Raw genomic sequence first — 115,343 nt, forward strand, 5'->3', positions numbered from 1 at the left:
AAAAAAACCAAGAGTTCCTTTAGTTGCACTAGATAAACTTGAAACCAACCAACTTCCTATTGCATTAGTTGCTTCAGAAGCTTTTTTGAGAAGAGTCTCATTTAAAGAATCAAATTTATCTTGTAATGGTAACCAAGTAGGAAGTTGTTGACTTAGTGAAAAATCTTCTTTTAATAATTCTTTTACTAAGGGACTTGTCTTTTCACTAAATTGTATTGCTTCATTTGTGACCATACCTGTAAGAACTGCCAAGGGAAAACCTACGGCTAGAATAGATATAATTAGTACAGTAGATGCAGCCAAAATAGATTTATTTTTGAAATAAAAAAGAACTTTTTGATAAAGAGGATAAAGTAAGCCTGCAAAAATTGCAGCAAGAACAAGAGCTATTAGAAACTCTTTAATCATTCCAATAAAACCCATTAAAACTATAAATAGTAAAAGTAGTATAAAAGCTTGTTGGAGTTTATTTGGGTGTTTATCAGTCATTATTAAGTTCCTTGGATATTAAAAAATTGATATAGAAACTAAACTATATCAATTTTTTACTTTTTTATTTTTTAATCCAGTTATCTTCATCATTTTTTTCATATGTGTTTTTCACTGCTGCCCAAGCAACTTTATGAGAAACTTCTTCTCTTGAACTATCATCTTTTCTATCTTTTGGGTTTTTGTATTCTTCCCAAGCACTATTATATGCTTCTTTATATATTTCTTGTGCATGCTTTGGTAGATTGTCTTTTACTTGTTTTGGTAATTGATTAATACTTTTGTAAGACATTTTCACTCCAAATTTAAATTAGTTTGTTATTATCATAAAATATAAACTTGTCTGACACTTTTTATAATATAAGTATCAGACTGTTTATAGAGTAATTTATTTTGAAGAAGTAAACTCTTCTTCATATTTTTCCCAAGTATCTTCTAACTTTTTATATGCATTTATGAAGCCTTCTTTTGTATATTCCCATGCATTAGATGTACTACTTTTCATACTTCCATACCATTGAGCAACTTGATTACGCTGATCACGAAGATTTTTCAAATTCTCACGAGTTTTTATACGAACATCTTTGCTCATTTTATCCCATTTATTATCAACTTTTGACTCTAAAATATCGATTTGATTATCTAGCTTATCTAAACTTATTTTTACTTCTTTAAGCGTCTCATCTTTTTTATCAACAGTATAACTTCCAATAGTTTTAAATAACTCTTGAGTATCTTTTTTTACTTCTTTAATTGAGGTATTTATATTTTCTGTTTGAGCATATGATAAAGTTGTAATACCAAGTAAGCCGATTAGCATTAATATTTATATATGTATTTTCATTTGTAATCTCTTTAATTATGTTATGCTAACTATAATAATTATTTAAATCTTGAACTAGCTGAATCAAAGGCAGCACTTAGCGAATTCCATGCACTATCCATGCCTATTTTTAGGTCTTCCCATGCATCATCACTTGCATTTTTGATCTCAATGAATTTCTTATTAGTATTTTCTTTCATAGATTTTAATTTATCTATTTCTTCATAGTATTCAATTTTTTTGTCTGCTTGTGCACCTTCAGCTTTTGCTTTAAGTTTATCTATTTGTGCACTCCATTCATCTAGTTGTGCCTGTAGTTTTTTTTCATATTCTTTTTTCATACTCATGATATTCTCCTTTAATATTATTTGCTTTTATTTTCTTATATAAATTATTAATAATATTATTTATTCCCTATAATAAAATATATTTGTAGATACTATAGGTCCTAATGTATCACAATTAAAAGGTAGTTTTATTGATTTGTATTTCATAATAATCCTCCTTGTTTGCCTAAACTATAACAAAAGCCAATTAAATATTCCTTAAACATTATGGGTAAAGTTGTATTAAAAGATAGAAAAACAATGAATATAGTCATTTATAAATACTTTTTTGAAATAAATATATTATTTTTTATATACTATTATTAAATATTAAGTTTTATTTATGATTAATATTCATTATGATAGTTTAAAAGTTACATTTATAAAATAAAAGGATAAAAAATGGCAACTCAAGAAATTACAAAATTAAAAGAAGAAATTGAAGTTTTAAAAGCTGATATAAAAGAGTTATCTGCTAGTTTAAAAGAAGCTGCTGCAACTAAAGTTGATCGTACTGCAAGCAAACTAGATATTTTTGATGGCTTATCAATGGATGAATTAAAAACAAAACTATATGAACTAAAGAACAAAGGTTTAGATGAAGTTGGTGAAGTTGAAACTAAAATCAAAAATGATCCTTTTAAAAGTGTTGCAATTACATTTGGGTTAGGTTTTTTAGCCGCTTGGTTAGTTAAAAAATAGTATGTCAAAAGTCACAATTTCAGAATTTATTATTTCTGTAATAGAATTAATAGAAGCTCAAGTAAGAGAAATTGAATCTTCTTTTGTAAGTAGTGCAAAGGGTTTGATAATAAAACTTTTTTCACTTTCTTTACTTGTTTTAGCATCTGTTTTTTTCTTTTTAGGGATTAAAGTTTGGATTGAAAGTTATTTAGGTGAAATCTTTGCCTATCTTATAACATCATTTATTATTTTGGTATTAGCATTAATAGTCTCTAAGGTCGCCTCATGGAAAATAGAACAAAGAAGATAGAAAAACTTAATAATTTAGTATCTCAGTTAGAGGGGAATGACTCTATATTTACTAGAAAAGTTACTTCTGTTAAAATCGCTAAGTTAAAACTAAGAGCAATTGATCCTGGATATGATATAAGCGATACCTTAAAAAGTTTTAATTCAGGGACAAAAGAAGAGTTAATTGCTTCTTTTATAAGTCAAAATTATGTAAAACCTTTTTTGGTAAAACTATTAGCTAGATTTTAAAATAATTATAAAATAAATAAAAGGAAGAAACAATGTTATCGTGGTCATTAACTTTTTTAGTTGTTGCAATAATTGCAGGAGTTTTAGGATTTACAGGTATAGCAGGTGCAGCTGCAAGTATTGCTCAAACAATATTTTACATATTTTTAATACTGCTTGTTGTCTCAGCAGTTGTAAATGCATTGAAAGGTAAAACTCCTTAATTTAGTTCTATACTAAATTTAACATAACTGAAATTTTTAAATTTGTATTTTTAGGTTATATAATTATAATCTTATTTTATTATAGTGGAAAAATATTATAAATTATGATTTTATATGGAGAAAAATATGAATAATAAAAAAATACCCTTATCTGTATTAGATTTGATACCAATAGGTGAGGGCTTTACTATATCACAAGCTATTGAAAACAGTACAAAACTAGCTCAAAGTGTTGAGGATTTTGGATTTACTCGTTATTGGGTGGCTGAACATCACAATTTCCCTGGAATCGCTAGTGCTGCTACTTCTGTAATACTAAGTTATATTGGTTCAAAAACTCAAAAGATAAGAATAGGTTCTGGTGGAATCATGCTTCCAAATCACGCACCTTTGGTCATCGCAGAGCAATTTGGCACTTTGGAATCTTTATATCCAAATAGGGTAGATTTGGGTTTAGGAAGAGCTCCTGGTACTGATAGACAGACAATGATGGCACTAAGACGAGATATCAATGATGACGACTTTCCTATGATGCTTAAATATTTACAATACTATTTATCAAATGAAGCAGGTAAAAAAGGAATAAAAGCAATACCCGGATTTGGATTGGATATTCCTATTTGGTTACTTGGTTCTAGCACCTTTAGTGCACAATTAGCTGCTCAAAAAGGTTTGCCTTTTGTTTTTGCTTCACACTTTGCACCTGATTTGATGGATGAGGCTATACGAATATATCATGAGAACTTTAGACCATCTTCACAATTAGAAGAGCCCTATGTAATAGTTTGTATCAATATAGTTTGTGCCAATACAAATGAAGAAGCACAATATTTAGCTACAACAGAACTTCAAAAGTTTCTTTATCTTCAAAGGGGTGACCAAGGACTATTACCAAAACCAACAGAAGATATGAATAGCCTATGGGAACAGTGGGAAGAAAGAGGTATAAGACATAAAACAAGAGAATCTATCTGGGGGACACCAGAAGTTGTAAAAGAAAGACTTGAACGACTGATTCAAAGAACAAGTGCAAATGAAATCATGATAAACTCAATGATACATGATCCAGATAAAAGAATAAAATCTTATGAACTCATTTCAAAAGTTTGGTTATAAAAACCTTTTCCTATAAAACAAGCTCGTATTTTCACGAGCTTGTCAAATAATCAAGAAATAAATCTAATATTACGATTATCTTTTTATATCTACAAAAAAAGCACCTCTTAAATCATCTAATTTATAATCAATTGCTTTATCCTTTGGATATTTAGCTTTTATTATTGAATAAGCTTTTTTATTTCTATTTTCGATAGTTCCATGACAGGCTAAACATTTATTTTCTATATAAAGTGGTTTATAAACTTGATAATGGTTTTCTTCTATTTTTTTAACTACCATTTTAGGCTTAATGCCTTTTTTTATGCCATATCTAATCTCATTTAATACTTTTATTTGAGCTTCTGTTGCTTGGTTATTTGGATTTCTTGGTTTATCAGTTACTCTTTTTATAGAAATACCTTGAGGAAGATTTGCCGCACTATTTTTCATAAGGTTCGTTGCCTCTTCTGAACAAAAAGTTGCAGCTTGAACAACTCCTCCACTTTTAATTTCACTACCCAAGTGCTTTTTTAATGTACCACTCACTTGTTTTATTGCATTTATTGCCTCATTTTTAGCTTCTTTTTCGCTTAATGTTTTGTTTGCAAATGCATAACTTGTTATTAATATAGAACAAATAAGTACTACATTTTTTATATTTTTCATCACCATTTTTTCTCCTTAATTATAATTAAATCTTATAAGTATAAGATAATAATTATAAGATTTACATAAAACATTTTTTTTAAGATAAGCCACATATTGGTACTTATGGAATATAATTTTATTTTATAAAAAATAATCTATAGTTTATTAATATTGAAAAATACTAAAAAATGATATTTAAATATTTTTTTATAATAGAAGCTATTTTTAAAATAAAGAATAAAAATCATAAGGTTGTACTTTTTATTTGACTGATAATTTTAATTACTATAAAATCTATCTTTGCCACTACTTTGCCACAAAAAATCGGTAAATTAGTTGCATTATTAAAATACAAAGGGTTAAAAATATGTTAAAAGGAATTATCACCTTATTGATATTTCAATTTATAGGTGAGTGTATAAGTAAACTATTTTCACTGCTTGTTCCGGGAGCTGTGATAGGAATGATTTTGTTGTTGGTATTTTTAATTATTAGAAAGAAAAGTTTTCATAGTTTGGATACAACTGTGTCATTTTTTCTTAAATACTTACCACTTCTTTTTATTCCTGCTGCAATGGGAATTATTACTCAAGTTGACACTATATCAAAAGAGTTTCTTGCTATTAGTATCTCTTTGTTTATTGGAACCGTCTTATCTTTAGCTATAAGTGCGAAGCTTTTAGATTATTTTGCAAATAAAGAAAGTGTTAAAAATGAATTTTGAATCATTATTACAATATATACAAACTACACCTTTGACTTGGTTGATAGTTACTCTTAGTTCTTTTAAACTTGGAATTATTATTTATAATAAGTCCAATAAAAATACACTTTTGCAACCTATCATCGTAGCTTATATTATTATTCTTACCCTTGTATATATTACAAATACTTCTTATGAAGAGTATTTCAAAGGTGTAGAAATTATTCATTTCTTTTTAGGTGCGGCTACTGTGGCTTTGGCACTGCCTTTATATAAAAATCTAGTCTATATCAAGTCTTTATTTTTTCCTATATTTATAACTTTATTTATTGGAAGTTTTTCTACTGTAATTATTACGATAACTATATTGTGGCTTTTTGATACGAATATACTTACAATCTTATCTATGACTACCAAATCTATAACAGCGCCAATTGCAATTATCACATCAAAAGAGATTGGGGCAATCCCATCTTTGGCAATAGGTTTTGTGATTATCACGGGTATTATTGGAGCAGTATTTGGTACAACTATTTTCAAAATCATTAATATAAAAAATGACACTTCTCAAGGCTTTGCACTTGGATTGATTTCCCATGGAATAGGTACAGCAAAAGCTGTGGAGATATCAGAAAAAGCAGCTGCCTTTTCTGCACTTGCTATGGGATTAAATGGGATATTTACGGCTATTCTTTTACCGATTATTTTGAGTTTTTTTAAATAAGAAGAGAAAAGACCTCTTCTTATTTACTTAACTCTACTTCATTTAGATACTCTTTAAATGAAGATTTATTTAAATTATCAGTTTTATATGAAGTAATTAAATCACCAATAAAACCTACTAAATTATCAGCTGTCACTTTTACACCAGTTTTATGAGCAAATCTACTTCCTTCTACTCCACATACTTGTCCACCAAGAATTACATCATAACCTTCAACTCTATTGTTATTTTCATCTCTTACTTTTGTTCCTACAAAACCTATATCAGAGATTTGAGGGTGAGAACATGAATTTCCACATCCAGATATTGCGATAGTCACATTTTCTTTAAAATCAGGATGATTCTCTTCCAATTGCTTTACTACAACTTTTGAAAATTCTTTTGTTTCTGTGATACCAAATTTACAAAACTCATTACCAGTACATGATTGAAGTCTTGCTCTAAATGGCGTGGGAGCATAAGGATATCCTAGTGCATTTATTTCCTCAGCAACTGTTTTGGCATCTTGTGTTTTTACTCCATATAAAATAAAGTTTTGGGTTGGAGTAAGTGCTATACCTTTTGCACCATATTTTTTACATATATTACTTATACTTTGGAAATCCTCTCCTGCTATTCTTCCTGAGTTTGTTGCAAATCCTATAAATGATTCACCTTCTTGTTTTGCTTTATAAATACCAAAATGGTTTCTATTTTCATGGGGTGTGATTTGTGGTTCTTCAAAACCATCTTGTAGTTTATATCCAAGTCTAGTCTCTATCTCTTCTACAAACTTTTCTAATCCCCAGTCATTTACTAAGTGTCTCACTCTTGCTTTATTTCTATTTTCTCTATTTCCATGGTCCCTGAAAATCTCAGCGCATACTGCTGCTACATCTTTTACTTGTTCTTCTTTTACATATTTGTTTGTTCTATATGCTATTTGCTTTGATTTTGATAATCCACCTGCAATCGTAAAATCAAATAATATATCGCCATCTTCTGTTTTAAATGCTGTAAATGCTACATCTTGAACTTCATGATTTGCAGTATGTCTTCCACAACCTGAGATTCCTAATTTATATTTTCTACCAAAATTAGAAAATCTATCATCATTTTTATCAAAGTATGAGTCAACTTCTTTTACTAAGTGTGATACATCATAAATCTCTTCTGGATCTATTCCTGCTATTGGTGAAGTCATAATTGGCCTTGGTCCATCACCTGATGCCATTCGAGAAGTAAGGCCAACTGAATCTAGTAATTTGAATATCTCAGGTAAATCTTTTATCTCAATATAATGAAATTGAACATTTTGTCTAGTGGTAAAGTCTACTAAGCCTTTTGCATATTTTTGTCCGATTTTTGCTAATACTTCTAGTTGTTCTAAATTTATTTTTGCATCAACTATTTTGATTCTTTTCATGAAGTATTTTTTATCTTCTAAATTCTGTGAATTGATATGAGGATACATTCCATACCATTTTAATAGTCCAATATATTCATTACTTAAAGGAATGCCTTCTTGTGCTTCTTTATATATATCGTCTATAACTCTTAAAGGGTTTCTAGATGCTTTTAATTTCTCTAATGGAGATAACTCTTTTTTTGTCAAAATTTTTCCTTTATATATTAATAGGTACTTAGATTTTATAATATTTGGGTGTCAATTAAGTGGTATGAAAACTTTGAAGGGAGTTTATAATCTTTTCTTTTAGACACAGCTTTTAATAATAATATTTGATAAATAAAGCTATTATTAATCATAAAAAAGTTTTATATAAAAATATTTTATTAGTAGGTTTTATTTGAAAATAATACATTTTAGTGATACGCACTTAGGATACAACGACTTAGACATATTAAATGAAGAAAATATCAACCAAAGGGAAGCGGACTTTTATAATGCTTTTTCTCAAATAGTTGATGACATAGAAAAAATCAAACCAGATTTTATAATACACACAGGAGACCTTTTTCACAGAAGCTCTCCCAGCAATAGAGCTATAACCTTTGCTCTAAAAGAGTTTAAAAGACTTGATAAACTAAATATTCCTATCATCATGATAGCTGGAAACCATTCCACACCTAGGACAAATCTTAGCTCTCCAATTTTAAAGATATTTGAAGAGTTTGAAAATGTACATGTATCATATGAACAAAATTACAAAAAAATAGAGTTTGATGATATAGTTTTTCATACCTTACCACATATGAATGATGAAACAAAAGCAGAAGATGAGATAAACTTATGTGAAAAAAATATCAACCCTGATAAAAGAAATATCATGATGATGCACTGTTCTGTTGGAGCTTGGTATTTGATGCAAGAGTTTGGGGAGTGGGTTTATCCTACAGACAAAGAGTATATTTTTGAAAAGATGGATTATGTAGCACTTGGACATTGGCATGGTTTTGGCTCTGTGGGTAAACATGAAAATGTATATTATAGTGGAAGTAGTGAGCGTACAAGTTTAAATGACAAACGAAACTCAAAAGGCTATGCTCTTGTAAACTTAAGCGATAAATTAGAGGTAGAATACAAAGAGATAAAAATACGACCCATCATATCCAAAACAATAGATTGTGAAAACTACCCAAATGCCCTTGATGATTTAGATACAAGTGATACAAAAGATGCCATCGTAGAAGTAAAACTTCAAAACCTAACAACCATGCAATCAATAGATATACAAAACCAAGAGATAAAAGCACTTTTCCCGCTTGCTATGAGTGTAAGTATAAAAAGAGAGTTCAAAAAAGATACAAATGAGGGTAATACTCTAGATGATATTCAAGCTTTATCTTTAGAGGAGTACTTTTTAGACCATATCAAAGAACAAAGTGAAAATAAAGAGTTTGATAGACTAAAACCAAAAATCCAAGAACTATTTAGCAAGTACGAGGAGGCTTATGATGATACTTTGTAAGCTGAAACTTGAAAACTTCAAACGATACAAAACTTTCGAACTAGATTTTGATGAGGGACTAGTTGGAATCATAGGTAAAAATGGAAGTGGAAAATCTACTATCTTCGAAGCGATACTTTTTGCACTTTATGGGGAGTTTAAAGATAGAGGTTATAAAGATATTGTAAGAAATGCCAATGCCACAGATAAAGATGCTGTAGTAGTAGAACTAAACTTTGAGTTTGACTCAATTGAGTATAAAGTAGTACGAGAATTCAGAGGAAAGGCACTAAGTGCCAATGCCAAACTTTATAAAAATGGTGAACTAATAACAAGTGGTGCCAAAGAAGTAACTACAAGTATCATGAAACTAACAAAGATGAGTAAAGAGGCTTTTTTACATACATTATTTGCCAGCCAAAAAGAGCTTACAAGTCTAAGTAACAGCAAACCAGAAGATAGAAAAAGAATGATAAGAAAGCTTTTAGGCTTAGAAAAAATTGACTACATAGAAAAAGAACTCATAGAAAAGAGTAGAGAACTAAAAAGAAAAATAGCAGCCTTTGCAGAAGTGCTTTTAAGCACAGAAGATATCCAAACAAAAAAAGAGCAAATAAAATCAAATGAAACCATCAAAAAAACTCTAAATGAAGAGCTACAAACCCAAAGTAAACAAATAGATAGCCTAAAACTAAAAGAGCTAGAGATAAAAAAAGAGCTAGAAAGTTTTGCTAAAACAAAAGAGGCAAAACAAAAAGCCTTAAGCGAACTAAATCTTCTAAAAAATAGTATCAACTCAAATATAGAAAACCAAAACAAACTCTCAACCGAGCTAAAAGATCTAGAAGAAAAACAACTCCAATATAAAACCCTAGAGCCTATAAAAAAAGAGTATGAAACCCTACAAACAAGTCTAAAAGAGCAAATACAACTAAAAGAATACAGCCTAAAAAAAGAGGGCTTATTAAAAGAGCAAGTTCAATTAAGAGAGCAATACAAAAAAGCCAAAAATGACATAGCCCTCTTACAAAAAGAGTGCGAAGGTTTTGAATCATTAAAACAAAAAGAACAAGAAAGCAAAACCCAACAAGAGCAAATCAAACAAACCCTAACACAAATACAAGCAAAAGAAAAAGAGCTAAACTCAAATATCTTCGCAGAACAAAGAGTGATAAACGACACCACAGCCAAAATACAACAAATCCAAGCCTTAGGCAAAGACTCCAACTGCCCAACCTGTACAAGACCACTCTTAGAAGAGTATGATAATGTAATAGGCTCGTTAAACTCAACCATAAATGAAATACAAACAAACAAAATCACCAAACTAAATAAAGAGCTACAAGAAGTAGAAACAAACAAAAAATCAATCGAAACCCAAAAAGAGCAAATAGATAAAACTTTAAGTGAATTAAACTCACAACTAGCACTTATAAACAGTAAACAAAAAGATTTACAAAACCTATCAAGCCATCTAAACAAGGTAGAGCAAAAAGGTAAAGAAAACAACGATGAAATAGCCAAATTAGATAAATACAGTTACGATGAAAACAAACACAAAACACTAGAAAATAGTTTCAATGAAATCCAACCAAAATACGAACAAATGAAATCATTAGAAACCATGCTAAAAAGATATGATAGTGTAAAACAAGACCTAGAAAATATAACTAAAAGAATCACAGAGCAAAACAGCACTTACGATACAAAAGAGATAGAGTACAAACAAATAGCCTACGATGAAACAGCCCACACAGCTAAACAAAAAGAGTACGAAGAACACCATCAAACTTATGAATTAAAAGTAAGCCAAGTAAATGAAATCAAAGTTAAAATAGCTCAATGTGAAGGTGAAATAAAAACCATCCAATCAAGCCTAGACAACAACGAAATTCAACTAAAAAAAGTACAAACAAAAAAAGACGACCTAATCGACTACGATAAAATCAAGCTAAGCCTAAGTGAATTTAAAACAAAACTAAACTCAAAAGTAGCCCCAAGAATATCCGACATAGCCTCAAACATGTATGCCCAAATCACAAAAGGCAAATACCAACACATAGAAGTATCAAACGACTTTGACTTTTATATCTACGATGAAGGCAAAAAGTACCCAATAGAGAGATTCTCAGGTGGAGAAATAGACCTAGCAAACCTAGTCCTACGAATAGCCATATCAAAAACCCTAAGTGAACTAAGTGGAAGCTCCCAAATAGGCTTCCTAGCCTTCGACGAGGTATTCGGAAGCCAAGACGAGGCAAGAAGAATGGAGATACTAGAAGCCTTTCATATGATAAAAGAGCAGTATAGGCAGATATTTTTGATATCTCATGAATTAGAGATAAAGGAGATGTTTGAACATGTTGTTGAGTTGTAGGTATGATTTACCATGTGAAAGCACAAAGAAAAGAATTCCATTGCAGATAAAGGTTGAGTCTAAGGGTGATGGGATGAGTATATTAAATTTAAATGATTAGGAAAAGTAAATTATGTTAATTGAAAAAGTTATAGTTAAAGGTTTTAGAAATTTTGAAGAAGCTACAGTAAATTTTAATGGAAATTCATTAATTATAGGTGCGAATGATGTTGGTAAAACAAATTTTATTCATTGTTTACGAATACTATTAGATAAATCAATGTCAGAAAGAGATATTGAGCCACAGGAAACTGACTTTCATATAAAAGATGATGGTACTCAAGTAGACCAATTTTCTATTGAAATTTATTTTAATGAGATAGCAGAGGATGCTGTTTTATCTATATTGAAAGGATATGTTAGTGATGACAATAAGACAGTATTTAAATTTTGTGCTACTAAAAGTGATTTAGAATATAAATTTTACGTTGGCTCATCAATTGATGAGTTGGAAGAAGTAACTAGTAGATTTTATTTAAAGTATATTAACTTGAAATATGTGAAATCTAGAAGAGATTTACAAAAATTTATTGAAATAGAGAAAAAAGAGTTACTTAAATTTTCTAAAAAAGATTGTACTCCTGAAGAATCTACTCAGGATAGTAAACAGACAAAAAGAATATCAAAAAGACTACATCTAATTAATAAGCGTATTGCGGATTTAAATTATATAAAAACTTCAACTCAAACAGTTAATTCAGAATTAGAAAAGTTGTCTCATAACTTTAATGGTTATTCTGTTCATTTAGATACGGGTGCAATAGAAGTTAAACAGTTTATTGATAAATTACAGCTAGTTGCTTCAAATTCTGGTTCTAAAATGCTATTAGGTGGAGATGGACGAAATAATCAAATTTTGATGGCTCTATGGAAAGCTAAAAGTGAGAGAGAATTTGATTCTGAATATGAAGTGATATTTTACTGTGTTGAAGAACCTGAAGCACATCTTCATCCTCATCAACAAAGGAAGTTAGCGGACTATTTAAATAATGAATTAAGTGGTCAAACTATTATTACAAGTCATTCACCACAAATTACTGCAAGATACTCGCCTAATTCTATAATTCATTTAATAAATAATAGTGGTAAGAGTTATGCTGCAAAAAATGGTTGCTCAGATTGTATAAGTGATGCATGGGATGAATTAGGTTATAGAATGAGTATATTACCAGCTGAAGCATTTTTTTCAAAATGTGTATTTTTAGTTGAAGGACCATCTGAAATGTTGTTTTATACAGTTCTTGCAGAGAAATTAGGTATAGATTTAGATTTTTATAATATATCAATATTAGCCGTAGATGGAATATCATTTAAAGTATATACTGAAATTTTAGATGCAATGGAGATAAAATGGGTAATGCGTACAGATAATGATGTTTCTAAAATCACTGTTGGGGGAGTAGAAAAAAGAAATTTAGCTGGGATAAATAGATGTTTAAAACTTGCAAATTTAACAAATGAAAAACATCGTGATATTTCAACAACTCAAGATACAATTATAGATGATGGGACATGGCAAAGAGTGAGCACACTATTTAATCCTAAAGGGATTTATTTATCTAAAAAAGATTTAGAAAATGACTTATCTTTAGAATTACCAACTGAGTTAAAAGAATTTTCTAGTAAAGAAGATTTGAATGAGGCAGTAAAATACTTACAAGAAAAGAAAGCTATAAGAATGAGAAAGTTTTTGGTTTCATATTCTGGTAATTTAGGTTCATTAAATAGTGGAGAATTAGTAAAGCCATTACTTAAGTGTAAAGAGATTGTTGAAAGTTCACAAAATGCCTAGAGATTATGAGTTAACAGAAGAACAGCTAAGTGCTATTAATTCTTCTGAAAACATGGTAATTACTGCTTGTCCAGGAAGTGGAAAAACTACCGTAATAGTAGAAAAGATAAGAAAAGAGTTAAATGAACTTCCTTCTTATCAAGGAGTAATTGGAATTACTTTTACTCAAAAAGCTGCAAAGGAATTAAAGGATAGGTGTAAAAAAGACTCATTTGATATTAAATCTACTTTTTTAGGAACAATAGACCATTTCTGTTTACAAGAAATCATATATCCTTTTATAAGTAGAATATATGGGATAACAAGTAATAAATTAGAATGCAAAAGCTATAGAGATATAGACACAGAATTTAAAGAGGGATTACCTGATTTAAATGAAAATGGAGTAGTTTTAAGGACTAATAATTATAGTGTATTAGAAGAAATATTTATAAATCATTATAATAATGGATTTATTTTACTTGAAGCTGTGGGGATTATTGCAAACAATCTTATTGTGAATTCTGGTTCTTGCCAAAGATATTTAAAAGCTCGGTATAAAACGTTATATATTGATGAATACCAAGACTCTTCTGAGGTACAACATAAATTATTTTTAAATATTTATGAGTTAGGATTAAAAGCTGTTGCCGTAGGAGATATTAATCAATCTATATATGCTTGGAGAGGAAGTAATTCAGAATATATACAAGAGTTAATCTCACGTAGTGATGTATTTGAACACCATATAGTAAATATTAATCATAGATGTCATACATCGATTTCTAATTATGCAAATAGACTACTTGATGAAAGTTGTCAGATAATATATAGTGATGATTTAAAAGTTTATCAGTTTCAAATGGATGGAACACAAGTTGATATAGCTAATGAGTTAAATACATTTATTCCCAGTATTATGGAGGATAATGAAGTTGAAAACTATTCAAATATAGCAATCTTAGTAAAAAATAATAAAAGTTTAGAATATTTAAAAGATAATATTACTCTTCCTTATAAAATTTTTGATGATGATATTTTACTTCTTATAAATACTTCAGTATCAAAATTACTTTATGAACTTTTAGTCTATAGATTAAATGAAAATGTATTAATTAATGATGTTCTTGAAACCTTAAAAGGTTATGATTTTAGTAATAAAACTTCATTGAAAAAAGATAGAGAAAAAATACAAAAAATTAGAACTTGTTCTGACAGAAGATTAAAAACTAAACTAATTAGTTTAGTTTCTCAATTATTGAATGAAACTCCAACTGATAGAGAAATAGAGATTCTAGATAAAATTTTATCATCTGAAGAATTATTAAATAAATATAATTTCCAAGAAGATAATGAACTTCAAATTATGACATTACATAAGTCAAAGGGTTTAGAATTTGAAGTTGTGATTCATTTAGATTTATATGAATGGATATTGCCTTATAGAAACTTTACAGGAGACTGGAATGATCCACCTGATTATCCTAATTATAGGCAAGATTTAAATTTACATTATGTAGGTGTAACAAGAGCTAAAAATGCTTGTTACTTAATTTACAGTAATAGAAGGTTAAATTCAAATGATGAAAATAGACAAGGGCAACCATCATTCTTTTTACAAAAAGAAGGATTAGATGGTTTATTTAATGATTTAAATGCATTATAAGGATAAATAAGATGAGTTTTGAAGAAAATTTTAAAGTAGTTAAAGAAGATTTTGATAAATATGTAAAAATTGAATTAGAAAAAATTTTGGGACAAAAGACAAGAATTTTTAGTATCGAAGATGATGATTCAAGTTCAGAAATATCAAAAATTCTCGATACTAAATCTGGAAGTGATTTACTAATTGAATTTAGTGATGAAAAATGTACATATCTTGCAGGTAATAGAATAATCTACAAAGATGTTACAAATTTTAAATATGATATACAAGTAACATTTAGAAATTCAATTAATGGTATAACAACAAGTACTGAACTAGATAAGTTAAAAACATTTTATGATTGTATAATTAATAATATTCCTGTTGTCATGCCAAGGTTTTTATGTTATGCAAAAATACTTGAAATTGATAATAAAAAAATCTTAGAAGAAATAATTGTTCTTGAAACTATCCCTACAATAGAATTCATTTTTTCTAATTCTAAATTGAATATATGTAAATTGAGGGAACAATTTAAAAGTAAAGTAGAAGTATTACATGATACTTATAATCTTACTGGTATAAGAACAAAAAATGATGCTACTTTTTTATTTATTCATAAAAAATTTTTGAAAGAGCATAACCTTATATATGCAGAAAAATATTTTGAAAATACTATGAAAGAGTATTATTACTCTGTTAATAATGAATTGATAGATAAGTCAATAGAAGATAACAAATTATCAAAAAAAACAAAAAAACTCATATTAAATCTTGAACAAAAATATGATTATAATTCGAAAGAATATTATATTGAATTTGTAGAGAGAATTTCATTTGATAATATCTATACTTTAACAGTAAAAAGTGATATGAGTGATGAATTATTTAATGAGATTAAAGAAATAGTTTTTTCTTCAATAGGAGATTTAGAAGTTCTAATAAATGAAAAGAAATTTCATGCTTTCTAAATCCCTCTACACAAAAGGCATCCAATGTCCCAAAGCACTTTGGCTTAAAAAATATAAGCCAAGTGTTTTAACACCACCAGATGAGCAAGCCCAAGCTATATTTGAAACTGGAAATATAGTAGGAAATTTAGCTTACCAGCTTTTCCCTAGAGGTAGGGAAGTGCCATACACTACAAATTATGATGAGATGATAAACATTACAAAAGAATGGATAGAAGAGGGGTCAGAAGATGAGACTTATAGACTACTGTTAACTTGATATTTTGATGATGGTTAAAATATTAAATAAATTAAAGGAGATACAATGGCAGGAGCATACGCACATTTGACAATAGTAAATAAGGCATTTACTGAAAGTGAATTAGAAGAATTAGGTCTTAGTAATGATGCGCTTATTTCATTGGCAGATTATTCAACTTTTATAGAACTAGGTTCAGTTAGTCCAGATTATCCATATCTAGCAATTACAGAAAGACATAAAAAATGGGCAGATTTAATGCATTTAGCAATGAAAACAAAATCTTTTATTTTAAAAGGTATTGAAGAAGTTAAGGCAATTGCTGATGAAGAAGACAGAAGAAGAGCTTTTGCATGGCTTTGTGGACTTGCAGGGCATATTGTTACTGATGTAGTTATTCATCCTGTTGTTGAGTTAAAAGTTGGACCATATGAAGGACATGAATCAGCTCATAGAAACTGTGAAATGCACCAAGATGTATATATTTATAAAAAGATTACAGGTTATGGGGAGATTTCAGAAACAGAACAATTATTTTTGTTTGGCAAAGAGTGTAGTAACAATGGTAATACAAGTGAGTTAAATAAAATAGTTTCTTTAGTATGGGGAAAGATGTTAGAAGAATTAAATAGTGAAGAGTACTTAACCAATAAACCTGATTTTGATACTTGGCATAGTAGATTTCATGTCTTAGTTTCAACAATAGAAGAAACTCAAAATTTTCCTACTATTTCAAGACATGTAATAGGATTAGATGGAGGAATTATATATCCAAAGTATGAAGAAGTAAATAAAGAAGAGTATATTGAAAATTTAAAAGTACCCGGTAATACAACTATGCATTATGATGATATTTTTGATAAAGCAGTATCTCAAGTGCAACAAACTTGGAAGGTTTTAGATGAAGCAGTATATGGTAATGGAATTTCTCACTTAGAGTATTTTGCAGATTGGAACTTAGATAATGGTAGAACATCATCTGGTGAACTAGAGTATTGGGCATAAGGAGAAATGAAATGAAAAAAATATTGCTAAAAAGTTTATTAATTGTTTTTGTAGTTAATTTAATTATTGGATGTTCTTTAAAAAGTGATGATTTAATCGAATTAAAACCAAATCTAAATAAACTTACAAAAAGAGCTAATAGTGCTATTAAAAGAAGAGGTATTGCAGTAGAAGATGTAAAAGAATATTTAAATACGAATTCTCCTATTTTAATGGAAAATTTTAAAGATTATGATTTAAAGATAAAGTATGATAATAAAGTTACTGTAGTTCTTGTATGCAAAGATAACAAAGCTATTTATGAAGATTTATCTTGTGATTTAAAAATTGATGAAGATTATACAAAAGAAGATAAAAAGTGTAGTTTTTATATTAAAAATCCTATTTGTAATAATTAAAAATTATTTGATTTCTAAATGAAGAGTTCGAGGCTAATGTATTTTAATCCAGACTTTGTTGAAGCTGAGAACTTTGCTTTTTAAAGTGGAAAGAGCCGAAACTGTTTGACGAGAGAAAAGTGATAAATTCACTTTTTCTAGGAGTTTTACAGGCTAGCTTTAAAAAGTGAAGTGGGAGGGAACTTTAACTTCAACAACTTGTCTGGTTGCTTCTTTGTCTCTTTCTTACAACTAAGAAAGAAAAAGGCGAAGAGATTTATCTCTTCAAGAGAGCAACTATTCTTTAAACTATCTAATAATAAAAAAATTACAAAATGTAATAAAATCTAAATCAATCAAAAAAACTTAATATAATCATAAATATTATTAAAAAGGCTTATGATGATTATATTGACAAAAGTTAACATATATGTTAACATAAAACAATGAAAGAGATAATATTCTATAAAACCAAATCAGGCAAATGCCCGATTGAGGATTTTTTGGATTCATTATCTAACAAAGAGGTTATGAAAATAACTTGGGTCTTACAGCTTATCGAAGAATCGGATAGTATCTCTACTAAATTTTATAAAAAACTTGTAAATACAGATGATATTATTGAAGTTAGAGTTCAGTATTCAAATAATAACTTTAGATTTTTAGGGTTTGAAAATAAAGGCTGTTTAGTTATTTTGACAAATGCTTTTAGAAAAAAAGACCAAAAAACTTCTAAAAAAGAGATTGCTTTAGCCCATAAGAGAAAAAAGGAGTATTTAGAAGATGAGTGATTTACAAAAATATATAGAAAAAAGAAAAAACTTAGATAAAAATTTTGCCGAAAATTTTGATAAGGGTTATGAAGAGTTTAAAATAGGAGAAATATTAAAACAAGCAAGGGTTGATACTGGAATGACTCAAGAAGATGTTGCATTAAAACTTCATACAAAAAAATCAGCAATATCAAGAATAGAAAACCATGCCCAAGATATAAAATTATCCACTTTGCAAAACTTTGCAAATATACTTGGAAAAGAATTAAAGATACAAATAGTTTAAAAAAACTTGAAAACTTGGGCTCAGGAGATAACGATAACACACTTGCTTAAGATTGAATTTCCAATTATAATTTTATAGATAAAGTTTGCGACTAGAGTATTTTAGTCCAGACTTTGTTGAAGCCGAGCACTTTGCTTTTTAAAGCGGAAAAAGCCGAAACTGTTTGACGAGAGAAAAGTGATAAACTCACTTTTTCGAGGAGTTTTATCTGTAAACAGAATTATCATGCAGGCTAGCTTTAAAAAGTAAAGTGGGAGGGAACTTTAGCTTCAACAATTCGTCTGGTTGCTTTTTGTCTTACTTTTTACAACTAAAAAGTGAGAAAGCGGAGAACTTTGTTCTTCAAGAGTTTTGCATACAGTTAAAACTATTTATAAAATATTATATTTCAAATAAGTTTTTACTGTACATCTTTACTTATTTCGACTTTCTTTTATGATGTTAATCCTGCTTGCAGGCAAAAAGAAAGTAGCAAAGAAATCACCCACAACATTTCGAAGGTGAAACTTCCCTCGCTTATTATTTATAGTTTCTGTTTTGTAAAACTCACACAAAAATATGCTCCCAGCATATTTCTTATGCTCAGACAGTTACAAAACTTTCCCGAAACAATAAATAAACACTCAGCTTCTCAAAGGACATTTGCATTTTTTGATACCATTTTATTTGAATTGATGTAATCCTCAAATATTATTTTGTAACTTAAAGTTAGGTATCGCATTTTGTGATACCTTTAAAAAGTGAAGTGGGAGGGAACTTTAGCTTTAACAACTTGTCTGGTTGCTTCTTTGTTTCTTTCTTACAACTAAGAAAGAAAAAGGCGAAGAGATTTATCTCTTCAAGAGAGCAAGTATTCTTTAAACTATCTAGTAATAAAAAAATTACAAAATGTAATAAAATCTAAATTGATCAAAAAAACTTTATATAATCATAAATCTTATTAAAATGGTGATATTTATGAGTGAAGAATTTGACAACTGGAATAAAATAAAAAAAGAAACACAAGAGACAAAAATAGCTTTTATATTCAAAGTTCGTGAGATATATTGGTTAAAAGTGGGACAAAATATCGGTTATGAAGTTTATGGAAAAGGTGAAGAATTTTTAAGACCAGTTTTGATACTTAGAAAGTTTTCAAAAGATAGTTTTCTAGGTATTCCACTTACAAGTTCAAAAAAAGATGATATGTTTCATTTTGAATTTATACCAATTCATAAAGAAAAAACTAATTACGCAATGCTTTCTCAAATAAAACTTTTTTCAGCCAAAAGAATACATGATAAGATGGGTAAAATTTCAATTGAAGATTTTGAGAAAATGAAAATAAAATTGGATTGTAATATACTCCCCTAAAAGATTAGGGGCTTCCTGCAATCAGGTTGGTTTGTAGTGAAATTATAGTATAAAATAAAATCTTAGTCAAGTTATTGTATTAATCCATAACAATAACCTAAAAATCTAGAGAACAAACTCCAACTTCTAATCTAAATATATCACATCCAGATCTTCTTCTTGAGTATTATTTTTAATATATTCTAAAGCTTTAAGTGCAAGAATATATTTTATATTATTTACATCTACATTTTCAATAATCCAAAGTAAATAATCACTATCTACATCAACCCATTTATAATTAGAAAATTTTCCAAAACCAATCTTTTGGGTTTCTATTGGGGAGTTATATATTTCTTCTAATTGTTCTTTTGCTTGTATATTTCCCATATCTGCAAGACCATTAAGATATTCAGTTGATAGTTTATCCCACTCTAAACCGTTATATATACCAAAATCAATTGTATCTGACATTTATCTGATTCCTTAGTTTATTTTATGATACTATTTTCTAGTTGGGGATATATTTAAAGCAAAAGTTGATTTGTGAATTACTAAAGAAGCAAGAAAAAGGTTTTTTTGGAAAAAAATTATACTCTTGAGTTTAAACATCATAGGAGATATTAAGAGTAGCTTTAGAATAAGCTAGGCTAAATAGCCTAACTTACTTTTTATATCACTCCAAGTTTATTTAAAAACAATAAAACTATTGCAATAGGTACAATAAATCTTACTAAAACAAACCAGATTTTAAATACTGTTTGTGGAACATATTTTGTAAAGATTTGTTTTAATTTGTTTGTATCTGCAAAGAAACCTAAGAAGATACAAGTTATAAATCCTGATATTGGCATAGCTATAGAAGATGTCAAATAATCCAACCAATCAAATAAATTTTTATTAAAGAATGTTAATAAAGAACCATACTCTTTACTCATAGATAATAAAGCAAAAATACCTAAAATATAAAAAAATGAACCAGCAATTACCGTTGCCTTTTTTCTTGTTATTTTATATGTTTCCATTAAATACATTAATGGTGGCTCTAGGAGTGAAACTGCTGATGTAATTCCAGCAAATAATAAGGCTACAAAAAAAGCTAAGGCAATTATTTGTCCAAATATTCCCCATCCTCCAAATATTAGTGGTAATGATATAAATACAAGACCAGGACCAGCTGTACTTTTTGCACCTGCTGCAAATAGGAAAGAAAAGATAATAACTCCTGCAATTAATGCAACAGCTGTATCAACCATTGCAACCATTATAGAAGACTTTATAAAGTTTCCATCTTTTGGCATAGAAGCAGAGTAAGTAATAATAATAGCCATACCAAGAGACAATGTGAAAAATGCTTGTCCTACAGCTGCTAAAATCGCATTTTCGTCTATTTTTGACCAGTCAGGCATAAACATAAACTCTAAAGCTTTTGAAAAAGAATCAAGAGTAAAAGAGTATGCTAATAGACCCAAAAGAATAATTGCAAGTAAAGGCATTAAGATTAAATTTAATTTTTCAATACCATTTTTTACACCCTTTAAAATAATATAAATAACTGTTGCCGTAACAATAGTATGAAATAAGATTTGTAATCCTATTTTTTCAGTAATTAAGGTTGTAAATACTGTTTTGGATTCTTCTAAAGTAGTTGGAAGTCCTGTAAAAGATATAATGATATAATTTAAAATCCAACCAATAATAAAAGCATAAAAAGATAAAATTACAATTCCAGAAAATATTTGAAATCCTGCCCATCTCCAGTTTTTGTTTTTTGATTTTGAAACAATCTGATATGCAGCAGCTGCATTTGCTCTTGATTCTCTACCTATATACGATTCTGCAATAAAAATTGTTAGACCAATAAAAGCAATAGCTAACAAATAAATAAGTACAAAAGCTCCTCCTCCATTTTCACCTGTTACATAGGGAAATTTCCAAATATTACCAAGACCAACAGCAGATCCTGCTGCTGCTAAAATAAATCCAACTCTTGAAAATCCTGTTTTCATCTATATAGCTCCTAATTTATTTAATAATAAAATTACAATAGCAATAGGAACAACAAATCTAATTAAGAAATACCAAGTATTAAAAACACTTGATGAACAGTGTGCTAAGAATTTTTCTTCTAAAAGTTTTTTATCAACAAAATACCCTAAAAATACGCAAGTTAAAATTGCTGCAAGGGGCATCATAACTGATGAAGTCATAAAATCCATAATATCAAAGGCGTTTTTCCCAAAAAAAGTTAACTCATCTGCATAGGTTTTTGACATAGAAAGTAGGGCAACTATACCTAAAATATAAAAAGTTGAACCACATATAATTGTAGCTTTTGCCCTTGTGATTTTAAATCTTTCAATAAAAAACCTAAGTGCTGGTTCGATCATTGAAACAGCTGATGTAATTCCTGCAAAAACTAAAGCAACAAAAAACGACACAGCAATTATATGACCTAATAATCCCCATCCTGAAAAAATAACTGGAAGAGAAATAAACACTAGTCCAGGTCCAGCAGCACTTGGTGCTCCTGCTTCAAAAAGAAAAGAAAAGATAATCAATCCTGCTACAATTGCAATTGTAGTATCAACTGCTGCTACATAAAAAGATGATTTAACAAAATTAGTCTTTTTAGATAATGATGCAGAATATGTTAAAATAGTACCCACTCCAAGAGACAATGTAAAAAAAGCTTGTCCTAATGCAGCTAATAAAGCATTTCCATCAATTTTACTAAAATCAGGAATAAACATAAAAGATACTGCTTTAGAAAAAGAATCAAGTGTAAAGGCATAAATTAAAAGACCTATTAATATTAATCCTAGTAAGGGCATCAATATCAAATTGATTTTTTCAATCCCTTCTTTAATCCCTTTTAATACAATAAAAACAACAGACCCCGCAATTAAAGTATGATAAATAAGAAGAGAGCCAATATCATTTGAAATTAAGTTTTCAAATTTTGCACCAGCAATTTCTGTTTTTGTAGGTAAGGTATCAAATGAACTTACAACATAATTTAAAATCCAACCTAAAACAACAGAATAAAAAGATAGAACAATTAACCCTGTTGCAACCATAAAACCAGCTAGTTTCCAATTTGGATTTTTAGATTTTGACATAATTACAAATGAAGTTGATACATTTGCTTGACCATTTTGACCAATTACAGCTTCTGCAAGAAATACAGTAAGTCCAATAAACAAAATAGCAACAAGGTAAATTAGTACAAAAGCACCTCCACCATATTCTCCTGTAATATAAGGAAACTTCCAAATATTACCAAGTCCAACAGCAGAACCAGCTGCTGCTAAAATAAATCCGATTCGTGAGAATTTATTAACCATACAAACCTTTTTTTTAATTTTTGTAATTATAGTGAAATGTAAATGAGATTTTTATGTAATGAGTAAAATTATCCTAAAATCTTGTCAAGTATATATTTAAAATATATTTATTAATGTTATCATATAAAAAAATAAAACTTTAAATTTGAATGATGAAAGTAAGTAAATGAATCTCTCTAAATCTCTCTACACAAAAGGTATTCAATGCCCCAAAGCCCTTTGGCTTAAAAAATATAAACCAAGTGTCCTAACACCACCAGATGAGCAAGCACAGGCTATATTTGAAACAGGAAATATAGTAGGGGACTTTGCTTGTGAGCTTTTTCCTGATGGCAAAGAAGTGCCTTTTACTAGAGATTATTATGAGATGATAGCTACAACTAAAAAGTGGCTTGATGAGGGATTGTCTAGTATCTATGAAGCTACTTTTAACTACGAGGGTATTTTAGTCATGGTGGATATTTTGACTATTTCTAATGGTGAAGTATCTATCTATGAAGTTAAAAGCTCTACAGAGGTAAAAGATATATATCTTCATGATGTATCTATTCAGTATTATGTTTTACAAAACTTAGGCTTTAGTATAAAAAGTGCAAGTGTAGTACATATAAATAGTGAGTATGTAAGAGGTGAGTCTTTAGAGTTAAATAAGCTTTTTAAGATAGTTGATGTTACAAGTGAGGTGCAAAACTTACAGACAAATATTCCAAGCATATTAAAAGAGTTTGAAATATATTTGAATGATAAAGAAAATGAGCCAAATATTGATATAGGAAAACATTGTAACAAACCCTATGAATGTGATGCTAAAAACTATTGTTGGAAAGGGCAAAGGGATATACCTGATTATTCTATATTTAATATCTTCAATCTTGGAAGTAAGAAGCAGATTGAACTATACAATAATGGTATCATAGATATTGCTGATATCCCAGAAGATTTTGATATGACTACTATTCAAAAACAAGCAATAGAAAACTATAAATCAAAAGCAAGCTACATAGACAAAGAAAATATCAAAGCCTTTTTAGAAAACCTAACCTACCCAATCTATCACTTAGACTTTGAAACCTATCAACAAGCCATACCAGAGTATAAAGGACTAAAACCCTTTGAACAAATCCCTTTTCAATATTCACTTCATATTGAATATGAAGATGGAAAATTAGAACATAAAGAGTATTTGGCACAAGATAGTGTTGATAGTAGATTCGAACTAGCCCAAAAGTTATGTGATGATATACCAAATAATGTAACAGTATTAGCTTATAACATGAGTTTTGAAAAAGGTGTGATAAAAAGACTAGCAAACACATTTACAGACCTTGAACAGCACTTATTGGCTATAAATGAAAACATACAAGACTTAATGACACCTTTTCAAAAGAAGTGGTATGTAACTGCTAGTATGAATGGAAGCTACTCCATAAAGTATGTATTACCAGCACTTGTACCAGAGTTTGAAAAAGCTTACAAAGAACTTGAAGGTGTACAAAATGGAAGTCAAGCTATGAATGCCTTTGCACGTATGAGTAAGCTAGAAGAGGGCGATAAAAAGAAACTTAGAAGTGCACTTTTAGAGTATTGTAAACTTGATACTTTGGCTATGGTGAAGGTGTTGGCAAGATTAAGAAAGCAAGTCTAATTTAATTTTCATCTAAAATTCTATCTTCCATCTTTGAAATAGCAGATCTTAGTATTTTACTATCAAAACCAAATTCTTCTGCTTTTGCAACTGCTTCTTCAATAATTTTAGAATCAAACGGTTTTACTATATTACATAGTTTTTTTACAACATGTAAAATTTGAGCATGCTTTTTATGCTCTGGTAAAGCTTTTTCTGGGTTGTCACTGAATTTTATATAATTTATGATATTTTTAGTCAAATTCCAGTGTTTAAATATAGCAGAAGTAACTTCTGCTGTTGTCATACCAACATATTCTTTTTCAATGATTTCTAATTTGTCAAAATTACTTAAAATCTTTTGTGAGAACTCTTGGGTTTTATTTTCTTCTACAATGGCATTATTTATAATAAATTTTCCACTTTCTTGTAAAAAAGCAGACAAAAGTAATTCATTTCTTAGTTCATTATCAAGTTTTCCAATCCAAAGGTTCACAAGATTTGATTGCATATTTGCTATTCTCAAGAACTCATCACTTGAAGCATTGTATGCATTTAAATCACTATCTAAAGCTCTTTTGATACCACTTCCTAAAGCAATAGAAATTGTAAAATTAACACCCAATAAATTAACTGCTCTATTTAAAGTATCAACTTTACTCACAAATCCAAACATTGCGGAATTTGCTGTTTTTAATATACTTGAAACCATAAGAGGATCTTGTTCTATAATTTTACTTAATGCTTCAATATCATAATTATTGGTGCTTTTAAAATCTTCTATATCAAGTAAAGTTTTAGGCAAAGGAGCCAAGGTGTCAATCATTTTTAAAAGTTCAATGTATGTCATATAAATCCTTAAATAAAATAGTTGTTTATCAATGCTCTGTTAAAGAGTTTTTAGCTATATCTTTTAATGGTTTTATTAGGTATCTTAAAATACTTTTTTTACCTGTTAAAATATTAATATTAGCAGCCATACCAGGTAGAATTGGTGTTTTATTATCAAATCCAAGTTTATTTGCTTTTACTTTTATAAAGTAGTTCAGATTACCAATTTTATCTTCTGTGCTATCCGGAGATATAGATATAATTTTACCTTCTAATAAACCATATCTTGAAAAATCATAAGCAGTTATTTCTATAGAAACTTTTTGGTTAGGCCATATTTGTGCTCTATCTGATGCTCTTATTTTTGCTTCAATAATCAAAGAGTCTTCTATAGGTGTTATTTCTGCTATATTGTCTCCTGGTTTAATTATTCCACCTACTGTATTAAAATAAAGTTTATTAACTATTCCATTTACTGGGCTTATAACAAATTTTCTTAATTCTCTATCTTCACTTGCTTTGTATTTTTCTTCTATTTGTTTGATCTGAAGATTTACTTCTGATAATTGTTTTAAGTTTTTTGATAATATTTCAGAATTTACATTTTTATATTTTTTTTCAGATTCATTTATCTCTTCTTGGGCAATTGGAATTTTACTTTTTAATTCTTGTATTTCTGTTACAAGTGTTTGTTTTTTCGATAATTCTACTAAATAATTCTTTCTTGAAATAATATTTTTTTTAAGTAAAGCATCTTGAATCTCCATATTTTCTTTTGCAAGTTCCAATTCAACTTGAATATTAAAAAATTTGGTTTTTAATTCTTCTAGTTTTAATTTCTTTTGTTTTAATTGATTTTGGGCAATGCCAATTAATCTTTTTTTATTTGCCATCTCTTCATTATAAATATCAACTTCATTTTTTATTATGTTATCCATATCAAAAGTTAATTCAGAAGGAAAAGATAACTCTTTATCTTCAATTAGTGATTCTAGTCTTTTAGCTTTTATTTTAAGTGCCATAATTTCTAAATTTTGTGATTTTTTATCTGCCATAAAATATTTATTTTTGATTCTATATAAGATATCACCTTTTTTTACTCTATCTCCCTCTTGAACCAAAATTTTTGATATGATACCACCTTCAAAGTGTTGTAGTATTTTTGTTTGCCCTGATGGAATTACTTTCCCTTCTCCTTTTACTACTTCATCAATATCTGTAAATGTAGCCCAAATAAAAAAAATCAGTACAAATAAAATCATAGGATAAACAACTATTTGGTAGTTCCAATCTTCATCTTGGTAATATAGCTTCATCTTTTTACCTCTGGATTTCTTAGGGCTTGTAGAACAGCATCTCTTGGTCCATTAGCTACAATTTTACCCTCATTGATAACGATAAGTCTATCAACTAATTCTAAAGCTGCAAATCTATGTGTAATCAGAATCAAAGTTTTTTCTTCTACAATATTCTTCAAATTAAGCATTAATTTTTTTTCTAATCCAACATCTAATCCTGTTGTTGGTTCATCCAAAATCAAAATTGATGGGTCATTTGCTATTGCCCTTGCAAGACCTACTAAATGTCTTTGTCCTGTACTTAAATTAGAACCTCTTTCACCTACAGGTATACCATCACCTTGACCACTTTTTTTAACTAAATCTTCTAATCCTGTCAATTTAATTAATTCCATCATCTTTTCTTTACTAATAGGTTTTGATAGCTCAATATTTTCTTTTAATGTTCCATTAAATAAAAATGGTTCTTGTGCCATTACCCCTATATTATCCCTTATTTCAACAGGATGTATTGTTGAAATATTATGATTATCTATAAAAATACTACCTTGTGTTGGATGAAGTAAACCTGTAAGCAATTTTAATAAAGTAGATTTACCAGCACCTGTTTGGCCAATAATTCCTATTTTTTCACCTCTCTTTATTTTTATATTAATATTATCCAATGATGGATATTTTGCATTTTTAAAGTAAAAAGAGACATTTTTTAGTTCGATATCTCCATGTAGTTTCCCAAGTCCTATCTCAATATTCTTTTCATTTTCTAATGGCAAACTCCAAAAATCTCTAAGATTTGTAAGTGAGTCTTTTATCTCTTTAAACTTTATGACCATAGATGAGATATTTATAACTGGTACCATTGCTCTACTTGCCAATATTGTTACAGCAATTAATCCACCCACACTTAAATTTTTGTTTGATATTTCAAATACTCCTACAGCTATTACAAGAATTGTTGTTAGTTGAATAAGTGATTGTGAAATATTAATAGCAAAAGTATTTACTTTTTGTATTTTCACTTGAACATCTTCCGTATGTGAGATGATACTTCTCCATTTGAAAATTTTAGAAGATAAGGCATTTGATAGTTTTACAGTATCAGTTGCTTGAATAGATTCAATTAAAAAATTATGTTTAGATTGTACATTGTCCAGATGTTTTTTGCTCAAATTAGAAATAGGTATTTGTAAAGATAAATTTATAACTATTATAGTTATTGAAATAAAAAGTGGAACCATAGCAACAGTTGATGAAATCAAGAATATAGTAATCAAAGCAAAAAAGAAAAATGGGAAATCAATCAATTGCATAATCGTTCTAGTTGCAAAAAAATCTCGAACAGTTGAAAGTTCTTTAAACAAATTAACTTTAGCTCCTGTCATCATCACATCATATTGTGCTTGCAAAGCTAAAACTCTTTTCATAAGTGCTTCTTCAAAATAAATAGAGAGTTTTTTACCAGTTTTATCAACAATATGACTTCTTGCACTTTTAAATACAAGGTCAAAAATCAATACAATTATTAGACCAAGACTTAATACAAAAAGTGTATCATAAGCAGCATTTGGAACAACTCTATCATATACAATCATTGTAAATAATGGTGTAAATAAAGCAAAGATATTAATAAAAAAAGTTAAAATACCAACTTCAACATAAGACTTCCAAAAAGATTTAATGGGGTTCCAAAACCAATTATTATCGATGGTTTTATCTAATAACTCTTTTTTTGTATCTTCCCTAAAAATTAAAATTGCTGTATTATATTTTTTTAACTCTTTATAGCTGATTTCACGTACTTGTTCTCTCAAAGAATCATATATTTCTATTTTTTTATTTGCTATGTTTTTTCTATAAATTACAGAGTTGTTATTTTCATCTATTATTATGCATGGTAGGAAATGTGAGGGAATATCTTGTGCATTTAAATCTTTTTTGATACATATTAATCCAATTTGTTCACAAACTGTAAAAATTGAGTCAATATCAAAATCATCATCTTTTATGGCATCTAAACTTAATATGGTATTTACACTAACTTCACCATAGTAAAAATCTAGCATATATTTAAAAGTAGGTAGAAGATTTTTTATAGCATTCAAAATAAACCTTAGTATTGTAAAATGGGGAAGATTTTAACTAAAATATCCTTATAGAAAAGTAATAATTTAAGTTATACTTATGTTTCTATAATGTATCATTGCCACTTATTAAAATTTAGGAATAATTAAGAATGTTTACATTTATCAAGCGACTTCAAGAATTAATTGCAAAGCTTAAAAAGAATAAAGGTATGTGGTTTACTACCTTAACTGTGTTATCTGTTATGGGAATCTTTTTTTGTATGTATGTTATAACTACAATGACAGACAGAGTTTCAAAAGAAGTATATGCAAGTATGACTAAAAATTATGAAAACATTCTAAAAATAAGAATAGAAAATAAAAAGAAAGAGTTTGAAAAATTATTTGTTTCTATAGAACAAAATGGAACTCTATTAGGTGGAATTGAGAACAATAATAAAATAATGTTTGAAGCTATTTCAAATTATTTAAATGAAGAATTTTTAAAAATGGGGTATCCAGATTTAAAAATAAAAATTTATAATGTTGAAAATAAAGATAAAGTATTAAGAAATACAATCAATACTGTAATAAACACAAGAAAACCTCTTTTTGGGTCAGAAGTTCTACCAGAAGGTGTATTTTATTCATATCTTTCTCCATTGATAAGAGATGGAGAAGTTTTTGGTGTTGTTGAATTTAGAGATTCAATACACTCTTTTCAAAGTGATTTTTTAAGACAAGGTAGTGATTATGTTTTTATTTTAGACAAAAAGATGTTGCCTTTTATCTCTTTAGAATACAAAAATAATAGATATGAAGAGATAAACGAACAATTTATTTTTGAAAAAGCAAGATATGATACTCTTTTTTCAACAACAATTAAAAATATTGAAGAAGAAAAATTTCATAAATTTTTACAGTCAAAATATATTGTTGATGATGGTTATTTTAGATCAATAAAGAAAATTACAGATATAAATGGTGCAGAAATTGGTTATATGATAGTAGGAGAAACTACAGAAAGTAGTGGTGGATTTGTTCATATTGCTGAAAATATGACAAATACTGTAACTACAGTTGCTTTAGGGCTTATAATATCTATCATTTTATTTTTATTTTAAGGTAAGTAATGAGAAGACTTAAAATATTAAAAATATATTTTATATTTTGGCTTTTTATATTTTTCTTAGTTTTTTCAAACTTTGATAGTTTCATAAACTTTTTTATGGCCACTCTTACTTTTAATATTGCTGTACTTACAATTTTGGGAATTGGTATGGTTATTGTTTATCATGCGGCATTTAGATTAACAATGCTTGCTGGTACATTTGGGATATTGGCATATAAAAAGGGCGATGAATTAATTTATTATCTAAATGGTATTGATAAAATTATGCCAGCAAATATTGCTCATATGTTTTATAAAAGAGCAAAATCTGGTACTTTATATTTTACTCAAAGCGAAGCAAAAGATGTTACAACTTGGTTGGAAGAGAAGTTTGAAAATCAAAAGATATATATAAACTTCTTTACAGCAACTGCCTTAATGATAGGTCTTTTTGGAACATTTACAGGACTTTTAAAATCAATTGATGAAATGGGTGCTATTGTATTATCTCTAGGTGGAGATATTAATTTAACTGAAGTTATTGGTAGCTTTTCAGGACCTTTAAGTGGTATGGCAATTGGATTTGGTTCATCATTATTTGGTGTTGCTACTGCTATTATTTTAAGTTTAAAGACATATATCCTAAGTAGAAATCAAGAAACCTTTATAGAGGGTATAGAAGATTGGATGAAGGGTAAAATCATTGATACCCAATCTGATGAAGTAATTCAACAGTTCAATGAGGCCTCAGGAATTCGTACAACTGTTACTAATGCTGTAAGTTCTTCTAATCAAAATAGTGGTATTTCTGGGGAACTTGTTATTCGTAAGTTTTTAGATATCTTCTCTGAGTCCATGAGTGAATTAAAAGATGATCTTAAAAAAAGTAGTGAAGCAAATGAAGTTTTATTTAAAATTTTATCTGATAACTTGGAATCAAGTTCAAAAATAACTGGAAATCAACTTACTTTATTGGAAGGCATTAATAATTCAATCAAAGAATTAAATATAAATCAATATAGTAACTCTAATACTTTAGATGAATCAATACAAAGCTTAGCAAATATTGCAACAAGTCAAAATAAAAATATAAGACAATTATTGGAAGTGCAAAATCAGAACAATGAAATGATGATGGACTTTATGAATAAATTTGATGCAAGACTATCTAAAATTGAAAACAAGTAATTGGATAAATAATGGGTAAAAAACGCGTTGAAGAATTTAACCCTTGGCCACCATTTGTTGATATCTTTTCTTCTGTAATATTGGTTTTGCTACTTTTTTTACTGATTACTATTGTTAATATCGCTTATTATGCACAGTTTAAATTCAAAGTTTCTTATACTGGAACAATTGCTACAAATGAATTAATTCTTCAAAATAGTACCTCTCAAGTTTCTAAAAAAGAAAAAATTGATGTAAAGATAGATGATCCTATAGAAAAAACAGAAGATATTGGTGATATACAAAGTGCTGGTAAAGATTTAAGTAGAATTTATGAAGATGATAATACAAAACAAAAAATAATATCATCTGATGATTATCTTGTGATTAATTTTGGAAGCAATACTATAAAACTAGATGATCCAATTATTGTCCAAATTAAAGATTTTATTGCAAAAGTAAAAAAGAAATATCCTAATCATATTGTTCAAGTAAGTGCTGTTGATCCTACAAATCAAATTAGTGCTACGGTGATGAAACAAATATCATTAGCTCGTACTTTAAATGCAAGGAATCTTGTTAGAAAGCTTAATTATAAAAGAAAAGATGTTCAAGTTGATTTACTAAATCCAAAGAGTTTAAATATTAATAATAAGAATGAATTTGGTTATCTTATTCTTAAAGTAGAGAAGAAGTAGTGTTGAAAATAATTAAATTATCTATTTTATTTATATTTATTTCATTTAATTTATTGTTTGCTAATAGCTCAAATAATAATGAGTCTGTAAAAGTAGAAGTAACTGCAAAAAAGTTTGTTGAAAAGACTAAGGGTATGGAGAGAATTTCAGGAAAAGATATAGGAAAGACTGCAATTGTTTCTAAACCTATTGAAAAAAGTTTGAAAAAAATTTTTAGTGAAGAAACTACAGCTGATGTAAAAAAATATGAAAAGGTAACATTGATAGATGTAGTATTGGAGACTATTTCAAATAACTATAAAGTAAAAGTTGCTAGAGAAAAAGTAAGACAAGCACAAATTGATTTGGATACTGCGTACTCTGGATATAAACCAACTATTGATTTAGAATATAGTAATGCTCGTACTAAATTAGACCCAAGTGATGATGGTCGTAATACTGAAGCAAATAAATATAATGATGAAACAATAAAACTTCAATTAAAACAAAATTTATATTCAGGTGGTGCTACTGAATATAAAATAAAAGGTCTAAAAAAGAGTTTAGAAGTTGCAAAAAATCGATATGAACTTTCAATAGCAACAGAAATTCAAAATGCTATTAAAGCATATCTGGGAGTTGTATTCTCTCACCAATCATTATTAGTTACAGAATCTAATATGAAATCACTTAAAAGAATATTGGAAATAGTTACAACAAAATATAACTTGGGTGCTGCTACTATTGGAGATCTGAATTCTATTAAGGCTAGTGTTTCAAATGCAGAAACAAAACTTAGTAAAACAAACTCTAAGTTTGTAGAGGCCTTGAGATATTATGAATATATTGCAGGAGAAAAATTCAAAGATACTTTACCTTATGAGTACAACTTTAAAATAAAAGTTGGTGAATTAGAAAAGTTGATTGAAGAGAGCTTTGAAAATAATTTGAATATTGTTAGTTATCGATTGACTATTGAATCTGAGCGTAATAAATTAAAAAGTGCACAGTCTTCATTTAAGCCTAAAGTTGATTTAGAATTATCTAGTACAAGAATATTTAGCAAAGATGCTTTACCTGAAGACCTTTATATTCAAAATAGAACTTCTGCAATGATTAAAGTTAAGTATAACTTATATAACGGGGACAAAGACTATAACAAGGTTTTATCAGTATATAGTACGATTAGAGAAGTTAGATATAAAATTGAAGAAGAAAAAAGAAAACTAAAATGGATAATTTCAAACTTGCATCAATCTTTGCATTCACAAGATGATTCTATTCAAAGTACAATTGATGAAGTAGATTCTTCAAATGTTACAGTGGAGTCTTATTGGGAAGCTTTTAAAAATGGAGAACAAGATTTACTAACACTTTTAACTGCACAAAGACAATTAAATACTGCACAAGTCTCTTTGATAGAATCTTATCAAAATAGGTTAAATGATTATTATAAACTATTATTTGAGTCAGGTGCTCTTGTAGCTCATTTTCAATTAGACCCTACAAAAGATAATTTTATAGATTTTACAAGAAGCAATTATAAAAAGAAAAACTCAGCATTAAGTGCTGAACAAGTAGATTTAATGAAATTTGCAAAAAGAAAAGAGAAAAAAGAAAAACAAGCTGCAATTCAAAAAGTTGATACTTTAGAAGATATTCTAAAATTCAAAGATAAATTTTTAGATACTGATGATGATTATTTTACAATTTATATTGGAAAGTTCAAATCTATTTATGATACTTTTAATTATATAAAAAGTAATAAGTTCTCTAAAAAATCTTTCATGGTGGATGAACTAGAAAACTATAAGTTTAAAAATGTCTTGGCATATGGTATTTTTGAAACAAAAAAAGATGCTAATACTGCTGTGGATTCATTGAAAAAAGTTGAAAACAAAGAGTATAAAGTTGTATCAATTGGGAAAATAAAAGATTTATATAAAAAATATATAGATGGTTATGATCAATTAAAACCAAAAGAATTAGTTGAGACTAGAACAATTAAAATGGTGCCAAAAGCTCCTTCAGAATATTTCACAAATAAAGAGTTCAAAGATAAATTCTTATTTGCAAATGAAGATTATTATACAATTAATCTTGCCACTTTATCAAATCTTGATAGCGTAGTAAGACTAGTTGAGCGTGAGAATCTTTATGATAATTCATTTATTTTTAGATATGGTCCCAAAAAAGAGTGGATAAAAATTGTTTATGGGGTATATGATAGTTATGAAAAAGCAGAACTCGCCTTGGCTTCATTATCTAATGATTTAAAAGATAAATATTTTCCTATTATTGAAGGTATTAAAAACAAACAAGATTTATATAAAAAATATTCTGATTTAGAATTAGGAACTCCAAGTTTTTCTACGAAAAAAGGAGAGTTTGTTAAACTTTCAGAAGAGACAAAAACCCAATTAAGAGATGCAAAAACAAAAAAAGTTATTCAAAAAAGAGTTCAAGATAAACCTTCAATAAAAGAAGAGAAAAAAGATAAAGAAGAACAAAAAAAAGATAAAGAAGAAGCAACTTTAGAAAGATACACGATAAGTGCTGTAAAAATCAAAAAAGATAAAGTAAATTGGTTTTTAAATAGGTATGAGTTAAAAGTTTATAATATAAAAGATTTAGATGATGGAGAAGTAGAGATAACTTTAGGTACTTTTAATAGTAAGAAAGATGCTTTAAAAGCTTTAGATAAATATCATCCATATATTCAATCTAGTGCAAAAATTGTAAAAGAGTAGTAAATGACAATACGAAATAAGATTTTTATATTTGTAGCTTTTATAATTATTTCTATATCTTTATTTATAATATCATTAATGTACTCTTCTGAAAAAGCACTGATAGAATCAAACTTTGAAAAAACTAATCAGAAAAATAGAGAATTTTTAATAAGTACTTTACAAAAGAATCTTTTATTAAATCAAGAAGAAGTAATCAATAATATGCTTGATATGACATTAAATAATACAAATATCAAATATATATCAATCTTTTTTGAAAACTATTTATTTACAAAAGAAGCATTAATAAAAAACTCAATATATCCCCATTATTCTAATTGGAAAGTCAATGATGTAAGTGTAGATGCTAGAGTAGGGTATGTCAATATTGAACCTAATAATTATTATAAATTAAATAGTAGTGTAAATTTTAATCCAAAAGAACCATTATCTCTTAAGTTCTTTTTATATAAAGATGATAAAACTTTAAATGCTATTTCTAAATTGAACTTTTTTTATGAAAAAGCTAGGGAAGGATTTGATTTAAAAAGTATTGATAAAAATCTTATTTCTAGTTCAAATATCTATTTTTTTAATAGAAAATTGGGTAGATTAGAATACCTAATAGATAATAGTGTATTAATAAACAAATTATCAAAATTGTATGATGAGTATATTTTATATTCTATTATTGCTATTTTCTTAATGATTATAATTATTTATTTGATTTATTATTACTTTTCTAAAAGTGTAACTTTAAAAAATGTTATTATGTTTAAAGAGTATTTAAAAGAGGTTTTAGATACTAATATGTCAAATAAACCAATGGAAAAAAGTGGAGATGCTAATATTGATGAATCAATAGACTTATTGAGTAAAATATTAAAAAAATATTCAGCAGTTTTAAGTGAACTTAATATAAATAAAGACATCCTAGAAAGAAAAGTTTTTACAGATGATTTAACAGGACTACCAAACCAAAAAGTTTTTGAACTAGACTTAAAAAACATGTTTATACTAGCTTCTAGTGGCTATATTGGCTTAATCAAACTTGATTGTTTAGGCTCTTTTACAAAAGGTAATGGTTCCGCTTTAGCTAACCACTTAATCGAGGAATTTTCTAATACAGTACAAAATAAATTTTCAGAACACGGCTTTAGTAAATCTACTTTTTATAGATTTTTTGGTTCAGAGTTTGCAATAATAATAAAAGATGAAAGTGAAGATAAAGTAAAAGACTATTGTACTGATTTAGAAGAAGAATTTAACGAAGTTAAAGAAAGATATGAGATAAAAGATAAGTTAGCTTATTATAGTTTTATTCCATTTGATAAATATGGAACAATAAACTCTATTCTTCAATCTATGACAGAATCTTATAACAAAGTAAAAGATAGTGGAGAAACTTTCAATATTGTTAACTCTTCAGAAGTATTAGATAAGTTTTTATTTTTAGAACAAACTGTTCGAGATATAATTAGTAATAACTCTTTTAAAATTACTTTTGGGCTAGATACAAAAAGTAATGGATTTGGTGAAAAAACTATCATGAGGGAAGTTATTCCTATAATATATGATGAAAATCAAGAGAGATTTCAAATTGGAACTTTTATATCAATTTGTGAAAAAATTGATAAGGCAGTTGATTTTGATAAATTAGTTATTCAAAGGGTTGTTCAATATATCAAGTCAAATGAAATAAGTCATGTTGTAGCTATAAACTTATCACTTTTTTCATTAAGAGATAAGGAGTTTATTAATTGGTTACATTCACTGTTAATTTTAGATAAAGAGATTACAAAGTATTTGGTATTTAGTTTAACTTCTTATAATGTTTCAACTAATATTGATGTATTTAAAAACTTTGTAAGTGAGGTTCATAGATTTGGAGCAAAAGTTATTTTGAAAAGATATAGTTCAAATGATTTTACCCTTGATGAGTTGAAAAGTTTTAAATTAGATTATTTAAGAATTAATAAAGACTATACAACAAATGTTTCAAATGATAGAGATAAAAAACATTTTTTAAGATCAATAGTTAACTTTGGGCAAGCAAATAATACTCTTATTTTGGGTGATAATATAAAAGATTTAAATGATTTAGAAATCTGTTTTGCTATGGGTATTGATGGGAATAGTAGTTATTAATGAAAGGTTTAAATATGAAGTTTTTTTATCTAGGTACAGTTTTAATATTTCTATTATTTAATGGATGTGCAAATAAAGAATTAGTAACAAATAGATATTTTAAAGCATATACAAAAGATGAAATTTTAAACGCTAGTAAACTGGCTTTCAAAGATGTTCCAAATAGTGAATATATTGTTGACTCCTACCGAAATAAACTTGAAGTTACTAAAATAGAATTATTCTATAATATCTTAAAGAAAAAAGGATATATACTAAAAGTTGATGAAGATAACTGTGGTACAAGTGCAACTTTAGAGTTAAAAACAAGTGATTCAGATGGAAAAAATTCACAATATGATGATATTGATGATCATAATGAAGTTTGGGATAGAATAGATTATTTTTTAGGCAAAAAAAATGAAGTTCTTGCTGATGGTAAAAAACTTACTAAAGATAAAAGATTAGATAAAATGTTTATTAATTATGTCCAAAATATATCTAATAATAAGATTATCAAACCTACAAAAGATATGAGTAATTGTGTGATTAAAAATGAATTTGCTTTTGGTGTTATAAAAGATAAAATAGATGAAGAAAATGAAAATAAATAAAATTATTTTAATAGTTGTATTTCTATTTACTTTTCTCCAAGCTGAGAAATTTGATGATGCAATAAATTTTTACAAAAATAAAGAATATTCAAAAGCTTACACTATATTTTATAAATTAGCCAATGAAAATAATTATAAAGCACAATTTAATTTGGCTCAAATGTATAAGAATGGATGGGGAGTTGAAAAAAATTATTTTCAGAGTTTTTATTGGTTAGATAAATCTTCTATTTCCAAAGATCCAAAGACTTTAAATAATTTAGCATACTATTATGAAAGAGGATTAGGAACAATAAAAAATAAAAAAATGGCCTTAGAATTATATGAGCAATCTGCTAATGAAGGTTATGCTATTGCCCAGTTTAATTTGGCAATGTTATATGAAGAGTTTAATACTAATGAAGAATTCTTGAAAAAAGCATTTAACTTCTACAAAAAATCTGCAAAACAAGGTTTTATTCCTGCACAAAATAACTTAGCAAGATTATATTATTTTGGACAAGGTGTAAAGAAAGATTTAGATAAAGCCTTTTATTGGTATAAAACAGCGGCTAAAGTTGATAAAGATGTTGCTGCATTTAACCTTGCATTGATGTATTATAATGGAGAAGGGACAAAAAAAGATTATGATAAAACACTCTATTGGTTAAAAATATCTGCAAATTATGGAAATAAATTTGCTCAAACACAATTAGCAGACTTTTATAGAGAAGGCGAAATACTTAATCAAAGTTATAAAGATGCTTTCTTCTGGTATTTTGAAGCAGGTGCAAATGGGTATGCTAAAGCACAGTATTATGTGGGCTTGTTTTATTATGAAGGACATGGTGTAGAACAAGATAAAGGCACAGGACTTTTTTGGATGGAAAAATCAAAAAATCAAAATTATGTATTTGCAAAATCCTTTTTAGAAAGATTAAAAAATAATCCTGAATAATCTCTCATACTTCACCGATATAGGTACTTTAAATAAAATAATTTTTTTGTTTAAAGAAAGTTATTCTTAAGTTTATATAAAATTCAAATTTTAGTTTCTCTCTGTTATAATAAAGTATAAACTAGCGCAGAGGTTTTAAATTGGCAACTAATAATCAATCAACTCAAACAGTACAAAAAATCAATCCCCAAACAAGTAATGTCACATTAAATGATAAAGATATCTTAGACTATAAAAATGATAAAGTTGTTATTAAAGAGCAACCTAACAAAGGAGAGAATGTTGCTGTTTACGTTCGTCCTGGAGATGAAATTGATTATGATATTAATGGCCTTAATATTGATAAATTAGATTATCGTTTAGTTGGTGGCGATATTGTTGTTACTTTGCCAAAAGGAGGAATTTTTACTTTTGTATCTATGGCTCTAATGGGATACAGTGAAAATCCTCCATCTTTTAAAGGAGTAGGTGGACAAACTTTCTCTTTGGGACAAGTTCTATCTCAAGTTGAAGAAGTAAATGATTTACCAATGAACTCTTTACCTGTTGAAGCTGATATTCAGCGTGAAGATAATGTAAAAAAAATTGTTGAAGAACTAGAAGAGAAGATTGAAAAAGTCAATCAAATTATTGTACAACAAGAGATTATGGATGAAGATGTAAATAAATATGATAAGGATTCTCATTTTGATTATGAAGAACCTCCTACTCCTCCTAAAGAACCTGAAGAAAATGAATATTCAGATGATAATCCTAGCAATCCAATCGTAACTCCTGGAGAAAATGCAGAAGTAGAGGGTGTATTACCTACTCTTACTTTTGATATTAATATTCAACACATTGAAGGTACTCAAGAAATAACTGGTACTGGTACAGATACTCTTTTATCTGTTATAGGAGGTGGAGGTTCTCTTTATGCCAATGACTATCCAAGCTCTCCTGCTTTAAGTGAACTTCAAAAACAGACAAATGCAGAGGATTTAGACTACTCTTCTGTTACAAATAGTATTGCACAACAATCTGTAATAAGAGCCGATAATAAAGACTTTTTTGGAGAAGATTATACTTCTAGATTAATAAAATTATCTCCATCTCAACCTGCAGGATTTGGAGTAACAGTAATAAAAGTAAGTGGTTTACCAGGTGATGTTTCAATTGTAGGAGGTACTTCTCACGGTGGTGGTGTTTGGCTTATTAATAAAGCTGACGCAATAAATGCTGGTTTTACAGTTAATCCAAATAATGGTGAGATAAATTTTGCAATAAAATATAATACAAATATTGTTGGCTCTGAAAATTTTGAGATGACAATAGAGGCCGAGTCTGTATGGAGTGCAGATAATCTTCCTGATAGTTTAAAAGCTGATGCTGAACAACCAGTTGTAACTAGTATTACCTTTGAAAATAGTTATGGTGTTAATATTAAAGAGGTTGATCCTGATTCTCCATTAAGCTATAGATATTCTCAAGTTGGTGATAATCCAGATGGATTTGTTTTAGCTACAAATTTAAATGATAATATTATAAGAACAGGAAATATAGATACTACCGTAATAGGTGGTAGTACTACTGATACAATTTTTGCACAAAGTGGCAATGATACACTTAATGGAAATAAAGGTGATGATACTATTGCCCCTGGACTTGGTAATGATACAGTTGATGGAGGAGAGGGTAGAGACACTGTTTCTTATTCAAATTTAGCTGTTTCAAATGCAGGAGCTGGAGTTGAAGTAGATTTAGTCGCACAAAAAGCAGTTGGTTCTGGAAATGATACTTTAATTAGCATAGAAAATATAATTGGAAGTAGTTTTAGAGATACTCTTACCGGTAATGATAGTGTAAATATAATTAATGGTGGTGCAGGAAATGACACACTTGATGGAAAATTAGGGAATGATACACTTTTAGGTGATGCAGGAAATGACACTATAAAAAGTGGTTTTGGTGATAATTATATTGATGGTGGAGTTGGAACTAATACGGTTGATTACACTGATTTAGGTTCTGGAGTAAATGTAAAACTTTTAAGTCCAACTGCAGTAGGTTTTGGTGAAACATGGGGAGAAGCTACTTCAAACACAGGAGTTGATAAGTTAATCAATATTCAAAATGTTATTGGAAGTGAGCACGATGATACTTTTAGTGGTGCAGATAATACTAATAATATTTTTGATGGTAATGATGGAAGTGATATTGTTGATTATAGTTTAAATACTTCAAAGATAACGGCAAATTTAGGAACAGGTAAAGTTACATTTGGTTCAATAGAAGATACTTTAATAAAAATAGAGGGCATAAAGGGTACTAATTTCTCAGATGAAATTTGGGGTTCATCTACTGTTAACAATACTATTTATGGTATGGGTGGAAATGATATCATCAAAGGAGTTGGTGGAAATAATACCTTAGATGCAGGTGCTGGAGATGATACTATTTTTAGTGGTACTGGAGATGATATTATTGATGGAGGCACTGGAAATAATACTCTTTCTTTTGAAGATATAAATCCAAGAAATGGTGGTGTAACAGTAAGATTAAGTGATACTTCTATCCAAGATACAGTAAATGCTGGAAATGATACAATAAAAAATATACAAAATCTTCAAGGAACAACTGCTAATGATACTCTTGGTGGTACAGTAAATGATGTAAATATTTTAGATGGACTTGCAGGAAATGATACTGCTGATTATAGTTTTCTATATAGAACAAATAGTGACCAAGGAATATCTGCAAACTTAATAGATGGAACTGTTGATAAAGGGAAAAGTTCACCTGATCAAGTTATAAAAATAGAAAATATTATTGGAACTGATGGAAAAGATGTTTTCATAGGTAATAATTTTGCTAATATTTTTGATGGTGGTGAAGGTGATGATACATTTACTGCTAATGGAGTAGATAATGTCTTAAAGGGTGGTAGTGGATCTGACACTGCAATTTATAGTGGGGCAAGTCGTGAAATAATATTATCTCTTGGTGATAGTGCAACTGGAATTGTTCAAGTTGGAGCAGTTCCTTCACAAACTGATGAATTAAAATCTATAGAAAATGTAATAGGTTCAAACTATGCAGATATTTTGGTTTCAAATGATAGTAATAACATTTCAAATACTTTCAAAGGTGGACTAGGTAATGACTCCCTTGATGGTGGAAGTGGTAATGACTATTTATATGGTGAAACAGGTGATGATACTATTAAGGCAAGTAGTGGAAGTGACTTTATAGATGGAGGAAGTGACGGTGAAGTTTTAGGTGATACTATTGATTTTAGGGATATTGGCCAAAAAATTGAGTTAACATTAGCAGAAGATGGTAGTGCTTCTAGGGTAAAAGAAGGTGATTCTAAAACTTTGACACATACTGTTTATAATATTGAAAATATAACTGCAAGTGATTTGGATAGTACTCTTTTTGGTAATAGTAAAAATAATACACTTCTAGGTGGTGCTGGAGATGATACTTTAAGCGGTGGAGCTGGAACAAACTATCTTGATGGTAAAACTGGAGTAAATACTGTTGATTATAGTAGTGCTTCAAGTAATGTTACAGTTGATTTAAGTAAAACATCTCTTCAAGAAGTTTATACTCAAGGTGCCACTACAGTAAAAGATACTTTAGTAAATATTCAAAATGTAATTGGAAGTAATAACAAAGATATTATCACTGGTAGTAGTTCAAATAATTCACTTTTTGGTGGATTAGGTGATGATACTATTGTTGGAAGTGGTGGAGATGATATTTTAGATGGTGGAGATGGTATTGATGTTGCTAGTTATACAACTGCCACTGAAAATTTAAATATTGATTTAGGTGTTTCTGGAACTCCTGTTAACATAGGTACTGGATACGGTAATGATACTTTCATATCTATTGAAGGTGCTATTGGTGGTAGTGGAAATGATACTATTACTGGAACAAGTAGTTCAAATGTACTAATAGGTGGAGATGGAGATGATACTTTACTTCCAAATGGTAGTGGTAATAGTGGATTAGATGTTATTGATGGTGGAGCTGGAGTAGATTTTGTAAGTTTTAATTTTGGTGATGCTAATACAGGTATTACTTTAGATTTAGCTGATTTGGGTGTACAAAATACTGGAAAAGGTAATGTTCAAATACTAAATGTAGAAAATGTAGAAGGTGGCGGTGGAGCTGATAAACTATATGGAAATAGTACTAGTAATACCCTTACTGGATTAGCAGGTGATGATACTTTAGTTGGTCGGGCAGGAAATAATACTCTTGATGGGGGAATAGGTTTTGATACTGCTGATTATAGTGCAGTTACGACTTTAAATGGCTTAGATATAAATTTAAACCTAGGAACTCAACAAGTTCAAGATAATGGAAACTCTGGTAAAGATACCTTAATCGATATTGAAAAAATAATAGCTACTAAAAATGATGATTACATCGATGCTGCAAGAACTACTACAGATAAGATGACTTTTGAATTAGGTGCAGGAAATGACACTTTTCGTGGTGGGAATCAAGATAATATTATTTATACATCAAGACAAATAGAAGGCTCTGATGATTATACTACATACAATAATACAGTTTATAGTGGTAGTGGAAGTGATACAGTTATTGGAAGTAGTGGAAATGATACTTTTATTGTAGCTCAAAGTGATACCTTATCTAGTAATGGAAATGATAGCTTCAATGGTGTAAGTGGAATAAACACAATAGATTATAGTCAAATTCTAGATAGTGATGGCAAAGAAGAAACTGGTGGATTGAATGTAACTTTAAATGGTTCTAATACAGTTAATATCACATTATCTGGTGGAAATACAAATACAATTCAAAATGTATCTCATATCATAGGTACTGAAAATAGTGATACTTTTACAGGTGATGGTTTCGATAATATTTTAGATGGAAGTGGCGGAAATGACACTATTTTTGGAACCGCTGGGAATAATACATTAAGTGGTGGTAGTGGAAATGATAGTATAACTGGTGGTACAGGTGTTGATACTATTTATGGTGGTTTAGATAATGATACTATTTTTAGCAGTAGCGGAAATGACACTATTTATGGGGGAGATGGTTCTGATACTTTTGACTTAAGTGGTAGAAGTGGAAAAGTATTTGTAAATTTAGCTGAAAATAGATCTAAAATTGATACAAACAATAATGGTAGTTTTGATGTAAATGATGAAAATGATTTACTTTATGATATAGAAAAAGTTGTAGGGAATAGTTCAGATAATACCTTGTATGGTGATTCTCTTGATAATATTTTAGATGGTGGAACTGCTGGTAGAAATTCCTTATATGGTAATGGAGGAGATGATACTCTTATAGGAAGTGGTTCAGGGAAAGATATTGCTTATTATGCACAAGCAAGTGCTGCAATTTATGTAGATATGACTCAGAGTAAACAAGTAGTTCGAGATGGTGATTTAGGTAGTGATACTTTAATTGATATTGATGAAGTACATGGAAGTATTTATGCAGATACTTTTAAAGGGAATAGTGACAACAATACTCTAAGAGGTCTTATTGGTAATGATACATTTTATAGTAGTGCTGGTACAAATGTTTATGATGGTGGAGCTGATAATGATTTATTTATTATTTCATCAAAAGATCATGGACAAGATCAACTATTAGGTGGAACTGGTAGTGATACAGTTGATTTTAGTGCTATAACAGGATTGACAACAAAAGGTTTAGAAGTAACTTTAAATGGTAATAGTGAAGCTTCTTCTACTTTAAATGATGTTGCTTCACATAAATTAACAGGCATAGAAAATGTTATAGGTACAATTTACAATGACACAATAACAGGTGATGCAAATAATAATATCTTAAGTGGTTTTGCTGGAAATAATACTCTTATTGGTGGAGCAGGTGATGATACTTTAAAAGGTGGAACAGGTAGTGATGTTGCTAGTTATGAAACTTCTACTGATGGTATAAAAGTAGATCTAACTCAAACAAATTTCCAAGTTACAGATGATGGCTTATTGGGTAGAGATAAGTTAATTAATATAGACACTATTATAGGAAGTAATTACTCAGATACTCTTAAAGGAAGTGACTTATCAGCTGATACCTTTATTGGTGGTACAGGAGATGATTGGTTTGTAGCTTCTGCAGGAGCTGATTATTATGAAGGTGGAGCAACTAGTAGTGATACTGTTGATTATAGTGGAGCAACAACTAAACTTGTAATAGATATAAATGATGGTTCTAAATATATAAATTCATTTTATGGTACTCATGAATTTACAAATATTAATGGAATTGTTGGTGGTAGTGAAGATGATACACTTACAGGTAATAGTGGAAAAAATACTTTAATTGGTGGAAGTGGAGATGATACTCTTTTAGGTTTTGGTGGGCAGGATTATATTGATGGTGGTATAGGAAGTGATTTTGTAAGTTTTGCTTATACTTCTAGAGATATTACACTTGATTTATCAAATATAAATGAACAAAGTTATACTACTGATCCAAATGATTTAATTACAATGATTAGTATGGAAAATATTACCGGTGGTGCTGGTAATGATACAATAAAAGGAAATAACTCTAACAATATACTTGAGGGAGGATATGGAGCTGATACTTTAAGTGGTCTAGGTGGAATCAATGAGTTAAAAGGTGGAATGAATGGTTATGAATTAAGCCTTGGAGCTATTTCAAATGGTACAACTTATAGTTTTATCATTGAGGGACAAACTATTTCATATACAGCAAATGCAACTGATACTTTAACTACTGTACTTGATAATTTAGAAGATGCTTTTATTTTGTTAAAAACTAATAATAATATAACAAGCTCAAATCTTGTAAATGATGGTGCAAAACTATATCTTGAAACAGACCAAAGCCTTGGAACTGTTTCAAATGTAACTTCTGTTACTAAAAACTTTGTAGATATTGCAGACTATAGTGATAATACAAGTGGAATAAAAGTTGATTTATCTTTAACTCAAGATCCAAACTATCAAGTATATTACAATGGATATACAGGTGGAAAAGATAAACTTGTAGACATAGAAGAGATTTGGGGAACAAATTATTCTGATACTTTTGTAGGAAGTAATAGTGCTGATACTATCAAAGGTGGAGGTGGTAGTGATACTTTTACAGGTGGAGCTGGAAATGATACTTTCTATGGAGAAGCAGGAGAAGATTTATTTATAAGTTCATACGATGATGGGAATAATGTATATTATGGTGGAACAACTAATGAAACAAATGGTGATACTGTAGATTATAGTGGTATTACTGATACAGCACATTATGTTGATGGTGATTTATCCCTTGGAACTATTTCTGTAAAATTGACAAGTGATGATTCCGTAGTTAAAACAGATACTATATCAAATATTGAGAATCTAACAGGTGGTGCAGGTAACGATACTTTAAAAGGTGATATGAATAAAAACACCATAAAAGGTGGAGAAGGTAATGATAGTATTTTAATTAGTGCTGGAGCAGATAGACTATATGGAGAAGCGGGAGATGATATTTTTGTTTTCGAAAATGGAGTTGATGGCACTGGTACAATTATCGATGGAGGAAATACTTCTCAAACTAATGGTGATACAATAGATTATAGTGCTTTAACTGATGGTGTAACATTAAGATTAATGGACTCTACATATAGTGGCGTAACCTTAGGCGTTAATGCAAATAATCATAGTATTAGAAATATCAATAATATCGTTGGTTCACAAGGTAATGATACTATTGAAGGTGATAGTACTAATAATACTTTAGATGGAAATGCAGGCTTAAGTGATACTGTAAGTTTTGAAAATGCAGGTGCAAAAGTAGTAGTAAATATTGGTTCTGAAGTTACAATTTCAAATGCACCAACTGCAAATGCTACATATATTGCTAATCAAGCAGTAGGTACTACAATAGGTAGCGATACTATTACAAATTTCGAAAATATAAAAGCCGGAAGTGGAGATGATACATTAATTGGTAGTTCTGCTCAAAATATCATTTATGGTGGAATTGGGCAAGATTTTATTTATGGTGCAGCTGGTGATGATAAGCTTTTTGGTGAAGATGGTAATGATACACTTGCAGGTGGAGTTGGAAATGACTCTATAGATGGAGGAGCAGGAACAGATACAGTTAGTTACTTTGATGCCAACAGTGTAATTGTAAACTTGCGAGGTACAACAAATGGTACAGGAAATGTCAATTACTCAAGTACAACTTATACTGATAAACTTTATAGTATAGAAAATGTTATTGGAAGTGCTGGAAATGATACTATTCAAGGAAATGACGCTGATAATATTCTTGACGGAGCAGGTGGAGTAAATACGGTAAGTTATGATGGAGCAGTAGCTGGTGTTACTGTTGATTTAGGAATAACAGGGGCTCAAAATACTTTAGGTGATGGTACAGATACTTTATTAAATTTTGCTAATTTAATTGGGTCTGGTAATGATGATATATTAAAAGGAAATAGTAATTCAAATATTATAAAAGGTGGTAATGGTTCTGATAGCATATATGGAATTGGAGGAGCTAACTTTTTATATGGTGGATTAGGAGATGATACTTTTATTGGAAAAGTTCTAGGAAGCGATTTTATTGATGGTGAAAGTGGAAATGATAAAGTTAATTATAGCACTTTACTTAGTGCTAATAGTATCATTGTAGATTTAGGTACTACAACAACTTTCAATGATGAAAATGGTAACTCTCAAACAGTATATCAAATCACTATCAATGGTGGAGATAACGATTATGTTAAAAATATCACTACCTTTGAAGGAAGTCAAGGTGATGATAATTTTATAACAACTACTGGTACTTATAGCTTTATTGGTGGAAGTGGTGATGATACTTTTAGTGGTAGTTCATTTACTGGTTCTTCAATAGATGGTTCTAATCATACAATCTTAGCAGATGGTACACAAGGTGCAACAAATGCATATACTGGAAAAGGTGATACGGTAGATTATAGCAATGTTGTAGATAAAATTATTTTAACATTGGAAAATGGAAGTGATACTACAACTGTAAAAGTTGGAGGAACAGATTCTGATCACACTATTAAAAATATAGAAAATATTTATGGTTCAAATACAGCAGGTGATACTATCACTGGAAATAATTCAAATAATACGATTTTGGGACAAGCTGGAGATGATACTATTGATGGAGGAAATGGCTCTAACTATTTAGATGGTGGAACAAATGATGCAAAAGGAGATACGGTATCTTTTGTAAGTGCATCAAACTCAATTAGTGTAAATATTGGTTCATCAGATGTTGTAATAGCTGGTATAACATATACAGCAAATAGCTCACAACTAGGTTCTAACACAAGTACTGTTAAAGCTTTTGAAAATATTTTAGGTTCAAGTCATGATGATATTTTAATAGGTAGTGATTTATCTAATACAATTGATGGTTCTAATGGTAATGATGTAATATATGGTGGAAAAGGGAATAATGTCCTAAAAGGTGGAACTGGTTCAGATAGCTTTTTAATGGGTGGTTTCTTTGGTAGTGGAAATGATTATATAAATAAAGTTGATGGTGAAAGTGGCGCTGATACTATTGATTATAGTTTAATTACTACAGGTTCAATTAGTGTAACATTGGATGGAGAAGAAGAATCACAAGTTTCTATTTACAGTGATGATGATAGAAGCTCACTTATTACAAACACATATGACCTTATAAAAAATATAAGAAATATAGTTGGAACTAGTGGAAATGACTCTATCAAAGGTGATGGTAGTGCTAATGAATTGTATGGTGGTTTGGGAGATGATATTCTTGATGGTGCTTCAGGAGATGATAAACTTTATGGTGGAGAAGGAAACGACACTTTAGTAAGTGTAAGTGGAAATAATATTCTTGATGGTGGAAATAATAATGCAAACGGAGATTGGGTTTGGTATTCACAAAAATTATTAGCACTTGATTTAAATATGTCAGATGTTGATGGTAGTGGATATTCAACAGCAGATTTTGGTGCAGAAAAAGACAGGATAATAAGAGTTGAAAATATCAAAGGTACTATCCAAGCAGATTTTATTGGTGGGAATAGTTCTAATAATATACTTGATGCTTTTAGAGGTGATGGAAATATTCTTGTAGGAAGTGCAGGGAATGATACACTTCTAGGAAGTAGTAATGGAAGTGATACTTTTAAAGCAGGAATCTTACAATCAGATGATTCAACTATTGATGGTAATGATGGAAGTAATCTAATTGATGGTGTTGGTGGAAGTTCTAATACTGTTGATTATAGTGCTTATGCAAGTAATAGAAATATTGAAGTTGATTTACAAGATAGTGGTAGTTCAACAGTTACTAAAAAATTAGATAATACAACTTTTGGAACAGATACTTTAAATAATATTCAGAATATTACAGGTGGAATGGGTGATGATACAATTTTGGGTAATAATCAAGATAATATCTTAAAAGGTGGTGCTGGTTCTGATACTATTAAAGGTAGTGCAGGAAATAATAAACTTTATGGTGAAGCAGGAGATGATTTACTAATTAGTGGTAGCGGAAATGATATTATAGATGGTGGTACAGGGAGTAATACTGTAAGTTATCAAGATGCGATTGGTAATATCGCAGTAAATTTATCTGATACAAATGCACAAGTAATATCAGGAGGTATGGGAACAGACACCTTAATTTCAATCCAAAATGCAATTGGTGGAGATTATGATGATACAATTACAGGAAATGCACAATCAAATACTATTATTGGTGGCTTAGGTGATGATGATTTTATTGCAACAAATGGAGCTGATACCTATTATGGTGGAGTTGTAGATGCAAATGGTAATCATATTGTTGCAAGTGGAGAGTATAATAAAGTTGATTATGCCAATGCTGAAAAAGTATATGTTGATTTAAGTACAAAATTAACAGATGCAGATGGTAATGTATATTCTCAAGCACTAAAATCAAATAGTTCTAATACAGCAGATGGATTTGCAAATCCATATTTAGAATCTACTGATAAACTTTATGGAATTATAAATGTAAATGGTAGTGACAATTCAGATACACTTATTGGAGATAGTCAAGGTAATGAATTAAGTGGAAAAGCAGGAAATGATATTCTTGAAGGAAAAGATGGAGCTGATAATCTTTTAGGTGGAGCTGGCAATGATACTATTATTGCTACAAGTGCTTCAGATGGAATTGATACTATCGATGGTGGAGCAAATAGTGATACAATCGATTATAGTAAACTAGGAAGTGCAAATTCTATTTCAGTTACTTTAGAAGAGGCAAATACTAATGCAACTCTTTATGTTACTGGTGGAGATAACGATTTAGTTAAGAATGTTGAAAATGTTATTGGAACAGCTGGTAATGATACTATTTTTGGTAATAGTGAAGATAATACCTTAAAAGGTGGTCTGGGTGCAGATATACTATCTGGTGCAGGTGGTGATGATACTCTAGATGGTGGAGATGGATTTGATACGGTTGATTATAGTGTCTCTTCCGATGCAGTTACTGTTGATTTAGATATTACAAATACAGATCAAAATATAAGTACTTCTCAAGGTAATGATAGATTAATTAGTATAGAAAAAGTTATTGGTTCAAGTCATGCTGATACTTTCAAAACAAATTATAGTAGTAATAATACTTTTGATGGTGGTGTAGTTGATTCAGAAGGTGGCGATACAGTTGATTATAGTTCTTTAAATGTAGATGATGCAACAATTGATAAAATAGTAACTACTGATTTCTCAAATATTACAGTTTCAAGTGATAGTGCAGGTGATTCTGCTGGAACATCAACTATTACAGATACTTTTATAAATATTGAAAATATTATTGGAAGTGCAGGAAATGATACTATCTTTGGAAATGCCTCTGATAATACTATAAAAGGTGGATTGGGAGATGATACTTTAAGTGGAGCTTCAGGGGATGATTATATTGATGGTGAAGGTGGAAGTAATACTGTAAGTTATTCATATGTAACAACAACAAGTGGTGTAGTAGTTGATATGAAAGATAACACTGGTATTGTATCTATTGGAGATGAAGATACACTTGTTAGTATTCAAAATGTAATTGGTACAAAAAATTCTGACATTATTAAAATGGGAACAGCTGCCGGAACATTAGAAAGTATTGCTAATGTTATTGATGGTAGTGATGGATTTGATACGGTTAGTTATGAATATTATAGTTCAGGGCTTACTATTGACTTGGGAGCTGGTGCTGTTGCAACTGGTGATAATGATGTTTTAATCTCTATTGAAAAAGCAATAGGTGGAACTGGTGATGATATTTTTAAAACAAATACAGCAGTTAGTAATACTTTTGATGGAATAGCAGGTAGTGATACAATTGATTATTCAACATTAGCTTCAAATCAAGGAATCACTGTAACATTAAATGGTAGTACAGCAGTTGCTGTTAACATTGCAAATGCACAAAATGATTCTATTGTAAATATTGAAAATGTTACAGGTGGAGCAGGTGTTGATACTATAACAGGTGATACAAATAATAATACACTAAAAGGTGGTTTGGGTAACGATATTATTTATGGTACAGCTGGAAACAATTCTCTTTTTGGTGGAGCTGATAATGATACAATATTTAGTGGTACTGGAAATGATTTAATAGATGGTGGAATAGGTACAGATACAGTAAACTATTCTCAAGCGATTGCTGCTGTTAATGTAGACTTAGGCATTGAAACAGCACAAAATGTTGGTGGAGGAATGGGTTTAGATACTTTAGTTGGTATCGAAAATGTTGTTGGAAGTAATTTTGATGATACCTTTAAATCACATTTTACACGAAATAACAATTTTGATGGATATGGTATTGACTCAAATGGAAATACCGTTGACTATAGTGAATTAGTAGTTGATAATAAAACAGAAGATTTTGTAAAAGTTGACTTGACTGGAAGTGGTTTAATTTATATTGATGGGGTATTAAGTGCAACAGATAGTTATACTAATATTCAAAATATAACAGGAACCGATGGAAATGATACTATCTATGGAGATAGTGGATCAAATACTTTAAGAGGTGGTGCTGGTGATGACACTCTTATGGGACGAGATGGTAATGATTATTTAGATGGTGGATCTGGTAATAATACTGTAAATTATAACTATACGACTGGTGGAGTTGAAGTTGATTTTAAAGTTGGATTAGGATATGTAAATACAGGAGATCAAGATACTCTTGTAAATATCCAAAATGCAATAGGTGGAAGTGGTCAAGATAGATTTAAAATGGCTACAGGAGCAACTGCTAATATTATTGATGGGAATAGTAATAGTGGGAATCTTGTTAGTTATGAATACTATACAGCAGGGGTAAATGTTGATTTAGGAACACAATCTTCTCAAGAAGTTGTAACAGGAGACTTTGATACATTAATTAATATTCAAAATATTAAAGGTGGAGAAGGTAATGATACTTTCAAAACCAATTTTACTGCAGCAAATCAATTTGATGGTAATAGTGGGAATAATACTATGGATTATAGTAATGCTGCTTCTAATCAAAGCATTACAGTAACTCTTGATGGTGCAAATTATAGAACAGTAACTATCACAAATGCATCAAATGATACTATTAAAAATATACAAAATATTATTGGTGGAGCTGGTGCTGATAACATAGTAGGAGATGGAAATAGTAATATCCTAAGAGGTGGAGCTGGTGATGATATTATCAATGGAAATGCTGGATTAAACTCTCTTTATGGTGATGCAGGGTCTGATACAATAACAGCTGGTACGGGAGATGATTTCATTGATGGTGGTTTGGATGATGATGTTATTTATGCAAACTCTGGGGCAAATATTATTTATGGGGGAACAGGTACTGATACTATTTCAAGTGGAAGTGGAGACGATACCATTTATGGTGGAACTGCTGATGTTATAGGTACAGAAAAAGATTGGGTTAGTTTTCAAGATGCTCTAGCTAGTGTTACTGTAAATTTAAATAAATTAAGTGGAAGTAGTATTTCAGGAGTATTTACAGGAGCTACAGGTTATGCTACAAGTATTGCAACAGGTACAGATAGTCTTTTTGGTATAGAAAACATTATTGCTAGTGCAAACAATGATATTGTAACACTTCGGGATACCCAAATAAATACTATTTATCTTTCTTCTGGAAGTGATATTGTAAAAGCTGGTAGCTCTTCATATACAGGTGGTAATACAATTGATGGTTATGGAATAACTGGAACTGAAAGTAGCTCTGATAGTGATACTATGGACTATAGTGTTTTAAGTGATAATACAAATAGTATTTCAGTTGATTTAAATACCTTAGATACAAATGGTTTTGCTACAGTTGATTTTACAGATTCAAATATTTCAGATGATTTATTAAAAAGTATAGAAAATGTAACTGGAACTGCTGGAAATGATACTTTAATAGGAAGAGATTCTACAAACAATACTTTAATTGGTGGAAGTGGAAGCGACTTCTTGATGGGTAGAAGTGGAAATAACTATCTTGATGGTGGAGATGGAAGTTTAGGTAACTATGTAAGTTATGGATATGTTGGAAGTTCTAATAATGTAGTAGTTGACTTGACAAATCAAACTGCAAATGTAGTAGGTAGTGGATACAGCGATACTATTAGAAATATTCAAAATGCTATTGGAGGAGCTGGCTCAGATACAATTATTGGAAGTGGTGCACAAAATACATTGATTGGTGGAGATGGTGCCGATAAATTTGTTATGATGGGTGAAATTGGTGATACAGTATATGCTGGAAATTGGGATGGTTCAACTCATACAGATACAAGTACACAAGACAGTATTGATTATAGTTCTTACAATAATCAAGTTATTGTAAATCTTACTTCTCAAACAGCTAAAGTCGATTTAGCAAATAATAATTTTGCAAGTGGTACAAAAGATGATACTTTCTTTGGTATAGAGAATGTTATAGGTACATCTTTTGCAGACACTATTACAGGTGGAGCAGGAGTTAATACAATTCATGCTGGACTTGGAAGCGATATTATATATGCGGGAAGTGGAGCAGATATAATTTATGGTGAAGCTGGTGATGATACTATTTATATGCAAAGTGTTGCTAATTCAGCATCAAACTTTATAGATGGTGGAACTGGATTTGATTTAGTTGATTATAGTGGATTAGATCAAAGAGTTGTAATTAATATGCAAGGTGTTACCAATGTAGATGTTCAAGTGGGTAATACATCAAATCATCACACAATCACCTCTATAGAAAATATAGTTGGAACAAATCAAGATGATACAATCACAGGAAGTGATGGGGTTAATACTTTTGTTGGATTAGATGGAGTTGATAGTATCTATGGAATTGCTGGAAATAATCTTATTTATGGTGGTTCACAAGAGAGAAACTCTACCTCATCAGATGGTGATTTTATTCAAGGTGGAAGTGGTAATGACACTATTTATGGAGCTGCTGGTGCCGATGATTTAAGAGGTGGCTTAGGAAATGATACAATCTTCGCTGGAGCCAATGACGATATTATTCGAAGTGGAATAGGTGAAGATATTGTTTATGGTGAAGCAGGGAATGATACTTTTGTATTTGAAGCTGCTGATAATATGACAAACTTTGTTTATGGTGGAGATGAAACAAGCGATAATGGAACTCTTGATATGGTTGATTATCGATTAGCTATCAAAGGTATGACCATTGATTTAAGTGGAAAAACAAATATAAATAGTGCCGATGAAGCTACATATGATGCAAATGTTATAGGAACATATAATAATAATGGTTTTGCTTATAGTCAAGATCAAGGATTTAATCTACTTTATGGAATCGAACAAGTAAGAGGTAGTGATTTAGAGAGTGATACTATAAGAGGTAATAGTTCTACTAACTCTATTTGGGGACATGGTGGAGATGATACCTTATATGGAGTTGATGGAGCAAACTACTTAGATGGTGGAGCAAATAATGACTTAATCTTTGCAGGTCATGGTGCAGATGTTATGGTAGGGGATAGTGGAGATGATATTTTTAAAACCTATTATAATGCATCAGGAACAAATGCCGATGAAAAATTTGGAGGAGATAACACTATTTATGGTGGTACTTGGGATGGTACTACTGCAGGACTTGCTGGTAGTGATCTTGTAGATTACCAAGTCATTGACAATAATTATAATGTATTTGTAGATTTGGGATTGACTGATGGTAGTGTTCAAATAAGGGATAATAGTACTTTAGCAGTTCAAAAAACTGATGCACTTTTTTATATTAATAGTGCTATTGGAACAAGTGGTAATGATACTTTCAAAGGAAATTCAAATGCAAATGTTTTAAATGGATTTGCGGGGAATAATACAGCACTATATACCTATACAGCTCTAATTGCAGGTATATCTGTAAATTTACAAGCAGGAACAGTAGATAAAATAGTAACTGGAAATACAAATCTTACTGATACTTTATCAAATATTCAAAATATAGTTGGAACAAGCTATGATGATAATTTTGTAACAAAAATAGATGAAGCAAATATTATTGATGCTGGAGATCAAGGGACAAATGGAGATACTATAGATTATAGTACAAATGGTACAACAAATATAGTTCTTGATTTAGATGTTTCTCATACTACTGATTATTATGGAGTAGGAGCAATCAATGATGGTACATATGCAAGTGTATATGTAAGTAATGGTTCTACTGATAAGATAAAAAATATTGAAAATATCAAAGGTAGTGGTGGTTCTGATACTATTTATGGAAATGCTTCTGATAATACTATTTATGGTATGGGTGGAAATGACACTATTTATGGAGTTGCTGGTTCAAATTATATTGATGGTGGAGCAGGTGATGACTCAATTTATAGTGGAACAGGAGCAGATAAACTATTTGGTTCTTCAGGTAATGATATCTTTAGAGCAACAAGTGCCTCAAGTTTTGCAGGAGATGTAATAGATGGGGGAACTGAAGTAGATAGTTCTAATAACTTTATTGGAAGAGGTAGTGATACTGTTGATTATAGTTTATTAGATACAACTGGTTTTACAAAAGGTGTTGATTTAACTTTATCAAACGATGCAAACACTACGGTAACTATAAATGGTAGCAATTCTCATACTATTGTTAATATTGAAAATATTATAGGAACAACTGTTAATGATACTATTAATGGAGATGGAGGAGATAATACATTAGTAGGTGAAACAGGTAGTGATACTATTAAAGGAACAGCAGGAGATAATACTATTTATGGGGATAAAGTTGATGGTAGTGAAGCTGATGTTGTAGGAAATAGTGACTTAATTTATGCAGGAACTGGTGACGACAAAATTTATTCTGGTGGTGGTAGTGATACGATTCATACTTCATTGGGAAGTGATACTATTTATGGTGGTTCTGGTGATGACTTTATTTATGCTGGTGTTGGAAGTAATAAGATTTATGGTGGAAATTATATTGTAGCTACTCAAACACATAGTGATAGTGGAAATGATACAGTAAGTTATGAAAACATTGTTGGAAGTGGTGTTATTGCAAGATTGAATTCTAACTTAGCAATAGTTAGTGCAACTGGAAATGCTGATGTATTATTTGGTATAGAAAATGTTACTGGTACAGCTTTGGCAGATGAGATAGTAGGAAATTCAGCTGAGTCAAATACTCTTATTGGTGGAGCTGGTAATGATACAATAAATGGATTAAGTGGTAATAATAATCTACAAGGTGGAGCTGATAATGATACTATAATCTCAGGTAGTGGAGATAATATTATAGATGGTGGAGCTGGAAGTGATACAGTTGATTATAGTTATTTAACAGGTACCTCATTTGGTGATGACGATGCAACAAATGGAAAAGTTAATGGAGTCTATTATAGTGGTGTAAAAGTTGATTTAACAGATTCTAATACTCAAAGAATACATGATAACTATGGTAGTGATACTATCTCTGGAATTGAAAATGTTATTGGTTCTACAAAAGATGACCATATTATTGGAAATGATGAAATTAATATTCTTGATGGAAAAGGTGGAAATGACTATTTTGTTCTAGGACAAAATATAGATACTATTCTTGGAGGAACTGGAACAGATACTATTGAGTTCAGTGATACGGGAAGAAATGGTACTACTATTGGTGGAGTAAATGTTGATTTAAATAAAAATCAAACTCTAGGAAGTGCTGATACTTATAGAGTAATTGATGATGGATTTGGAAGTGCAAAATATCTTGATAGTATTGAAAATGTAATAGGTACTAGTTATGATGATATTATTTTTGGAAATGGGGATGCCAACTCATTAGTAGGTGGTGCTGGAAATGATACATTAAAAGGAAGTTTAGGTGCAAATGTTCTTGATGGAGGAGCAAATGAAGACTGGGCATATTTTGATGATATAGTAGTTTCAGGTGCTACAATAGTACTTGATACTGATGGAAATAATGCAAATGGTAGTCAAGGTACATCTACTATAACAGGTTATCAAACTACATTGATGGGTATTGAGCATGTAAAAGCAACAGCATTATCAGATACTATAACAGGTGATTATAACGATAACTCAATATTAGCTGGTGGTAATAATGATACTATTTACTCTTCACAAGGAAGTGATTATATTGATGGAGAAGAGGGTTCTGATACAGTAGATTATGCAAGAAGTGATGTAAGTGCTGGACTTATCATAGACCTTGGTGCAACTCAAAATGATGGAGATAATACTACTTGGGCTGTACAAAATGATGGATATGGAAATAAAGAGAGACTTTTTAATATAGAAAATGTAGTCGGAACCAAAGAAGATGATTTCATAAAAGGTAATGGGCAAAATAATACTTTATTTGGAAACGAAGGTACAGATACACTTTATGGAATAAGTGCTAATAATATATTAGTAGGTGGTGCAGGAAGTGATGTATTTAGAGGCGGAATAGGTGATAATATAATTTATGGTGAAAATTATGTATCACTAGGTGGAGCTGGAACTGAAAGTGCATTTGAAATTGCAAACGCAAGGGATAAAATTGATTTTAGTGATGCTGGTGTTTCTGTTACATTAAATTTAAGTGATACTACTGATATAAACTATATAAATGAAACTACACTTACCCTTGATGCAAGAACTTCAATTGGTTATGGGAAAAATACAATTTATAATGTTGAAGATGTAGTTGGAGGAAGTGGTTCAGATACCTTGATTGGATCATCTGTTGGCAATGTAATAGATGGTGGAGCTAACAATGATATTTTATTTGGATTTGGAGGTTCTAATACCTTAATAGGTGGATCAGGTGATGATACTATCCTAGGATTATTAAGTGGTGATGCTATTTACGGTGGTACATTTGATGGAACAACTGCTACAAATAGTGGTTCAGATTGGGTTGATTATAGTTATATTACTCTTACAGATGGAAGAGCTATTAATGTTGATTTATCATTAGGGTCTAATCAAGTAAGTCAAGTAGGAAATATTGCTAATGCAGATACTTTAACTCATATTGAAAATGTTGTTGGTACTTCAAATAATGACACACTAAAAGGAGATGATAACTTTAATATCATAAATTCGCTTTTAGGATACAAAGGGGATGATAGTTTTATTGTTTCAAAAGGAAGTGATTATTTTGATGGTGGACTAGGCTTTAATAGTGTTGATTATAGTAGTGTTGATTCTGCTAATGGAGGTTCAAAAATTGTAGTTGATTTAGGACTTAGTAAAGCAACTGACAATGGGTATCACCTTGATCCAAGTGGTGCAAATACTGTAGTAGAAGATGATTTAATAAATATCCAAAAAGTAATAGCTACTAATTATGATGATACACTTTATGGAAGCTCTTATGGAAATATATTTGTAAGTGGAGCAGGAAATGACCTTGTAGATGGTAGAGAAGGTGATGATACTATTTATGGTGTTTCTGGAAACAACAAATTATCAGGAGGATCAGGAGCTGATACTATTTATGGTGGAAGTGGAAACGATACTTTAAGTGGTGATGCAGGTAATGACTTACTTGATGGTAGTTTAAATGGTGATAATACTTTCATTGGTGATACAGGTGATGATACTTTTATAGGTGGAACAGGAGTAGATACTCTTTATTATGCAAGTAGTCAATCAGGAATTGCAGTTACTCTTAAAGCAGATGGAGAAGATGGGACAATTGTTAGTTCTACAGATGGTACAGATATTTTAAAAACTCACTTTGAAAGAATTATTGCAACAAATTATAAAGATACAATAGACTTAAGTGATGCTAGAGGTGATAATACAGTTTTAGCCTATGGTGGAAATGATACAATAACAGCAAGTAGTGCCCATAATGATTCTATTTATGGTGGAGATGGAAATGATGTTATTTATGCAAATGGTGGGACAAATAAATATTATGGTGGAAATGCAACCCTAGATGGTTCGGGGAATATTATAGGACATTTGGGAAGTGGAACAGACACTTTAAGTTATATAAATGCAACAAATAGTGTAAACATAGATTTAAGTACAAATCAAGCTAGTGATAATGGATTTGGTTCAAGTGATGAAATCTATGATATCGCATATGTTACAGGTTCAAATCATGATGATATTATAAAAGGTAACTCAGGAATTAATAGAATTGTAGCTGGTGATGGCGATGACTGGATTATTGCAACTGCTGGTAATGATGAAATATATGGTGGAAATCACACAACAACAGATGGTTCACAAGGTAGCAGTACTGCTATAGCAAAAGGTGGAGACTGGTTAAGCTTTGATGAAATAACAAATGGACTTGATGCAACAATGAGTGCAAATTCTATTACTTTTGGTGGATACACTCCAAATATAGTTGAAATAGAGAACCTTTTTGGTACAAAATTAGCTGATATATTAAGAGGGGATAGTAATAATAACACTCTTCATGGAAATGAAGGTAATGACACAATATATGGAACAGCAGGAAATAACTTCCTAATAGGTGGAGAAGGTGATGATACTTTAGAAGGTGGAACTGGTATTGATAGATATGATGGAGGAAATGAATCTTTAGTTTCAACAGATGATTCAGTTTTATATGCAGGAAGCTCAAATCATGGAACAAATACAATTAGTTTTTATGATGCAAATAATGCTGTAAATATTGATTTAGCTTATGACAATGGTGATGGTACTTTTGGAAGAGTTTTAGATGATGGCTCTTCAAATCATAATGTTGAAACATATATTAGAAATATAAATAATATAACAGGAACACTAAATTATGATGACATATTAAAAGGAAATAATGAGTCAAATATTATAAGTGGACTTGGTGGATTAGATACTATTTATGGAATAGGTGGTGAAAATACACTTTCAGGTGGTACTGGTAATGATACTATTTATACTGCTACTTCAAAAACAGGAAGTGATAGAGGAGATATTGCTTTAGGTGGAGAAGCAACAGATAGATTAGTAGGGTCTTTCCACAAGGATTTATTAATTGGTGGTCAATTTGTAAATAATAGTGGAACTGTAACTTACACAGATATAAGCGTGGATTGGATTGATTATAGTTCTCATACAAGTACTCATGACTATGGAGTAAATATAGATTTATCTACTGTTTCTGCTGTTACTTTTACAGGTACAGATTCTGATAGAAGTGATTATGATAGTGATTATTCCAAAATATACGAGTTAGATAATACAGGAGCTTCAACTACAAACTTTGATTATATAAAAGGTATAGAGTATATAAAAGGAAGTAATTATATTGATACTTTAAAAGGTGATAGTAATAATAACTCTATTTTAGCTGGTGATGGTGATGATGTTATTTATTTAGATTCGGCTGGAAGTGATTATATTGATGGAGAAGGTGGTTCTAACTGGCTTAGTTTGGAAGATAACTATAGAGGAACTATTCGATTAGATAATAATTTAGCAGGTACATCAAATGGAAATGTAGAGATTCACAATGTAGCTAATGTATTAGGTAGAAGCTCAAGTGCCCAATCTGAAACTGTATGGGGTGGAAATGTAGATAATACTTTTATTCTATTTGATGGAAATGATACAGCACTTGGTGGAAATGGTTCAGATGTATATGATATGGGTGCTGGTAATGATAGAGTTTATTCAAACTATGGAAGTGATACTTTAATAGGTGGCGCTGGAACTGACACAATAGATTATTGGGGAAATTATGGTTCTAATCAAGGTTCTATAACTATTTTAAATAATATAGTAGCAGCTGATTATAATAATTTAGCTACTGGACTTGGAAGTTTAAGCATTACAGATAAAACAGTGCAATATAGTAAATTAACTGTTGATTTAAATGGTGTTGGAAGTATTACAGATGGTGAACATTGGTTTTATCAAATAACAGATGGTAGAGGATATACTGATTATCTATATGCCACATCTAATCCAGCAAATGCTTTTGATATAAATAATTCAAATCCTGATTTTGAAAATTATAGTTTAGGTTCAAGAGCAGATATATTTAGTGGTAGTAATTTATCAGAAGTTGTTTCAGGTAATAATGGAAATGACACTATTTGGGCAAATGGTGGAGATGATAATATCTCAGGTGGATCTGATGAAGATACAATTTTTGGAGTTTCTGGAAATAATGTATTAAATGGTAATGGTGGAAATGATCTTATTTTTGGTGGAACAGGAAATGATAATATATATGGTGAATCAGGAAATGACACTATATATGCAAAAGCTGGTACAAATAATATAGATGCTGGAGCCAATGATGATATTATATATGCAGGAAAAGGTGTTGATGATATAGATGGGGGAAGTGGGGAAGATACATTAAAATTTGATGGTGCCAATACAAGAGTTGTTGTAAACTTAGGAAGTGATACTTTATCTTATGATAGTACAACAATAACAGCTGGTAAATTTATATCTAGTTGGAAAGATGGTTCAAATGCAGAACAAACAGGAACAGTAAGCGGAATTGAAAATGTAGATGGTACAGACTTTAATGATACGATTAGAGGAAGTGATTCTGTAAATACATTAAATGCTGGTGCAGGTGATGATTATATTTTTGCAAGTTTAGGAAATGATAATATTGATGGTGGTACTAATACAGCTGGTACTGCGCAAGGTTATGGTGACTGGTTAGATATTAGTTTAATAACTACAGATAGTGGAGCTAGTATAAATCTTGGTGGTGGAACAGGACCAATAGGAGTTAGATTTGATGTCTCTGCAACACAATATAATCAAGTTACTACAAATATTGAAAACATACAAGGTTCTCTTCAAAATGATGATATTCTTGGTAATTCTTCAAATAATATATTAGATGGTAATAGTGGAGATGATAAAATCTATGGTATCTCTGGTGAAAATACACTATTAGGAGGAGAAGGTAATGATACTCTTTATAGTGGAACAGGTAATGATATTATAAATGGAGAAGCTGGTAATAATAGTGTTGATTATACTCATAGCCATACTTCAAATGTAAAAATAAATCTTGATAGTTTAACACATAATGGTATAGCTTCTATGACAGGGGTTACAAGTACTATGACAGATATCTTATCAAATATCCAAAATGTAGTTACAGGTGGAGGTAATGATACAATTTGGGCAAATAGTGATACTAATAGCATAAGTACTAGTTCAGGAAATGATGTGATTTATGGAGGAACTGGAGTTGAGGTAATTAATTCAGGCTCAAACAATGACTATATTTATGCAAGCCAAGGTAATGATATCATAGATGGTTCTACAGAAATTGATATGGTTGATTATTCTTCAAGTTCTACAGGTATTACAGTAACTCTTGGAGATAGTGGAGCTGAAACAAATTTAGAACATACAATTGGTGGAAATGCTTACACTGATAAACTTACAAATATAGAGGCAATAACAGGTTCATCAACAGTTTCAAATAATCTTACTGGTAATAATATGGATAATACTTTAATTGGTGGAAATCAAACAGATATTATCAAAGGTGTAAGTGGTGATAATAGACTTGATGGTGGTGCTGGAGTTGATACAATTTATGCTGGTAGTGGAAGTGATGAAATTATTGGTGGAAACAATGCTGAAAACTGGTTATATTATACTGACTTAGGAAGTACAAATATAGATGTAAGTCTAAGAAGTGGTCAAGCTACATATGGAGCCCAAAGTGATAGTATAACTCAAATTAGACATATTAAAATGGCAAATGGAACAAATACAGTAGAAGGTGACCAATTTGATAATACTTTACAAGGTGGAACTGGAACAGATACTTTAAGTTTCTCTGGTGCTTCAAGTGGTGTAACAGTAAATGTTACAGCTAATGGTGTGGGAACTGCTAACGGTGATGGAAATGATAATTTTACAGGATTTGAAAACTATACCCTTTCTTCAAATGCAGATACAATAAATCTAAGTGATGTATATGGAAGTACTATTGATGGCGGAAATTCATTAAGTGATGAGGTTGATTATTCAAATATAAATACAACATTAACGGTAACAGTTGCAAATGGAAATACAAGTGCAACTGTTACAGATGCTTCTAAAACAGATACATTAAAAAATGTAGAAAAAATCATCGGTGGATCAGGTAATGATACATTTGTAGTTTCAGATGTAACAAATATAGATACTCTTGATGGAGGACTTGGAACAAATGAACTTCAATTAAGTGGAAGTAATCTTGACCTATCTTCTGTGACATTATTAAATTTTGATACTATTACTGTTGCAGCTGGAGATACACTAACTCTTAGTGCCACTGATTTAGATGATAAAACTATGACTATTACACTTGGAAATAGTGCTACTTTAGAAGTAATAGCAACCAGTAATCCTAATGACCATGATTTTGGTGGAATAACAGTTTTAAAAGGAACAAGTGCTACGGCTCAATTGATTTCAAATGAAACAGTTAATTTAACAACAAAAAATCTTAACAATATTTTTGATACATATACAACGACAAATGGTACTTTATCATTAGGTGAATCTCAAGTTATTGGTAAAACTATATCAGGAGCAGGAAGTGCAATTGTAGAAATAAGTGCTGATAGTAATCAAGATTATAGTTCTATTCTAACACTTGATACCCCTACAAATGGAACAGTTAAATTCACAGCAAATTCAACCTTTACAGGAGATTTTGCAAATTCAAATATTGTAGTAAATAATGCAGTTACATTAAGTACAACTTTTGATAAATTATCTGGTAAAACGGATGTATTAAGTGGTGCAGGTAATGTAACTCTTTCTGACACAAATGTGGATGCAAGTAATGTAGATGCTGTAGCAAATGCTATAGATGGAGTATTAACTGCAACTATAACTACAGGAGAGGTAAAAGCGACATTAGATGCAATCACAAATGTAAATGCTAATGATAATATTACTTTTACTACAACTGATACAACTGTAGATGCAATCGATTTAGTTGACTTAAATGCAAAAGTTGATACTTTTGGTGTAGATACAATTACAGATATTACAGAAGCTTATAATACAACAAATGTAGCAACAGAGGTTGTAAATGCATTAAATATTACTGGAAATACAGAAAAAGTTCTAATAACAGGTGGTTCTTTAGCAGCAAGTGATGTAAATACAATATCAGCTGCAACAGCAGGAGTTGTAACAGCAATAGTAACAGCAGCAGCTGCATCAACCTTGGCAAGTGCATTAACAAATACAGATACAAATGATGTATTAACAATAACAGTAAATGCAGAAACTGGTGGAGTAGCTACATCTGCTAGTGATCTTGTATCTTTAAATGGAGATACCAATCAAATTATTACAATGAGTGCAGTAACAAGTGTAAGTGGTACATATAGTGACTTAAATGATATATATGTAACAAATGCAGCACAATATAATGGTGAAGGGGATGAAGCAGTCACAATTACAGGAACAGTAAGCGCAACACAAGCAGATACAATAGCAGATGCAACAACTGGAATAGTAACAGCAACAATAACAGCAGATACCGCATCAGCATTAAATACAGCATTAGAAGATAGTGGTTCACAAGTAAATGCATATAGTTTAACTATAAGTGGAACAACAGCAACAGCTTCTGATTTAATTACTTTAGATAGCAAAACATCAGTTGCAATTGATACAAATACAAACATAACAACAATAACTGGAAGTGCAGCAGAGTTAAAAACAGTGCTTGAATCAACTGGTATAAATACAGCTGCAAATGTAAATATTGAAATTACTGGAACGACAGCAGCAACATTAGCCCAATTAAAATCAATTAATGATGCAACCAATGGAGATATTACATTAAATACTCAATCAATAAGTGCAGATTATTCAGGTCTTTCATCAGATGTAAAAGCTGCATTTGCAGGAAATATTACAGAGCATACTGGAACAATTCACTTAACAGATACTTCTGTTAGTGCAAGTGATGTAAATATAGTAGGAAAAGTAACAACAGGAGTATTAACAGCAATAGTAACAGCAGATACAGCAGCTGCACTAGTTTCAAACTTAACAGATGCCTCTTCAAATGATGCTTTAACATTAACAGTGACAGGAAGTGCAGCAGCATCAGATTTAAATATATTGGATGGCAAAACATCAGTTGATGTGATAGTAAATGCAACTAATGTAACTGGAAGCTACAATGATTTAAATAGTTTATATGTAACAAATGCTGGAAATTTTAGTGGACTAGGTAATGAAGTTATAACAGTAAGTGATACAACAATATCTGCAGGTGATTTATCGACAATAAATACTTACACTACAGGTAATGTTGATGTTACAAATGTAACTAATATAGAAGGAACATTAGCAGAGGTTAATGCACTATATGGAGAATCAGGATTTAGTAACTTATCTGGTAATACAGTAGATTTATCAACTTCAGGTAATTTTGATAGTGTTACTGACTTTAGTAATATAAATAATGGAGAGATAAATAATTTAAATTTTGCTACTGGTAATGATAAACTCTCTTTTACAGATAGTTCAAGTTTTGATAACTTTACTAGTAAATTTAATAATATTGATTTAAATAGTGGAAATGATGAGTTTGATTTCTCTTCAGCTGTAACAAGTGATTTAGATTTTAGCAATGTTTCAAATCTTGAAACATTAAATTTTAGTGATAATGATGATTCTGTAACTTTTGGAAGTGATGAATATAATGCTGGTATTAGAACATTAAATTTAGGAGATGGAACAAATACAGCTGATTTGAATGCAGATACTTCAAGTTCTGTAAGTGTAAATGGTGGAACAGGAAATGATGAATTTGTACTTGATTTTAGCAGAATTAATCAACAAGATTATCAAGTAGATGGTTCTACTGGAAGTGATACTATCACATTACATGGATATAATGGTCAAGATGCTCAAAGTTCACTTAATAATGTATTTAATAGTATGGAGAAATTAGATTTATCTGATTCTGGTGGAACATTTACAATTGATGCAGATGTAATTAATAGTTGGAATGGGGCATCAAATAATGAATTTACAATAAGTGGAGCAGGAGATGATACTTTAAATATTACAACAACAGATGATAATTATAGTTGGTCAACTGATGGTATAACATGGAATAATACTGATATTAGTGATGCGGGAGCAGGTACATATTATATAGATACAGATAATAGTACTCCATCTACTGATTTAACAATACATGTTGTAGCATAAAATAAAGCTTTTTGCTTTGTTTTATGATTTTGTAATGGATTTAAAAACAAATAAGAGATAAAATAATTTAAATATAAAAGGATAAAAATGTATAAAAATATAGAAGTTTTGGATAAAGAGAAATTTAAAGATATAAAGTTTAGTGAAGTAGAAGCAAAAGAAGTTGGTAAAAATATTGGACTTATTCCCCTTGGATTTACAGAAGTATGGAATGCAAGTCATGATTGTGCTGTTATAATAAGTGCTGGGGAAAATGCTGAATTCTTAGCTTTTTGTGGAGTTACAAACGAAGTTACTATTTTCAATAAAGAAAATGTTTATCTACCAGCATTTATAAGAACATATCCTTTTTTAAATATGGATGTTAGAAATGAAAAAAATGAAGCTAGTAGTGTTATAGGAATAGATAAAAATCCACAATTTGTAGCAAAAAATAAAAAGATATCTATAATAGATAAAGATAAAAATATTTCAAAAGAAGCAAATGATAAGATTGAATTAGTACGGGAATTAAATAGACAAAGAGAAGTTTCAAGAAAGATAATTTTAGAACTAAAAGAGCATGATTTATTAGTTAAAAAAGATTTAAATGTAAAAGTACAAGAAGAAGAAAAAGTAATTTTAGAAGAGTTTTATATTATTGATATTCAAAAACTTATTAAACTTGATGATAAGATATTAGCTACTTGGGCTAGAAAAGGTTGGATGGGTATATTTGATGCTCATGTAAAATCTATTGCTAATTTTAAAAAAGTTTTAGAATCAAATAAATAATTAAACTAACGGAGATTACGATAGAAAATTTATTAGAAAATAATGGATTTAATAGATTAGTAAAAGGTAAAAATGGTTATTGCCTTTATAATCATAATGATATCTACATTGGCAAATCAATAGAAGAGTATGGTGAATTTTCAATCCATGAGGCAAATTTATTTGAAAAGACTTGTAAGGAAGGTGATATTGTTTTTGAAGTGGGTTCTAATATTGGAACCCATACTCAAATACTATCTCAAATAGTAACTAACAAAGGTAGAGTTATAGCCTTTGAACCCCAAAGGTTAGCTTTCCAAACCCTTTGTGCAAACTTGGCAATTAATAGTATTACAAATGTAGATGCTTATAATCAAGCAGTTGGCCAAAAAGTTGATAAAATAAATGTACCTGATTTAGATTATTCAAAAAGTAATAATTTTGGTGGAATAAGCTTAGAAAATATAGAAAAGGGAAAAGAAGTTTATCAAAGAACTTTAGATGAGTTTATTGATAAAGTAAGTGCTTTTGATTTTTTGAAAATAGATGTGGAAGGCATGGAAATAGATGTTCTTCTTGGGGCTAAAAAAATTGTATCAAAATTCAAACCAATTATATATTTAGAAAATGACCGACAAGAAAAATCAGAAAAACTAATAAACCTAATGTGGTCAATGGGATATAAGCTTTATTGGCATTTACCTCCTTTGTATAATTTAGATAATTTTTTCAACAATGACAATAATATTTTCCATAATATAGTTTCTGTAAATATGCTTTGTATTCATGAAAGTATGAAATATGATTTTGATTTAAATGAGTTTAATTTAACAGAGATTACTGATGCACTTTATCATCCTATGAGCCAAAGAAAACTAGAAAAACAAAAAGAGTATAATGATAAATTAAAAGAATCAGCAACTGCTTATAAAAACAAAGATTATCAAAAGGCACTAAATAACATCTATTATTTGATAGAAAAAGGGTATAAAACTGCAGAAGTCTATAACAATCTAGGTCTTTTATATAGTAAACTTCAAAAATGGCAGGAATCAGTTGATTCTTACCAAATATCTTTAAGACTTGACCCAAATTATTTAAATAGTTATTTTAATTTTGCAGCCTTATTAAAGGGCTTAAAAAGATATAAAGATGCCTTACAAGTTTATGTTATGGGAGTGAGAAAATATCCCAAAGATTTTAATTTACATAATAACATTGGAATGGTTTATGAGACTTTAGGAGAAGATAATAACGCCATTGAAGCATACAAAAATGCTGTTAGAGTTAATCCAAAGTTTGCAAAAGCAATTAATAATATTGCAGTAATTTTATACAAACAAAAAAGATACAAAGAGTCTAGTGATATGTTTGAGTTAGCTCTTAAAACAGACCCTAATTATGTGGAAGTATATAGTAATCTAGGAGCTGCACTTAATCGTCAAAAACGCTATAATGAGTCAATAAAAGCTTTAGAAACAGCCATAGAAAAACTACCTAAAAGTGCAGGGGCCTATACAAATCTTGGGAATGTATATAATAAATTATTTGAATACAAAAAAGCAGAAGAACTTCATAAAAAATCTATCAAACTAGAACCAAAAGGTTCTAATGCATATGCAAATTTAGCCTCATCTTTAAAAAATCAAGGATTAGTTAAAAAGGCTATAGAATCTTATAGAAAAGCAATCACACATGAACCAAGTTTTGTAAATGCACATTTTGATCTTTCTACTGCATTATTAACTTTAGGTGAATTTGAAGAGGGCTTTTCTGAATATGAGTGGAGATTTAAAAAAGATGAAATGCTTCCTCATATCGTAAAATACAAAGAGATATTTTCAAAACCAATGCTTACAAAAAACACTAAGGCAAAAGATAAAGTTGTTTTAATACATAGTGAGCAAGGATTTGGTGATAGTATAATGTTTGCAAGATTTATACCTCAAATAAAAGAAAAATTTTCTTGTAAAATTATATTTAAAGCACGGGATGAACTTGTGGAACTGTTAAAAAATAATTGTGATATTGATGAAGTTTATTATAGAAGTAAACCAACACCAGAATTTGATTTTCATCTTCCTATTATGAGTGCAGCTTTTGTCTTAGGTATTAAAGATTATAAAGATTTTAGTTCAAGTGCATATATAAATAATCTAGAAGATGATAAAACTTTAGCTATACAAAAACAAAATAAAAAATATAATATTGGGATTTGTTGGAGTGCAAGTGTAACAGGTGAGAGTTATGAAGGTAAAGTTTTTGATTTAAAATACTTTGAACCTTTAATAAATAGCGAAAATTTCAATATTTATTCTTTACAAGTTGGTGATGGAAAGAGTGATATTGAAAAAAATGGTTTTACTAATAAAATTATTGATATAACAGATTCTTTAACTGATTTCAAAAAAACTGCAATTTTTGCAAAAGAGTTAGATTTAGTTATAACTTCAGACACAAGTGTTGCCCACCTTTGTGGTGCAATAGGCGTAAAAACATGGACTTTATTGCAAAAATATCCAGATTGGAGATGGCAAAACAAAGGTGAAAAATCTTATATGTATGATTCTATGAAATTGATTAGACAAAAACATGATAGAAATTGGGAAACAGTTTTTCAAGCTTTGTTTGATAAAGTTCAAAAAGAGTTTAAAGTAAAATTATAATACTTTAAACTCTTTATTAAAATATAATTCTTGATATTTATATAAAGTTTAAATATCCTAAAAATTAAATTGAGCCATAACTCTATATGTTCGACCTTGTCCTGGGATTCTTCCTATTGGACTTATATCTGCTCCTCTAAAGTAATAATCTTTATCAAACAAGTTATTTATTCCAAAACTAAACTTAGCATTTAGATTATCATTTATCTTAACTTTTGTAGAGATTTTTGTATTCCATAGCATGTAAGCAGGGTTTTCACCTGTACCACCTGTACTATTTTCTTTTTTAGTATTTGCAGTATCTGAAAAAGTTTTGCTTAGATATATTCCTGTAAGGTTTAAATCATAATCGCTTATATTATAATCAGTGGCAATACTAAATTGATGTTTAGCTACCCATGGTAGTTTCTTACCTTCATTTTCCCCTGATTTTTGTTCTGTGTCTAAATAAGTATATCCAAGAGTTAATTTTGTATGATCAGTTGCTTTTATACTTAATAGAGTTTCAATACCTTGATGTAAAGTTTTTTTGTAGTTTTTAAACTCATCCTCTGCTCTTACATATTCTATTTGGTTATCATAATCTATTCTATATAAAGTTGTTGTAACACTAAAGATATCATTTGGTGTGTATCTAGCTCCAATTTCATAATTCCAAGCTAATTCAGGTTTTAGTTCACCTTCTTTTGTCACTTGTGCAACTTGAGGTGTTCTAAGTGATTTTTGGGCATTTGTAAATAAAAACAACTCATCTGTTGCTTGATATCCAACACTAAGACCAGGTAGATATTCACTCATTCTTTTATTTTTATTATTGTCATTAATATTATCATTAAATTTCATTTTAACTTTTTCAAATCTTAGTCCTGGTGTGATTGTAAAATCACCATTCATTAAACTAATAGTATCACTAATATATCCTGCATAAGCACTAGTTTTTATTTTCCAATCTCTTACAGTATTTTTTATATTATCATTAAATTTTGTTTGATATAAAAAGTAATCAACATCTTCATTTACATATCTTGCACCAACTGTTATTTTTTGATTTTGAGTTGCATATGTAAATCTTGGCTCTATTCCATACACATCTATTTTTCTATCCGCAGCTCGAATAGAGTCTTCTGTTAGTGGAGTAAAGCCTTTTCCAGCTGTATTCCATCCCCATGTAAATTTTCTTTTGCTTGATTGGGCAAAGTTTATAAGACTAAATTCAGTGTTATTTGTAGGATTTAATGTATATGTTAAAGAAGCTCTTTTAGTACTTCCTTCAAAATTGTCATTTTTTCTTTGAGAAATAGTTCTATCTTTTTCATAATCTTCTGGAAGTATTGCTCCTGGTAAGTCAGCATTTGCTTTATAGTATTGAAGAGTTGATTTTAAAGAACTGTTATCTGTAGGATAATATTCAGCATCCAATATTACATTTTTAATATCTGTATCAGAATGATCTCTATACGAATCACCATTGATACCATTATATTGTAATTGCAATCCTAAGTCATCTTTTACAAATCCACCTGTTCTTAGATAAGTATCAGTTAGAAGATTTCCTTCATCTGATGTTGTTAAGGTCTCTTTTAAAGTTGTTGAGAACTCATTAGAAATAGGTTTCGTGATAAAGTTTACAACTCCACCAACATTATTTGGTCCATAATGAACAGCTGCTCCTCCTCTTACTATATCAATCTTTTCTACTGTATCCATTGTAACTGGAAACAAAGACAAACTAGAATGACTGTATGGGGCCAAAGTTGCAGGTATACCATTCACCAATGCATTTAAGTAGTCACTTCTTCCAGGTTTTAAACCTCTAACTGATATATTTGGAAGTACACCTGTTCCTGTTTCATCTTGAATTTGAATACCTGGAACTGTTCTTAAAGCTTCTTCTAAATTAAGCGCTGGTGTTTTTTCTAAATACTCAGAGTCAAGAACAGTTCTTGAACCTACATATTTTTTAACCGTTTGTGTTGATGCATCTCCTAACCAACTTCCTTGCACTTGTACATCTTCTAATTGAGTAGTTTCTGTCTGCGCATAAGATATAGTATTTGCTAAAAGTATTAATGCAACCGCATGTGATATTTTCATCTTTTCCCTTTTATAAATATAATGATTGGAATATTAACGATTTATTCTTATACTAATATTAATAACGATTATCTAAATCATATAAATAAGTTATATATGAATATGTATAAAAAAAGATAAAAATTTGTTATTCTAAGAAGAAACAAGTACAATACGGAAAATAAAATATTAAGATAAATATAATGGCACATAAAGAACATAAAAAAGGTTTACATCCAAGAAACCCTCATAACAAAAGATATGATTTTCCACAACTACTAAAAAGTTTACCAAAACTTGCAGATTATGTATTTAAAAATAAGTATGATGAAGTATCAATTGATTTTGCAGATGCAAATGCTGTTATGGCATTAAACAAAGCACTTCTTGCACACTTTTATAATATCAAAAAATGGTCGATACCTGAGGGCTACTTATGTCCTCCAATTCCTGGGCGAGCTGATTATCTTCACTATATTGCTGATATCTTAGCTGAGTTTCATGGTGGGAAAGTACCAACGGGGGCAAAGATAAAAGGTCTTGATATTGGTATAGGTGCTAATTGCATCTATCCAATAGTTGGAAATAGTGTTTATGGTTGGTCTTTTGTAGGTAGTGATATTGAAAAAGAGTCTATTGAATCATCTCAAAAGATTATAGAAGATAATGACTCTTTAAAGGGTAATGTTGAGTGTAGATTGCAAACAAACCATGACAGTATCTTTACTGGTATCATAAAAGAAGATGATAGATTTGATTTTACTTTATGTAATCCTCCTTTTCACAAATCCCAAGAAGAAGCCCAAGCTGGAAGTAAAAGAAAGGTACAAAACCTTACAAAACAACTTATCAATAAAGCTTCACTAAACTTTGGTGGTAAAAGCAATGAACTTTGGTGCAAAGGTGGAGAAGTAGCCTTTGTAAAAGCTATGATAAAACAGAGTAAAAAGTATGCTAAAAACTGTTTTTGGTTTAGTACAATCGTATCAAAAAAAGACAATCTACAATTTATCTATGACACTATTGATTATGTAAAACCTACAGAGTATGACACTATAGAGATGCAACACGGGCAAAAGATAAGTAGAATAGTTATCTGGACATTTCTTACAAAAGAAGAGCAAAAACAATGGGCTTCAAAGTGGCAGGATTAAGAGTTATTAAGTAACTCTTGCCAATCCTCTTTTGTATCCACATCGAAAGAAAAATTATCAGCTAAATCAACACTTTTGGGCTCATATTTTACAAAGAGTTGTTTTGCGCCTTTGTTTCCTTTTAGGTTTTGAAGTTCTTCAAAGTATTTATTGGGAAATATTGTAGGTACTGCGTAGTGATTTTTATATTTTGAGCAGATGATTTTATCTTCATTTTTATTTGATAGTTTTATTAAGTTTTCATAATGTTCTATTGGTATCAAAGGCTGATCGCAAAGCATTATTAGAACTTTTTTTTCTTTTATATTTGATACTCCAAAGGCTATAGTATTTCCCATACCTTCTTCGTAGTTTGGGTTTGTTAGTATATTTATTTTTTTATTTTCTATATTTGTTTTTATCTCTTCACTTTTATGACCTAAGATGACTGTTACATTTGAAGTTAATTTCATAGCTTTTTCAATTGCAATATTTATAAGCGTTTTACCCTTTAATTTTAATAGTTGTTTTGGCTCTCCAAGACGACTTGAAGTTCCAGCAGCTAGTATTAAAACAGCTAGATTAATGGATTTTTCCATTTTTTCTAGCTTCTATTTGTGCACATATTGATAGGGCTATTGATTGGTGTGTATGTCCACCTATTTCAAAACCAACAGGGGCAAAGAATCTTTTGTCATCTTCAAGTTTGAATTTTTCTTTTTTATCTCTCATGCTTATTTTATTTCCCATAACACCTATGTATTCAACTTTTGAATTAAGTAGTGCTTTTAGATAAGTATCATCTGTTTTTGGACTATGACTTAATATAACTGAAGCATTATATTCACTTAAATCCATAGTTAAGATATCTTCAAAGTTTTCTAATTCTATGATTTCATCTACTTCACTTACATAATCTCTATTGATATTTATGTCCATAAGTGTAGTTTTCCATCCCATGAGATTTGCCATACTTATAAAAGATGTAATATGAGCACCTGAACCAAATATTAAAATAGAGTAGGGCATTTTGATTTCTTGGTAAAATTTATCATCTTCAAATTTTGTTACTGTAGTTCTATCTGTAAATACAAAATCATCATTTTTTATATTTCTAATTAGTGTTTTATCAATACTTTTTAAAGCAAGATCTAGTACTCCATAATCATCTTTTTTGGGAAATACTTGAAGAAAATACTTGCTAGTTCCATGTCCTGAGGATTCATCTTTTGGGATATTTTCAAAGTATTTTGATTTTTGATTTTTAAAGGCAGCTTTTGCATACTCTAATATTTGTTTATGTAAATGTTTACTTCCTAAAACACCTACAAACTCAAAGTTAGAGTTTATAAGCATAAGGTTTCCAGCCTTTGCATATGTAGAACCTAGTGTTTGGATAACACTAACTCCTACTAAGTCAAGACCTTCTTTTTTACTTTTTTGAATAAATTTTAAATACTGTTTATTTTCAAACATAATTTATTAGCCTATTTTTATTGGCATAGAGTGGTATCTTTTTCCTGTAGCATCAAAAAGTGCATTTGGTACTGCTGCTAAGATTGGAGGAACACCTGGTTCTCCTATTCCACCTATTTTCTCACCTGAGTTTATAATATTTACTTCTATTTCAGGAGAATCTGAGATTCTACTTACTGTATAATCGTAGAAGTTATTTTGTAAGGCTTCACCATTATTTATTGTTATTTCACTATATTTAAGTGCTGCAATACCAAAGTTAATAGAACCTGCTATTTGGTTTTTTACATTTTGGGGATTGAATGCAAATCCACAATCAACACTTGCCCATACTTTTTCTACTTTGAAATCATCTTTTGTAACTCTCACCTTTGCAATTTGAGCACAAATAGTTCCAAAAGATTCGTGAATAGCTACACCGTAACCTACATTTTTCTCTTTTTTTCTATTTTTCCAATTTGCTTTTTCAGCCACATCTTTTAATATATTTATAAATCTATGGTCTTTTAACATATTTATTCTATATTCAATAGGATCAACACCCGCTGCAAATGCTGCTTCATCAACTATACCTTCAACTGTTGGTGAGCTTTGTGTATGTCCAACTGATCTCCACCATAATACTGGTACTGGAGAATTCATTGTAAAGGCTTGCATATCATGACTATCTATATCATAAGGATGATCTACTAATCCTTCTTTTTGTGCTCCATCTACTCCATTTTTAAATCCAAAGGCTTCAAAAGGAGAACCTTTGAAAATAGATTGTGAAGCTACTTTTGCATCAAAGGCTGTTATATCTCCATGTTTATCTAAGGCTACTTTTACTTTGTTTTTATATTTTGGTCTATAGTTACCCATTTTGATATCATCTTCTCTTGTCCATAAAGTCATAACTGGGAATTTTTCATCTTTTGAAACAAAAGCTCCATCTAAAATGAAGTCTCCATTAATAGCTCCTCTTCTTCCAAAACCTCCACCTAAATATGGAGTATGGTATATAACATTTTCACCTTTTACACCTAATACATTTGTAATAGCCCCCAAAGCCATAGTTTGTGATTGAGATGATGACCAAACTGTTGCTTTATCTTTTTCATGATGAACTACTATTCCTAATGGTTCCATTGGTGCATGTGCCAAAAATGGAAAGTCATACTCAGCTTCGATTGTTTTATCAGCACTTGCAAAAGCTTTTTTAGAATCTCCATCTTTTCTCATAGGTGACCCATCTTTTTCCATTGCTTTTGAGTATTGATCATTTAGTTCTTTATCACTTGTGTTTTTGAACTCATCTTTGTCCCAAACAACATTTATATCTAATAATGCCTCTTTTGCTATCCACCAATGTTCAGCAATAACTGCGATTCCTGAAGGGATTTGTTTTACTTTTATTACACCTTCTTTTTTTAAGGCTTTACTTGCATCAAAACTTTTTACTTTTGCTCCAAAAACAGTAGGGTGATAAACTGCTGCATATTTCATATTTGGAATTCTAACATCTATTCCAAATTCTGCTTTTCCAGTAACTTTTGCCCACATCTCTTTTGGATGTCTAGAGTGTGGTTTTCCTACAAATTTACAATCTTTTAGTTCTTTTACTTTAGGATTAGTAGGAACTTTCATAGTTGATAAATCACTTACTAAGTCACCAAAGTTCATGCTTTCTTTTGTTTTCTTATTAAAAACTTTTGAGTCTTTTGTATAAACATCATAAGCTCTTACTTTCCACTTTTTAGCAGCTGCCGTTATTAGCATTTCATTAACTGCTGCTCCTATTTTTCTCATCTCCAATTGTTTACTATATACAGATGATGAACCACCTGTAATCATCAATGGTCCAAAAATACTATTATATACTGGTGCTATTTTTGCAGGTACAATATTGATATCTTTCCAATCTACATTTAACTCTTCTGCTATACACATAGCCAATGTTGTATATGTACCTTGTCCCATCTCAACTTGTCCAACAATAAAATTGATATTATTATCTGGTGTTATTTCAACAAAAGCATTTGGTTGTAATGCTTTTTCATTTTTTTTAGTTTCACTAGCTCTTGATTTAGTTGGAATATAAAATCCAATAACATATGCTGCACTTACAGCTGTAGTTGTTTTTAAAAAATCTCTTCTTTTCATCTTACACCTCCGCTGTTGCAGCTTTTATAGCTGTTTTTATTTTGTTGTATGTTCCACATCTACAGATATTACCATCCATGGCTTTTAGTATATCATCTTCACTTGGTTTTGGATTTGTTTTTACAAGACTTGCTGCATTCATGATTTGTCCTGATTGACAATATCCACATTGTACAACATCTTCTTGTACCCAAAATTTTTGTAGTTTTTGTACAGTTTTATCTGTTTGTGTTTCTATAGTAGTTATTTTTTTATTTCCTATTGTATTAATAGGAGTTTGACAGGCTCGTATTGCTTTGTCATCCAAAAGCACGGTACAGGCTCCACATTGTCCCACTCCACATCCAAACTTTGTACCTGTAAGATTTAAGTGATCTCTTAGCACCCAAAGTAATGGTGTTTCAGGATTTATATCTAAATTATAATTTTTTTCATCTACTGTTATTTTGAAAGACATCTTTTTTCCTTTTTTTAAACTATAAGAGAAATTTTAATATAAAAATCTTAATTCTAAATAAACTATACAGTTTAGTTTATTTTATATTTATTTATATAATTTTAGATACAATTTATCCATGAAAAAAAATAGACCATTAAATGAAGAAAAAAGAAAAGCAATATTAAAAGCTGCTATAAATGAATTTTATGAAAAAGGATTTGAAGGCTCTAGTATGGATACAATCTCTAAAGAAGCAAATGTATCTAAAGCTACTGTTTATAATCACTTTAAAAATAAAGAAGAGTTGTTTATAGCTATTACTGAGATTTTAAAAGATAGACTTTATGAAAGTTTCAAATACACTTATAATAAAGATAAGCCAATAGAAGAACAACTATATGAAATGGGTAAACAAGAGTTAGATTTCTTAAGTGATGAAGAAAATATTACTTTGATAAAGATTGCAACAATTGTAATGATTCAAAAAAATCAAATTGGTCTAAAAGTTTTAGAGACAGTAAAGGATGATTGTATGATAACAGTTGCTCAATGGTTTGAAGATGCTAAAAAAGATGGAAAATTAGATTTTGAAAGTAGTTCTTTTGTTTCAAGACAATTTATTGGTATGATAAAATCTTTTGTTTTATATCAACAATTTTATGGTGCCCCAACTCTACCAAAAGAAGAGCATGAAAACCTTTTAAAACAAGCAGTTAAGATGATAAAAGTGTTGTACAAAAAATAAATATTTTATTTTGATTCAAACTCTAAAAACTGTAGTATAATTCGTTTTTTCAAAGGCGAACACATGGCATTCAGAAACTATGCCCCTATATTTAAAGAGATAAGAAGTAGTAGCTTCTTAAAAATACAATCTCTAACACTGTTTTTAACCACTTACATTGATTGGACATTGATTCCATTTGTCACAAAACTAGAAGGAACTTATCTGCCTGTATTTATGATAAGTTTTTATATGCTTGTTGGTGCATTGGATGGATTTATTCAACCTTTATTTAAAAATATAAAGATTTATAAGATTTATATGTTTGCTATAATTTTAGATGTTATTCAAATATTTTCTTATCTAGTATTTTCTTCTTCGATTTTGACCTTTACATATGTTATTTTGACTATATTTACTATTCAAGGTATTACTTTTGAAGTATCAAGAATACATACCGTAGATTTTATGCAAGAAGAGAAGGTACATTTAAAAGATTATTTGATGATAAGATCTTTTATGATTTCAGGTGCTATTGTTGCAGGAAGTGCTAGTGCAATGTTATTTGATTACTTTTCAAGTGATTTAAAAATATTATTGGTGTATTTGAGTATTTTAGGAGTATTAGGAATTTTATTACAAATAAAACTATACAATAAATTTAAAAAAAGAATTTATGGCTCTGTGATTAAAATAAAAAAAGATAAAAAAGAGTTATTTGAGAAGTTTAGACTATAAAGTAAAAAGAGGATTATGTTAATATACATTTATAAAAAATAATATGGGGATGTTGTGAAAAAATTATTAAGTATTATATTTGTATTTTGTATATTATCAAAGGGAATTTTTGCAGAAGAGTTGAATATTATAGATAAAGATAATAATAGTTGGCTTCAAGTTTATAATAATCTACAAAAATCACAAGCTCTTGAAGAAAGTATCAGACAATTAGAAAAAGATATAAGAAAAGCTAATCCACAAAAAAAAGCAGAATTAAAACAATTATTGAGTCTTCAAGAAAGCAAAAAAGCAATACTTGATGAATTACCTAAAAGTTTTAACAGTATGTTAGACAAAGTAACAATTAATACAAATGTAAAGGATATAAATCTAATAGAATATCTTTTTGCAAGTAAAAAGATAAAATTTGCTGCTCAAACTCAAAAGTTAAATTTTTTAAAAAACCAGTATGATGAAGCGGTTGAATATTTAGAAAATGAACTTAAACTTACTATTTCACAAGATAATAAAAACCTTCAAAAAGAAGAGCAATTACAAAAAGAAATAGCATATTTTGAAAATGCTAAGGGATTATTAGAGGGTAAAGAAGAAGTTTTAAATCGTACAAAAGATTTATATTTTAATGCTTTAAAAGAGTATGGAGAAACCCAATTTGTAACTCATCTTTTAAATTTATCAATTATAATTTTACTTTTTATAGTCTTTTATATTATAAAATATTTTATTATCAAAAAAATTGATAATGAAGAAAAACTATTTAAAGTGAAAAAAGTCTTAAATATCACTTTTTTTATAATAATATTTTTAGTGGCAATTGCCTTTAATATTAATAATATAATTTATGCTGCAACTCTTATTGGTGTTATTGCAGCTGCAATGACTATCGCTATGAAAGAGTATTTACAAAGTATTGCTTCTTGGCTTCAATTGATACTTGGTAACCAGATTCAAATAGGTGATAGAATTTTAGTTAATATTGATGGAAATCCTGTTATTGGTGAAGTCATTGAAATATCACTGTTTAAAGTAAGTTTATATGAAAGTATAAATAATACTACTTCTTCAAAAATAAAAATTGCTGGACGAATAATATTTATAGCAAATAATGTTTTTGTAAACAATTATGTATATAACTATACCCATGACAAGATGAAAAATATCTATGACATGATAGAGTTAAGTATTCCTTTTGGAGAAGATACTCACAAAGTAGAAACAATAGCTTTTGAGGTTGCTTATGAAATGACTGAAAGATATATGGAAGTAGCAAATAAACAGTTTCAAAGTATGAAGAAACGATATGATATGCGTTCAAGAGAATTTAGACCAAGAATACATCTTATTCCTGATTCAAAAGAGCCTTTTTTTACTCTTCGTATTTGGTATGTAGCCCCTTATCATCAAATCATGGAATTGAAATCTCAACTAAGTCAAAAAGTTGTAAAGAGATTACTTGACGAAGGAATCTCTTTTTACTCTAAATAGTTTTGTTTAGTTTTTGGTAATACTTAAATGCATTTATGATATTATAGCTTAATATCATAGATGAAATTAGAAATAAAAGAATCGCTACATAAATAAAAGGTTTAAATAAAAGAGCCAATAAAAATACAAAATAACTAACAATAAAAATATTGTATTGAAGTTTCATATATTTACTTTTTATAACTTGCGACATTTCTGCATCAAAAATCATTTTTGAGCTAAGATGAAACCATGTGAGAAATGGAACTATTTTGTATAACATGCCATTTATTATTGAATATACAAAACCAAGACCAAAAACAACAGCAAGTAGAAAATCAAAATCAATCTTTATCCAAATACTTATCATCCAAATAACACAAGCAAAAGATAAGTTTATCATAGCAAAGAACCAAAGATTTATAGTGGTATCTATTCTTGGTCTTTTTCTATTTTTTAGTAAATATATTGTGGTAAGTGAAAAGATTAATGTAAATACAGCTAATAGAGTTTTAAATATTGGCACAAACTTTGAATCAGTAATTATAAATAGTGATAAAAAAATTAGAATTAATGAAATTATCCAATAAAAATGGTTTTTTATAAAAAGTGGATACTCTTTTGTCACATAAAACATAGGAACCACTTTGTATGAAACTCCACTTATTAGCATGATTAACCAACCAAAAAAGATAGAAGTAATATGTACATCTGCAAAGTTTTTAGAAGTAAAACCACTACCATGATTTATTAAGGTAATTACTCCCAAAATTACTCCCAAAAATAAAAAGCTAAGTGCTGTTATAAATGTCTTAACTGTAGGATTTTTGTCTTGGGTTTTTAAAATAGTAAAAAAAGTACTTAGTGCAAAAAATATAAGTGCAATTAACAAACACAAAGATGCAATATGCATAAAGATTTTAATTGAAAATAAAAAGCTTATTATAAAACATATTGTTCCTATATTAAAAAAAAGAAGTACAAATATCGCTTGAAAATTTACTTTTTTATATGCAACACCAATAATCACAGGAATCATTTGAAATAATGAACCAATCATAACATGGGTAAAAAAGCCTAAAGTTAATATATGAGTTATTGCAATAGCTTCATAATAATATCTATTTTCAATACCACTTGCATAAATAAACATACAAAGGCAAAATCCCACCAAATAAAAACTAGCAATAATATAATATATCATCGGTATTTTATAAGGTGGAGCTTGATCTAGTGATAAACCTTGCATTTTCATTTGTTGCCTTTATAAATTTTCATCTCAAAATAGTTCTCATCATCTTTTATAACTTCATAATTTAAACTATTTTTTTCTAGTGCTTCAAAAAGCTTACAAGGACTCATTCTATGTATGAAAATAAGTGTTTCATCATTTTTAATTTCATGTATAGCCTCTAAAGCTTTCAAAAGAGGGTAAGGGGCTTCAAGCTCACTTACATCTAGAATAGTAGTTTTATTTGAATTCATAAGATTGTAGTTTTTCTACAATAGCATCATTATCATTGTTGAAAAGGTTTTGCATCATTGTATATAACATTTGCTCTTCTTTTGAATTGTGTTGTTGAATAAGTATCATCAAGGATTCACTAAGACCAAAAAATCTATCACTATCTTTTTCATTAATAGCTTCTTCTAGTTTGGGAAAGATTGTTCTTGCTTGATCATGCTCCATTTTCATAACCTTAGTTGGACCACAACCACCATTTGCAGATCTTTCATCAAACATAGGAAACAAATAATTCTCTTCTATATCAAAATGTTTTAAGGTCTCATGTTTAAACTCATCATTTAACTTTGATACTTTGTCCCAATTTCCATCTTCTACTTCATTTTCAAGTTGTGCTAATAATTCATCGCACTCTTTATGGTTATGTGTCATATACTCTTTAATTGTCATTTTATTTTCTCCGATTAATTTTAAATTTTGTAATCTTTGCATAAAATCAAAGAAATTAAATTGATACCAATCAATACAAAGACAAATAATGAATATACATGAGTATTATTTCTTTGATTCTTTAGATGAAAAAGAAAAAAAAGAGCTAGAAAAAATAAGTAGAAAAAAGAGTTATAAAAAAGATGAAATACTTTTTTATAAAGGTGATGAGGCAAAATATTTATATCTTTTAGTAAGTGGAATAGTAAAAGTGTACAAACATGATTACAAAGATAATGAAGTAATAATTCACAATTTAAGAGCACCTACTTTTATAGCAGAAATTGCAAATTATGAAGAGATACCTTATCCTGCAAATTATTCTTTTGAAGTGGATTCAGAAGTTTATGTAATTGAATATAATAAATTTAAAGAAAACTTTTTATACAAGCCAGAAATCTCAATGATGCTGATTAAATCACTCACTAAAAAAATAAAAGCTTTAGAAAACTTTATTAACTATAACATAACAGCAGATAGCAATATAAAGATTACACAATTTTTATATGAAAATGAAGATATCCTTTCAAGCTTAAGACAAGTAAAAATTGCTTCAATTTTAAATATAACTCCAGAGACATTATCAAGAAAAATATCAAAACTAAAAAAAGATAAAATCATTGAAAATAATAAGGGGCATATTAAAATATTAGATCACAAAAAGTTAAAAGAGTTATTCCAATTTTAGAACTTGATTAGAAGGATATTTTTGTATAGCTAAGTAGAAGATATTTATATTATTTGTTATATTAGATATTTGGGCACTATATTCTTTTATTTTTTCATTCATCTCTTCATGGGTTAAACTCTCTTTAAAAACTTCTTTTATTTCATTATTCTCAATAGTCTCTTTATACAAATCAAATTTTTTAGTATCCGAATTAAATTTTATTTTTAGCATTTCATTTCCTAACGTATACATTTAAAATAATAATTATTTTGTAAATTTTTATTTGATTAATAAACGATTTTTCGGTATTCTTATAAATTATAATATAAATAAAAATACAGATATAACATTATAATGTTGATAATATCACAATATAATGTTTAATGTCAAGTAAAAAATACATTAATTTGTTGCATAGGAAACATAATATTGATTTATAAGAGAATTAAACATGTTAGAGAAGCTTTGAATTTCTCTTCACAAAAAGATTTTTCAGAAGCCTTGAGTATGCCAAGTAGAACTTATCAAAGTTACGAGCAAGCGAAAGTAAAAGATATACCTCATACCTTTCTTGAAAAGTTAAATTTAAGATATAACATTTCAATTGAATGGTTAATAACAGGAGAGGGCGAAATGTTTCTTAAAAAAAATAGGAATAATGAAGAAAAAGATTATATAGAGTTAATAAAACAATATTTAGAACTTTTGCCATACAAACAACAAGAATATTATTATCATAAAATAAAATCAGATGTTTTAGAAATTGAAATAAAAGAAAATACTAATATAAATACATAAAAACCTTGTAATAAAAACATTATCTTTTCTTAAATCTTTTTAGATATAATCTATCCACTTTATAAAGCTGGAAATTAATAAATGATTGTAAATATAAAACTACCAAATAATATTTCATATAACATAACAATTGATGAATTAAAAGAGTTAACTTTTGATAGAAAAGTTGTAGTTGTAACAAACCCAACTGTTAGTGGATACCATTTAGAATATTTAAAAAATAAAATAAAATGTGATAACTTAAGCATAGTAACTATACCCGATGGTGAAGAGTATAAAAACATGGAAACCATTGATATGATTTTAAATCATTGTTTTGAAAATAGACTAAATCGAAAATCCTTGCTAATTGCATTTGGTGGGGGTGTAATTGGGGATATGACTGGATTTTGTGCAGCAATTTATCAAAGAGGTATTGATTTTATACAAGTACCCACAACGCTATTATCACAAGTTGATGCAAGTGTTGGAGGTAAAACTGGTGTAAATAATAAGTTTGGAAAAAATTTAATTGGAGCTTTTCACCAACCAAAAGCTGTCTATATTGATCCATACTTTTTGACTACTTTACCCCCAAGAGAATTCTCAGCTGGAATTGCAGAAATCGTAAAAATGGCGGTAACTTTCAATAAAGAATTTTTTGAATGGATTGAACAAAATGATTTAACAAATGTTGAAAATATAAAAGTAGCCATCAAAAAATCTGTTGAAACAAAAGCTTTGGTTGTATCTCAAGATGAAAAAGAAAATGGAATAAGGGCTGCTTTAAATTATGGACATACCTTTGGACATGTAGTAGAAAATGAAACAAAATATTCAAAATATTTACATGGTGAAGCTGTAGGTATTGGTATGATTATGGCAAATGAAGTTGCTAAAAGAATTGGACTTATGAGTCAAGAAAATACTCTAAGAATAAAAAATGTTTTAGAAAAATATGATATTCCAACAACTTATAAAATTTCTGATGTGGAAGATTTTTATGAGCATTTTTTCTTAGACAAAAAAAGTCTTGATGATAAAATAAAGTTTATTTTGCCCGTTGGTATTGGTGATTGTAAAATTACCGATGAAGTATCTAAAACTGATGTTATTGAAGTTTTAAAAGGATTTTAATTGAGAAGAATATTTTTTCTGATTTTTACTATTGTATTTACACTAAACTTAAGTGCTGCAAAAATCGAAAATGCAAAAGAATCTACTGTTATAAATGAAAATATAAAAACAAATGAAGAGTCTAAACTAGTTGTGTTAGAACCAACTCCTGAAGTTAAAGCTAAAATTGATAGCTATCTTTTGGGAATTAAAAAAATAAATGATTTATTAGAAGATGATATTTTATTAAAAAGATACTCTAATTATATTGCATATAGAAGTATTTCTAAAGAGTTGCATTCTTTAAAAGAAGAATTAACTGATGTAAATAAAAAAAATAGAGATTTATTATATAAAGTAGAAAATAAAATTAGAATCAAAAAAAATGAGTTAGAACTTATCTCTGAATACAAAGATTCACCTATTGGAAAGTTGATTGATCCTCCTGAAATAGAAAAGTATGAAGCTATAACAAATCCTTTTGGTATTATAAATGCTCTTTCTTATAAAAAGAAGATGAAAGATCATAAAAAAGAGTTTAATAAAATCATAGATGATGTTTCAAGATTAATTACTCTATTAGATGAAAAGATGCTTTTATATCTTGATTTATATAATTTAGACCCAAAAGATGAGTATGAAAAGAAAATCAACTTTTTAGACAATGAGAAAAAAGATTTTAATTTAGTATTAGAAATTTTATCTACTACAAGTGAAGTATATACTAGAAAAATAGAACAAGTTGTTTTAGAAACTGATAATCAAATAGCAGAACAAATCTCAAAATCATTTATTATATTTTCAATAATTGCTGTTGTTTTTATCTTCTCTTTTTTAGTAAAACTTGCCCTTAAAAAGTATTTTTCTCAAAATGAAAATTTTTATATGGCAAATAAAGTTATAAATTTTGTTTTAGTTCTTTTGATTGTGTTAATTGTACTTTTTTCATATATTGATAATGTCTCTTATGTAATTACTATCTTAGGGTTTGCATCTGCTGGTATTGCTATTGCTTTAAAAGATTGGTTTATGTCTATTTTTGGATGGATGGTAATTGTAACTTCTGGTTCTATTCAAGTGGGAGATAGAATAAAAGTTACAAGAGGTGGTGTTGAAGCAGTTGGTGATGTACTTGATATCTCTTTATTTAAAATTACTATTAGAGAAGATATCACTTTAACTTCGTACAGTGTAAATAGAAGAACAGGAAGAATATTTTTTATACCAAACAATTATGTATTTTCAGAAATGATTGCTAACTATACCCATTCAGGACTACGAACTGTTTGGGATGGTATTGATATTACTATTACTTTTGATTCAAATTATAAAAAAGCACAACATATAGCAAAAGAGATATTAAAACATTATTCAAAAGGCTATACAGATATTACAAGAAAACAGTTATCTAAAATGAGAAGTAAATACAACCTAAGAGCTACAGGAGTAGAACCCAGAGTTTATACTTTTGTTGAGCCTTATGGGATTGTTATTTCTTCTTGGTATCTTACAAACTCTTACGCAGCATTAGTTTTAAGAAGCACAATGTCTCCAGAAATTTTGCAGGCATTTATGGCAGAGGATGATATTACAATAGCTTATCCTACACAACAAATTAATTTAGGGGAGAATCAAGCGCAAAGAGTTCCCCCTGCAGATTTACCAGAGGCTCCATAGAATATGAATTTTACAAATACGAAACCAAAAGTATATTTTAAAACTTTTGGTTGCAGAACAAATGTTTTTGATACTCAAGTTATGATGAGTAATCTAAAAGATTTTGAAATTACACAAGATGAAAAGAGTGCAAATGTAGTTGTAATAAACTCATGTACTGTTACAAATAGTGCTGATAGTACAGCAAGAGGTTATATAAACTCACTAAATAAACTTCCAAACAAACCAAGGGTTGTATTTACAGGTTGTGGAGTTTGGACAAAAGGTGAAAACTTATTTAAGGAAGAAAAAGTTGATTCTTTATTTGGGCATAGTGAAAAAGAAAATATAAATGAACTGCTTAAAAATGAAGAACGATTTTTTAATGCTGGTGATTTAGAACATATAGATGAAACTATTGTTGAAGAGTTTGTAGGTAAAAGTAGAGCCTTTATCAAAATCCAAGAAGGATGTGATTTTAGATGTTCATATTGTATTATTCCTTATGTAAGAGGAGATGCTAGAAGTTATAGTGAAGATAAAATTTTAGAGCAAATTACAACACTAGCTAGTAATGGTTTTGGAGAGTTTATTTTAACTGGTACAAATGTTGGTTCTTATGGGAAGAAAAAGCATACTTCTTTAGCAAAACTTCTTAAAAAAATATCATTAATCAAAGGTGTTAGAAGAATAAGAATGGGAAGTATAGAACCTATTCAAATAGATGATGAGTTTAAAGAGATAATTGATGAACCTTTTATGGCAAGACATCTACACATAGCACTTCAACATACTTCTAAAAAGATGCTTGAGATTATGAATAGAAGAAACAAAGTATTAAAAGACCTTGAACTTTTTGAATTATTAAAAGATAAAGGTTATGCCCTTGGAACAGATTTTATAGTAGGTCATCCAGGTGAAACAGATGAGTTATGGAAAGAAGCAATTGAAAACTTGCATAGATTCCCACTTACTCATGTTCATGCTTTTACTTACTCAAAAAGAGATGGCACTCCAAGTGCTACTATGAGTGAGCAAGTAAAAGGTGATATTGCAAAAGCTAGATATAATGAACTTGTTTCAATTATTGATCAAAAAAATTATGATTTTAGAAAAAATAATAAAACTACTTTAGAAGTTCTAATTGAACAAGAAAAAAATGGAAAATATATAGGGTTAGATCAACATTTTAACCAAATAGAAATCCAAAGTGATGCTGATTTAGTTGGTGATTGGGTTTATATTGAGAATTATGAAGCAAAGGATAAAATCAATGTTGCAAAATTCTAATGATATGAAAAACAATAGAGATAAAAATTTAAAGTTGATGCTTTTATCAGGTATAGCATTAGTTGTACTATTTTTTTATACTATATATAAAAGTTCTTCTTATATACAAACTAGTACTTATAGCTTCGGATTAGTTTTTATTGTAATTCTTTTAATTTTTGCAGTAGTTGCAAGATTAAAAAAAGATAAAATTCAAGAATTTATCAATAAAAATAAAGTAAAAAACTCAATCTTTGCACAAGAACTTGAAAAAAGAAAAGCTGTGAATGAAGAAGTTCCAAATGAAGAAAATTCTCATATTGAAGTTGTAAAACCAAATACTACTTTTAAAGATGTAGCAGGTATAGCACAAGTAAAAGAAGAACTTGAAGAGATAGTTGAGTTTTTACATAATCCTAAAAAATATTTTAAATATGGAGTCAAATTACCAAAAGGTGTTTTACTTTATGGTCCTCCAGGTGTTGGTAAAACACTTATTGCAAAAGCAGTTGCAGGTGAAGCAAATGTTCCATTCTTTTATCAAAGTGGTGCAAGTTTTGTTCAAATATATGTAGGAATGGGTGCAAAAAGAGTTCGAGAATTATTTGCAAAAGCAAAAGTAAATGCTCCTTCGATTATATTTATTGATGAAATTGATGCAATTGGAAAACAAAGAGGTGGAAAATCAAATGATGAGAGAGAATCAACACTAAATGAACTTCTAACTCAAATGGATGGATTTGAAGGTGATAATGGTGTAATAGTAATAGCAGCAACCAATAAAATAGAAGTGCTTGATGATGCACTTTTAAGAGCTGGTAGATTTGATAGGAGGGTTAAAATAACACTTCCAAATATAAATGATAGAAGAGAAATTTTAAAGTTATATTTAAAATCAATCAAGCACAATATTGATATAGAGACTCTTACTACTAATCTTTCTGGATTTTCTTCTGCTTCTATTTCAACACTTATAAATGAAGCCATGTTATATATGATAAAATCAAATGACAAAGTACTTGAACAAAAACACATAGAAATAGCAAAAAATAAATTAGAATTTGGGAAAAAAGAGAATTTTATTTTATCAGATACTGAAAAAGAGATATTATCTATTTATCAAGCTTCAAAAGCATATATAACCAAACAAAAGGTTTCATTATTTGATGAAAATAGCACAAAAATAAATAGTGTATTCCCTTCAAAAAATGAACTTAAAAATGAACTTAAAAAATATCTAGCTGGAAGTATTGGAATTGAAGTATTAAAAGATGAACAGTATGCTATTTTTGAAGAAGATTTAGAGAAAGCAGATAAATTAGCCAAAGAAATGGTTGATAAATTTGCAATGGCTAAAGATTATAAAGAGTTAATTGATCAAACTAAAGTTGAATTAAAAACTATTTTTGATGAAAACTATGAGCAAATAACTAGGTTGTCAAAAATCATGGTAGAAAATGAAGTAATAGAAAAAAATGAAATCTAATTACTTCAGTGGTTTTTGTTTAGAGAATGAAAAAGAACTCTTTTATGAGTATTTAATAGAAAATGATTTTACATTTTCTGGCTTTTCTTATGGTGCTATAAAAGTATTTGAAGAGGCTTTAAATAGTGATAAAAGAGTTGATTTGATTCAACTTTTTTCACCTGCATTTTTTCAAACACAAGATGAAAAATTTGTAAGAATGCAATTAATGTTTTTTAAAAAAGACTCAAAGAGTTATTGTGAAAATTTTTTAAAAAATATATCTTATCCTTCAAGTATTGATGTATCTAAGTATTTCAAGGAAGGTTCTTTAGAAGAGTTAGAATCTCTTCTTAGTTATAAGTGGGATATAAAGAAAATAAATAAACTTTTAGAAAAAGGTACTAAAATAGAAGTTTATTTAGGTAAAGAAGATAAAATCATAGACTCAAAAAAAGCCTATGAGTTTTTTAAAGATTTTTCAACTGTTTATTTTATGAAAAATCATGGACATATTTTAAAAGGATTATAATGGCAGCAAAAATAGGTATTGTAACTGCAAGTGATAGAGCAAGCAAAGGTGTATATGAAGATTTATCTGGACAGGCTATTATTGATACATTAAATGAGTATTTATCTAGTAAATGGGAACCAGTGTATAAATGCATAGAAGATAGCCAAGAAACAATAGAAAATACGCTAAAAGATTTAATTGACAATGAAAACTGTTGTCTAGTTGTAACAACTGGTGGAACAGGGCCTGCTAAAAGGGATGTGACTCCAGAAGCTACAGAAAATGTATGTGATAGAATGATGCCAGGTTTTGGGGAACTTATGCGTGCAGAATCTTTAAAATTTGTACCAACAGCAATTTTATCAAGACAAACAGCAGGACTTAGAGGTAGTTCATTAATTGTAAATCTTCCTGGAAAACCAAAATCTATAAGAGAGTGTTTAGATGCAGTATTTCCAGCAATTCCATATTGTATTGATTTGATGGAAGGACCTTTTTTAGAATGCAATGAAGAGGTTATAAAACCTTTTAGACCAAAACAAAAATAATTTATTAATAGGAAAAAAATTGAAAAAAATAATTATAACAATTGGGTTATCTGTAATTTTATTTTATCTTTTAACTTTTTACTTTTCAACTCAACATGCAACTTTAATCTCAATAATATTTTTACTTGTAGTATTATGGTCAAATGAAGGATTGGCTTTAGGGGTTGTATCTTTGCTTCCTATTTTACTTTTTCCTACCTTTGACATATTAAGTACTAATGAAACGGTTTCCAATTATTCAAAATCGATAATCTTTCTGTTTTTAGGTGGTTTTATGATTGCAATTGCTACACAAAAGACAGAATTGCATAAATACATTTCTAATAAACTCTTGACTTTATTTCCAAATACTCCAAGAGGAATTATTTTTTCACTTGCTATTACTTCTGCATGTTTGAGTTCACTTATTTCAAATACAACAACAGCACTTTTATTGATTCCCATTGCTATATATTTAAGTGATGATGCAAAAGTTAGACTTAGATTTGTATTAGCTATTGCTTATGGGGCAAGTATTGGAGGAATTGTTACTCCAATAGGAACTCCACCAAATCTTATTCTTTTAGGTTTTATGGAACAACATCACCTTGAAGCAATCCCCTTTGTTAAATGGATAGTATTAACAGCCCCTTTAGCAATGGCAATGTTAATAGTTATACCATATGTTTTATCTTTGGGATTAAAAAACTCAGTTATTGATGCTAGTTTACATAAAGTTAAACCTTTAACTAGTGATCAAAAGAGATTGGTATATATTCTTGGGTCTTTAATAATTTTATTATTTGTGAATTCAAAAATAGAACCTTATTATATGGGATTAGGTTTAAATGAAAAAGGAATACTTCTTGGTTATGGATTATTAATGTTTTTACCAAGAATTGGTTTTTTAACTTGGGATGATACAGTAAAAGTTCCTTATGAAATTATGTTTTTATTTGGGGCAGGTTTTTCTATTGCAATGGCCTTTTCAAAAACAGGTTTAGCTGATGTTATCGCTCATCATTTATTATCTTTAACAGGATTACCTGTAGTTTTACTCATACTTTTAGTGGCTGCATTAGTTACTTTTACTACAGAAATTACCTCAAATACTGCTTTAATATCTGTTGTTCTTCCTATTCTTTATTCACTTGGTGATGTAGGAGGAGTTGATTTATCCTTAATATTATTTGTAGCAACTATTTGTGCTTCTTATGCATTTATGTTACCAATTGCAACCCCACCAAATGCTATAGCTATGAGTAGTGGAGTTGTAAAAGTAAGTGATATGGCAAAATATGGATTAATTTTCAATATTTTAGGTATAGTTTTCATAACAATTATTGCAATGGTTTATTGGCAATATAGTATATAGTTTTACAATTAATTAACAATGATATGTTAATATATATAAAATTTAGGAGAATAAAATGAAAAAGATTTTTAAATTAATGTTTTTATTTACTATGTTAATTTCATTGAATGTATTTGCAACAACAGAATTAAGTAAAAGTGAGGTTAATGAAATAGGTAAGCTTCCAATCTTTTTTGGTTCTGGAATGAAAGTTTTAAAAGCTTATAAAGAAGATAATTTTTACCTTTTAAGAGTAAATATTCAAGAAAATATTCAAGAATTAGTTTTAACTGCTGATAAAAAATATTTAATTGCAGGTAAAATTTATAATGTTACATCTGGTGAACAAGTTTCAATTCCTAATGATGTATCGATTTTAAAAGACAAAGAAGTTTTAACTTATGGTACGGGAAATGATGTTTATTATTTATTTACAGATCCAGAATGTCCATATTGTAAAAAGTTTGAGTCGTATTTTGACCAAATTAAAAATGATGTTCAGTTTAAAATTTTCTTTTTTCCTTTAAGTTTTCACAAAAATGCAATACCTTTATCTAAATATGTTTTATCATTTAAATCAAATGAAGATAGAGTAAATGCCTTATTAAATGTAACTCCTACTACGAAAGAGTTTTTAAGCAAAAAATATACAAAAGTACAAGATGAAGCTTTAACAAATGTTATTGATGCTCAAATGAAATTGGGTGAAAAACTAGGTGTAAGAGGGACTCCAACACTATACGATATCCATGGGAAAGCACTTTCATGGGTAAAAGTTTTAGAAAGATATGGGATAGAAGTTAAATAATATATGCAAGAGATATTTAAAAAACTAGATTTAGAAGAGTATTTATTAAAATTCTCAAAACTATTGGCAAGAGAAAAACCAATTGTTTTAGAAGGTGATATTAATTTACATTATAGACTCATAAATGAGTTGAGTAAATATGATTTAAAAGAGCCAGAAAAAGTTGCAAATCTTGATGAAAAAATTGTTCATATTCAAAAACAAGGTACTTTAAGAGTTGAAGATGTATATGAGTTTATAAAGATAATAAAATACTTTCTTTATCTAAAAAGATTTACTTTTGAGGGTAAACTTGGTGAATGGATTGATAAAGTATTAATACCAAGTGATGTTGAAAAGATAGTTGATTTCTTTGATTCTAAAGGAAACTTAAAAGAGGGAATTGATAAAGACTTAGACATGATAAAAGATGCCCTTTATAGAAATAAAGAGTCTATAAAACAAGCACTTCATAAATCTATAAATAATAGCAAACTAAGACCATATTTAGTTGATTCACAAGTGCATTATGTAAACTCTGAAGAGACTTTACTTGTGCGTGGTGGTTTTAATAATATTATTAAAGCAACTGTCGTACATAGATCTAGTTCTGGATTCTTCTATATCCTCCCACACTCTATTTCTGAACTTAAACAAAAAGAATCAGATCTTAAAAATAAGCAAGAAGAAGTTTTGTTAAAAGTTTGTAAAAGCATATCCTCAACTTTTGAAAAGAATTTATTATTTTTAAAATTTATAAATAAAGAGTTTGATAGAATTGATCACTATTTGGCAAGATTATTTTTTGCAAAAATTGATGATAAGAACTTTATCATTCCTTCAAAAAATGGAAAAAATATTTTAAAAGAGTTTGTTCATCCTGCTCTTCATGGAGGAAAACCTATATCTATTGATTTTTCAAAATCAGTTATTATGATTACTGGGGTAAATGCAGGTGGAAAAACTATGATGCTTAAATCAATTCTTTCAGCTGTTTTACTATCTAAATATTTGATACCTTATAGAGCAAGTCAAGACTCTTCTATAGGATATTTTAAAAATGCCTTGGCAGTTTTAGATGATCCTCAAAGTGTTAAAAATGATATCTCAACTTTTGCAGGAAGAATGGTTGAGTTTTCTAAACTATTTACTCAAAGAGATGTTATTGTTGGAGTTGACGAAATAGAACTTGGTACAGATTCAGATGAAGCAGCTAGTTTGTTTAAAGTAATCATTGAAGAACTAATAGATAAAAACATAAAAATCATCATCACAACTCACCATAAAAGATTGGCTGCTCTTATGGCGGCTAATGAAAAAGTTGAATTAATAGCAGCTATTTATGATGAAGCAAACCAAAGACCGACCTATGACTTCTTACAAGGGACAATAGGGCGTTCATATGCTTTTGAAACTGCACAAAGATATGGAATTCCTATTAATGTAGTTAAAAAAGCAAAAGAAGTTTATGGTGATGACCAAGATAGATTAAATGAATTAATAGAACGAAGTAGTGCTTTAGAGATGGAATACCAACAAAAAATAGCTAAACTTGATATGGAAATTGATACCCATCAAAAATTAAATAAAAATCTTAAAGAAGCAAAACAAGAACTTGATGATCATATAAATATTGAAAAATCAAAACTTCACAAAGAGTATAAAGATGCAAGAGATGAAGCTAAAAAAGCTATAAAAGCTAAAATATACCAAGAGTCTCATCAACACCTAAATATTGCACATAAAAAAGTAAAAGATATAACAGTAGAAAAAGTAGAAGAAGATTATAACTTCAAAGAAAAAGATCGGGTTAAATATAAAAGCTCAAAAGGTGAAATAATATCTATAAGAGGTAAAAAAGCTTTAATTTTAACAGATGCAGGAATGAGATTGCATGTTAATGTAGATGAATTAAGACCGTCAGGAAATGAAGTTAAACCTAAAATTAAAAAAAAGACTACAATAAATGTTGAGAAACCTCAAGGTGGACATGTAAATATTGATTTACATGGTTTAAGAGGGGATGAAGCAGTTGAAAAGCTTGATAAATTTATCTCAGATTGTTTGATCTCTGGGTTTGATGAAGTTTTAGTTTATCATGGTATTGGTACAGGAAAATTATCTAAAATAGTAAAAGATTTTTTAATCAAACATCCAAATGTAAAATCATTTACTGATGCCCATCCAAGTCAAGGTGGATTTGGTGCTAAGGTTGTAAAATTATAGAAAAGGTAATAGGCATGGACAAAGAGCTTGAAAGTCTGCAGAAGTTTTACGATGTAATTATAGAATTTTTTGTTAATTATAGTTTTCAACTAATTGGCGCAATTATCATCTTCCTTTTAGGCTGGTATGTTGCAAATAAAGTTTCTGCTTTTGTTAAGAAGATTTGTGATAAAAATGAACTAGATGTTACTTTAACTAAGTTTGTTGTAAATATCATCAAGTTTTCTATTATCATTGGTGTTGGAATAGTTGCTGTTGGAAAACTAGGGATTACTCTTACTCCTTTTATTGCTGGTATTGGTGCTGCATCTTTAGGTGCTGGTTTAGCTTTACAAGGAACTTTGTCAAATTATGGTGCAGGTCTTTCTATTATCATAGGTCGTCCTTTTATTGTAGGAAATACTATTAGTGTAGATGGTGTTTTTGGAGTAGTTGAAGAGATAAGACTAGCACATACAATTCTTTCAACTGAAGACGGTGAAGAAATTACTATTCCAAATAAACACATTATTGGTGAAATATTAGTCAACTCTTTTGAGTATAGAATAGTTGAATCTGTTGTTGGTATTGATTATAATTCCAAACCTGAAGATGCAATTTCTATAATTGAAAATATTTTAAATGATTTTGATGCAGAAATTATTTCAAAAGAGGCTAAAGCTCAAGTTGGAATAAAAGAGTTTGGTGATTTTTCTATAAATATAGAATTGAGATATTGGGCTCATACTAAGCACTTTTTTGAGACTCAATACAAAGTAAATCTTGCTATTTTTAATGCTTTAAAAGAAAATAATATCAATATCCCTTTTCCTACTTATACTATTAAGAAGTAGTTTTTTTACTACTTCTTTTTAATATCTATTGCTAGAGGAAATTCAACATATTTTGCTTTTTTATTATCTAAAACTTTTATTTTAGGAATTATAAATAACCTATTATCTGTAATTTTGTGTTGTTCTAAAAGATATTTTTTAATTGATGATATTCTACTATTTGCTAAGTTTTCTAATTCTTCTTTTGTAATATCTATTTTTGGCAACATAAGTGCTTTGATTTTAGATATGTAAGATGTTTTATCTAGAATCACTTTATCATTTTGTTTTACCATTGATTTCTCTTTTAATTCTTGAAGGGAAATTTCCCCATTATAAATAGATTCTAAGGCTAATAAATATTTGTCACCATCTTTAATATTTTCACTTTTTTTAGAGATTAACTCTTCTAATCTTATATCTTGTAAAGCCATTTTATCTTTGATGTTATCATATGCAGGCTCAACTTTTAAAGCAAGACTTGGTCTCTTTGCAAAAACTTTAGCAATATTATTTAACGATTCTTTCTCTGAATCAATTAGATTACTTTCTCCATAAACAAATTCAATTTTTTTCATTTCTTCAGGATTTACACCTAAAATAGAAGCTAAAAGTGAAAATGGAGATGCAACTGATTTGATAATAAGATTTCTAAATACTTTCCAAATTATTGGGGCAATAGAAAACTGTGGGTCATCTAAATTCCCACTAATTGGCAAATCAATATCAATAATGCCATCAGAATCTTCTAATAGAGCGATTCCAAGTTCTAAAGGTAGATTCGAACCTTTATTTTTATCAATCAATTTTCCAAGTTCAATTTTATCAATAATGACACTATTTTGAGCTTTTAAATTTGATTCTGTAATATTGTAATGCAAATTTAAATTTAATTTTCCTTGTTTAACGTCTCTTCCTATGAATTTGTCTGAATAAGGTGTAAAGCTTTTCATGGCTATATTCTTAAATATTAGATTTACATCTGTAAGTATTTTAATATCATCTAAATTTACAATTCCTGTAATCTTTGTATATCCATATTCATCAATTTTCCCTATAAGTTTCAGTTGTGTTGGTTTTGAACTTTTTGAGTTAAGTTCAGAAAGATTACCATTTAATTTTGTAATATTAGTTTTAAAAGGTGTTTTTAAAGTTCTGTCTTCGAATAATAATTGGCCATTTTTGATATTTATAGGACCTATATCTAAATAAGTATTTGATTTCTCATTATTTGTATTTATCTCTTCTTTTACAGCTTTTTCCTTACCATTTTCATTTTTCCCTAATACTATTGAAGTATATGAATCTGGAATATCTACACTTGATAGTTTAATTTTGTCCTTATCTTTTAAAAACTTGTGAAGATTTATCTCTATATTTTTAGCTTCAATTTTTGTATTATCTGAATTGTTATTTATTTTTATATTTTTTGTTCCAACAGTTGATTCATCAATTGTAATATTATCATTTACAATTGATAATTTTTTCAATAATACATTTATATTTTTTGCATCTACTGTAGTTTTATTTTTTAAATCATCATATAAAAAATAAGAGTTGTTTATTGTAAAAGAGTTTAAATCAACTAACCATGGTTTATTATTTGTAGTCTCTTCTTTCTCAATATTAGGTTCAGTATTTATTAGATTATCAATGTTTAGTGTATTATTTTTATATGATGATATATTTGCAAAAAGCTTATTTAAAACTATGTTTTTGATACTTAATTTTTGTTTTGTATAGTCAAAATTTAAGTCCTTGAGTTCAAGGCTTTTTAATCCTGCTAGTGTCTCTTTATCTTTCACAATATTTAAATCTTTTAATTCAAGATTTGCTTTATTTATATATAGTTCTATGTCTTTAGAGGTATCAAGATTATATCCTAAGTTTAAATTTAAAGTTGGATTATCAATTGTGAAGTTTAATAAATCTTTTGAATATCCTACATATTCCTTTGCATGAAGATTTTTAAGTTCTATTTTTCCATACATTTTAAAAGGTATAAGTCTTATTCCTCCATCAATGAATAATTTTGTATCTTTATTTATAATTGTATTAAGACTATGAGATGCTAAAGAGTTTTTTAAAGTACCTAAGTCATAAAAGGTATAGTTAAAATTATGTATTTTTGTTGTAGTTTTTTTTGAATTAAATATTTGAGTAAAAAGAAAATCTCCATCTAAAATCTGAATCTTCGTAATTTCAAATAAAGGAATAGAAGATTTTTCATTTGTTGATTTCTCTTCAGTTTTTTCTTCTTGTGGTTTCATAATAGATGCTAAATTAATATTACCATTTTCATCTTGGACAATATTTACATAAGGCTTTATTAGATTTACTTTCTTAAAGCTAATATGATATTCATGAATTGACTTTAAAAAGGAAAAGTCAATTTCAAAGCTTTTAAATCCTACTAATTTCTCATCTTTATTTGATATAGAAAAACCATCAAGTTTTAAATCCAAAGTATATGGGTTGAAACTTACTTTTTCTAACTTGCTTTTATAAATGAGTAAATTATCAAGATTTTTGATTATTTGGTCTTTTGCAATATAAGGTATTAAGAAGAAACCTAATAGAGAATAAATTAAAAATATTGATAGTAAAATTTTGATAAAAAGATTATTTTTCATAGGAAACTCCAACTAATTAGTTAATCTATTATAGCAAAATAAATAACAAATTTGTTACAATATCCACTTTAAAGGAAACAGATGACTATTATAGAATTATTTCAAAAATTATTAAGATTTAAATCACTTACCCCCGATGATGATGGAGCTTTTGATTTTATAGAAGAGTATTTAGGTGAGGAATGGACATGTATAAAACTTGACTTAGAAGGTACGAAAAATAGGTTTTATTATAAAAAGTTCAATGAAAAAGCTCAACACTTATGTTTTGCAGGACATATTGATGTAGTACCTGTAGGGCAGGGTTGGGAAATAGACCCTTTTGCAGCAGAAGTTGTAGATGGAGTTATAAGTGCAAGAGGTGCTCAAGATATGAAAAGTGGAGATGCAGCTTTTTTATATGCTTGTGAACATGCCCAAAATTTTGATGGAACACTTTCTATTCTTATGACAAGTGACGAAGAGGGTGAAGGAACTTACGGTACTATCAAAATGCTTGAACACCTAAAAGAAATAAACTTTATACCAAACTATGCAGTTGTAGCAGAACCAACTTGTGAAGAGATTTTTGGTGATGCTATCAAAGTAGGAAGACGTGGAAGTATAAATGGATATATCACTATAAAAGGTAAACAAGGACATGCTGCATATCCAGAAAAATGTATAAATCCAGTTCATAATTTTGCTTCAATTTTACCAAAACTAGCAGGGCATAACTTAGATGATGGCGATGAATATTTCGCCCCATCAAAGATGGTAATAACTGATATAAGAGGTGGTATGGAAGTTACAAATGTAACACCAAATGAACTAAAACTTATGTTCAATGTAAGAAATTCAACAAATACTACAAGAGAGTCTGTAGAAGAGTTTATACATGAAAATCTAAAAGGTTTAGACTACGAGTTTAGAACTACACAAGGTTCATTCCCCTTTGTGACAAACAAAGAATCAAAAGTAGTCAAAGCTATGGAAAACTCTATAAAAGAGGTTTTAGGAGTAACTACAAAACACTCAACCCATGGAGGAACAAGTGACGCTAGATATTTTGGAGCCTTTGGTATAGAAGCCATAGAATTTGGAGTTATAAATGATACTATTCATAGTATTGGTGAGAGAACAACAGTTAAAGAAGTAGAAGGTTTAACTGCTGTTTATGTGGATTTGATTAAGAATTTTTAAGGAAAAAATTTATTCAAATTATTTTAGTTAGGTATGATAAATACGAAATATTATCTAGTATAGAAAGTAAATGTTAGTTTGTGAAAAATAAAAAATAAAATAGAAATAATTGAAAGTAAATAATGAAAGAAAAGTCGTTTAAAGAAATACATTGTAAAACTGCAAATGAATTATGGGAGTTATTAAGTCCAACTAATAAATTATTTGATGATCCTTGTAAACTAATTTATCGAGGGCAGTCTAATTCAAAGTGGGGATTAGTACCTTCTGTTTTAAGAAAGAATAAGAATAATCAACTTATGAAATTATTTAAAGAAGAATCTCCTGCAGATTTTCAAATTTTTAATGAATTATCTATTTTAAATAAATTTGTAGAGTACTGTGATAATTTAGGTATAAAAATTCCAAATGATTCAATAAATTTTAGACAGAATAATCTCAATACAAATAATATAGATAAGTATTTGCGTAATCCATCTTTATGGCCTAACGAAGAAATATTTGAATTAATGGCAATGGCTCAACATCATTCTGTTCCTACAAGATTATTAGATTGGACTGAATCTCCATATGTTGCTATGTATTTTGCAGTATCTTCAGCATTTTATAGATATATAGAACTTTTAGAAAAAGAAGGACTTAAAGGTGATGAAAAGATAGCAATTTGGGTATTAAATTTAGAACTTAAAAATTTATACGATTTTAAAACTTTGTATGTTCCTAGAAGTTCCTCACTTAATATGTCTTCTCAAAAAGGTTTATTTACTGTTCATCCTCATAATGGCAATAGAGGTGAAAGTTTTGTTGTAAAAGGATTAGAAAATATATTTTCGATTTTATCAAATACTCCTTTACTAAAAATAACTTTACCAATAGATGAAGTTATCAATTTATATGATTTATGCGAAAAAGTAGGAATGACTTCCACTACATTATTTCCAAATACTCAGGGAGTAGAAAAAGGCATTAAAGACACTTTAAATAAATGGTATTTAACAGATAATCTACTTAGATAATATAATCTAATTCAAAAGAATAAAAACAAAAGCTTTAGAAGTAAAATATGTAGATAAAATAGTTGTTGGAAAAACTCTCCTCAATCTAAAAAAGCGATTCAAAATGCCATTGATTATACTAAATCCGTTCAATAAATTTAAAAATTAAAAAAGAGTTAACAAATAATGAACCTAGAACAAATAGAAGATATATTTATGGCTAAACAATGTGCAACAAAAGATTTTCCTTTTGGTGATGATACTATGGTCTTTAAAGTTATGGATAAGATGTTTGGTCTTATTAGTTTGAAAAAAACTCCACTAAATATAAATTTGAAATGTGATCCAAATGATGCCATAGCCTATAGAGATATTTATGAGTGTGTAAATCCAGGTTATCATATGAATAAAAAGCATTGGAATACTATAACCTTAGATGGGACTATAAAAGAAGAGATAGTAAAAGATATGGTCAATGAATCATATGATTTAATAGTATCTAAACTAACAAAAAAACAAAGAGAAGAGTTACTTTTTAAATAATTATAAAATGAAAAACGATATACTATCGTATAAATACAAAAGGAAAAAACAATGAACAGTTTACTCTAATTCAAGGGTAAAATTTAACTTATCCTTGATACTAAATATAGATATATCAAGGAATTTATATGCAATATCTACAAATAAATAATCTTACTTTTAAATACACAAGCAGTGAAATTTTTTTAAATCTTAATTTGAGTTTTGAAAAGGGTTGGAGCTGTTTAGTTGGCTCAAATGGTTCAGGTAAAACCACACTTTTTAAACTCATTGCCAAAATACTAAAACCACAAGAGGGTAGTATTGTTGGCAATGAGTTGGTCTATTATTGTGAACAAGAACTTCATGAAAAACCAAATGGTTTTGAAGAGTTTATTTATACATACAATACAAAAACATTTAAGCTAAAAGAGTTGCTTCACATAGAAGATGAGTGGTTTTATAGGTGGGAAACTCTCAGTTTTGGGGAGCGAAAACGCATACAAATAGCGATTGCTCTTTTTTTAGAACCTGATGTTTTATTGCTTGATGAACCAAGTAATCATCTGGATATAAAAACAAAAGAGATATTGATAAAGAGTTTGAAAAACTTTAAAGGGATTGGTATCTTAATAAGTCATGACAGAGAACTTTTGAACTCTTTGTGTAATAATACAGTTATTATAAAAAATAAAAAAATCTATAACTATAAAACCACTTTCCAAAAGGCAATAGAAGAGTTAGATTTATATTTTAACTTTTTGCAAAAAGAGAATGAAAATATAAACAATAAAGTGAAAAAATTGCAAAACAATATTCAAGTACAAAAAGAGAAAGTATCCCAATCAAAAAGCAGATTATCCAAAAAAAACATAAATACAAAAGACAAAAGTCTAAAAGAGAAAATAAACTTAGCAAAACTTACAGGAAAAGATAAATCTGATTCAAAACTTGTGACAAGTTTTTCTAAAAAAGCCCAAGAGTTGTCCTCTAAAAAAAATGAAATAGAAAAAAGTTTTGACAAAGGTATTTCAATAATAGATGAAAAGAGTAAAAAAGAGAAGTTTTCTTTTATTTTGCAAAAAGCTCAATTATCTTTAGGTGAAAAAAAGATTTTAAAATATGAAAATCTATCTTTGAATAAAGGTGATAAAATAGCCATAATAGGTGACAATGGTGTAGGGAAAAGCAGTTTTTTAAAGCTACTTATTTCAAAAATAACACCCCTTAAAAGCTATTTATATCTTCCCCAAGAAATAGATTTAAAACAAAAAGAAAATCTTTTTGAAGCAATAAAGAGTTTGAACAATGAAAAAAAAGGTGAACTTTTTACTCTTATTCAAAGGTTATCTTCAAATCCTAAAAATCTTTTAAACAATCAAAATACAAGTCCCGGAGAGCTTAGAAAACTTTTTATTGCAAAGGCTTTATTGGATAATATACAACTTATAATATTAGATGAACCAACCAATCATATGGATATAGATTCAATACAATCTTTAGAACAAGCCTTAAAAGAGTATCAAAACACTTTAATCGTTGTAAGTCATGATAAAACTTTTATAAAAAATATTAATGCGAGAATTTACACTATCTTAAAAGGTGTAGATGATTTTTATGAGTTAAAGGAATTAAATGCAACTAATAAAATATGATAAAAAATATCAAAAAATAATACCTAAACTATTTGTAAATACTATTCATAAAACATGCAATAAAGATTATACAAAAGAGCAATTAAATGCTTGGGCAAATCCAAATATTGATTATAAGTCTTGGGAAGAAAGATTAAATAAAACAAAACCCTATTTGGCAATACTTGATAAAAAACTTGTAGGATTTGCAGAGTTTTATGAGGATTATATTGATTGTTTTTATGTACACTATAAATATCAAGGTTGTGGTATAGGAAAGATGCTTTTAAATCATATTTTTAAAATAGCAAAAGAGAAAGAACAAACTTTATTAAAAGTAGATGCAAGTATCACTGCGAAGCCATTTTTTGAGAAGTTTGGTTTTATAGAAGTAAAGAAAAATATAGTCAAAAGAGCCAATGAAGAGTTAATAAATTTTAGTATGCAAAGGATAGAAAATGAAAAATAGATTACATTTTATGTGTGGAAAAATGGCAGCAGGGAAATCTACACTATCAACAAAAATAGCAAATGAAAATAATGCAATTTTTTTAAGTGAAGATGAGCTTTTAAAAAAGTTATATCCCAATGAAATAAAAACCATTGAAGATTATATAAAGTATTCAAAAAGATTAAAAGATACAATGTTTGAATTTGTTATTCAACTTTTAAAAAAAGGCAATGAAGTTGTTTTAGATTTCCCTGCAAATACTGTTTCTCAAAGGGAGTGGTTTAAAGATATATTTGAAACAGCAAATGTTGAACATATTTTGTATTATATAAAAAGAAGTGATGAAGTGTGTAAAGAGCAACTGAAAAAAAGAAATGAAAATCTACCAAAAGATATACCTTTTATAGATGAATCAACTTTTGATGCTATCACAAAATATTTTCAAGAACCAAAAAAAAATGAAGGTTTTAATATAAAGTATGAATAATAAATAAAATAGGATAGTATTTTTAAATTATTGTCCCATTGCCGATTTTGTTGCAAAAATCACTATTCCTATAGCAAATAATAAAACTATTAAAAGTAAAGTTATTTTATAAAAAGAGAATTTTATAGATATGTTTTCATTATTTTTAGCTTCAATATTATTGAATTTTATACATAAAGATATTATTATAAATGCAATTATTGTACTTGTAGTTTCTATAAAAAATAGGGTTGATGACATCTTTACAGGACTTATAGGAAAGATTTTAAACAAATCAATCACATATACAAAAATATAAAGTAGTGCAAAAATAGCACTTAAAGTAATAGAATATTTTTTCTTTTTTACTATCAAAAAAGCTACAACAAAGCTCAGAAGTCCCAATGTTGTAAGAAAGATATTAAACAAAGTTAAAACAGTTTCACTGTAGTGAGAAAAATCTCTTGTCTCTATTGGACCACCAGGAACTAAAATTGTCAGTAAAACAGATAAAGCAACAAGTAAAAATGCAATAATAAAATGGATATTTTTTGAAAGCATAATGAACCTTTAAGTAAAATAGTAAAAACAATTTTATTTAAATGGATGTTTTATGAAGGTTAAAAGGCTTGATAAATATTAAAATATATTATGATAAAGTAAAATAAAAAAATTTCTTCATTTAAAGTGGATGTATTTATGAGTTTAAAAGATTATTTAGAAGAATCAACAATTATTGATTTTAAAAACCAAGAGATACAAGATTTGGCTAAAAACCTATCAAAGAGCTGTACAAAAGATGAACAAATAGTTAAGAACTGTTTTCTTTATGTAAGAGATAAAATATCTCATAGTGGTGATATAAAAGCAGATATAACTACTTGGAAAGCAAGTGAGGTATTAAAATATAAAACAGGCTGGTGTTATGCAAAATCTCACCTTCTTGCAGCACTTTTAAGAGCAAATAATATTCCTACAGGATTTTGTTATCAACGTCTTAGTTGTGGTGAGTATGAAGAAAATATTTATTGTTTACATGGATTAAATATTGTGTATTTGAAAAAATATGGTTGGTATCGTGTTGATGTGAGAGGAAATAAAAAAGGTGTTGATGCTCAATTTAACCCACCTATTGAAAAATTAGCTTTTGAATTAAAAGATAACGAATATGATTTAGCACAAAATTATGTTAAACCCCTTGATCTGGTAATAGATAGTTTAGAATCTTATGAAGGATACGATAAGATGTCAAAAAATCTTCCTTTGACTAATGAGTTTATAAGAAGAGCAAAACTAAAAGATGCAAAAGAGTTAAGCATATTAGTTACAAGTTTATTATCATATCTTTTTGAACAAACTCCAACTTGGTTTGAAGAGGAGATTAGTGAAAATGGCTTTATAGAAAGAATAAAAGATAAAAATTATAAACATTATATTTATACAATAAGTGAGAAAATAGTAGGATATATAGCTATAAAAGAAGAAAACAAACTATTTCATCTTTTTGTTGATGAAGTATTTCATAAAAAAGGTATTGCAAAGAAACTTTTTGAGTGTGTAAAAACAAATATGGATGTATCGAATATGAAGTTAAATGCCTCTTTATATGCAGTGCCTTTTTATGAAACTATTGGATTTGAAAAAAGTGGAGAACAAGAACATTTTAAAGGTTTAGATTACCAACCAATGGTATATAAAATATAAAGAGACTTATATAAAATAAGGAAAATACAATGCAACAAAATAGTAAAACAAGTTTTTTGATTTTGGGAATATTTATATTCTTAGGTTTAAGTACTTTAGGGTATTTTTTTAAAAGTGCAATTGTAGAGTATAAACAATTTGATAGAACTGTTAATGTTAAAGGTCTTTCTGAAAAAGAATATAAGGCTGATATTGTAATATGGCCTATTACTTATACCGAAGTAAGTAACAATCTTGAAGAAATATATAATTCGATTGATAAAAACAATGAAAAAATAGATAATTTCTTGCTTTCAAATGGTATAGAAAAAAGTGAGATAACTTTTTCTGCTCCTGAAATCACAGATAAAGTAGCACAACAATATGGAAATGAAAAGATAAACTATAGATACAATGCTAGACAAACAATAACTGTGTATTCAAAAAATATTGATGCAGTTCGAGCTGTAAAAACTTCACTATCAAAACTTGGAAAACAAGGTATAGTATTCTCAGGTGATAATTATGGAAGCCGTACTGAATATATTTTTACAAAACTAAATGAAGTAAAACCTAAAATGATAGAAGAGGCTACAAAAAAAGCAAGAGAAGTAGCTCAAAAATTTGCCTTTGATTCGAAAAGCAAATTAGGAAAAATAAAAAAAGCTTCACAAGGTCAATTTTCAATCTCTCAAAGGGATAAGAATAACCCACAAATAAAAAAAATCAGAGTTGTATCAACTGTTGAGTATTATTTGACAGATTGATACAAAATAAAGAAAGCTTTTTATAAAAATGAGTTTAAAAACTCTATCCAGAAATACTGTAATGGATATAAAAACAGTGTGGTTAATAAAGCCAAAGTAATTAATACTTTTAAAATATGTCTTTGTTTTATTTTAGAAAGTGCAAGACCTACTATTAAAGGTGGTGCTTGGTGGGCAAAAAATATATTTGAATAAGCTGCTACTTGCATCATAAGTATTTGATCAAAACTAAAACCAGTTACATTAGAAATTTGTTCTGCCATGGGTGTAAATATGGCAGGAATACTTGGTTGTGTAGCGATTATTCCTGTTAGTGACATAACTAAAGTCACTTTCATATAGTTTAATATTGGATATTGTGATGGTACATATAAGTTAATCAAACTAGATAATACCTCTTTTATATAATCATTATGTGCCACAACAGTTCCAAGACCTATGATTGTTGCTACATATAATAAAGAAGAAAAATTTATACTATTTATATCTTTTGATTTTATTATTCCAATTGAAGGTATTGCTAAAAAAAGTATTCCACATATTGCAATAATACTAGGAGAAATTTTATGTATAAAATCAGTTGCCCAAAAAGTAATCATAAGTAAAATAGTAAAAATCACTATTAATTCATTTTTTGAGAATTTCAGCTTTGTTTTATTTTTATTTATAATTTTTGGAGTATCGTTAAAAAAGTTATAAATTAACACGACTATTATAATATCTTTTAAAATAGTAAAAACTAAAAAGTTAGTAATCAAATAATGAGAATACAAAATATCATAATTGTAAAGTTGTGAAGATAAACCTGTTAATATCATGTTTGGAATATTCGCAGGAAGAATTGCAAACCCAGACATTGATGTTGTAATGATAAAAGTTAATAAAATACCAATATAACCTTTATCATTCTCTTTAAATCCAAAACTATTAGCAACTGCTATTGCTATAGGAACCATCATCACAACTCTTCCTACACTTGAAGGCATAACAAAACTAGTAAGAGCTGAGAAGATAGTAATTGAGATTATGATATTTAAATAAGTTACATTTTTTAAATTCGAAAAGATTTTTGAGAATCTATGTGTTAAGTTTACATTTTTTATGGCTGTTCCAATTAACATACCTGCAAAAACTAACCAAAATGCAGATGAAGCAAATCCTGAAAAAATAAGCTCTTTTGAACTTAATGAAAAAGCAGCGCATGCAAATAGAAAAAGTAATGAACTATAAAAACCTGGGACTAAATTTGTTGCCCAAAAGAGTATAGTTGTTAAAACTATACTTATAAGAAGTAAATTATTTTGATCTATTTCAAAATTTGAAAGAATTGAGTATAAAAAAACAGGAATAGTAATTAATAAAATAGTTTTTGACATTTTTCTGCTTATAAAAAGTTTTTTTATAAGAATATTATTATTTTAATTAAAGAAACATTATCTGCTTAAAAAAATAAGAATAATTCTTATATTATTTATTTCTTTATTAATTATTTTTTGTTTTAACTTTTTTTGTTACAATACAAAGTTAAATTTTATATATTTAAATATAATTGAGGTTCTTGTAATGAACATAGAAAAATTAAAAGATGTAGAATCAGAGTTTTTTGATGCCTATCCAAAGGGATTTGAGGATGAAAAGTTAATACGTATGATTAAAAAATTCAATCCTGAAAAATTAGAAACTTATGCAAAAGAAGCTTTTAAAAAAGATAATTTTTCAGATCCGCATTTTATTACAGAAGCATATTTTAAAACTATTCAAAAGTCCGTTATGGTATCACTTTTTGATAAGGTAAAACTTCGTGATGTAATTAAAGCTTTGACTTCTTATGAAAAAGATATGCTTAGTATTGAGTTATATGAATTATTGTATGGAAATAAAAAAAATGGTTTTGATGGACTTGTAGAATTTTTAGCTGAATTTGGTATGGCAAAGTGGACTTTAGTAACTCTTGTCCCTTATAGTTTTAATAGGCAAACAGAGTATTTTATTAAACCAACAACAACTAAGAAGATCATAAAATATCTAGAAATTCCTAATTTAATATATAAACCAAGACCATCTTATGAGTTTTATAAAAAATACACTAAAGTTTTAGATAATATCAAATCAAAAGTTTCAGGACCACTATCTTTTGACAATGCTGCCTTTACAGGATTCTTAAAAATGGGCATTGAGATTTGTAGTGAATAAATAATTTTAAAAAGAATAAAAGGGGAAAAAATGTCAAATAAGTTTTTGAAGAGTTTAAAGGTTTTATTTATAGAAGATGAAGATCTTATAAGAAATAAGATTGTCTCGTCCTTAGAATATATTGTTGCTGAAGTTATTTCAGCTTCAAATGGGATAGACGCATTGAAAAAACTTCAAAATTTTACTCCTGATTTAATTATCACTGATTTGGAAATGCCCAAAATGAATGGCGCAGACTTTATTCATGAAGTTAGAAAAAAAGATAAAAATACTTGTATTATAGTGGTCACAGCATATACAAGTGAAAAGTATTTATTACAACTTATTGATATGCATATTGAAAAATATATTCTTAAACCAATTACTTTGGAAAAATTAATCAGTGCTTTGGAAGATTGTCAAAAAAATTTTTCTAATGCTACTAATTTAAAAAGGACTCTTCCTAATGATTATACATATGATTGGAACCAAAAAATTTTATTGCATAAAGATGAAATGATTACTTTAACAAAAAAAGAGATTCTATTTTTAGAACTTCTTTTCAAAAATATTGATAGTGTAACTTCATTTGAAGAGTTACAAGAAGTTGTTTGGCAAGATAGTGTTATGACAGATAATGCTTTGCGTTCTTTGATTAGAAACCTAAGAAAAAAATTGCCAAAAGATTTTATTGTCAATTTATCAGGTATTGGTTATAAAGTTGCGTAAATTTTTTTTAATTTTCTTATATGTTAGCTTTTTATTTTCAAATGAACCAATAACATATAAGCATGATCAAACTAATAAAATTCTTATAAATAAGATAACAAATGACTCCGAACTAAAAGTTTATATGCCAACTCTTCCATATTTCAATTTAATAAGTTTGATTAATGGTACTTTGGTAAAACTAAGTGATTCTAAAAGAGGATGGGATTATTATTTAGCATATAAACATAAAAAGATAGATGCACTTACCTATGACTTTTGGTTAAGAGATGATGTTAAATATCAAGATGGTACAAAATTTGATGCTGATTCTGTAGTTGAAAATTTTAAACATTTTATTGATGGGCCTTTTTTATATAGTAATATTCATAATGCATTAGACTCAGTTGAAAAGTTAAATGATTATAAAATAAGAATACACTTGAAAATACCTTATGGAATGTTATTAAATGATTTATGTGTAATAAATTTTTATACAAAAAAATATTATGAAAAATATAATTGGACACCAAGTTTAACAGCTCAAAACACAAAAGGTCCGGGTCTTTATGGGGCAGGTCCTTATATCATGGCTCAAGGTTATGCCACAGGATTAAAACAGAGTAAAAAGATAGTTTTAACTGCAAATCCATATTATTTTGAAAAAAACAAACCTTATATAAATAAAATCACTATTTATACAGAGATTCCAACAAAAGAAGTTATTAATGATATTTCAAAACATGAGGGAAAACTTGATATTGCTTATATTCCTTATAATAAAAAAACTGAAATAGTAAATTCAAAATATGCGAAGCTTTTGATCTCTCCCTCACATGGTAATTTAACAGTTCATATGAATCTAATAAAGAAAGATTCAAAACTTAAAAATATAAAAGTAAGACAAGCTTTAAATGATGCAATTGATCAAAAAAAATTAATCAAGTTTGCTTTTAGAAATGAAGCGAGTGTATCGCCATTTTTATTATCTTCTAATACTTATTTTGCAAAAGAATTATCAAAAAAATACTTAAACAAAAAACCAAGATTTACTCAAAAACAGTTGCATAATATTTTAAATGGTTTAGAGTTAAAAGTTATTACCCAAGATAGGTTTATGTCTGTTTGGAAAGGAGTTGAATACCAATTGTCAAAATATGGAGTAAAGTTAATCTATACAATAACTAGTGATGAAAAAGTTGTTTTAGAAAAACTTTTGAAAAATAGAAAAAATATTTATGATTGGGATTTATTGATTTGGGGAAATGAGGATTGGAATGGAAGTCCTTGGACAGCATTTTTTACATTATATACAAAAGCTAATTGGTGTTCAATTGATAAAGATGATTATTTAGTAAATGAGTTTGAAAAATTATTTAAACTAGATACAAATTCAAAAGAGTTTCAAAAAGAGGTAAATAAAATCTTATTGTATAGTTATGAGAAAGCCTACACATTAGTCTTGCCTTCACCAAATATAGTAATTGCTTTAAATAAAGAAGTATCTTACCATCCTTCAGAGATGTCAACTTTCCCTTTATGGAATGCAAAAATTACACCTTTTCATTGGTCTATTAGAAAAGAAAAGTTAGATAAAAGTAGATTAAATTACCTTTATCCAATTAGGATTAAAAATGAATAATTTAAAAATACGACAGAAGTTTATTATATTGGGGCTTATTGCTCTTATTTCATTAGTGTTGTTAGCTTTATTATCATTAAAAATAAATAAAGATAGTTTTACTAATTCAAATAATGTTGTAATAAACTTTAAAGATACACAAGAGATTCAAACTTTTTATATAGAAGAACTTTTTTTATTAAGAGAAGTAACTCTATCTTTAGTAATATCTCCAAATGATGATTTTAAAAAGAAGTTTGATGAAAAAATCTCACCTATTTTAATTAGATTAGATAAAAAATTTTCAAATGAAATACCTGATAATAAAAAAGCATGGGAAAATTATAAAAAATTAGTTTTAAAAACTAGAGAATACTCTTTAGAAGGCTTTGATGAAGGTGCTTTTATGAATACTTCATCTGTTGAAAGAGATAGTTTTTACTTTTTGATTAATAAGCTAAAAACAATTCAAAAAAAGAATTTACAAGAGTCTGAAAAAAAATTAAAAGAATTGAAAAATGATATAAAGATAAATAATATATATATTCTTTTAGGGGTTTTAATTATTGGTTTTTTTGGATTTATTATTAATTTAACTGTTGTTTTTAAAATAGTAAAACAAATAGAAAGTGTACAAAGAGGGTTACAGAAATTTTTTAAACATTTAACAAATCCTACTGCTTATAAAGAACAGTTGCATATTGATATAACAAGTAGAGATGAACTTGGATTAATGGCAGAAGCTATTAATACAAAAGTAAAATTGATTAAAGAAAATTTGCAAGATGACTATAGACTGATACAAGAAGCTACTTTTACATTAGATTATTTAAAAGAGGGTAAATTTGGTAAAAGACTAGAAACACAGGCAAAATCCAATGAACTAAATGTATTAAAAAATGTTATGAACGAAATGATAGGAAATTTAGAAAATAAAATATTAGAAGAAATCAATCATAGAACAAATCAAGAAAAACTAATGATTCAACAATCAAAACTAGCTGCAATGGGTGAGATGATAGGAAATATTGCTCATCAATGGAGACAACCATTAGGTGAAATAAATGCAGTATTGATGGAAATAGAGACTATAACTCGATATGGAAAACTTGAAGAAGAACATCTTTTAAAAAGTATAAAAACATGTAATGAGATTACAGAACATATGTCTACTACAATAAGTGATTTTCAAAACTTTTTTAAACCTTCAAAACAAAAAGATAAATTTTCAGTATTAGAAGTGTGTAAAAAAGCTGTATCAATTATCAATGCTTCTTTAAATAACAATAATATAGAATTGATTTTTGATATTCAAGAAGATAATAAAATAGAAGGTTATTCAAACGAATTTTCCCATGCCATATTAAATATAATTTCAAATGCAAAAGATGCGTTAATATCAAGAAAAATTAAAAATCCAATTATAATTTTAAGTATAAAAGTTGGTAAAGAGTTTACAATAATTAAAATAGAAGATAACGCAGGAGGAATTAAATTAGAAGATATAAATTTAGTGTTTGAACCTTATTTTACTACTAAAGGTGAGAAAAGAGGTACCGGAATAGGTTTATATATGACAAAAGTAATTGTTGAAGATAATATGCATGGATTTATTGATGTAAAAAATACAAAAGAAGGAGCACTTTTTAGAATAAAAGTAAAATAAGTTTTCCCACTTTTTCTACACTTTTTTTCAATTAATAGGACTTTTTTTTCATATATACTCTTAATTATAAAATTAAAGGAGCAACATGAAAAAGAGTATAATTCTTGGAATTACTTTTTTAACAGTTTCACTATATGCGAGTGAAACTATGTACAGTAGTAGTGTAAAAAATTTATATGAAACTGCTGATAGTAATTCAAGTAAAGGTAGACTTTTACCTACATCAAAAGTTATAGTGGTAGAAAAGAATTCAGATAAATCTAAAATAGAAATTGAAGGTTTTATGAAAGCTGGAGTATCAAATGCCATTTACTTCGTAAAAGGGAAAAGAATTTTGATTGCTGGACTTAGCAAAAGTGGAAAGTTCGATGTAAAAAAACTTTCAACAAGTAAAGATGAAGATGGTGTAGAGTGGGAAAAAGTAGTTTTAACTGCATATACAAAAAATGAGAACCTAAGTAAAGACTTAAAACCTTTATATGAAAAAGCAGATGATTTATATAAAAACAATTGTGCAATTTGTCATCCTGCACATCCTGTAAATGAGTATACAGCTAATCAATGGCCAAGTATGTTTAAAGCGATGGTAAATAGAACTGCTATTCCAAAACAAGATAGACATTTAGTAACACAATATTTGCAAAAACATGCAAAAGATATGAAAGGTGAATAAAATGAAAAATATTGATCAGAAAAGAAGAGGATTTATTAGAGTTGCTGCATTATTTAGTACAGTTCCATTTATTGATGCAATTACAAATAGAGGAGAATTACTTGCAGGCACAATTGCAAAATTTTCTACAAAATTAGTTCAAAATGGTGAAATATTGACAGCTGCTCACTGGGGTATGCTTAAATTGACTATAAAAGATGGGAAAGTAGTAAAATCTGAACCTTATCAAAAAACTTCTGATATTGAGAATTCATTACAACATTATACTCAAGATTTAGTATATGCAGATGATAGAGTAAGATACCCAATGGTAAGAAAATCTTATTTAGAAAATCCAGATAGTCCTAAACCTGAATTAAGAGGTAATGATGAATGGGTAAGAGTTCCATATGAAAAAGCAATAAAATTAATATCAAAAGAGCTTAAAAAAACAAGAAAAGAAAAAGGTGCAGAAGGAATTTTTGCAGGAAGTTATGGTTGGAAAAGTAGTGGTAGTATCCATAACTGTAGAGTTTTATTGCATAGATTTATGACTGCAACAGGTGGATTTACAGGAACAGTTGGTGATTATTCAACTGGAGCATCACAAGTAATTATGCCACATGTTTTAGGTACACTTGAAGTATATGAACAACAAACTTCATGGCCTGTTGTACTAGAAAGTTCAAAAGTTGTTGTAATTTGGGGAGCAAATCCACTTGCAACTTTAAAAATTTCATGGACTTCAAGTGATGAAAATGGATTTAAATATTTTGAAAAACTAAAAAAATCTGGTAAAAAAATAATTTGTATTGACCCTTTTAAAACAGAAACTTGTGAATATCTAGATGCACAATGGATTGCACCAAATCCAAATACAGATGTTGCAGTGATGATGGGGATGGTACATACATTATTAGAAGCAAAAAAATATGATGCAGATTTTTTAGCTGAATATACAGAAGGTTTTGATAAATTTAAAGAGTATATATATGGAAAAGAAGATGGTATCGTTAAAAGTGCTAAATGGGCATCAAAAATCTCAGGATTAGATGAAAAAACTATTAGTTCTTTGGCTAATTTATTTTATGATAATAGAACTATGCTTATGTCTGGATGGGGAATGCAAAGATCTCATCATGGTGAACAACCTCACTGGATGTTAGTAACTCTTGCTTCAGTTATTGGACAAATTGGACTTCCTGGTGGTGGATTTGGGTTATCATATCACTATTCAAACGGTGGAGTTCCTACTGCAAAAAGTGCAATTATAGGTGGTATTACAGCAAATGTAACTCCTTCAAAAGATGAAGGTGGAGCAGCATGGTTAAAAAATGCAGCTAAATTCTCTTTCCCTGTTGCAAGAATTGCAGATGCACTTTTAAACCCAGGAAAAACAATAGACTTTAATGGTAAAAAAGTTACTTATCCAGAGATTGATTTTATTTATTGGGTAGGTGGAAATCCAATTGTTCATCATCAAGATACAAATACATTATTAAAAGCTTGGAGAAAACCAAGAACTGTTGTTGTTAATGAAGCATTCTGGACACCAACTGCAAGAATGGCAGATATTGTAATGCCAACAACAACTTCATATGAAAGAAATGATATTACAATGACAGGTGATTATTCTAACCTTAATATTGTTCCTATGAAACAAGCAGTTAAAAAACAATTTGAAGCAAGAGATGATTATCAAATTTTTAGTGACTTAGCAAAAGAGTTTGGTGTATTTGATAAATATACTCAAAATAAAACTGATATGCAATGGGTAGAAGAATTTTATACAAAAGCTTATGAACAAGCTCAAAAAATGAAATTACCAATGCCAACATTTAGAGAGTTTTGGACTAAAAATCAACCAATAACTTTTGATGTTCCATATGAAAATACACAATTTGTAAGATATGCTGACTTTAGAGAAGATCCAATTTTAAATCCACTTGGAACACCATCTGGAAAAATAGAGATTTATTCTAAAACTATAGAAAAAATGAATTATAAAGATTGTAAAGCACATCCAACTTGGTTAGAACCAGCTGAATGGACAGGTATGAAAGAAAAACCTGCAGAATTTGCATTGATTTCTCCACACCCTAGTCATAGACTACATTCTCAACTTAATAATACAAGTTTAAGAAAAAAATATGCAGTTGCAGATAGAGAACCAATTTGGATTAATACTCAAGATGCAAAAGCAAAAGGCATCAAATCTGGTGATGTGGTAAGAGTATTTAATGATAGAGGTGAAATCTTAACAGGTGCAGTTGTAACTGATGGATTAAAACCTGGAATTGTAAGAGTACAAGAGGGTGCTTGGTATGATCCTTTGGAAAAAGGAAAAATTGGTACATTATGTAAAAACGGTAATGCAAACCTTTTGACTAAAGATATACCAACATCAGAACTTGCGATGGGTAATAGTTCAAATACAGCTTTAGTAAATATTGAAAAATATACTAAAAAAGCTCCAGAATTAACAATCTTCAAACAACCTAACTAAAATAAAAGTAGAGATTTCTTCTCTACTTTTTAACTTCAAGATAAAAGTAGTTTATTTTCTATATAATCATTTCTAAAAAATATAAAAGAGAGAATATGAAAGTAACAAGAGTAAAAAACTTAATGATTTCAGGTCTTAGTATTGTCACAAATAATAAGCTTGAATTTGAATCTGAAAATGGTAAAATACCTCAATTATGGGATGATTATATTGAAAAGAATATTTATGGAAGTACTTTCAATAAAGCAAATAGTAAATATATGTATGGTGTTTATAGTGACTATACAAGTGATGTAACAGGTGATTATAAAGTAACTGTTGGTGTAGAAGTTACTAAACCAAAAAATGCTTTAGTAATAAAAGATGAAAGATACTTAGTTTTCTCAAAAAAAGGTGAACTACCTGATGTTGTAGTTGAGACTTGGGTTGAGATTTGGGAATACTTTGAAAATAATAATGAATATGAAAGAAAATATAGTATTGACTTTGAAAAGTATGTAAAAGAAGATGAAATAGAGATTTATATCTCAATTAAATAATTATTTGAGATAATATTTAATTATTTTTTATTAAGTATTATCTTATTTAAATAAATATTGAATACAATAACGGCACAAAACTCCAGGAGAAATTATAATGTTTAAAATTTTTGGTATTTTAGCTCTTTTTTTATCAAATGTTGCATATGCAACTAATTTAGGCGAGCCAGATTTAACAAATACATGGGTTGGTATTATCTCTTTATTTTTATTTGTTGTTGGTTACTATGTAATAGCAAATGAAGAAAAATATGGAATTGATAAATCTGTTCCAGCACTGTTTGTTGGTATTTTTACATTTT

The 115,343-nt window shown here is 28.7% G+C and carries 85 protein-coding genes (2 of these 85 cut by a window edge); 61 read left to right on the plus strand and 24 right to left on the minus strand.

The genetic code is table 11. From position 1 onward, the window contains the following. The 4 genes from ACNI3D_RS07955 to ACNI3D_RS07970 form a co-directional block, all read right to left on the minus strand. Positions 1 to 489, minus strand: the start of a protein-coding gene (locus ACNI3D_RS07955; protein ID WP_419768906.1) for an AI-2E family transporter. The gene continues 561 nt to the left of window position 1, outside the view; the window shows 489 of its 1,050 coding nt (coding positions 1-489); its start codon is at positions 487 to 489; its stop codon lies beyond the left edge, outside the window. A 64-nt stretch (positions 490 to 553) separates the two neighbouring features. Further along, positions 554 to 781, minus strand: coding sequence for a ChaB family protein (locus ACNI3D_RS07960; RefSeq protein WP_419768907.1), 228 nt, complete (start codon positions 779 to 781; stop codon positions 554 to 556). Positions 782 to 877: 96 nt separating this feature from the next. Continuing rightward, positions 878 to 1,309, minus strand: coding sequence for a sll1863 family stress response protein (locus ACNI3D_RS07965; protein ID WP_419768908.1), 432 nt, complete (start codon positions 1,307 to 1,309; stop codon positions 878 to 880). 62 nt (positions 1,310 to 1,371) lie between these two features. Continuing rightward, complete coding sequence (locus ACNI3D_RS07970; RefSeq protein ID WP_419768909.1) at positions 1,372 to 1,659, minus strand: sll1863 family stress response protein; 288 nt, start codon at positions 1,657 to 1,659, stop codon at positions 1,372 to 1,374. Between the two features lie 381 nt (positions 1,660 to 2,040). Between ACNI3D_RS07970 and ACNI3D_RS07975 the strand changes: the two genes are divergently transcribed. The 5 genes from ACNI3D_RS07975 (at position 2,041) to ACNI3D_RS07995 (ending at position 4,181) form a co-directional block, all read left to right on the plus strand. Then, positions 2,041 to 2,340, plus strand: a complete 300-nt coding sequence (locus tag ACNI3D_RS07975; RefSeq protein WP_129101340.1) for a DUF883 domain-containing protein — start codon at positions 2,041 to 2,043, stop codon at positions 2,338 to 2,340. A 1-nt stretch (position 2,341) separates the two neighbouring features. Beyond that, positions 2,342 to 2,632: a hypothetical protein gene (locus tag ACNI3D_RS07980; protein ID WP_129101339.1), complete on the plus strand. Its 291-nt coding sequence runs from the start codon at positions 2,342 to 2,344 to the stop codon at positions 2,630 to 2,632. Next, complete coding sequence (locus ACNI3D_RS07985; protein ID WP_129101338.1) at positions 2,608 to 2,862, plus strand: hypothetical protein; 255 nt, start codon at positions 2,608 to 2,610, stop codon at positions 2,860 to 2,862. The genes ACNI3D_RS07980 and ACNI3D_RS07985 overlap by 25 nt, the downstream gene beginning before the upstream one ends. A gap of 32 nt (positions 2,863 to 2,894) precedes the next feature. Beyond that, positions 2,895 to 3,065, plus strand: coding sequence for a DUF1328 domain-containing protein (locus tag ACNI3D_RS07990; protein WP_129101337.1), 171 nt, complete (start codon positions 2,895 to 2,897; stop codon positions 3,063 to 3,065). A 126-nt stretch (positions 3,066 to 3,191) separates the two neighbouring features. Continuing rightward, entirely contained in the window at positions 3,192 to 4,181 is a 990-nt protein-coding gene (locus ACNI3D_RS07995; RefSeq protein ID WP_419768910.1) for an LLM class flavin-dependent oxidoreductase, read from the plus strand. Between the two features lie 75 nt (positions 4,182 to 4,256). On the opposite strand, the gene ACNI3D_RS08000 is transcribed toward ACNI3D_RS07995, so the two are convergent. Beyond that, entirely contained in the window at positions 4,257 to 4,829 is a 573-nt protein-coding gene (locus tag ACNI3D_RS08000; protein ID WP_419768911.1) for a Tll0287-like domain-containing protein, read from the minus strand. A 349-nt stretch (positions 4,830 to 5,178) separates the two neighbouring features. On the opposite strand from ACNI3D_RS08000, the gene ACNI3D_RS08005 reads away from it, so the two are divergent. Together ACNI3D_RS08005 and ACNI3D_RS08010 are read left to right on the plus strand one after the other, a co-directional pair. Beyond that, entirely contained in the window at positions 5,179 to 5,535 is a 357-nt protein-coding gene (locus ACNI3D_RS08005; RefSeq protein ID WP_013135323.1) for a CidA/LrgA family protein, read from the plus strand. After that, positions 5,525 to 6,238: an LrgB family protein gene (locus ACNI3D_RS08010; protein WP_419768912.1), complete on the plus strand. Its 714-nt coding sequence runs from the start codon at positions 5,525 to 5,527 to the stop codon at positions 6,236 to 6,238. Before ACNI3D_RS08005 ends, ACNI3D_RS08010 begins: the two co-directional genes overlap by 11 nt. A 19-nt stretch (positions 6,239 to 6,257) precedes the next feature. Here ACNI3D_RS08010 and ACNI3D_RS08015 read toward each other — a convergent pair whose 3' ends face one another. Beyond that, complete coding sequence (locus ACNI3D_RS08015) at positions 6,258 to 7,832, minus strand: nitrite/sulfite reductase (protein WP_419768913.1); 1,575 nt, start codon at positions 7,830 to 7,832, stop codon at positions 6,258 to 6,260. A gap of 193 nt (positions 7,833 to 8,025) precedes the next feature. Between ACNI3D_RS08015 and ACNI3D_RS08020 the strand changes: the two genes are divergently transcribed. The 11 genes from ACNI3D_RS08020 to ACNI3D_RS08070 all read left to right on the plus strand — a co-directional run bounded on the left by ACNI3D_RS08020 (position 8,026) and on the right by ACNI3D_RS08070 (position 19,961). Further along, complete coding sequence (locus ACNI3D_RS08020) at positions 8,026 to 9,147, plus strand: metallophosphoesterase family protein (protein WP_419768914.1); 1,122 nt, start codon at positions 8,026 to 8,028, stop codon at positions 9,145 to 9,147. Then, positions 9,131 to 11,503, plus strand: a complete 2,373-nt coding sequence (locus ACNI3D_RS08025) for an AAA family ATPase (RefSeq protein WP_419768915.1) — start codon at positions 9,131 to 9,133, stop codon at positions 11,501 to 11,503. The genes ACNI3D_RS08020 and ACNI3D_RS08025 overlap by 17 nt, the downstream gene beginning before the upstream one ends. A 112-nt stretch (positions 11,504 to 11,615) precedes the next feature. After that, complete coding sequence (locus ACNI3D_RS08030; RefSeq protein WP_419768916.1) at positions 11,616 to 13,334, plus strand: ATP-dependent nuclease; 1,719 nt, start codon at positions 11,616 to 11,618, stop codon at positions 13,332 to 13,334. Further along, entirely contained in the window at positions 13,312 to 14,979 is a 1,668-nt protein-coding gene (locus ACNI3D_RS08035) for a UvrD-helicase domain-containing protein (RefSeq protein WP_419768917.1), read from the plus strand. Before ACNI3D_RS08030 ends, ACNI3D_RS08035 begins: the two co-directional genes overlap by 23 nt. Positions 14,980 to 14,990: 11 nt before the next feature. Further along, positions 14,991 to 15,929, plus strand: a complete 939-nt coding sequence (locus ACNI3D_RS08040; protein ID WP_419768918.1) for a hypothetical protein — start codon at positions 14,991 to 14,993, stop codon at positions 15,927 to 15,929. After that, positions 15,904 to 16,188, plus strand: coding sequence for a hypothetical protein (locus ACNI3D_RS08045; protein ID WP_419768919.1), 285 nt, complete (start codon positions 15,904 to 15,906; stop codon positions 16,186 to 16,188). Before ACNI3D_RS08040 ends, ACNI3D_RS08045 begins: the two co-directional genes overlap by 26 nt. A 45-nt stretch (positions 16,189 to 16,233) precedes the next feature. Beyond that, positions 16,234 to 17,172, plus strand: a complete 939-nt coding sequence (locus ACNI3D_RS08050) for a zinc dependent phospholipase C family protein (RefSeq protein ID WP_419768920.1) — start codon at positions 16,234 to 16,236, stop codon at positions 17,170 to 17,172. Positions 17,173 to 17,183: 11 nt separating this feature from the next. Beyond that, positions 17,184 to 17,570 (plus strand): hypothetical protein, encoded by a 387-nt coding sequence (locus ACNI3D_RS08055; RefSeq protein WP_419768921.1) that lies wholly within the window; start codon positions 17,184 to 17,186, stop codon positions 17,568 to 17,570. A gap of 425 nt (positions 17,571 to 17,995) precedes the next feature. Continuing rightward, entirely contained in the window at positions 17,996 to 18,340 is a 345-nt protein-coding gene (locus ACNI3D_RS08060) for a type II toxin-antitoxin system RelE/ParE family toxin (protein WP_041660153.1), read from the plus strand. Beyond that, positions 18,333 to 18,608 (plus strand): helix-turn-helix domain-containing protein, encoded by a 276-nt coding sequence (locus tag ACNI3D_RS08065; protein ID WP_013135334.1) that lies wholly within the window; start codon positions 18,333 to 18,335, stop codon positions 18,606 to 18,608. Before ACNI3D_RS08060 ends, ACNI3D_RS08065 begins: the two co-directional genes overlap by 8 nt. Positions 18,609 to 19,565: 957 nt before the next feature. Further along, positions 19,566 to 19,961: a type II toxin-antitoxin system PemK/MazF family toxin gene (locus tag ACNI3D_RS08070; RefSeq protein WP_419768922.1), complete on the plus strand. Its 396-nt coding sequence runs from the start codon at positions 19,566 to 19,568 to the stop codon at positions 19,959 to 19,961. A 126-nt stretch (positions 19,962 to 20,087) separates the two neighbouring features. Here the strand turns inward: ACNI3D_RS08070 and ACNI3D_RS08075 are convergent, their stop codons facing one another. The 3 genes from ACNI3D_RS08075 to ACNI3D_RS08085 all read right to left on the minus strand — a co-directional run bounded on the left by ACNI3D_RS08075 (position 20,088) and on the right by ACNI3D_RS08085 (position 23,287). Next, entirely contained in the window at positions 20,088 to 20,414 is a 327-nt protein-coding gene (locus ACNI3D_RS08075; RefSeq protein ID WP_419768923.1) for a hypothetical protein, read from the minus strand. 197 nt (positions 20,415 to 20,611) lie between these two features. Then, positions 20,612 to 21,949 (minus strand): sodium-dependent transporter, encoded by a 1,338-nt coding sequence (locus tag ACNI3D_RS08080; protein WP_419768924.1) that lies wholly within the window; start codon positions 21,947 to 21,949, stop codon positions 20,612 to 20,614. After that, a complete protein-coding gene (locus ACNI3D_RS08085) occupies positions 21,950 to 23,287 on the minus strand; it encodes a sodium-dependent transporter (protein WP_419768925.1) in 1,338 nt (445 codons plus the stop codon). 166 nt (positions 23,288 to 23,453) lie between these two features. On the opposite strand from ACNI3D_RS08085, the gene ACNI3D_RS08090 reads away from it, so the two are divergent. Further along, positions 23,454 to 24,932, plus strand: a complete 1,479-nt coding sequence (locus tag ACNI3D_RS08090) for a DUF2779 domain-containing protein (protein WP_419768926.1) — start codon at positions 23,454 to 23,456, stop codon at positions 24,930 to 24,932. 1 nt (position 24,933) lies between these two features. Here ACNI3D_RS08090 and ACNI3D_RS08095 read toward each other — a convergent pair whose 3' ends face one another. The 3 genes from ACNI3D_RS08095 to ACNI3D_RS08105 are packed head-to-tail and all read right to left on the minus strand — an operon-like array spanning position 24,934 to position 29,142. Next, a complete protein-coding gene (locus tag ACNI3D_RS08095) occupies positions 24,934 to 25,761 on the minus strand; it encodes an HDOD domain-containing protein (protein ID WP_419768927.1) in 828 nt (275 codons plus the stop codon). A gap of 28 nt (positions 25,762 to 25,789) precedes the next feature. Next, entirely contained in the window at positions 25,790 to 27,058 is a 1,269-nt protein-coding gene (locus ACNI3D_RS08100) for an HlyD family type I secretion periplasmic adaptor subunit (protein ID WP_419768928.1), read from the minus strand. Continuing rightward, positions 27,055 to 29,142, minus strand: coding sequence for a type I secretion system permease/ATPase (locus ACNI3D_RS08105; protein ID WP_419768929.1), 2,088 nt, complete (start codon positions 29,140 to 29,142; stop codon positions 27,055 to 27,057). Before ACNI3D_RS08105 ends, ACNI3D_RS08100 begins: the two co-directional genes overlap by 4 nt. Positions 29,143 to 29,273: 131 nt before the next feature. On the opposite strand from ACNI3D_RS08105, the gene ACNI3D_RS08110 reads away from it, so the two are divergent. The 10 genes from ACNI3D_RS08110 (at position 29,274) to ACNI3D_RS08155 (ending at position 69,525) form a co-directional block, all read left to right on the plus strand. Further along, entirely contained in the window at positions 29,274 to 30,227 is a 954-nt protein-coding gene (locus ACNI3D_RS08110; protein WP_129101317.1) for a hypothetical protein, read from the plus strand. An 8-nt stretch (positions 30,228 to 30,235) separates the two neighbouring features. Further along, the gene (locus tag ACNI3D_RS08115) at positions 30,236 to 31,402 is read left to right on the plus strand and encodes a hypothetical protein (protein WP_129101316.1); all 1,167 of its coding nucleotides are present in this window, start codon (positions 30,236 to 30,238) and stop codon (positions 31,400 to 31,402) included. An 11-nt stretch (positions 31,403 to 31,413) separates the two neighbouring features. After that, positions 31,414 to 32,079, plus strand: a complete 666-nt coding sequence (locus tag ACNI3D_RS08120; protein WP_129101315.1) for a hypothetical protein — start codon at positions 31,414 to 31,416, stop codon at positions 32,077 to 32,079. A 2-nt stretch (positions 32,080 to 32,081) separates the two neighbouring features. After that, complete coding sequence (locus tag ACNI3D_RS08125) at positions 32,082 to 34,808, plus strand: TolC family protein (protein WP_419768930.1); 2,727 nt, start codon at positions 32,082 to 32,084, stop codon at positions 34,806 to 34,808. Between the two features lie 3 nt (positions 34,809 to 34,811). Continuing rightward, on the plus strand, positions 34,812 to 36,938 hold the full coding sequence (locus ACNI3D_RS08130) for an EAL domain-containing protein (protein WP_419768931.1): 2,127 nt from the start codon (positions 34,812 to 34,814) through the stop codon (positions 36,936 to 36,938). Positions 36,939 to 36,952: 14 nt separating this feature from the next. Beyond that, positions 36,953 to 37,531 (plus strand): hypothetical protein, encoded by a 579-nt coding sequence (locus tag ACNI3D_RS08135; protein WP_419768932.1) that lies wholly within the window; start codon positions 36,953 to 36,955, stop codon positions 37,529 to 37,531. Then, positions 37,509 to 38,468 (plus strand): SEL1-like repeat protein, encoded by a 960-nt coding sequence (locus ACNI3D_RS08140; RefSeq protein WP_419768933.1) that lies wholly within the window; start codon positions 37,509 to 37,511, stop codon positions 38,466 to 38,468. The genes ACNI3D_RS08135 and ACNI3D_RS08140 overlap by 23 nt, the downstream gene beginning before the upstream one ends. Positions 38,469 to 38,608: 140 nt before the next feature. Beyond that, positions 38,609 to 66,106, plus strand: coding sequence for a hypothetical protein (locus tag ACNI3D_RS08145; protein WP_419768934.1), 27,498 nt, complete (start codon positions 38,609 to 38,611; stop codon positions 66,104 to 66,106). 87 nt (positions 66,107 to 66,193) lie between these two features. Beyond that, on the plus strand, positions 66,194 to 66,880 hold the full coding sequence (locus ACNI3D_RS08150) for a SapC family protein (protein ID WP_419768935.1): 687 nt from the start codon (positions 66,194 to 66,196) through the stop codon (positions 66,878 to 66,880). A gap of 200 nt (positions 66,881 to 67,080) precedes the next feature. Then, on the plus strand, positions 67,081 to 69,525 hold the full coding sequence (locus ACNI3D_RS08155) for an FkbM family methyltransferase (RefSeq protein WP_419768936.1): 2,445 nt from the start codon (positions 67,081 to 67,083) through the stop codon (positions 69,523 to 69,525). 57 nt (positions 69,526 to 69,582) lie between these two features. Here ACNI3D_RS08155 and ACNI3D_RS08160 read toward each other — a convergent pair whose 3' ends face one another. Beyond that, the gene (locus ACNI3D_RS08160; RefSeq protein WP_419768937.1) at positions 69,583 to 71,619 is read right to left on the minus strand and encodes a TonB-dependent receptor family protein; all 2,037 of its coding nucleotides are present in this window, start codon (positions 71,617 to 71,619) and stop codon (positions 69,583 to 69,585) included. Between the two features lie 182 nt (positions 71,620 to 71,801). Here ACNI3D_RS08160 and rlmF point away from each other — a divergent pair, with 182 nt between their 5' ends. Continuing rightward, positions 71,802 to 72,752, plus strand: a complete 951-nt coding sequence (rlmF, locus tag ACNI3D_RS08165; RefSeq protein ID WP_419768938.1) for a 23S rRNA (adenine(1618)-N(6))-methyltransferase RlmF — start codon at positions 71,802 to 71,804, stop codon at positions 72,750 to 72,752. On the opposite strand, the gene ACNI3D_RS08170 is transcribed toward rlmF, so the two are convergent. The 4 genes from ACNI3D_RS08170 to ACNI3D_RS08185 are packed head-to-tail and all read right to left on the minus strand — an operon-like array spanning position 72,749 to position 76,806. Continuing rightward, complete coding sequence (locus ACNI3D_RS08170) at positions 72,749 to 73,330, minus strand: nucleotidyltransferase family protein (protein WP_419768939.1); 582 nt, start codon at positions 73,328 to 73,330, stop codon at positions 72,749 to 72,751. The genes rlmF and ACNI3D_RS08170 overlap by 4 nt on opposite strands. Further along, on the minus strand, positions 73,314 to 74,207 hold the full coding sequence (locus ACNI3D_RS08175) for an XdhC family protein (RefSeq protein ID WP_419768940.1): 894 nt from the start codon (positions 74,205 to 74,207) through the stop codon (positions 73,314 to 73,316). The genes ACNI3D_RS08170 and ACNI3D_RS08175 overlap by 17 nt, the downstream gene beginning before the upstream one ends. Positions 74,208 to 74,213: 6 nt before the next feature. Continuing rightward, entirely contained in the window at positions 74,214 to 76,349 is a 2,136-nt protein-coding gene (locus tag ACNI3D_RS08180; RefSeq protein ID WP_419768941.1) for a molybdopterin cofactor-binding domain-containing protein, read from the minus strand. A 1-nt stretch (position 76,350) separates the two neighbouring features. Then, positions 76,351 to 76,806, minus strand: coding sequence for a (2Fe-2S)-binding protein (locus ACNI3D_RS08185; RefSeq protein WP_375723645.1), 456 nt, complete (start codon positions 76,804 to 76,806; stop codon positions 76,351 to 76,353). 118 nt (positions 76,807 to 76,924) lie between these two features. On the opposite strand from ACNI3D_RS08185, the gene ACNI3D_RS08190 reads away from it, so the two are divergent. The 3 genes from ACNI3D_RS08190 (at position 76,925) to ACNI3D_RS08200 (ending at position 79,738) form a co-directional block, all read left to right on the plus strand. Beyond that, a complete protein-coding gene (locus ACNI3D_RS08190; RefSeq protein ID WP_375723646.1) occupies positions 76,925 to 77,533 on the plus strand; it encodes a TetR/AcrR family transcriptional regulator in 609 nt (202 codons plus the stop codon). A 63-nt stretch (positions 77,534 to 77,596) separates the two neighbouring features. Beyond that, on the plus strand, positions 77,597 to 78,250 hold the full coding sequence (locus ACNI3D_RS08195; RefSeq protein ID WP_375723647.1) for a hypothetical protein: 654 nt from the start codon (positions 77,597 to 77,599) through the stop codon (positions 78,248 to 78,250). A gap of 54 nt (positions 78,251 to 78,304) precedes the next feature. Beyond that, complete coding sequence (locus tag ACNI3D_RS08200; RefSeq protein WP_375723648.1) at positions 78,305 to 79,738, plus strand: mechanosensitive ion channel domain-containing protein; 1,434 nt, start codon at positions 78,305 to 78,307, stop codon at positions 79,736 to 79,738. Here the strand turns inward: ACNI3D_RS08200 and ACNI3D_RS08205 are convergent. Genes ACNI3D_RS08205 through ACNI3D_RS08215 form a run of 3 tightly spaced genes read right to left on the minus strand, consistent with a single transcriptional unit; the run spans position 79,731 to position 81,632 of the window. Continuing rightward, positions 79,731 to 80,972, minus strand: coding sequence for a hypothetical protein (locus ACNI3D_RS08205; RefSeq protein WP_419768942.1), 1,242 nt, complete (start codon positions 80,970 to 80,972; stop codon positions 79,731 to 79,733). The genes ACNI3D_RS08200 and ACNI3D_RS08205 overlap by 8 nt on opposite strands. Continuing rightward, positions 80,969 to 81,202 (minus strand): sulfurtransferase TusA family protein, encoded by a 234-nt coding sequence (locus ACNI3D_RS08210; protein WP_375723650.1) that lies wholly within the window; start codon positions 81,200 to 81,202, stop codon positions 80,969 to 80,971. Before ACNI3D_RS08210 ends, ACNI3D_RS08205 begins: the two co-directional genes overlap by 4 nt. After that, complete coding sequence (locus ACNI3D_RS08215; protein WP_419768943.1) at positions 81,189 to 81,632, minus strand: hemerythrin domain-containing protein; 444 nt, start codon at positions 81,630 to 81,632, stop codon at positions 81,189 to 81,191. The genes ACNI3D_RS08210 and ACNI3D_RS08215 overlap by 14 nt, the downstream gene beginning before the upstream one ends. A gap of 88 nt (positions 81,633 to 81,720) precedes the next feature. On the opposite strand from ACNI3D_RS08215, the gene ACNI3D_RS08220 reads away from it, so the two are divergent. Next, on the plus strand, positions 81,721 to 82,359 hold the full coding sequence (locus tag ACNI3D_RS08220; RefSeq protein WP_419768944.1) for a Crp/Fnr family transcriptional regulator: 639 nt from the start codon (positions 81,721 to 81,723) through the stop codon (positions 82,357 to 82,359). Here ACNI3D_RS08220 and ACNI3D_RS08225 read toward each other — a convergent pair. Then, positions 82,345 to 82,572 (minus strand): hypothetical protein, encoded by a 228-nt coding sequence (locus ACNI3D_RS08225; protein WP_419768945.1) that lies wholly within the window; start codon positions 82,570 to 82,572, stop codon positions 82,345 to 82,347. The two genes, ACNI3D_RS08220 and ACNI3D_RS08225, sit on opposite strands and share 15 nt — an antisense overlap. Positions 82,573 to 82,770: 198 nt before the next feature. Between ACNI3D_RS08225 and ACNI3D_RS08230 the strand changes: the two genes are divergently transcribed. From ACNI3D_RS08230 to ACNI3D_RS08280, 11 genes are all read left to right on the plus strand, one after another. Then, on the plus strand, positions 82,771 to 83,139 hold the full coding sequence (locus ACNI3D_RS08230) for a helix-turn-helix domain-containing protein (protein WP_129099118.1): 369 nt from the start codon (positions 82,771 to 82,773) through the stop codon (positions 83,137 to 83,139). Between the two features lie 81 nt (positions 83,140 to 83,220). Continuing rightward, positions 83,221 to 84,255 carry a 3-dehydroquinate synthase gene (aroB, locus tag ACNI3D_RS08235; protein WP_419768946.1) on the plus strand — a complete coding sequence of 345 codons (1,035 nt, stop codon included), beginning with the start codon at positions 83,221 to 83,223 and terminating at the stop codon, positions 84,253 to 84,255. Beyond that, entirely contained in the window at positions 84,256 to 85,911 is a 1,656-nt protein-coding gene (locus ACNI3D_RS08240; protein WP_419768947.1) for a mechanosensitive ion channel family protein, read from the plus strand. Between the two features lie 3 nt (positions 85,912 to 85,914). Further along, entirely contained in the window at positions 85,915 to 87,180 is a 1,266-nt protein-coding gene (gene mtaB / locus ACNI3D_RS08245) for a tRNA (N(6)-L-threonylcarbamoyladenosine(37)-C(2))-methylthiotransferase MtaB (RefSeq protein WP_129099121.1), read from the plus strand. After that, positions 87,164 to 88,645 (plus strand): AAA family ATPase, encoded by a 1,482-nt coding sequence (locus tag ACNI3D_RS08250; RefSeq protein WP_129099122.1) that lies wholly within the window; start codon positions 87,164 to 87,166, stop codon positions 88,643 to 88,645. Before mtaB ends, ACNI3D_RS08250 begins: the two co-directional genes overlap by 17 nt. Then, positions 88,635 to 89,156 carry a pimelyl-ACP methyl ester esterase BioV gene (gene bioV / locus ACNI3D_RS08255; RefSeq protein WP_419768948.1) on the plus strand — a complete coding sequence of 174 codons (522 nt, stop codon included), beginning with the start codon at positions 88,635 to 88,637 and terminating at the stop codon, positions 89,154 to 89,156. Before ACNI3D_RS08250 ends, bioV begins: the two co-directional genes overlap by 11 nt. Beyond that, positions 89,156 to 89,686: a molybdopterin adenylyltransferase gene (mog, locus tag ACNI3D_RS08260; RefSeq protein WP_258238573.1), complete on the plus strand. Its 531-nt coding sequence runs from the start codon at positions 89,156 to 89,158 to the stop codon at positions 89,684 to 89,686. Before bioV ends, mog begins: the two co-directional genes overlap by 1 nt. A 19-nt stretch (positions 89,687 to 89,705) precedes the next feature. Further along, positions 89,706 to 91,040 (plus strand): SLC13 family permease, encoded by a 1,335-nt coding sequence (locus ACNI3D_RS08265; RefSeq protein WP_129099125.1) that lies wholly within the window; start codon positions 89,706 to 89,708, stop codon positions 91,038 to 91,040. 55 nt (positions 91,041 to 91,095) lie between these two features. Further along, positions 91,096 to 91,827 carry a DsbC family protein gene (locus ACNI3D_RS08270; protein ID WP_419768949.1) on the plus strand — a complete coding sequence of 244 codons (732 nt, stop codon included), beginning with the start codon at positions 91,096 to 91,098 and terminating at the stop codon, positions 91,825 to 91,827. 3 nt (positions 91,828 to 91,830) lie between these two features. Then, positions 91,831 to 94,032, plus strand: coding sequence for an endonuclease MutS2 (locus ACNI3D_RS08275; protein WP_129099127.1), 2,202 nt, complete (start codon positions 91,831 to 91,833; stop codon positions 94,030 to 94,032). A gap of 14 nt (positions 94,033 to 94,046) precedes the next feature. Then, positions 94,047 to 94,865 carry a mechanosensitive ion channel family protein gene (locus ACNI3D_RS08280; protein WP_419768950.1) on the plus strand — a complete coding sequence of 273 codons (819 nt, stop codon included), beginning with the start codon at positions 94,047 to 94,049 and terminating at the stop codon, positions 94,863 to 94,865. An 8-nt stretch (positions 94,866 to 94,873) separates the two neighbouring features. Here ACNI3D_RS08280 and ACNI3D_RS08285 read toward each other — a convergent pair whose 3' ends face one another. Beyond that, entirely contained in the window at positions 94,874 to 97,477 is a 2,604-nt protein-coding gene (locus tag ACNI3D_RS08285) for a DUF748 domain-containing protein (protein WP_419768951.1), read from the minus strand. Positions 97,478 to 97,558: 81 nt separating this feature from the next. Here ACNI3D_RS08285 and dapE point away from each other — a divergent pair, with 81 nt between their 5' ends. The 6 genes from dapE to ACNI3D_RS08315 all read left to right on the plus strand — a co-directional run bounded on the left by dapE (position 97,559) and on the right by ACNI3D_RS08315 (position 102,748). Further along, positions 97,559 to 98,659 (plus strand): succinyl-diaminopimelate desuccinylase, encoded by a 1,101-nt coding sequence (gene dapE / locus ACNI3D_RS08290; protein WP_419768952.1) that lies wholly within the window; start codon positions 97,559 to 97,561, stop codon positions 98,657 to 98,659. A 122-nt stretch (positions 98,660 to 98,781) separates the two neighbouring features. Next, complete coding sequence (locus ACNI3D_RS08295; RefSeq protein WP_375723667.1) at positions 98,782 to 99,675, plus strand: FRG domain-containing protein; 894 nt, start codon at positions 98,782 to 98,784, stop codon at positions 99,673 to 99,675. A 165-nt stretch (positions 99,676 to 99,840) separates the two neighbouring features. Beyond that, a complete protein-coding gene (locus tag ACNI3D_RS08300; RefSeq protein ID WP_419768953.1) occupies positions 99,841 to 100,197 on the plus strand; it encodes an MmcQ/YjbR family DNA-binding protein in 357 nt (118 codons plus the stop codon). Positions 100,198 to 100,325: 128 nt separating this feature from the next. Further along, a complete protein-coding gene (locus tag ACNI3D_RS08305; RefSeq protein ID WP_419768954.1) occupies positions 100,326 to 101,831 on the plus strand; it encodes an ATP-binding cassette domain-containing protein in 1,506 nt (501 codons plus the stop codon). Beyond that, positions 101,812 to 102,279, plus strand: a complete 468-nt coding sequence (locus tag ACNI3D_RS08310; RefSeq protein WP_419768955.1) for a GNAT family N-acetyltransferase — start codon at positions 101,812 to 101,814, stop codon at positions 102,277 to 102,279. Before ACNI3D_RS08305 ends, ACNI3D_RS08310 begins: the two co-directional genes overlap by 20 nt. After that, a complete protein-coding gene (locus tag ACNI3D_RS08315; RefSeq protein WP_419768956.1) occupies positions 102,269 to 102,748 on the plus strand; it encodes a P-loop nucleotide/nucleoside kinase family protein in 480 nt (159 codons plus the stop codon). The genes ACNI3D_RS08310 and ACNI3D_RS08315 overlap by 11 nt, the downstream gene beginning before the upstream one ends. A gap of 27 nt (positions 102,749 to 102,775) precedes the next feature. Here the strand turns inward: ACNI3D_RS08315 and ACNI3D_RS08320 are convergent, their stop codons facing one another. Then, positions 102,776 to 103,288, minus strand: a complete 513-nt coding sequence (locus ACNI3D_RS08320; RefSeq protein ID WP_419768957.1) for a DUF8051 family protein — start codon at positions 103,286 to 103,288, stop codon at positions 102,776 to 102,778. A gap of 138 nt (positions 103,289 to 103,426) precedes the next feature. Here ACNI3D_RS08320 and ACNI3D_RS08325 point away from each other — a divergent pair, with 138 nt between their 5' ends. Together ACNI3D_RS08325 and ACNI3D_RS08330 are read left to right on the plus strand one after the other, a co-directional pair. After that, complete coding sequence (locus ACNI3D_RS08325) at positions 103,427 to 104,431, plus strand: GNAT family N-acetyltransferase (RefSeq protein ID WP_419768958.1); 1,005 nt, start codon at positions 103,427 to 103,429, stop codon at positions 104,429 to 104,431. Positions 104,432 to 104,460: 29 nt separating this feature from the next. After that, positions 104,461 to 105,177, plus strand: coding sequence for an SIMPL domain-containing protein (locus ACNI3D_RS08330; protein WP_129099137.1), 717 nt, complete (start codon positions 104,461 to 104,463; stop codon positions 105,175 to 105,177). Between the two features lie 20 nt (positions 105,178 to 105,197). Here ACNI3D_RS08330 and ACNI3D_RS08335 read toward each other — a convergent pair whose 3' ends face one another. After that, positions 105,198 to 106,553 carry an SLC13 family permease gene (locus tag ACNI3D_RS08335; RefSeq protein WP_419768959.1) on the minus strand — a complete coding sequence of 452 codons (1,356 nt, stop codon included), beginning with the start codon at positions 106,551 to 106,553 and terminating at the stop codon, positions 105,198 to 105,200. Positions 106,554 to 106,740: 187 nt separating this feature from the next. Here ACNI3D_RS08335 and ACNI3D_RS08340 point away from each other — a divergent pair, with 187 nt between their 5' ends. From ACNI3D_RS08340 to nhaD, 8 genes are all read left to right on the plus strand, one after another. After that, entirely contained in the window at positions 106,741 to 107,370 is a 630-nt protein-coding gene (locus tag ACNI3D_RS08340) for a hypothetical protein (RefSeq protein WP_419768960.1), read from the plus strand. A 30-nt stretch (positions 107,371 to 107,400) separates the two neighbouring features. Beyond that, positions 107,401 to 108,078 carry a response regulator transcription factor gene (locus tag ACNI3D_RS08345; protein WP_419768961.1) on the plus strand — a complete coding sequence of 226 codons (678 nt, stop codon included), beginning with the start codon at positions 107,401 to 107,403 and terminating at the stop codon, positions 108,076 to 108,078. Continuing rightward, the gene (locus ACNI3D_RS08350) at positions 108,071 to 109,699 is read left to right on the plus strand and encodes an ABC transporter substrate-binding protein (protein ID WP_419768962.1); all 1,629 of its coding nucleotides are present in this window, start codon (positions 108,071 to 108,073) and stop codon (positions 109,697 to 109,699) included. Before ACNI3D_RS08345 ends, ACNI3D_RS08350 begins: the two co-directional genes overlap by 8 nt. Beyond that, positions 109,692 to 111,344 carry a sensor histidine kinase gene (locus ACNI3D_RS08355; protein WP_419768963.1) on the plus strand — a complete coding sequence of 551 codons (1,653 nt, stop codon included), beginning with the start codon at positions 109,692 to 109,694 and terminating at the stop codon, positions 111,342 to 111,344. The genes ACNI3D_RS08350 and ACNI3D_RS08355 overlap by 8 nt, the downstream gene beginning before the upstream one ends. Before the next feature lie 85 nt (positions 111,345 to 111,429). Further along, positions 111,430 to 112,017 carry a cytochrome C gene (locus tag ACNI3D_RS08360; protein WP_419768964.1) on the plus strand — a complete coding sequence of 196 codons (588 nt, stop codon included), beginning with the start codon at positions 111,430 to 111,432 and terminating at the stop codon, positions 112,015 to 112,017. A 1-nt stretch (position 112,018) separates the two neighbouring features. After that, the gene (torA, locus tag ACNI3D_RS08365; RefSeq protein WP_419768965.1) at positions 112,019 to 114,502 is read left to right on the plus strand and encodes a trimethylamine-N-oxide reductase TorA; all 2,484 of its coding nucleotides are present in this window, start codon (positions 112,019 to 112,021) and stop codon (positions 114,500 to 114,502) included. A gap of 95 nt (positions 114,503 to 114,597) precedes the next feature. After that, positions 114,598 to 115,041: a GyrI-like domain-containing protein gene (locus ACNI3D_RS08370; protein WP_419768966.1), complete on the plus strand. Its 444-nt coding sequence runs from the start codon at positions 114,598 to 114,600 to the stop codon at positions 115,039 to 115,041. A 97-nt stretch (positions 115,042 to 115,138) separates the two neighbouring features. Then, positions 115,139 to 115,343: the start of a sodium:proton antiporter NhaD gene (nhaD, locus tag ACNI3D_RS08375; protein ID WP_419768967.1), read on the plus strand. Its footprint extends 1,163 nt past the window's final position; the window shows 205 of its 1,368 coding nt (coding positions 1-205); its start codon is at positions 115,139 to 115,141; the stop codon falls past the right edge of the window.

Source organism: Arcobacter siniprincipis (SeqCode) (genome assembly GCF_048571125.1).
Lineage (GTDB): Bacteria > Campylobacterota > Campylobacteria > Campylobacterales > Arcobacteraceae > Arcobacter > Arcobacter siniprincipis.

Excerpts from the sequence above, each read along its gene's own strand:
- ACNI3D_RS08300 (WP_419768953.1), top strand. The coding sequence starts at position 99,841 with ATGAACCTAGAACAAATAGAAGATATATTTATGGCTAAACAATGTGCA.
- ACNI3D_RS07990 (WP_129101337.1), top strand. The coding sequence starts at position 2,895 with ATGTTATCGTGGTCATTAACTTTTTTAGTTGTTGCAATAATTGCAGGA.
- ACNI3D_RS08295 (WP_375723667.1), top strand. The coding sequence starts at position 98,782 with ATGAAAGAAAAGTCGTTTAAAGAAATACATTGTAAAACTGCAAATGAA.
- ACNI3D_RS08075 (WP_419768923.1), bottom strand. The coding sequence starts at position 20,414 with ATGTCAGATACAATTGATTTTGGTATATATAACGGTTTAGAGTGGGAT.
- ACNI3D_RS08185 (WP_375723645.1), bottom strand. The coding sequence starts at position 76,806 with ATGTCTTTCAAAATAACAGTAGATGAAAAAAATTATAATTTAGATATA.
- ACNI3D_RS08050 (WP_419768920.1), top strand. The coding sequence starts at position 16,234 with ATGGCAGGAGCATACGCACATTTGACAATAGTAAATAAGGCATTTACT.
- ACNI3D_RS07980 (WP_129101339.1), top strand. The coding sequence starts at position 2,342 with ATGTCAAAAGTCACAATTTCAGAATTTATTATTTCTGTAATAGAATTA.
- ACNI3D_RS08225 (WP_419768945.1), bottom strand. The coding sequence starts at position 82,572 with ATGCTAAAAATAAAATTTAATTCGGATACTAAAAAATTTGATTTGTAT.
- ACNI3D_RS08150 (WP_419768935.1), top strand. The coding sequence starts at position 66,194 with ATGTATAAAAATATAGAAGTTTTGGATAAAGAGAAATTTAAAGATATA.
- ACNI3D_RS08040 (WP_419768918.1), top strand. The coding sequence starts at position 14,991 with ATGAGTTTTGAAGAAAATTTTAAAGTAGTTAAAGAAGATTTTGATAAA.
- ACNI3D_RS07975 (WP_129101340.1), top strand. The coding sequence starts at position 2,041 with ATGGCAACTCAAGAAATTACAAAATTAAAAGAAGAAATTGAAGTTTTA.
- ACNI3D_RS08010 (WP_419768912.1), top strand. The coding sequence starts at position 5,525 with ATGAATTTTGAATCATTATTACAATATATACAAACTACACCTTTGACT.
- ACNI3D_RS08205 (WP_419768942.1), bottom strand. The coding sequence starts at position 80,972 with ATGAAAATGCAAGGTTTATCACTAGATCAAGCTCCACCTTATAAAATA.
- ACNI3D_RS08000 (WP_419768911.1), bottom strand. The coding sequence starts at position 4,829 with ATGAAAAATATAAAAAATGTAGTACTTATTTGTTCTATATTAATAACA.
- ACNI3D_RS08315 (WP_419768956.1), top strand. The coding sequence starts at position 102,269 with ATGAAAAATAGATTACATTTTATGTGTGGAAAAATGGCAGCAGGGAAA.
- ACNI3D_RS08175 (WP_419768940.1), bottom strand. The coding sequence starts at position 74,207 with ATGTTTGAAAATAAACAGTATTTAAAATTTATTCAAAAAAGTAAAAAA.
- ACNI3D_RS08110 (WP_129101317.1), top strand. The coding sequence starts at position 29,274 with ATGTTTACATTTATCAAGCGACTTCAAGAATTAATTGCAAAGCTTAAA.
- ACNI3D_RS08340 (WP_419768960.1), top strand. The coding sequence starts at position 106,741 with ATGAACATAGAAAAATTAAAAGATGTAGAATCAGAGTTTTTTGATGCC.
- ACNI3D_RS08005 (WP_013135323.1), top strand. The coding sequence starts at position 5,179 with ATGTTAAAAGGAATTATCACCTTATTGATATTTCAATTTATAGGTGAG.
- ACNI3D_RS08355 (WP_419768963.1), top strand. The coding sequence starts at position 109,692 with ATGAATAATTTAAAAATACGACAGAAGTTTATTATATTGGGGCTTATT.
- ACNI3D_RS08065 (WP_013135334.1), top strand. The coding sequence starts at position 18,333 with ATGAGTGATTTACAAAAATATATAGAAAAAAGAAAAAACTTAGATAAA.
- ACNI3D_RS08325 (WP_419768958.1), top strand. The coding sequence starts at position 103,427 with ATGAGTTTAAAAGATTATTTAGAAGAATCAACAATTATTGATTTTAAA.
- ACNI3D_RS07985 (WP_129101338.1), top strand. The coding sequence starts at position 2,608 with ATGGAAAATAGAACAAAGAAGATAGAAAAACTTAATAATTTAGTATCT.
- ACNI3D_RS08330 (WP_129099137.1), top strand. The coding sequence starts at position 104,461 with ATGCAACAAAATAGTAAAACAAGTTTTTTGATTTTGGGAATATTTATA.
- ACNI3D_RS08120 (WP_129101315.1), top strand. The coding sequence starts at position 31,414 with ATGGGTAAAAAACGCGTTGAAGAATTTAACCCTTGGCCACCATTTGTT.
- ACNI3D_RS08370 (WP_419768966.1), top strand. The coding sequence starts at position 114,598 with ATGAAAGTAACAAGAGTAAAAAACTTAATGATTTCAGGTCTTAGTATT.
- ACNI3D_RS08135 (WP_419768932.1), top strand. The coding sequence starts at position 36,953 with ATGAAGTTTTTTTATCTAGGTACAGTTTTAATATTTCTATTATTTAAT.
- ACNI3D_RS08190 (WP_375723646.1), top strand. The coding sequence starts at position 76,925 with ATGAAAAAAAATAGACCATTAAATGAAGAAAAAAGAAAAGCAATATTA.
- mtaB (WP_129099121.1), top strand. The coding sequence starts at position 85,915 with ATGAATTTTACAAATACGAAACCAAAAGTATATTTTAAAACTTTTGGT.
- dapE (WP_419768952.1), top strand. The coding sequence starts at position 97,559 with ATGACTATTATAGAATTATTTCAAAAATTATTAAGATTTAAATCACTT.
- ACNI3D_RS08180 (WP_419768941.1), bottom strand. The coding sequence starts at position 76,349 with ATGAAAAGAAGAGATTTTTTAAAAACAACTACAGCTGTAAGTGCAGCA.
- bioV (WP_419768948.1), top strand. The coding sequence starts at position 88,635 with ATGAAATCTAATTACTTCAGTGGTTTTTGTTTAGAGAATGAAAAAGAA.
- ACNI3D_RS08100 (WP_419768928.1), bottom strand. The coding sequence starts at position 27,058 with ATGAAGCTATATTACCAAGATGAAGATTGGAACTACCAAATAGTTGTT.
- ACNI3D_RS08090 (WP_419768926.1), top strand. The coding sequence starts at position 23,454 with ATGAATCTCTCTAAATCTCTCTACACAAAAGGTATTCAATGCCCCAAA.
- ACNI3D_RS08170 (WP_419768939.1), bottom strand. The coding sequence starts at position 73,330 with ATGGAAAAATCCATTAATCTAGCTGTTTTAATACTAGCTGCTGGAACT.
- ACNI3D_RS08310 (WP_419768955.1), top strand. The coding sequence starts at position 101,812 with ATGCAACTAATAAAATATGATAAAAAATATCAAAAAATAATACCTAAA.
- ACNI3D_RS08220 (WP_419768944.1), top strand. The coding sequence starts at position 81,721 with ATGAATATACATGAGTATTATTTCTTTGATTCTTTAGATGAAAAAGAA.
- ACNI3D_RS08270 (WP_419768949.1), top strand. The coding sequence starts at position 91,096 with ATGAAAAAGATTTTTAAATTAATGTTTTTATTTACTATGTTAATTTCA.
- ACNI3D_RS08030 (WP_419768916.1), top strand. The coding sequence starts at position 11,616 with ATGTTAATTGAAAAAGTTATAGTTAAAGGTTTTAGAAATTTTGAAGAA.
- ACNI3D_RS07995 (WP_419768910.1), top strand. The coding sequence starts at position 3,192 with ATGAATAATAAAAAAATACCCTTATCTGTATTAGATTTGATACCAATA.
- ACNI3D_RS08280 (WP_419768950.1), top strand. The coding sequence starts at position 94,047 with ATGGACAAAGAGCTTGAAAGTCTGCAGAAGTTTTACGATGTAATTATA.
- ACNI3D_RS07960 (WP_419768907.1), bottom strand. The coding sequence starts at position 781 with ATGTCTTACAAAAGTATTAATCAATTACCAAAACAAGTAAAAGACAAT.
- ACNI3D_RS08250 (WP_129099122.1), top strand. The coding sequence starts at position 87,164 with ATGTTGCAAAATTCTAATGATATGAAAAACAATAGAGATAAAAATTTA.
- ACNI3D_RS08060 (WP_041660153.1), top strand. The coding sequence starts at position 17,996 with ATGAAAGAGATAATATTCTATAAAACCAAATCAGGCAAATGCCCGATT.
- ACNI3D_RS07970 (WP_419768909.1), bottom strand. The coding sequence starts at position 1,659 with ATGAGTATGAAAAAAGAATATGAAAAAAAACTACAGGCACAACTAGAT.
- ACNI3D_RS08195 (WP_375723647.1), top strand. The coding sequence starts at position 77,597 with ATGGCATTCAGAAACTATGCCCCTATATTTAAAGAGATAAGAAGTAGT.
- ACNI3D_RS08080 (WP_419768924.1), bottom strand. The coding sequence starts at position 21,949 with ATGAAAACAGGATTTTCAAGAGTTGGATTTATTTTAGCAGCAGCAGGA.
- ACNI3D_RS08210 (WP_375723650.1), bottom strand. The coding sequence starts at position 81,202 with ATGAATTCAAATAAAACTACTATTCTAGATGTAAGTGAGCTTGAAGCC.
- torA (WP_419768965.1), top strand. The coding sequence starts at position 112,019 with ATGAAAAATATTGATCAGAAAAGAAGAGGATTTATTAGAGTTGCTGCA.
- ACNI3D_RS08095 (WP_419768927.1), bottom strand. The coding sequence starts at position 25,761 with ATGACATACATTGAACTTTTAAAAATGATTGACACCTTGGCTCCTTTG.
- ACNI3D_RS08275 (WP_129099127.1), top strand. The coding sequence starts at position 91,831 with ATGCAAGAGATATTTAAAAAACTAGATTTAGAAGAGTATTTATTAAAA.
- ACNI3D_RS08305 (WP_419768954.1), top strand. The coding sequence starts at position 100,326 with ATGCAATATCTACAAATAAATAATCTTACTTTTAAATACACAAGCAGT.
- ACNI3D_RS08045 (WP_419768919.1), top strand. The coding sequence starts at position 15,904 with ATGAAAAGAAATTTCATGCTTTCTAAATCCCTCTACACAAAAGGCATC.
- ACNI3D_RS08160 (WP_419768937.1), bottom strand. The coding sequence starts at position 71,619 with ATGAAAATATCACATGCGGTTGCATTAATACTTTTAGCAAATACTATA.
- ACNI3D_RS08215 (WP_419768943.1), bottom strand. The coding sequence starts at position 81,632 with ATGACAATTAAAGAGTATATGACACATAACCATAAAGAGTGCGATGAA.
- ACNI3D_RS08345 (WP_419768961.1), top strand. The coding sequence starts at position 107,401 with ATGTCAAATAAGTTTTTGAAGAGTTTAAAGGTTTTATTTATAGAAGAT.
- ACNI3D_RS08070 (WP_419768922.1), top strand. The coding sequence starts at position 19,566 with ATGAGTGAAGAATTTGACAACTGGAATAAAATAAAAAAAGAAACACAA.
- mog (WP_258238573.1), top strand. The coding sequence starts at position 89,156 with ATGGCAGCAAAAATAGGTATTGTAACTGCAAGTGATAGAGCAAGCAAA.
- ACNI3D_RS08085 (WP_419768925.1), bottom strand. The coding sequence starts at position 23,287 with ATGGTTAATAAATTCTCACGAATCGGATTTATTTTAGCAGCAGCTGGT.
- ACNI3D_RS08130 (WP_419768931.1), top strand. The coding sequence starts at position 34,812 with ATGACAATACGAAATAAGATTTTTATATTTGTAGCTTTTATAATTATT.
- ACNI3D_RS08025 (WP_419768915.1), top strand. The coding sequence starts at position 9,131 with ATGATGATACTTTGTAAGCTGAAACTTGAAAACTTCAAACGATACAAA.
- ACNI3D_RS08360 (WP_419768964.1), top strand. The coding sequence starts at position 111,430 with ATGAAAAAGAGTATAATTCTTGGAATTACTTTTTTAACAGTTTCACTA.
- ACNI3D_RS08115 (WP_129101316.1), top strand. The coding sequence starts at position 30,236 with ATGAGAAGACTTAAAATATTAAAAATATATTTTATATTTTGGCTTTTT.
- ACNI3D_RS08055 (WP_419768921.1), top strand. The coding sequence starts at position 17,184 with ATGAAAAAAATATTGCTAAAAAGTTTATTAATTGTTTTTGTAGTTAAT.
- aroB (WP_419768946.1), top strand. The coding sequence starts at position 83,221 with ATGATTGTAAATATAAAACTACCAAATAATATTTCATATAACATAACA.
- ACNI3D_RS08335 (WP_419768959.1), bottom strand. The coding sequence starts at position 106,553 with ATGTCAAAAACTATTTTATTAATTACTATTCCTGTTTTTTTATACTCA.
- ACNI3D_RS07965 (WP_419768908.1), bottom strand. The coding sequence starts at position 1,309 with ATGCTAATCGGCTTACTTGGTATTACAACTTTATCATATGCTCAAACA.
- ACNI3D_RS08285 (WP_419768951.1), bottom strand. The coding sequence starts at position 97,477 with ATGAAAAATAATCTTTTTATCAAAATTTTACTATCAATATTTTTAATT.
- ACNI3D_RS08320 (WP_419768957.1), bottom strand. The coding sequence starts at position 103,288 with ATGCTTTCAAAAAATATCCATTTTATTATTGCATTTTTACTTGTTGCT.
- rlmF (WP_419768938.1), top strand. The coding sequence starts at position 71,802 with ATGGCACATAAAGAACATAAAAAAGGTTTACATCCAAGAAACCCTCAT.
- ACNI3D_RS08140 (WP_419768933.1), top strand. The coding sequence starts at position 37,509 with ATGAAGAAAATGAAAATAAATAAAATTATTTTAATAGTTGTATTTCTA.